Annotated in this window: 80 protein-coding genes, 1 pseudogene and 1 riboswitch (1 of these 82 running past the window's edge); of the genes and pseudogenes, 30 read left to right on the top strand and 51 right to left on the bottom strand. The window is 62.5% G+C overall.

Translation table 11 applies throughout. The features are described 5' to 3' along the window. Nucleotides 1-176 precede the first annotated feature (176 nt). The 4 genes from PG898_RS01965 to PG898_RS01950 all read right to left on the bottom strand — a co-directional run bounded on the left by PG898_RS01965 (nt 177) and on the right by PG898_RS01950 (nt 8,123). Nucleotides 177-1,061, bottom strand: coding sequence for a reverse transcriptase domain-containing protein (locus tag PG898_RS01965; RefSeq protein ID WP_270823412.1), 885 nt, complete (start codon nt 1,059-1,061; stop codon nt 177-179). Between the two features lie 326 nt (nt 1,062-1,387). Then, nucleotides 1,388-3,778, bottom strand: coding sequence for a YgiQ family radical SAM protein (locus PG898_RS01960; RefSeq protein ID WP_270823410.1), 2,391 nt, complete (start codon nt 3,776-3,778; stop codon nt 1,388-1,390). Nucleotides 3,779-3,924: 146 nt separating this feature from the next. Continuing rightward, nucleotides 3,925-7,071: an efflux RND transporter permease subunit gene (locus tag PG898_RS01955; RefSeq protein ID WP_161507410.1), complete on the bottom strand. Its 3,147-nt coding sequence runs from the start codon at nt 7,069-7,071 to the stop codon at nt 3,925-3,927. Next, a complete protein-coding gene (locus PG898_RS01950; protein ID WP_041206209.1) occupies nt 7,071-8,123 on the bottom strand; it encodes an efflux RND transporter periplasmic adaptor subunit in 1,053 nt (350 codons plus the stop codon). The genes PG898_RS01955 and PG898_RS01950 overlap by 1 nt, the downstream gene beginning before the upstream one ends. Nucleotides 8,124-8,333: 210 nt before the next feature. On the opposite strand from PG898_RS01950, the gene PG898_RS01945 reads away from it, so the two are divergent. Together PG898_RS01945 and PG898_RS01940 are read left to right on the top strand one after the other, a co-directional pair. Continuing rightward, nucleotides 8,334-9,890, top strand: a complete 1,557-nt coding sequence (locus PG898_RS01945) for a sensor domain-containing diguanylate cyclase (protein ID WP_042648644.1) — start codon at nt 8,334-8,336, stop codon at nt 9,888-9,890. Between the two features lie 33 nt (nt 9,891-9,923). Continuing rightward, nucleotides 9,924-10,787: a patatin-like phospholipase family protein gene (locus tag PG898_RS01940; RefSeq protein ID WP_005333067.1), complete on the top strand. Its 864-nt coding sequence runs from the start codon at nt 9,924-9,926 to the stop codon at nt 10,785-10,787. Between the two features lie 69 nt (nt 10,788-10,856). Here the strand turns inward: PG898_RS01940 and PG898_RS01935 are convergent, their stop codons facing one another. After that, nucleotides 10,857-12,218, bottom strand: a complete 1,362-nt coding sequence (locus PG898_RS01935) for a sodium-dependent transporter (RefSeq protein WP_043131154.1) — start codon at nt 12,216-12,218, stop codon at nt 10,857-10,859. Between the two features lie 194 nt (nt 12,219-12,412). Further along, complete coding sequence (locus tag PG898_RS01930) at nt 12,413-12,679, bottom strand: helix-turn-helix domain-containing protein (protein ID WP_005298604.1); 267 nt, start codon at nt 12,677-12,679, stop codon at nt 12,413-12,415. Between the two features lie 258 nt (nt 12,680-12,937). Between PG898_RS01930 and PG898_RS01925 the strand changes: the two genes are divergently transcribed. The 4 genes from PG898_RS01925 to PG898_RS01910 all read left to right on the top strand — a co-directional run bounded on the left by PG898_RS01925 (nt 12,938) and on the right by PG898_RS01910 (nt 17,584). Continuing rightward, nucleotides 12,938-13,531, top strand: coding sequence for a hypothetical protein (locus PG898_RS01925; RefSeq protein WP_270823409.1), 594 nt, complete (start codon nt 12,938-12,940; stop codon nt 13,529-13,531). Between the two features lie 308 nt (nt 13,532-13,839). Next, on the top strand, nt 13,840-14,859 hold the full coding sequence (gene ompA, locus PG898_RS01920) for a porin OmpA (protein WP_041206213.1): 1,020 nt from the start codon (nt 13,840-13,842) through the stop codon (nt 14,857-14,859). A 417-nt stretch (nt 14,860-15,276) separates the two neighbouring features. Further along, the gene (gene ompA / locus PG898_RS01915) at nt 15,277-16,278 is read left to right on the top strand and encodes a porin OmpA (RefSeq protein WP_042648641.1); all 1,002 of its coding nucleotides are present in this window, start codon (nt 15,277-15,279) and stop codon (nt 16,276-16,278) included. A 229-nt stretch (nt 16,279-16,507) separates the two neighbouring features. Further along, complete coding sequence (locus PG898_RS01910) at nt 16,508-17,584, top strand: OmpA family protein (protein ID WP_042648640.1); 1,077 nt, start codon at nt 16,508-16,510, stop codon at nt 17,582-17,584. 73 nt (nt 17,585-17,657) lie between these two features. On the opposite strand, the gene PG898_RS01905 is transcribed toward PG898_RS01910, so the two are convergent. Beyond that, nucleotides 17,658-19,352 carry an NAD-dependent malic enzyme gene (locus PG898_RS01905; RefSeq protein ID WP_042648639.1) on the bottom strand — a complete coding sequence of 565 codons (1,695 nt, stop codon included), beginning with the start codon at nt 19,350-19,352 and terminating at the stop codon, nt 17,658-17,660. Between the two features lie 55 nt (nt 19,353-19,407). Then, entirely contained in the window at nt 19,408-20,265 is an 858-nt protein-coding gene (locus PG898_RS01900; RefSeq protein WP_042648638.1) for a helix-turn-helix transcriptional regulator, read from the bottom strand. Between the two features lie 120 nt (nt 20,266-20,385). Here PG898_RS01900 and PG898_RS01895 point away from each other — a divergent pair, with 120 nt between their 5' ends. Next, a complete protein-coding gene (locus PG898_RS01895; protein ID WP_042648637.1) occupies nt 20,386-21,765 on the top strand; it encodes an MATE family efflux transporter in 1,380 nt (459 codons plus the stop codon). A 128-nt stretch (nt 21,766-21,893) separates the two neighbouring features. Continuing rightward, nucleotides 21,894-22,142 carry a DUF2498 family protein gene (locus PG898_RS01890; RefSeq protein WP_042648636.1) on the top strand — a complete coding sequence of 83 codons (249 nt, stop codon included), beginning with the start codon at nt 21,894-21,896 and terminating at the stop codon, nt 22,140-22,142. Nucleotides 22,143-22,172: 30 nt separating this feature from the next. On the opposite strand, the gene PG898_RS01885 is transcribed toward PG898_RS01890, so the two are convergent. Beyond that, nucleotides 22,173-23,312 (bottom strand): GGDEF domain-containing protein, encoded by a 1,140-nt coding sequence (locus PG898_RS01885; protein ID WP_042648635.1) that lies wholly within the window; start codon nt 23,310-23,312, stop codon nt 22,173-22,175. A 244-nt stretch (nt 23,313-23,556) separates the two neighbouring features. Between PG898_RS01885 and PG898_RS01880 the strand changes: the two genes are divergently transcribed. Both PG898_RS01880 and PG898_RS01875 read left to right on the top strand, forming a co-directional pair. Next, nucleotides 23,557-24,954 (top strand): nucleobase:cation symporter-2 family protein, encoded by a 1,398-nt coding sequence (locus PG898_RS01880; protein WP_042648634.1) that lies wholly within the window; start codon nt 23,557-23,559, stop codon nt 24,952-24,954. A gap of 100 nt (nt 24,955-25,054) precedes the next feature. Continuing rightward, nucleotides 25,055-25,816, top strand: a complete 762-nt coding sequence (locus tag PG898_RS01875) for a lipoyl protein ligase domain-containing protein (RefSeq protein ID WP_042648633.1) — start codon at nt 25,055-25,057, stop codon at nt 25,814-25,816. A 75-nt stretch (nt 25,817-25,891) separates the two neighbouring features. On the opposite strand, the gene PG898_RS01870 is transcribed toward PG898_RS01875, so the two are convergent. Beyond that, nucleotides 25,892-27,280, bottom strand: a complete 1,389-nt coding sequence (locus tag PG898_RS01870; protein ID WP_161507414.1) for an alanine/glycine:cation symporter family protein — start codon at nt 27,278-27,280, stop codon at nt 25,892-25,894. 249 nt (nt 27,281-27,529) lie between these two features. Beyond that, nucleotides 27,530-27,645, bottom strand: a riboswitch (glycine riboswitch). Between the two features lie 507 nt (nt 27,646-28,152). Between PG898_RS01870 and PG898_RS01865 the strand changes: the two genes are divergently transcribed. Continuing rightward, a complete protein-coding gene (locus PG898_RS01865) occupies nt 28,153-29,301 on the top strand; it encodes a type III PLP-dependent enzyme (protein WP_005328960.1) in 1,149 nt (382 codons plus the stop codon). Nucleotides 29,302-29,376: 75 nt separating this feature from the next. On the opposite strand, the gene PG898_RS01860 is transcribed toward PG898_RS01865, so the two are convergent. The 3 genes from PG898_RS01860 to yfcD all read right to left on the bottom strand — a co-directional run bounded on the left by PG898_RS01860 (nt 29,377) and on the right by yfcD (nt 31,604). Beyond that, nucleotides 29,377-30,342, bottom strand: a complete 966-nt coding sequence (locus PG898_RS01860) for a calcium/sodium antiporter (RefSeq protein ID WP_042648631.1) — start codon at nt 30,340-30,342, stop codon at nt 29,377-29,379. 124 nt (nt 30,343-30,466) lie between these two features. Then, nucleotides 30,467-30,940 (bottom strand): peroxiredoxin, encoded by a 474-nt coding sequence (locus tag PG898_RS01855; RefSeq protein WP_042648630.1) that lies wholly within the window; start codon nt 30,938-30,940, stop codon nt 30,467-30,469. Between the two features lie 145 nt (nt 30,941-31,085). Continuing rightward, nucleotides 31,086-31,604, bottom strand: a complete 519-nt coding sequence (gene yfcD / locus PG898_RS01850) for an NUDIX hydrolase YfcD (protein ID WP_042648649.1) — start codon at nt 31,602-31,604, stop codon at nt 31,086-31,088. Nucleotides 31,605-31,781: 177 nt separating this feature from the next. On the opposite strand from yfcD, the gene PG898_RS01845 reads away from it, so the two are divergent. Continuing rightward, nucleotides 31,782-31,997: a DUF1107 family protein gene (locus PG898_RS01845; RefSeq protein ID WP_005328955.1), complete on the top strand. Its 216-nt coding sequence runs from the start codon at nt 31,782-31,784 to the stop codon at nt 31,995-31,997. A gap of 102 nt (nt 31,998-32,099) precedes the next feature. Here PG898_RS01845 and PG898_RS01840 read toward each other — a convergent pair whose 3' ends face one another. The 20 genes and pseudogenes from PG898_RS01840 to PG898_RS01745 all read right to left on the bottom strand — a co-directional run bounded on the left by PG898_RS01840 (nt 32,100) and on the right by PG898_RS01745 (nt 50,547). Next, nucleotides 32,100-32,843: an amino acid ABC transporter ATP-binding protein gene (locus PG898_RS01840; protein WP_005328952.1), complete on the bottom strand. Its 744-nt coding sequence runs from the start codon at nt 32,841-32,843 to the stop codon at nt 32,100-32,102. A 13-nt stretch (nt 32,844-32,856) separates the two neighbouring features. Then, a complete protein-coding gene (locus PG898_RS01835) occupies nt 32,857-33,951 on the bottom strand; it encodes an amino acid ABC transporter permease (protein ID WP_270823407.1) in 1,095 nt (364 codons plus the stop codon). A 9-nt stretch (nt 33,952-33,960) separates the two neighbouring features. Beyond that, nucleotides 33,961-35,148 (bottom strand): amino acid ABC transporter permease, encoded by a 1,188-nt coding sequence (locus PG898_RS01830; protein WP_270823406.1) that lies wholly within the window; start codon nt 35,146-35,148, stop codon nt 33,961-33,963. 67 nt (nt 35,149-35,215) lie between these two features. Next, on the bottom strand, nt 35,216-36,235 hold the full coding sequence (locus PG898_RS01825; protein ID WP_270823405.1) for an amino acid ABC transporter substrate-binding protein: 1,020 nt from the start codon (nt 36,233-36,235) through the stop codon (nt 35,216-35,218). Nucleotides 36,236-36,712: 477 nt separating this feature from the next. Continuing rightward, the gene (locus PG898_RS01820; RefSeq protein ID WP_005324667.1) at nt 36,713-37,024 is read right to left on the bottom strand and encodes a DUF2845 domain-containing protein; all 312 of its coding nucleotides are present in this window, start codon (nt 37,022-37,024) and stop codon (nt 36,713-36,715) included. Then, nucleotides 37,009-38,022, bottom strand: coding sequence for an ABC transporter permease (locus PG898_RS01815; RefSeq protein ID WP_041207054.1), 1,014 nt, complete (start codon nt 38,020-38,022; stop codon nt 37,009-37,011). The genes PG898_RS01820 and PG898_RS01815 overlap by 16 nt, the downstream gene beginning before the upstream one ends. A 76-nt stretch (nt 38,023-38,098) precedes the next feature. After that, a complete protein-coding gene (locus tag PG898_RS01810) occupies nt 38,099-38,980 on the bottom strand; it encodes an ABC transporter ATP-binding protein (protein ID WP_005324670.1) in 882 nt (293 codons plus the stop codon). Nucleotides 38,981-39,126: 146 nt separating this feature from the next. Then, entirely contained in the window at nt 39,127-39,738 is a 612-nt protein-coding gene (locus tag PG898_RS01805; RefSeq protein WP_005324672.1) for an FKBP-type peptidyl-prolyl cis-trans isomerase, read from the bottom strand. Nucleotides 39,739-39,889: 151 nt separating this feature from the next. Beyond that, nucleotides 39,890-39,985, bottom strand: a complete 96-nt coding sequence (locus PG898_RS01800) for a copper homeostasis protein CutC (RefSeq protein ID WP_081805759.1) — start codon at nt 39,983-39,985, stop codon at nt 39,890-39,892. A gap of 31 nt (nt 39,986-40,016) precedes the next feature. Beyond that, a pseudogene (locus PG898_RS01795) lies at nt 40,017-40,134 on the bottom strand (copper homeostasis protein CutC); the annotation flags it as partial. Between the two features lie 9 nt (nt 40,135-40,143). Further along, complete coding sequence (locus tag PG898_RS01790) at nt 40,144-40,869, bottom strand: copper homeostasis protein CutC (protein WP_005324680.1); 726 nt, start codon at nt 40,867-40,869, stop codon at nt 40,144-40,146. A gap of 41 nt (nt 40,870-40,910) precedes the next feature. Next, nucleotides 40,911-41,813 (bottom strand): ROK family protein, encoded by a 903-nt coding sequence (locus PG898_RS01785; protein ID WP_270823404.1) that lies wholly within the window; start codon nt 41,811-41,813, stop codon nt 40,911-40,913. A gap of 110 nt (nt 41,814-41,923) precedes the next feature. Further along, entirely contained in the window at nt 41,924-42,430 is a 507-nt protein-coding gene (locus tag PG898_RS01780; protein ID WP_270823403.1) for a GNAT family N-acetyltransferase, read from the bottom strand. After that, nucleotides 42,418-43,227, bottom strand: a complete 810-nt coding sequence (locus tag PG898_RS01775) for a M48 family metallopeptidase (protein WP_139751209.1) — start codon at nt 43,225-43,227, stop codon at nt 42,418-42,420. The genes PG898_RS01780 and PG898_RS01775 overlap by 13 nt, the downstream gene beginning before the upstream one ends. A gap of 152 nt (nt 43,228-43,379) precedes the next feature. Then, nucleotides 43,380-44,354 (bottom strand): PstS family phosphate ABC transporter substrate-binding protein, encoded by a 975-nt coding sequence (locus PG898_RS01770; protein WP_043131083.1) that lies wholly within the window; start codon nt 44,352-44,354, stop codon nt 43,380-43,382. 289 nt (nt 44,355-44,643) lie between these two features. After that, on the bottom strand, nt 44,644-45,939 hold the full coding sequence (phoR, locus tag PG898_RS01765) for a phosphate regulon sensor histidine kinase PhoR (protein WP_270823402.1): 1,296 nt from the start codon (nt 45,937-45,939) through the stop codon (nt 44,644-44,646). A gap of 8 nt (nt 45,940-45,947) precedes the next feature. Next, nucleotides 45,948-46,637, bottom strand: a complete 690-nt coding sequence (gene phoB, locus PG898_RS01760; protein ID WP_041206225.1) for a phosphate regulon transcriptional regulator PhoB — start codon at nt 46,635-46,637, stop codon at nt 45,948-45,950. A 102-nt stretch (nt 46,638-46,739) separates the two neighbouring features. Continuing rightward, on the bottom strand, nt 46,740-47,150 hold the full coding sequence (locus PG898_RS01755) for a VOC family protein (protein WP_270823401.1): 411 nt from the start codon (nt 47,148-47,150) through the stop codon (nt 46,740-46,742). Between the two features lie 131 nt (nt 47,151-47,281). Continuing rightward, on the bottom strand, nt 47,282-48,562 hold the full coding sequence (locus PG898_RS01750; protein ID WP_270823400.1) for a GGDEF domain-containing protein: 1,281 nt from the start codon (nt 48,560-48,562) through the stop codon (nt 47,282-47,284). Between the two features lie 317 nt (nt 48,563-48,879). After that, entirely contained in the window at nt 48,880-50,547 is a 1,668-nt protein-coding gene (locus PG898_RS01745) for a sigma-54-dependent Fis family transcriptional regulator (RefSeq protein ID WP_270823399.1), read from the bottom strand. 228 nt (nt 50,548-50,775) lie between these two features. Between PG898_RS01745 and exaC the strand changes: the two genes are divergently transcribed. Then, a complete protein-coding gene (gene exaC / locus PG898_RS01740; protein WP_270823398.1) occupies nt 50,776-52,293 on the top strand; it encodes an acetaldehyde dehydrogenase ExaC in 1,518 nt (505 codons plus the stop codon). Nucleotides 52,294-52,353: 60 nt separating this feature from the next. Here the strand turns inward: exaC and PG898_RS01735 are convergent, their stop codons facing one another. Beyond that, nucleotides 52,354-53,148 (bottom strand): AraC family transcriptional regulator, encoded by a 795-nt coding sequence (locus tag PG898_RS01735; RefSeq protein ID WP_042649487.1) that lies wholly within the window; start codon nt 53,146-53,148, stop codon nt 52,354-52,356. Nucleotides 53,149-53,244: 96 nt separating this feature from the next. On the opposite strand from PG898_RS01735, the gene PG898_RS01730 reads away from it, so the two are divergent. Further along, nucleotides 53,245-54,132, top strand: a complete 888-nt coding sequence (locus PG898_RS01730; protein ID WP_270823397.1) for a DMT family transporter — start codon at nt 53,245-53,247, stop codon at nt 54,130-54,132. 77 nt (nt 54,133-54,209) lie between these two features. Here the strand turns inward: PG898_RS01730 and PG898_RS01725 are convergent, their stop codons facing one another. Genes PG898_RS01725 through PG898_RS01710 form a run of 4 tightly spaced genes read right to left on the bottom strand, consistent with a single transcriptional unit; the run spans nt 54,210 to nt 59,372 of the window. Continuing rightward, nucleotides 54,210-54,902, bottom strand: coding sequence for a response regulator (locus tag PG898_RS01725; RefSeq protein WP_042649489.1), 693 nt, complete (start codon nt 54,900-54,902; stop codon nt 54,210-54,212). Between the two features lie 3 nt (nt 54,903-54,905). Beyond that, entirely contained in the window at nt 54,906-56,471 is a 1,566-nt protein-coding gene (locus PG898_RS01720) for an ATP-binding protein (protein WP_270823396.1), read from the bottom strand. A 17-nt stretch (nt 56,472-56,488) separates the two neighbouring features. Further along, the gene (gene maeA / locus PG898_RS01715) at nt 56,489-58,039 is read right to left on the bottom strand and encodes an oxaloacetate-decarboxylating malate dehydrogenase (protein ID WP_270823395.1); all 1,551 of its coding nucleotides are present in this window, start codon (nt 58,037-58,039) and stop codon (nt 56,489-56,491) included. A 22-nt stretch (nt 58,040-58,061) separates the two neighbouring features. Beyond that, complete coding sequence (locus PG898_RS01710; protein ID WP_139751218.1) at nt 58,062-59,372, bottom strand: 2-hydroxycarboxylate transporter family protein; 1,311 nt, start codon at nt 59,370-59,372, stop codon at nt 58,062-58,064. Nucleotides 59,373-59,597: 225 nt separating this feature from the next. On the opposite strand from PG898_RS01710, the gene slyA reads away from it, so the two are divergent. From slyA to PG898_RS01690, 4 genes are all read left to right on the top strand, one after another. Then, nucleotides 59,598-60,071, top strand: a complete 474-nt coding sequence (gene slyA / locus PG898_RS01705; RefSeq protein ID WP_161507431.1) for a transcriptional regulator SlyA — start codon at nt 59,598-59,600, stop codon at nt 60,069-60,071. 1 nt (nt 60,072) lies between these two features. Next, a complete protein-coding gene (locus PG898_RS01700; RefSeq protein ID WP_041206231.1) occupies nt 60,073-61,128 on the top strand; it encodes an HlyD family secretion protein in 1,056 nt (351 codons plus the stop codon). 10 nt (nt 61,129-61,138) lie between these two features. Further along, complete coding sequence (locus tag PG898_RS01695) at nt 61,139-62,167, top strand: DUF2955 domain-containing protein (protein ID WP_041207055.1); 1,029 nt, start codon at nt 61,139-61,141, stop codon at nt 62,165-62,167. 183 nt (nt 62,168-62,350) lie between these two features. Beyond that, the gene (locus PG898_RS01690; protein ID WP_005324730.1) at nt 62,351-62,710 is read left to right on the top strand and encodes an MliC family protein; all 360 of its coding nucleotides are present in this window, start codon (nt 62,351-62,353) and stop codon (nt 62,708-62,710) included. A 62-nt stretch (nt 62,711-62,772) separates the two neighbouring features. Here the strand turns inward: PG898_RS01690 and PG898_RS01685 are convergent, their stop codons facing one another. The 4 genes from PG898_RS01685 to nrdD all read right to left on the bottom strand — a co-directional run bounded on the left by PG898_RS01685 (nt 62,773) and on the right by nrdD (nt 66,395). After that, on the bottom strand, nt 62,773-63,159 hold the full coding sequence (locus PG898_RS01685; protein ID WP_161507432.1) for an energy transducer TonB: 387 nt from the start codon (nt 63,157-63,159) through the stop codon (nt 62,773-62,775). 153 nt (nt 63,160-63,312) lie between these two features. Beyond that, nucleotides 63,313-63,483, bottom strand: coding sequence for a YqaE/Pmp3 family membrane protein (locus PG898_RS01680; protein WP_025327864.1), 171 nt, complete (start codon nt 63,481-63,483; stop codon nt 63,313-63,315). A 182-nt stretch (nt 63,484-63,665) separates the two neighbouring features. After that, complete coding sequence (gene nrdG, locus PG898_RS01675; protein WP_042649496.1) at nt 63,666-64,181, bottom strand: anaerobic ribonucleoside-triphosphate reductase-activating protein; 516 nt, start codon at nt 64,179-64,181, stop codon at nt 63,666-63,668. Between the two features lie 96 nt (nt 64,182-64,277). Beyond that, nucleotides 64,278-66,395, bottom strand: coding sequence for an anaerobic ribonucleoside-triphosphate reductase (gene nrdD, locus PG898_RS01670; RefSeq protein WP_041206235.1), 2,118 nt, complete (start codon nt 66,393-66,395; stop codon nt 64,278-64,280). Nucleotides 66,396-66,836: 441 nt separating this feature from the next. Between nrdD and PG898_RS01665 the strand changes: the two genes are divergently transcribed. Further along, entirely contained in the window at nt 66,837-67,820 is a 984-nt protein-coding gene (locus PG898_RS01665) for an ABC transporter substrate-binding protein (RefSeq protein ID WP_182786051.1), read from the top strand. A 70-nt stretch (nt 67,821-67,890) separates the two neighbouring features. On the opposite strand, the gene ligA is transcribed toward PG898_RS01665, so the two are convergent. The 3 genes from ligA to PG898_RS01650 all read right to left on the bottom strand — a co-directional run bounded on the left by ligA (nt 67,891) and on the right by PG898_RS01650 (nt 74,506). Continuing rightward, complete coding sequence (gene ligA, locus PG898_RS01660; RefSeq protein WP_270823391.1) at nt 67,891-69,897, bottom strand: NAD-dependent DNA ligase LigA; 2,007 nt, start codon at nt 69,895-69,897, stop codon at nt 67,891-67,893. Between the two features lie 91 nt (nt 69,898-69,988). Then, complete coding sequence (gene zipA / locus PG898_RS01655; protein ID WP_270823390.1) at nt 69,989-71,116, bottom strand: cell division protein ZipA; 1,128 nt, start codon at nt 71,114-71,116, stop codon at nt 69,989-69,991. Nucleotides 71,117-71,131: 15 nt separating this feature from the next. Further along, on the bottom strand, nt 71,132-74,506 hold the full coding sequence (locus tag PG898_RS01650; RefSeq protein ID WP_270823389.1) for an AAA family ATPase: 3,375 nt from the start codon (nt 74,504-74,506) through the stop codon (nt 71,132-71,134). 280 nt (nt 74,507-74,786) lie between these two features. Here PG898_RS01650 and cysZ point away from each other — a divergent pair, with 280 nt between their 5' ends. Then, the gene (cysZ, locus tag PG898_RS01645; protein ID WP_043131025.1) at nt 74,787-75,551 is read left to right on the top strand and encodes a sulfate transporter CysZ; all 765 of its coding nucleotides are present in this window, start codon (nt 74,787-74,789) and stop codon (nt 75,549-75,551) included. A gap of 134 nt (nt 75,552-75,685) precedes the next feature. Next, nucleotides 75,686-76,300: a trimeric intracellular cation channel family protein gene (locus PG898_RS01640; protein ID WP_042649503.1), complete on the top strand. Its 615-nt coding sequence runs from the start codon at nt 75,686-75,688 to the stop codon at nt 76,298-76,300. A 94-nt stretch (nt 76,301-76,394) separates the two neighbouring features. On the opposite strand, the gene PG898_RS01635 is transcribed toward PG898_RS01640, so the two are convergent. The 4 genes from PG898_RS01635 to PG898_RS01620 all read right to left on the bottom strand — a co-directional run bounded on the left by PG898_RS01635 (nt 76,395) and on the right by PG898_RS01620 (nt 79,742). Then, entirely contained in the window at nt 76,395-76,646 is a 252-nt protein-coding gene (locus PG898_RS01635; protein WP_042649504.1) for a hypothetical protein, read from the bottom strand. A 61-nt stretch (nt 76,647-76,707) separates the two neighbouring features. Next, nucleotides 76,708-77,253, bottom strand: a complete 546-nt coding sequence (locus PG898_RS01630) for a YcbK family protein (protein WP_041206241.1) — start codon at nt 77,251-77,253, stop codon at nt 76,708-76,710. A 148-nt stretch (nt 77,254-77,401) separates the two neighbouring features. Then, nucleotides 77,402-78,883: a L,D-transpeptidase family protein gene (locus tag PG898_RS01625; protein ID WP_041206242.1), complete on the bottom strand. Its 1,482-nt coding sequence runs from the start codon at nt 78,881-78,883 to the stop codon at nt 77,402-77,404. Nucleotides 78,884-78,974: 91 nt separating this feature from the next. Continuing rightward, complete coding sequence (locus PG898_RS01620) at nt 78,975-79,742, bottom strand: substrate-binding periplasmic protein (RefSeq protein WP_182786057.1); 768 nt, start codon at nt 79,740-79,742, stop codon at nt 78,975-78,977. 309 nt (nt 79,743-80,051) lie between these two features. On the opposite strand from PG898_RS01620, the gene PG898_RS01615 reads away from it, so the two are divergent. The 5 genes from PG898_RS01615 to PG898_RS01595 all read left to right on the top strand — a co-directional run bounded on the left by PG898_RS01615 (nt 80,052) and on the right by PG898_RS01595 (nt 85,594). Next, entirely contained in the window at nt 80,052-80,597 is a 546-nt protein-coding gene (locus PG898_RS01615) for a hypothetical protein (protein ID WP_042649507.1), read from the top strand. 59 nt (nt 80,598-80,656) lie between these two features. Further along, nucleotides 80,657-81,694 (top strand): glycosyltransferase family 2 protein, encoded by a 1,038-nt coding sequence (locus tag PG898_RS01610; RefSeq protein ID WP_270823387.1) that lies wholly within the window; start codon nt 80,657-80,659, stop codon nt 81,692-81,694. Then, entirely contained in the window at nt 81,691-82,062 is a 372-nt protein-coding gene (locus PG898_RS01605) for a GtrA family protein (RefSeq protein ID WP_005324511.1), read from the top strand. Before PG898_RS01610 ends, PG898_RS01605 begins: the two co-directional genes overlap by 4 nt. Beyond that, on the top strand, nt 82,062-83,228 hold the full coding sequence (locus PG898_RS01600; protein WP_005324513.1) for a membrane protein: 1,167 nt from the start codon (nt 82,062-82,064) through the stop codon (nt 83,226-83,228). The genes PG898_RS01605 and PG898_RS01600 overlap by 1 nt, the downstream gene beginning before the upstream one ends. 239 nt (nt 83,229-83,467) lie before the next feature. Continuing rightward, nucleotides 83,468-85,594: an alpha-amylase gene (locus PG898_RS01595; RefSeq protein ID WP_270823386.1), complete on the top strand. Its 2,127-nt coding sequence runs from the start codon at nt 83,468-83,470 to the stop codon at nt 85,592-85,594. A 67-nt stretch (nt 85,595-85,661) separates the two neighbouring features. Here PG898_RS01595 and PG898_RS01590 read toward each other — a convergent pair whose 3' ends face one another. Continuing rightward, nucleotides 85,662-86,288 (bottom strand): glutathione S-transferase N-terminal domain-containing protein, encoded by a 627-nt coding sequence (locus PG898_RS01590; protein ID WP_182786065.1) that lies wholly within the window; start codon nt 86,286-86,288, stop codon nt 85,662-85,664. 159 nt (nt 86,289-86,447) lie between these two features. Here PG898_RS01590 and PG898_RS01585 point away from each other — a divergent pair, with 159 nt between their 5' ends. The 4 genes from PG898_RS01585 to PG898_RS01570 all read left to right on the top strand — a co-directional run bounded on the left by PG898_RS01585 (nt 86,448) and on the right by PG898_RS01570 (nt 90,016). Further along, nucleotides 86,448-87,092 (top strand): response regulator, encoded by a 645-nt coding sequence (locus PG898_RS01585; RefSeq protein WP_005324525.1) that lies wholly within the window; start codon nt 86,448-86,450, stop codon nt 87,090-87,092. A gap of 92 nt (nt 87,093-87,184) precedes the next feature. Further along, nucleotides 87,185-87,766, top strand: a complete 582-nt coding sequence (locus PG898_RS01580) for a TetR/AcrR family transcriptional regulator (RefSeq protein WP_042649511.1) — start codon at nt 87,185-87,187, stop codon at nt 87,764-87,766. 71 nt (nt 87,767-87,837) lie between these two features. Then, nucleotides 87,838-88,695, top strand: a complete 858-nt coding sequence (locus tag PG898_RS01575; protein ID WP_270823385.1) for an alpha/beta hydrolase — start codon at nt 87,838-87,840, stop codon at nt 88,693-88,695. Between the two features lie 175 nt (nt 88,696-88,870). Then, nucleotides 88,871-90,016 (top strand): patatin-like phospholipase family protein, encoded by a 1,146-nt coding sequence (locus PG898_RS01570; protein WP_161507441.1) that lies wholly within the window; start codon nt 88,871-88,873, stop codon nt 90,014-90,016. A gap of 28 nt (nt 90,017-90,044) precedes the next feature. Here PG898_RS01570 and PG898_RS01565 read toward each other — a convergent pair whose 3' ends face one another. Then, nucleotides 90,045-90,617: the end of a monovalent cation:proton antiporter family protein gene (locus PG898_RS01565; RefSeq protein WP_171276651.1), read on the bottom strand. 1,380 nt of this gene lie beyond the right edge of the window; the window shows 573 of its 1,953 coding nt (coding positions 1,381-1,953); its start codon lies beyond the right edge, outside the window; the stop codon is at nt 90,045-90,047.

The raw sequence follows: 90,617 nt of genomic DNA, 5'->3' as shown, positions 1-90,617 counted from the left end.
ATGTTATTCACGCTGGCCAACCTGTTTCGGGCGGACCAAATGATACGTCAGTGGGAGAGATCTCACTAAAAACTGGGGATAACGCCTTAAATGGCGAAGAAACGGTCTAAATAGGCTGATTCAAGGCATTTACGGGAGAAAAGATCGGCTCAAACTGAAAAAATGAAATGACTGAGTCAGCCGAGAAGAATTTCCCCGCTTATTCGCACCTTCCCTAAACCAGTTACCTCTTGCCTTGAGTCTTTATATTGATTTCGTGTTTTTTTATCATTAATAGTAAAGCCAGACCGCGTTATCTCAGCTCTAAGTTTTTTGCTCACAACAAAAACATTATCATCTTCATAAGCAATATTTTTTGATAATGTACTTTCTCTACTAGAAAAAGTTATATCATCAGCATACCTTGTGTATATACAAGAATTTTTTGATGCCATTCGTGCCAGTTTTATATCTAAAGCATGAGTTATAAGATTAGTTATTACTGGGGAACAAGGGCTCCCCTGAGGTAATTCATCATTATGACAAGCTATTTTAGCTATAACGGTTGCAATTTCAGGGTGTAGTTCAAAATTTCTATTTTTTATGAAAAACCCCCTAACCCGTCCGAAATTAAAACTTCCAAAAAAATCTTCCAAATCAATATTAAAAACCTGCTTTTTCCCCAAGTGCATCATCGCATTTGTTATAATCGAGCGTTTTCTTTCAAATCCATGAGAAAGAGCTGGTTGCTTAACTAATGCGGTTGAACATTTAATTTTTAGCACTTCAGCATTTTTTACCGTCTCCTTTGCTAACTGCGATTTTGGAAACGCTTTGTGATTTATTTCATCTAAACAATCAAGCAATAGGTTAGATAATAAAGATTGTATTGTTTTTAATTTACCCGTTGGTGCATTTATTACTCGCTCACCACCAGTTTTTTTAGGTATTTTAAATTGTGTGTACTGATTCTCAGTTTTTAATACATATAAACAATATGTGAGAACCGATGGCTTAACGCCCAATACATGAGCTAAGTCAGGTTTCGTGGTCGCTTTTTTCAGATCTTGTAACTTTGACATAGGATATCACCTTTAGAAGTGGTTTATGGGCACTCCTACGCAAACGTGACAAGAACTACGGAGAGCGTCTGACAACGTGATACCTTCGGGCAATCCTTTCGGACGTTTTTTTCACTGATCGCGAACCGCGATCCAATATCTGCCCATAAACCTTTTTCACCCTACCTATTTTAAATTTATCTATCAAATAGTACACAATCGAAATGTGAGCTATATATCGTTTATTTATATGTTTTGGTTCACAGGTTCAGAACCGACCATAAATCAATAAAAAGGCGACCTTCCGGTCGCCTTTTTTATTTCTATCGCTTCCCAATCAGGAAAACTCACCGAGCAGGTCGCTTGGCACCGTTTCCTTTGGCCGCAGGCTTGCCGCCTTGAGTGGCGGGTTTGGCGCCCGGCTTGGCTGAACCCGCGCGGGTCGGGGCCTTGCCCTTGTGGGCGGGTTTGCCGGCCGGTTTACCTTGACCTGTGCCTTGCGCGGCAGGTTTGCCGTTGCCGGGCCCTTTGCTGAGCTGGGAGCCTACTGGCTTGCCATTGCCCGCCTTGCCGTTCTTGGCAGCAGCAGGCGCATTGCCCGCAACAGCGGCCTTGCTGTCCGCCCCATTGCTGCGCTGATGGGTGATGGCGCTGTGACGGGTAAGGGCTGGCTTGAGGCCCTTGTTGCGGCTGCGCTCGGCCTTGGCTTCGCCACGGCCTTCCGGCGGCACCAGGCAGTCGGGGCCGTTGCCGATCAGGTGGCCCTTGCCCATCTCCAGCAGGGCTTCGCGGATCATGGGCCAGCCGGCCGGATCGTGATAGCGCAGCAGCGCCTTGTGCAGGCGGCGGCGACGCTCCCCTTTCACCACGAACACGTCCCCGCCCTGGCGGCTCACCTTGTTGAGCGGGTTTTTCTCGGTGTAATACATGGTGGTGGCGTTGGCCAGCGGAGACGGGTAGAAGTTCTGCACCTGATCGAGCTTGAAGCGGTTGGTCTTGACCCAGAGCGCCATGTTCACCATATCTTCGTCAGTCGTCCCCGGGTGGGCCGAGATGAAGTAGGGGATCAGGTACTGCTGCTTGCCCGCCTCCTTGGAGTACTTGTCGAACAGCTCCTTGAAGCTGTAGTAGCTGCCCATGCCCGGCTTCATCATCTTGGAGAGCGGGCCCTCTTCGGTGTGCTCGGGCGCAATTTTCAGGTAGCCGCCGACGTGGTACTTGGCCAGCTCCTTGATGTAGCGCGGATCTTCCACCGCGATGTCGTAACGCACCCCGGAGGCGATCAGGATTTTCTTGATCCCCTTCACATCCCGCGCCTTGCGGTAGAGGTTGATGGTCGGGGTATGGTCGGTGTCCATGTGCGGGCAGATGGTGGGCCAGACGCAGGAGGCACGGCGGCAGGTCTGCTCGGCCTTGGGGCTCTTGCAGCGTAAGCGGTACATGTTGGCGGTGGGGCCGCCGAGATCCGAGATGACGCCGGTGAAGCCCGGCACCTTGTCGCGGATCTCTTCGATTTCCTTGATGATCGACTCTTCCGAGCGGCTCTGGATGATGCGCCCCTCGTGCTCCGTGATGGAGCAGAAGGAGCAGCCACCGAAGCAGCCACGCATGATGTTGACCGAGGTCTTGATCATCTCGTAGGCCGGGATCTTCTCGTTGCCATAGGCCGGGTGCGGCACCCGCTGGTACGGCAGGCCGAACACGCCATCCATCTCGTCAGTTTCGAGCGGGAAGGCGGGCGGGTTGACCCAGATGATGCGATCGCCGTGAGCCTGGGAGAGCGCGCGGGCACAGCCCGGGTTGGTCTCGTGGTGCAGGATGCGGGACGCATGGGCGTAGAGCACCTTGTCCTCTTTGACCCGCTCGAACGCCGGCAGCTTGACGTAGGTCTTCTCCCAGGGTTTCTGCTTGGGCGGCTGCACCAGCACGGGCTTGGCCTCCTGCTCCACCGGCGCGGTGCCTTCGTCGTCAGAGCAGGGCGCCCCTTCCATATAGGGGTTCATGATGGGATCGATGCGGCCAATCTGGTCGAGCTTGCTCGAATCCACCCCGCGCCAGCCCGGCAGCGGCTCACGGCGGATGACGGCGGTGCCACGAATGTCCTGCATGGTGTCGATGGTCTCGCCACCCGCGATGCGGTGCGCCACCTCGATGAGCGGCCGCTCGGCGTTGCCGTAGATGAGGATGTCGGCCTTGGCGTCCAGCAGGATGGAGCGGCGGATGGTCTCGGACCAGTAGTCGTAGTGGGCGATACGGCGTAAGGAAGCCTCGATGCCACCGATCACCACAGGCACCTCTTTATAGGCCTCTTTGCAGCGCTGGGTATAGACCAGAGTGGCGCGATCCGGCCGCTTGCCGCCCACGTCGCCCGGGGTGTAGGCGTCGTCGTGGCGCAGCTTCTTGTCGGAGGTATAGCGGTTGATCATGGAGTCCATGTTGCCCGCGGTCACCCCGTAGAAGAGGTTCGGCTTGCCCAGGCGCATGAAGTCATCCTTCGATGACCAGTCCGGCTGGGCGATGATACCGACCCGAAAGCCCTGGGATTCCAGCATGCGGCCGATGACCGCCATGCCGAAGCTCGGGTGATCCACGTAGGCGTCACCGGTCACCAGGACGATGTCACAACTGTCCCAGCCGAGCTTGTCCATCTCCGCTCTGGACATGGGCAGGAAGGGCGCCGTGCCGTAGCACTCGGCCCAGTAGCGGGGATAGGAGAAAAGGTGGGTAACCGGCTGCATTTTGAACACCTGGAACAATTCGGGTCGCGCATTATACCGGCAGAGCAGAGCGGGGGCGATGGCTTTTTGCCCCCACTATTCGCAGGGTAAGCGCGGGGGAAAAGCGAGCCAGCCTGCGTAGGTGGCTCGCTTTTACGGGAGAAGGATCAGGCGGCCGGTTTGTCCCTCGTATTAGACGCGGCCTCCGGCGCCGGGGGGACGCTGTCGACATCAACCGCCAGCGCCTCGTCCACCAGCAGATCCCGCGCCCCTGTCATCCCCGCCCGTCTGGCCAGCAGGTGATAGATGGCGGGCACGATCAGCAGGGTAACCAGGGTCGCGAGCGACAACCCGAAGAAGACCACGGTGCCCACGGCCATCCGGCTCTCATACCCCGCCCCCATGGAGACCATCAGCGGCACCGCGCCTATGATGGCGGTCAGCGAGGTCATCAGGATGGGCCGCAGCCGACGCACCGAGCCTGCGATGATGGCCTCCTCGAAGGATTCCCCCCGCTGGCGCAACTGGTTGATGAACTCCACGATGAGGATGCCGTTCTTGGTCACCATGCCGATCAGCATGATCATCCCTATCTGGCTGTAGATGCTGAGCTCCTGTCCCGTCAGCCAGAGGCCAAGCAGGCCGCCGAAGATGCCGAGCGGCACCGTCACCATCACCACGGCCGGGGTCAGCAGGCTCTCGAACTGGGCCACCAGCACCAGATAGACCACCAGCAGGGCGAGGCCGAACACCATCACCATCTCCCCCTGGTTGTCGCGATAATCCTTGGACTCACCGGCGTAATCCACCGTCATGCCGCTCGGCAGGTGATCCGCGGCCCAGCCATCGAGGAAGTCGAGCGCCTCCCCCAGGGTGTGGCCGGGGGCCACGTCTGCGGTCAGGGCAATCGCCTTCTGACGCTGGTAGTGGTTGAGCCGCTGCGGGCTCGCCACCTGGGTGACGGTCGCCAGGGTGGAGAGGCTCACCATCTCGCCACTGGCGGCCCTGAGATAGATGCGGCTCACATCCGAGATACCGTTGAACTGGGCCTGGTTGGCCCTCAGGTAGACGTCATACTCCTCGCCTCTGTCCACATAGGTGGTCTGGCTGACGCCGCCGAGCAGAGCCTGAAGCGAGCTCGCCACGGTGGAGACCGGAATGCCGAGCTGGCTGGCCCGCTCCCGCTCTATGGTCACCTGCAGCTCCGGGGTCTTCTCGGCGTAGTCGAGATCCGGGGTCAGCATCAGCCCGCTCTGGCCGGCGGCCTGTTGCAGCGCCAGCCCCTGCTGATAGAGCTCCCCATAGTCGGAGCCCTGCAGCACGAACTGCACGGCGGCGGTGGAGCCGCCCCTGAATCCTGGCTGGAAGGTGCGGATCATCACGTCTGGAATGCCGGCCAGCCGCCCGCTCAAGCTGCGGCCAAACTCGGTGGCGGTCTCGTCCCGCACCGCCCAGTCGGTGAGCTGGATGATGACCATCCCGGTCTGATCGCCGCCACGCCCGAAGGCCGGGGTGCTGAAACTCATGGCCTGCACCACCCCCTTGCCGAGCAGCGGCATGATGGCGGCTTCCACCTGCTGCATGTTGCGCTTCATCCGCTCGATACTGGTGCCCTCGGCCCCTTTCACGAACACATAGATGACACCGCGGTCTTCGGTCGGGGTCAGGCTCGCGGGCAGCTTGCCAAACAGGGCGCCGATGCCACCGAGGCAGAGCAGCAGCACCAGCGGCATCCAGACGGAGCGGCGCAGCACGGCGCCCAGCAGGCGGCGGTACTGTGCCTCCACCCGGCCAAGGCCCCGATCCAGTAGCGCGGTCAGGGCATTGGGCTTGTCGACGGCGCGCATCAGCCAGGAGCCCATGGCCGGGGTCAGGGTGAGCGCCACCAGGGAGGAGAAGAGCACCGCCAGGGAGAGCAAAATGGCAAATTCGGTAAAGAGCCGGCCCACCATGCCATCCATGAAGGCGATGGGCACGAACACCATCACCAGCACCGCCGTAGTGGCCACCACGGCAAAGCCCACCTCACGGGTACCGTGCCAGGCCGCCATCAGGGGGGATTCGCCCCGCTGCAGGTGGTGGTGGATGTTCTCCACCACCACGATGGCGTCATCCACCACCAGACCGATGGCGAGGATGAGCGCCAGCAGGGTGATGAGGTTGATGGAGAACCCCAGATACCAGGCGCCGATGAAGGCGGAGATAAGCGACACCGGTACCGTGATGGCCGGGATCAGCGTGGTGCGCCCCTGGCCGAGGAACAGGTAGAGCACGGCAACCACCAGCACGGCGCAGATGGCGAGCGTCTCGTACACCTCGTCGATGGCCTGCTTGATGAAGACGGTGGAGTCGTAGTCCACCTCGAGCTGGGCCCCTTCCGGCAGGAAGCGCTGCATCTCGGTCATCTTGCGCTCTATGCCCTGGGCCACCGCCAGCGGGTTGGCGGTGGATTGCGCGACTATGCCTATCCCCAGGCTCTCGCGGCCGTTGCGCTGATAGGCGCTGTCTTCGTTCTTGGCCCCCACCTCCACGTCGGCGATGTCCGCCAGGTAGATGCTCTGGCCATTGGTGGCGGTCTTCACCGGCAGGGCACGAAAATCCTCGGCGCTGTGGTAGAGACGGGCGATCTGCACCGCCATGGTCATGCTGTTGTTGCGGATCTCCCCCCCGGGCAGCTCGATGTTCTCCCGCTCGAGGGCATCCTGCACGTCGGCGACCGTGATGGCGCGGGCCGCCATGTCGGCGGGGCGCAGCCTGACATACATCACCTGGGTCAGATCGCCGGAGAGGGACACCTCGCTCACCCCGTCCACCAGGCTTAAGGAGTCGACCAGCATGCGGTTGGCATAGTCGGTCATGGCGGTGCGGTCCATCTGGGTGCTGCTGAAGTTGAGCCAGATCGCCACGTCGCCGTTGCCGTTGTCCTTGGTGACCATGGGCTCGTCCGCCTCGTCCGGGAGCCTCGGCCGGGCGCGGGAGATGGCGTCGCGCACGTCCGAGGTGCCCTCCAACATGTTCCAGCCGAGCTTGAACTCCACCGTGATGGAGGAGCGCCCCTTGCGGGTCACCGAGTTGATGTTCTTGATGCCGCTGATGCCGGAGAGCTGATCCTCGATGGGCTTGGTGACCTGGCTCTCCATTACCTCGGGGGCGGCCCCCTCATAGGTGGTGGTGATGGAGACGGACGGCGTCTGCACGTCCGGCATCTCCCGCACCGTCAGCTTGGCGAAGGCCACCAGGCCGAACACGGTGAGCAGGGCACTGATGACGACCGCCACCAGGGGGCGGCGCACTGACATATCGGAGAGCCACATCAGCCTTTCACCTCGGTCAGATCGCGGACCAGGGCACCGTCACGCAGGTTGACCAGCCCCTCCACCGCGATGCGATCGCCGACGTTCAGCCCCTTGATGACCCAGACGGCCTCGCCGTGGGTATCGCCCAGTTCCACCGGGATGCGCTTCACCCGGCCGTCCGCCTCGAGACGGTAGACGAAGCGAAGCTCCCCCGCATACTCCACCGACTGGGCGGGGATCAGGGTCATCTTCTGGGCAGGCAGGGAAAGATCCACGTTCATCAGCATGCCGGGCCGCAGCTGGCCGCTGGGATTGGGGATGATGACCCGCGCCTTGATGTTCTGGGTTTCGTTGGAGATGCGACTGTCGAGCGTCTCCAGCACGCCAGAGAAGGCTTGATCCGGCCAGGCCGAGCTGGTGGCCGTCACCGTCATGCCGGGTTTGAGAAGGGAGAGGTAGCGCTCGGGTACCGCCAGATCGAGCCGCAATCTGGCCAGTTCGTCCAGATGGAGCAGCACGTCACCGCTGTTGACCAGGGCCCCTTCGCTGAGATCGATCAGGCTGACGGTGCCGTCGAAGGGGGCCGCCAGGGTGCGCAGCGACAGCTCATAGCGCGCCGCATCGACCCGGGCCTGGGCCTGGGCCACGGTCGCCTCCTGCCCTTCCAGCTCGGAGGTGGTGATGGCACCGCGCGCCACCAGCCGGCGCATGTCCCGCAGCTTGCGGCTCTCGTCGCGCACGCTGGCGCTCTGCTCGGCGAGTTCCGCCTGCTGCTTGCCCGCATCCAGGGCGATCAGGGTCTGTCCCTGCTTGACCTGCTGACCGGAGCGCACCGCAATCCTGACGATGCGGCCGGTCACCTCGGGACTGACCACCACGGAGCGATTGGCCGCCAGCTTGCTGACCAGCTTGATGGAGGGCTCTGCCAGGCTCTGCCTGACCGTTTCCGCCCGGATGTTGACCTGCCTTGGTGCAGGTTTGCTGGCCGGTTCGGCCTGCCGAAGCGTCCAGGCGCCGACCCCCAGCAGCAGGAGAAGGGGGACAAGCCACAGCCATATGCGCATTTTCATCAGACAATCCATGCAAGGTAAGAGAGAAGGAGAAGAGGAAACTTCATCAATGATGGCACCATGTTACCCCCTGACTATGCCGTGACTATGTATAAATGTGACAAAACGTAACAGCCCGGCGGGAAGATCATCAAAATCACATCCAGCTGAGACTGTGGATATTTTCTGCCTTACACTGATGTGCCGATCCCGTCATTTCCCGGTACGCCCATGCCCACACTGCCCCCTGCCTTTGCCAAATATCGCTTGCAGTGGCTGCTGCTGGGTTTCAGCCTGCTGTTGCTGCTGCTCGCCCTGCAACACGCCTTTCGCCAGATCACCGAGCTGAACCGGCGCGACGTCATCAACACTGCGGCCCAGCTGAGCAACCAGCATCAGCGGATGGAGGCCTTCCTCGAGGCCATGCGCGGCCAGGCCGAGGAACGCCTGCGCAGCAACCCCCAGTCAGTGCTCTCGCGCCAGCTCTATCAGGCGCTTCAAGTCGATGGGGAGCACGGCATCAACCTGGATCGCATCCCCATCGATCTGCCGCCCGCCCTCATCGGCAACCTGACCGGGCTGAACCCGCTGCCCCATGGCGGCAGCCAGCGGGAGGCGAGAATGCATCTCGCCCTCAGCCTCTCTCCCCTGCTCGCCACCGCGAGCAAGCTGCTGGACAAGGACGTGGCCTGGATCTACTTCACCGGCACGGACGACTTCATCTATCTCTACCCCTGGGTGCCCTCCAGCCAGTTCCGTTTTGACCCCGCCATCTACCACAAGTCTTACTGGCAAGAGGTGCTGGGCCGGCATCCGCCCTCCGAGCACGCCACGTTGTCACGCCCATATCAGGATTTTGCCGGCCGGGGACAGATGATCACCCTGTCCCAGCCCATCACCCAGAGTGACCAGATCATCGGTCTGCTCAGCATCGACATTCAGACCAGAACCCTGGAGCAGACCCTGCGCCGTCTCGCCCCCCAGATTGGCACCCTGTTTCTGGTCAATCAGCACCGACAGATCCTGGCCAGCAGTCAGTCCGGCACGGCACCACCTCTGGCCAGGGAAGCCTCGCGGGAAGGGTATCACTGGCAGCAGAGTGCGTTGCAGCTGGTCTACCCCATTCCCGCTACGCCGCTCACCCTGATCCACCGCATCTCGCTGCTGCCCCTGCTGCAGATGCTGCTGTGGCAATCGGCAACGGCGCTCCTCACCTTGCTCTGCCTGGTGGTGGCGACGCTCTCGAGCCTGCGATCCCGCCGCCTCAACCGTCGGTTGAATTACCTGTCCAGCCACGATGCACTGACCGGCGCCTTCAACCGCCACCACTTCGACGCCGTCGAACGCCGCTACGCCCAGGCTGGCAGCCATCACATCGGGGTCATCATGTTCGATTGCGATCACTTCAAGCAGGTCAACGACCGCTTCGGGCACGGGATCGGCGATCAGGTGCTGATCCGCCTGGTTCAGCTCTGCCAGCCCTTGCTGACCCGGGAGTGCACCCTGATCCGCTGGGGTGGCGAGGAGTTTCTGCTGCTGGTCGCAGACAAGGGTCTGCCCCTGGCCCCGCTGGCCGAACAGCTACGGCTGCGCATTGCGGAACACGACTGGACCGAGATAGCCCCCGAGCTGAGGGTGACCATCAGTCTCGGCCATTGCCGTCAACGCCCGGAGATCAAGCTGCACGAGGCTATTCGCCGTGCCGATCTCGCCCTCTATCAGGCCAAGGCCAATGGTCGCAATCGCAGTGAAGGCTGGCAGGATGACGCACGGGGGAAGCAGGAGTAAGCTGAACCCCCAACTCACAGCAGGAGACGCACTGTGGCACGAAAACCCCGCCTGGGCCTGGCCCTTGGCAGCGGCGCCGCCCGAGGATGGGCGCACATCGGCATCATACGGGCGCTGGAGCGCCTCGGTGTCAAACCGGATCTGGTGGCCGGTTGCTCCATCGGCAGTTTCGTCGGTGCCGCCTATGCCGCCGGCGAGCTGGACAAACTGGAGTCCTGGGTACGCGGTTTCAGCCGCCTGCAGGTGATGGGGCTGCTCGATCCCGCTCTCTCCGGCGGTCTGTTCCGCGGCGACAAGGTGTTTGGCATCGCCGCCAACCATCTGGGGGATCCCGCCATCGAGAGCCTGCCGCTGCCCTTTGCCTGCGTCGCCACCGAACTCGATACCGGCCGCGAAATCTGGCTGCAAGAGGGGCCGCTGCGCCAGTGCGTGCGCGCCTCCTGCGGCATGCCCGGCATTTTGACCCCGACCCGGATCGACGATCGCTGGCTGGTGGATGGCGCCGTGGTCAACCCGGTCCCCATCTCCCTGGCCCGCGCCATGGGGGCCGAGGTGGTGATCGCCGTCAACCTCAACACCGACCTGCATCAGCCCTGGACCGACGAGCCGGACGCGCCCGCACCGGGAGGCCTCTTCAGTCAGTGGCTGGGCCGGGGAGAACCCAGCACGCCCGGCATGTGGGGGGTGATGACCGGCTCCATCAACATCATGCAGGAGCGGATCACCCGCGCCCGCATGGCCGGGGATCCCCCCGAGATCCAGCTCTGTCCTCGCCTTGGCAGCCTCTCCATCATGGACTTCCACCGCGCGAGCGACGCCATCAACGAGGGGGAGGCTTGCGTCGAGCGCAACCTGGACCAGCTCAAGGAGGAACTCTCCCGACTCGGTCTGATATGAGGGCACCACCGGGACACGCCAATGAAAAAGAGCGCCATCAGGCGCTCTTTTGCTGTCCGGACCGCAGGCTCAGAACAGCCCCAGCCCCTTGAGCATCACGATCAGGATGAGTGGCGGCGACACATAGCGGATGATGAAGAACAGCGGCTTGAGGATGGGCAGCTCCAGCTCGCCGCCATTGGTCAGCGCCGTCTTCATCCGCTCGAAGCCCCAGACCCAGCCCACGAACAGGCAGAGGAAGATACCGCCAAGAGGCATCAGCACGTTGGAGGAGACGAAGTCGAACAGATCGAAGAAGGTCTTGCCGGCTATCTGCACGTCCGCCAGCGTGCTGTTGGAGAGCGCACAGGTCGACCCGACCGCCCCCAGCACCAGCAGGTTGATCAGCGTCGCCCTCCTTCGGCTCATGTGGAAACGCTCGGAGAGCACCGAGACCGGCACTTCCAAAATGGAGAGCATAGCCCCCGTTGCCGCGATGGCGGAGAGCACGAAGAACAGCACCATGAACAGGTGGCCGAACGGGATGCTGGCAAACACTGCCGGAATGGTGATGAACAGCAGGGAGGGACCGGCGGTCGGCTCGAAACCGAACGCAAACACCGCCGGGAAGATGGCGATCCCCGCCAGCATGGAGACGAACAGATCGGCGCACATCACCCTGACCGTGGTGAGCGGAATGTGCTGATCGTCCCGAAAGTAGCTGCCATAAGTCATCATGCAGCCCATGCCGATGGAGAGCTTGAAGAAGGCCAGCCCCATGGCGGTCAGCACCACGCCGGCGGTGACCTTGGAAAAATCAGGGGAGAACAGGAAATGCAGCCCCTCGCTCGCCCCGGGCAGGGTCAGACTGCGAATGCCGATCACCAGCAGCAGGATGAACAGCACCGGCATCAGCCGCTTGGTGACCGCCTCTATCCCTTTCGACACCCCCATCAGCAATATGCCCCCCATCAGGGCCAGCACCAGCCACTGCCAGAGCAGACTCTGCAAGGGATCCGTGATGAGCGCATTGAAGGCCGCCCCCGTGACGGCGGGATCGGTCGAGAGGATCTCGCCGCTGGCCGCCTTGAAGATGTAGGCAAATACCCAGGCCGCCACTTCGGAGTAAAATGACATGATGAGGAAGGCCGCCGTCACCCCCATGGCCGCGATCAGCCACCAGGGCTGCCCCTTGGGCGCCAGCTTGATGAGCCCGCTCACCGCATCGGATTTCGCCTGACGCCCCAGCATGATCTCCGAGATCATCACCGGCAGTCCCACCAGCAGGGTGGCGATGACATAGACCAGCAGAAAGCCGGCGCCGCCATTCTCCCCGGTCAGATAGGGAAACTTCCAGATGTTGCCAAGGCCGACCGCCGAGCCCAGGGTCGCGGCAAGCACGCCGAAGGTGCTGGTAAAGCCATCTCTGGCTTTGGGAAGGGTATTGCTCATGCGTGTCTCGCTCTGTGGATCAGGGACCTGAATTTAAAGGGTCGGAATTTTCCGGGGATTAATCCAGCTTGCCAAGATGATTTGGTTGAAATCGCCACATGAAGCACACAACGCATTACTTATTTAAATAACTGTCTGTTTTGACAAATAAAAAATGCCGCCTCGCGGGCGGCATTTTTATCAAGGCTCAGCAATCAAGCCTTGGCAATATCGTCCGGACCGATCTGGCCGATTTCGGCGACTTTCTTGTCGGCCAGCAGCCAGAGGGTGAACTTGTGCAGTTCAGGGTGATGAGCCAGGGCGACCAGGAAGGCGCCTCCAACTTCACGGTAACCCAGTTCATAGTTCTTCAGGGTAGTCGGGGGGACGCCCAGCAGATCGGCAAACTTGGGACGGCTCAGGCCAACCGCTTCGCGGATCTGACGGATCTTCTTGCCAACAGTTACGATATTTGAATTCATGTGTTCCATACTCCGTTCGGCGGATTCACTCCACCTTTATTTTTCGCGACGACTCGTAGTCAAGTGTATCAGTTTTGAACGGACTCGTTATGGTCGAGCCTCTATCTTTAATAAGCGTCTTTCGACGACAACCCTAACAAACCTCGGGGATGGTAATCGCAGAGTCGCCTCAGGTAAACAGTCTCGAAGAGAAACCTTTATTGTTGCCACGGCCATAACTCGTATAATTCGCCAGTTATCCCTTAAAGAGTATTCAGCATGGCATTCCCCGGCATCATCTCGCGTCTTCACCCGGATTCAGACCCGGATTCCCTCCCCCGCCAGCTCCATCAGGGTCAGCAAACCCGAGCCGAGGCATTCTTGCTACCCGCCGTCATGCAGAGCGAGGCCGCTCCCGTGCTGGCTTCCCTCTCGGACAAGTGCAGCCTCTACCTCGAGCACCCCACCACGCTGTCCCTGCGCAACCACGATGGGGTCTTTCTGGAAGATGGCTCCCTGCTGCTTGGCAATGGTAACCGCATGACACTGTCGACGGAGAAGGGGGATGGTGGACTAGTGCCCGAACAGGGCCTGCGCGAGATGGCCCAGTGGCTGGACGCCGGTCATCAACATTTCATCTGTTCAGCCGCGATTCAGCCGGTCGCCAGGGCCATCCTCAATATCTGGCCCCTGGACCCCTATCTCGCCCGCCATTATTTACTCAGCTTCACACCCTTGCTGTGCGAAGCAACTGAGGCCGACTATCTCGCGGTTTTCGCGACCAGGGCCGCCATCGCCACCCCGCAGCACGCTTGGGCTGAGGCCTATATGAAGCTTGAGAGAAAGCTGCATCGCGCCTACTTGGATCACTAATAAATCCAGATAAACAGCCAGTTATCCATACGACACAATCTGCCCCACAGATTATCTGTGAGCTTGATCATGTTTTGAAATGAGCATAAAGTGCGCCACGTCATCGGAATGACATCGGCTGTTCGTGGCGAAGTATGCGCTCTCGATAGCGCAACTCGCACACTTGTGCACCCAGATAACGTGCCTCCTGGATGGATCTAGGATCCCTGCTCGGCGCAACCCTTGTTGCCCGGCAGAGCCAGCAGCTTACATAAATTACAAAGTGCGAAGCACGTGAACAACGTGCCATCTCAACGAGGATTAATTTTATGATGAAAATGGCTCCTTCCCTGATCGCCATCGCCATGGCTGCCATGGGTGCAACTGCTGCACACGCCGCTGATGATATCTACTTCGGTGCCGGTGTCGGTGCGACTCACTTCAACGGTCTGAACAAGATCGAAGGCGTGAACACTGGTGAAGAAGACGCGGCTGCTGCCAATGCCTTCGTCGGTTACAACTTCAACGAATACTTCGGTTCCGAGCTGGGCTACCAGTACACCGGCCGTGGCAACACCGATGGCAACCGTTATGAGAGCCAGGGTGCCACCCTGTCCGGTATCGCTCGTCTGCCGCTGGGCAACGATTTCTCCCTGTTCGGTGAAGCTGGCGCCTACTGGGGCCACACCGACGGTATGGGCACCAGCGATACCAAGGTATCCCCGCTGGCCGGTGCCGGTGTGACCTACAAGGTGAACGACGCGCTGGATCTGCAAGCTCGTTACCGCTACATGTGGGACGTGGCTGACCTGCACGCCGACAACGTACGCTACAAGTCCAACCAGAGCGTTGCGACCCTGGAAGCCGTTTACCACCCGTTCCGTACTTCCTACGTAGCACCGGCTCCGGCTCCTGTTGTTGAAGAAGCTCCGGCTCCTGCTCCGCAGATCGTTGAAAAGAACTTCGCCCTGAACTCCGACGTGCTGTTTGCCTTTGGCAAAGACAGCCTGAAGGCCGAAGGCGTGGAAGCCCTGAACGCTCTGTACCAGCAGATCGTCGAGTTCCAGCCGAAAGACGGTAACGCCGTTGTCGTTGGTTACACCGACCGCATCGGTTCCGACGCTTACAACCAGAAGCTGTCCGAAGCCCGTGCCCGCACCGTTGCCAACTTCCTGGTCAGCAAGGGTATGGCTGCCAGCAAGGTTGCCATCGAAGGTCGTGGCGAAGCCAACCCGGTTACCGGCACCAAGTGCAACGGCGTAACCGCCAAGGCTCAGCTGATCTCCTGCCTGGCCCCGGACCGTCGCGTAGAAGTGCGCGTATCCGGCGTACAGGAAGTTCAGCAGTAATCTGACTCCGTTCAGATAACGCGAAAAGGGGATGCCACGGCATCCCCTTTTGCATGTCTGTCACCGCAAACGTCACCTCCTGTCTCACCCCCTTGTCTCCCCCTCCCTCTCTGGCCAGTCCGCATCCTCGTCGCACCAACCCCATCGCTGCATATCTGTGCAGAAACTTGATCAAGCTGATTCAAAAGAATACAGTAGCAACGCTTGTAAGACATTGGATGAACTATTAAAAGTGCTTATTGCCCGGTTAGTTGTCCATGGAGAAACAGCTTCATGAGAATCCAGGTTACCATCCATTTTTTATTCAAGCCGTCCGTGACCAGGTCACGGAATCGCATCATGAAATGTCATCTGCGATCGGTATAACAAAGAGTGCGCAGTACGCCCGTAGCACGGCAACTCAACGAGGATAAAATGATGAAAATGAAAATGGCTCCAACCCTGATTGCTCTGGCTATTGCAGCCATGGGAACGTCCACCGCCCAGGCGGCCGATGATTGGTACACAGGTATGGGTGCAGGTTGGGCTTATGGCCATGACCTGGACTCCTTCGGTCTGGATGCCGACAAGGACGCCACCGCGATCTCCCTGTTCGGCGGCTACAACTTCACCGAAAACTTTGCCGCCGAGCTGGGCTATCTCTATGCCGGCAAGGGTGGCGTCGACGGCGTCGACTTCAAGACCCAAGGGGGGACCCTGTCCGGTATCGCCCGCCTGCCCATGAACGACATCTTCTCCGTGTTCGCAGAAGGCGGTGCCTACTTCAACCACGTCAACGGCAACGGTGACAGCGACAACGGCACCTCGCCGCTGGCCGGTCTGGGCCTGAGCGCCAAGCTCACCGATCTGCTCGACCTGCAGGCTCGCTATCGCTACATCTGGGATCTGGGTGACGATCAGAAGACCTGGAAGACCGACATGAGCGTCACCACCCTGGAACTGGTGATGCACCCGAACCGCAAAGCCTATGTGGCACCTGTAGCCGCACCGGCTCCCGAGCCGGCCCCCGAGCCCGTCATGGTCGACAAGAGCTTCTCCCTGAGCTCTGACGTGTTGTTTGCCTTCGGCAAGTCCACCCTGAAGCCGGAAGGTACTGCCGCCCTCAACACCCTGTATCAGCAGATCGTCGACGTTCAGCCAAAAGATGGCAGCGCCGTGGTGGTGGGTTACACCGACCGTATCGGTTCTGACGCCTACAACCAGAAGCTGTCCGAAGCTCGTGCTCGCACCGTGGCCGACTTCCTGGTTGGCAAGGGTCTGCCGGCAGGCAAGGTCGCCATCGAGGGCCGTGGTGAAGCCAATCCGGTCACCGGCACCCAGTGTGACGGCGTCAAGGGCAAGAACCAGCTGATCGCCTGCCTGGCACCGGATCGCCGCGTCGAAGTGCGCGTCACCGGCGTACAGGAAGTGCAACAGTAAGCGGTCAACCCGCAGCCAAACAAGGGGCCAGTCGGCCCCTTTTTTTATTCGTTGCACCACCCTCCACACCCTCTCACGGGGACCAAATAGTTGTCATCCTCCTCACAGATTTTCCATACAGGGTCGCCACTTAAGTGGTTAAACGTCTCATATGGCCTATACATAATGTTGGTTATACATAACAAAGGGCTGGGAGCCCTATAACACCCAACATCGACGAGGAAACGCGATGAACATAAGACTGAAACCGGTATGGATTGCATTGGCATTGGCGACGGGAGCGGCACAGGCGGCACCTGTCCATGACTGGTATATAGGGGCGGGGGCGGGCTGGGCATGGGCCCATGATCTCGATGACTTCAGCAAGGATGCCAGCAACGACGACACCGCGTACAACGCCTTCGCCGGCTACAACTTCACCGAAAACCTGGGGGCAGAACTGGGCTATCTGTCGGGCGGTGACTGGGACGTCAATGGTCACGAGTTCAGCAATCAGGGGGCAACCCTGTCGATCCTGGGTCGCCTGCCATTGAACGACATCTTCTCGGTGTTTGCCGAGGGGGGCGGTTACCTCTACAGCGTCAAGTCCATCAACGGCAGCGAGGACAACCTGGCGCCACTGGCCGGGCTAGGCATGACCGCCAGGTTGCACGACTGGATCGACATCCAGGCCCGTTATCGCTACATGGTGCGGGTGGGGGATGACTCGGACAACGACAAGGTGGGCAGCGGCACCCAACGTTGGGTCAGCGACATCAGCACCGCCACCATAGAGCTGGTACTGCACCCCAACCGCACCGTAGCCGCCTTGCCGGTGGCGGCCCCCATGGTGGTGGCCCCGCCGCCGGCCCCCGAGCCGGTGGATCAGACCTTCAACCTGAGCTCGGACGTGCTGTTTGCCTTTGGCAAAGCCGAGCTCAAGCCGGAAGGCATGGCCGCGCTGGACGACCTCTACCAGCAGATCGTCGACGTCAAGCCCAAGGACGGCAACGCCATGGTGATGGGCTATACCGACCGCATCGGCTCGGACGCCAACAACCAGGCGCTGTCCGAAGCCCGTGCACGCACCGTGGCCGACTTCCTCATCGGCAAGGGGCTGCCCGCCGACAAGGTGAGCATCCAGGGCAATGGCGAGAGCAACCCGGTGACCGGCACCCAGTGTGATGCCGTCAAGGCCCGGGCTGCCCTCATCGACTGCCTGGCCCCGGATCGCCGGGTCGAGATCCGGGTGACCGGCGTGCAGGAAGCCGCACCAGCGGCCACCGAGCCCACTGCCGAACCCGCTGCCGAACAACCGGCACAATAATTCCCCATCCGTCTCTGCCGTGCACAAAAAAGGGATGCTTGCGCATCCCTTCTGCTTTTTGCAGCACCTTCGATCAGAACGAAGTGCGACGATAACGGCGGTATTCCGGGCGCCAGAAGTTCGCTTCGATGGCCTGGTCTATCACATCATCCGGGGTCTGCACCGCCTTGCCCTGCAGCATGGCGGTCTTGGCCACCATCTTGGCAATGTAGCGGGACACCCGATGGATGTCCGCCAGATCCGGCAGCAAGGAGCCCTCCTCTCCCTTCACCAGCGGCGAGCACTCCGCCAGCGCCCGGCTGGCGGACATCAGCATGGCATCGGTCACCCGGGTGGCGCCGGAGGCGATGACGCCAAGGCCTATCCCCGGGAAGATGAAGGAGTTGTTGCACTGGGCGATGACGTAGCGCTTGCCCTTGTGCTCCACCGGCGCGAACGGGCTGCCGGTGGCCACCAGCACCTGGCCGTCGGTCCAGCGAATGAGGTCGGCCGGCGTGGCCTCCACCCGGGAGGTGGGATTGGAGAGCGGGAAGATGATGGGACGAGCACAGTGCTTGTGCATGGTCTTGACCACCTCTTCGGTGAACAGGCCCGGCTGGCCGGAGACCCCGATCAGGATGTCAGGACGACCGTGCTCCATCACCTCCAGCAGAGAGATGTTGTCCCCCACCGGCCACTCCTTGATCCGCTCGAGCGGCTGGGACAGCTTGCGCTGGAAGTCGAGCTGGTTGGGGATCTTGTCGGTGATGAGGCCGAAACGGTCCACCATGAACACCCGGCCACGGGCCTCCGCATCATTCAGCCCTTCGGCCTTCATCTGCGCCACTATCTGCTCGGCGATGCCGCAGCCGGCGCTGCCCGCGCCGAGGAAGGCGACCCGTTTCTCGGAGAGCTTGGCCCCCGAGGCCTTGCAGGCGGCGATCAGGCTGCCGAGCGTCACGGCGGCCGTGCCCTGGATGTCGTCGTTGAAGCAGCACAGCTCGTCCTTGTAGCGGTTGAGCAGCGGGGTGGCATTGCCCTGGGCAAAGTCTTCGAACTGCAGCAGGATCTCGGGCCAGCGGCGCTTGACCGCCTGAATGAAGGCATCGACGAACTCGTCGTACTCCTCCCCGGAGATGCGCGGATGACGCCAGCCCATGTAGAAGGGGTCATTGAGCAGTTGCTGGTTGTTGGTGCCCACGTCCAGCACCACCGGCAGGCAGTAAGCGGGGGAGATGCCGCCGCAGGCGGTGTAGAGCGACAGCTTGCCGATGGGGATGCCCATGCCGCCGATGCCCTGGTCACCGAGGCCCAGGATCCGCTCGCCGTCGGTGACCACGATCACCTTGACGTTCTGCTTGGTGGCGTTTTGCAGCATGTCATCGATCCTGTCCTTGTCCGGATAGGAGATGAAGAGGCCGCGGGCACGGCGGTAGATGTTGGAGAACTCCTCGCACGCCTTGCCCACGGTCGGGGTGTAGATGACCGGCAGCATCTCGGTCAGATGGTTGGTCAGCAGGCGATAGAACAGGGTCTCGTTGGTGTCCTGGATGTTGCGCAGATAGATGTGCTTGTCCATGTCGTTGCCAAACGCCATGAACTGACGATAGGCGCGTTCGGCCTGCTCTTCGATGGTCTCGATGTTCTGGGGCAGCAGGCCTTCCAGATTGAAGCTGCTGCGCTCCTCGCTGGTGAAGGCGCTGCCCTTGTTGAGCAGAGGGGTCTCCAGCAGGGCAGGACCGGCGTAGGGAATATAGAGGGGGCGTTTCTGATTATTATCTTCAAACATGGATCTGTACCTTGACTGTGTGGCCCGTCGATCCTATGAGCTTGGACCAACAATTTCAAAGGGTTTGCACATCCGTGGCAACAGGTTTGCGACCCAGGCGACGAAAGGCGCCGGGGGTCTGACCAGTGAGGCGGCGAAAGCGGTTCGCAAAGTTCGCGCCGTCGCTGTAACCGACCCGGCTGGCCAGCTCACCGAGGGGCCAATTGGTATAGAGCAGCAACTGACGCGCCTTGTTCATTCTGAGCTCGGTCACCTTCGCCATGGGTCCCATGCCAAACAGCTGCTGGCAGAGTCGATGCAGATGGGGCACAGAGCAGGCCATCTGGCTGGCGAGCAGGACCACGCTCCAGGGCTCATCGAGGCGCGCCTCCACCCGGCGAAACAGCGCCTGCAAGCGCAGCTCCGGAGTGCCGCGCACCTCCCCTTGCAGGGTCCTGTCCAGCAAGGCCAGCAGCAGGCTCAGCAACTGGGGTTGCAAGGGGGATCTCACCCCCTCCCCCTGCATCAGGCTGAGCAGATGATAGAGCTGATCCCCCTCCTCCCCCTGCCAGATGCGATGGCCAAGCCGGTGCAGGTGCTGCCAACGCGGTACGTCGTCCAGCAAAATCCAGCTGATCTGCCAGTGCTCGCCGGTGAGCCGCAAGCCACCGGGCACAGCCGCCGGCAGGAAGATGAGCGATCCCGCGGGGATGGGCTGCTCCCCCTGATCCGTCAGCAGGGCCCCTCCCTCATCATGGCTCACCATCAGGATGTGGAACTCGGGCCGATTGCGGCGAATGAGGTAGTGATCCCGTAAGCGGGAGAGGCCGGTCAGGAAGATGCCCGCCTCCCCCAACAGCGGCAAGCCTTCGCGCCCCAGCATCCGCTCCTCGCAGCCGGGGGCTATCTCAAGACATTCGCTGACAAATGCCATAACACCTCAACAGGATAGTTTTGAACAAGAAAGCGGAGAGGTACTCACAGTGAAGCCACCCGCGACAGACCCTATCATACCCATGACAAACCTTGATTTTCACATACCCGGTCAACATAAATGAGTTATTGGCAAGCGATTTTAAAACAAACCACCGACCGTGAGTTCATGACCCGACTGTGGCGACTGGCCCTGCCGGTGTCGCTGCAGTCCATGATGTTCTCCCTGCTCGGTCTCATCGACATCATGATGGTGAGCCAGCTTGGCACCACGGCGGTGGCGGCGGTCGGCTTGGGTAACCGGGTCTTCTTCTTCAACCTGCTGGTGATAGCGGGGCTCTCGGGCGGGGTCTCGGTGTTGGCAGCACAGTATTACGGTCGCGGCGAGCTGGCCGGGGTACGCCGATCCCTGGCGCTGGCGCTGGTGGGCGCCCTGCTGGTGAGCCTGCCGTTTGCCCTGGTCTATGTGCTCTCGCCGGGCAGCGTGCTCGGCTTTGCCAGCCAGGATCCCGCGCTGCGCGCCCTCGCAGACGAGTTTTTGATGATCACCGGCGCCACCATCCTCTGCACCGCCATAGTCGTGCCACTGGAGGCGGCGCTGCGCTCGGTCGGTAATGCCGCCGCTCCCACCCGGATCGGCATCATCGCCATCATCGCCAACGTCATCCTCAACTACGCCCTCATCTTCGGTCACTTCGGCTTCGAGGCGATGGGCGTAGCCGGTTCGGCCTGGGGCACCACTCTCTCACGCTTGCTGCAGACCACGCTGCTGCTGATCTATGTGTGGCGCCAGGAGCCCCGCCTGGTGCCGCGCAAACAGGACTGGTGGGACGCCTTTCGGCGCAAGGAGGTGGTGCGCTTCACCCTGATCGCCCTGCCGCTGCTGCTGCACGACGGACTCTGGGCTTTCGGGATGCTGCTCTACGGCTTCCTCTACGCCCACCTCGGTACCGACTCCCTGGCCATCATGACCACGCTGGGGACGCTCGAGAGCATCCTTATCTCCCTCTTCTTCGGGCTGGCGGTAGCCTGCTCCACCCTGCTCGGACACCGGCTCGGGGCCGAGGAGTATGAGGAGGCCTGGCAACACTCCCAGCTGTTCCTGCTGCTCGCCCCCATTGGCGCCCTGCTGGTGGGGATAGCCGTCTGGCTGCTGCAGACCAACCTGCTGCTGTGGGTCGGCAACCTGCCGGGCGAGCTGATGGGGGAAGCGGGTCAGGTACTTGCCATCATGTGCCTCGGCATGTTGCTCAAGGTGTTCAACATGGTGGGCATCGTCGGGGTGCTGCGCTCGGGCGGGGATGTGAACTACAGCATCTTCATCGACATCGTCGGCATGTGGTGCATCGGCCTGCCGCTCGCCTGGGTGGCGGTCAGCCTGCTGGGCTGGCCCCTCTCCTGGGTGGTGGCCGTGGTACTGCTGGAGGAGCTCTCCAAGGTACTGCTGGTGCAACGCAGGATCCGTCAGCGTCACTGGCTCAAGAATCTGGTGATGGGGTGACGTTGCTTGCAGGGCAAAAAGCGGGGTCATATCAATGACAGAAAATCCCGGTTTGCAGTATGCTGGCCGCCTCTTCAATCAGCGGCGGGTACACCACGCCCTGCCAGTAGTCGTTTAAGGAGACGCACATGCAACCAGAAAAAGAGCTGATCACCGAGACTGCCCTGCTGGAGATGGCCAACGGCATCATCAAGGACCACGAAGACTTCATCCACGGCATGCGGGCCGATTCAGTGGAGCAGAAGGGGGAGATCCTGGTGTTCAAGGGGGAATTCTTCCTGGCCGAGGACGGCACCCCGACCGGCAAGACCATGGCGGTGTTCAACATGTTCAAACTGCTGGCCCAGCAGTTGTCAGGCAAGTACCGGCTGAGCTGAGATCGCAATCCCTCCGACAAGATGCCGCCTTCAGGCGGCATCCGTCTTGGTGGGCCCGGGCTTGCCCGGCGTCTTCGCCAGTTCGCCCACCACGCAGTTGCGACCCGCCATCTTGGCCATATAGAGGCACTCGTCCGCCCGGTTGAGCAGCTCCTCGACCCCCTCCCCGCGCAGAGCCAGGGTCAGGCCTATGCTCACCGTCACCTCCAGCAGTTCATCCGAGGTCGGGCTCTTCACCAGCCGCGCCTCCACCGCCACCCGCAGTCGCTCGGCGACCCGCTTCGCCTGGGCCAGCTCGGCGCAGTTAGGCAGCAGGATGGCAAACTCCTCCCCACCGTAGCGACCGAGCACCATGCCGGGCTCCAGCTGCTCCGCCAGGGTCGCCGCCACCTCTTTCAGCACGGCATCTCCCGCCAGATGGCCGAAGCTGTCGTTGATGCGCTTGAATCTGTCCAGATCCAGCAGCAGCACGGCAAAGGGAGCCTGCTTGCGGATCATGCTGACCCTGGCCTTCTCGAGCTGCTTCATCAGCAGGCGACGGTTCATCATGCCGGTCAGTTCGTCCGTGGTGGACTCCCGGTAGAGTTGCAACAGCATGTTGAGCTGGCCGCACTGCACCCAGGCACTCGCCACGGTGAACAACCCCAGCAGCCAGACCTGATTGAGGGTCTGCACGCTCAGGAGCGACTGACCCACCAGCAGCCAGTTGCCGGCCAGCATGGTGATCAGGATGCCGCCTGCCAGTTGCAGACTGAGAGAGAGCGGGATGGGGAAGATGGCAAACAGGCTGATGAGCAGATAGGGGAACGCCATGTAACCCGCCTGCAACTCCTGATCCGTCCCGAAACTGTGCAGACAGATGAGGGAGAAGAGCATCATCACCGCCATCAGATAGCCCAGCGCCAGCTTCATGCGCTCGCGCTTGAAGTGGATGAGATAGGAGAGGGGGATAAGCGGAGAGAGGGCCAGCAGGCAGAAGATCCGAACCTGAAACAGCTCGTCAAACTGAGTGGCGGGCAGGGTCAGCCAGTCCACCAGCGCCCAGGCGGGCAACCCCACCATCAGCAGGCAGGTGAGCAACCGAAGACGCACCGTCATAAAGCCCATGCGGGTCAGGGTAAAATCTTCGGAGTGGGCACGGGCACTCCAGAACTCCGACAGCTTCAGCATCCAGAGCCTCCATATTACAACTGAGGGCTCATTCTACACCGTCCCTCCCTGGATGCATCAGCATGTCCCCCATTTATAACGAGAACTGCCTCACACAAACCGGCGGATCATAATCGCCGCGCGCAAACGTTTCAACCCATCGAAAAATAAACCTTTATCGCTCCAATTAGCGCTGGTCAGCCCCATTTCAGTCACTACAATAGCGCCCAATTTTCTCCCCCTCCCCACACACTTCGAGGTATTTATGGAACAGGCTGCCGCCGCGCGCACGACTCCCGAGACCCATCCCCCCAGGCGAGCTCACAGCGAGCTCATCTACGGCATCGACGAGGTCCCGCCCCTGCCCCAGACCCTGTTCGCCGCCTTGCAGCACATGCTCGCCATGTTTGTCGCCATCATCACCCCGCCCCTCATCATCGCCAACGCCCTGGGCCTCCCCGCCGCCGACACCCGCTACATCGTCTCCATGTCCCTGGTCATGTCCGGCATCGCCTCCTTCATCCAGACCCGCCGCTTCGGTCCCATCGGCTCGGGCCTGCTCTCGGTGCAGGGCACCAGCTTCAACTTCCTCGGCCCCATCATCGCCTCCGGCCTCGCCCTCAAGCAGGCCGCCATGCCCACCGAGGATCTGCTGGGCACATTGTTTGGCACCATGCTGGCAGCCGCCCTCACCATAGTGGTGATGAGCCGCTTCCTGCACCTGGTCAAGCGCATCATCACCCCGCTCGTGACCGGCATAGTGGTGCTGCTCATCGGCCTGACCCTGATCAAGGTGGGCCTCATCAGCATGGGTGGTGGCTACGCCGCCCTCTCTGACGGCAGCTTCGCCAGCCACACCAACCTCTTTCTCTCCCTGCTGGTGCTCGGCCTCATCGTGCTGCTGCAGCGCAGTCGCAACCCCTGGCTGCGCCTCTCTGCCATCATGATCGCCATGCTGGCGGGCTACGCCGTGGCCCTGCTGCTGGGCAAGGTCAACCCCCCTACCTTCGAGGGTCCCCTGATCATGGTGCCACTCCCGCTCCACTACGGCATCGGCTTTGACTGGCAGCTGTTCGTGCCGCTCGCCATCATCTTCGTGGTGACGGCGCTGGAAGCCATCGGCGACATGACCGCCACCTCGGATATCTCGGGCGAGCCCCTGGACGGGCCCGTCTACATGGCGCGGATCAAGGGGGGCGTGCTGGCCGATGGCGCCAACTCCATGCTGGCGGCGGTCTTCTCCACCTTCCCCATGTCCACCTTCGCCCAGAACAACGGCGTCATCCAGCTGACTGGCGTCGCCAGCCGCCATGTCGGCCTCTTCATCGCCGCCATGCTGGCCCTGCTCGGCCTCTTTCCGGCGGTGGCCAGCCTAGTGCAGCAGATCCCCGAACCCGTGCTGGGTGGCGCCACCATAGTGATGTTCGGCACTATCGCCGCCGCCGGGGTGCGCATCATCTCCCGCGAGGAGCTGGACCGCCGCGCCCTGATGATACTGGCGGTGTCGCTCGCCATGGGCCTTGGGGTGGCTCAGGTGCCTGAAGTGCTGCAACACCTGCCGGAGCTGGCCAGGAGCGTGCTCTCCTACGGCGTCGCCACCGGCGGCCTCACCGCTATCCTAATGAACCTGCTGCTGCCCAAGCACCGCGCCGCGCAGGCCTGACGCTCTCCAGAGCGAACAGGTAAAGCCCCGCCGTGCGGGGCTTTACCTCCTCCTCCGTCACGGGTACTGTGCTGGGCAGCCTCTGCTCAGGATGCCCTTCATGACCTATACCCTGCTTTCCTCCCTGCCCACCAACTACACCCCGGATCAGATACTGGCCGAGGAGCGGCGTTGGCTACGAGAATGCGCCCATGATGGCCAGCCCCGCGCTCACCTCTGGCAGGCGCCCCAGTGCCTTATCATCACCCGCAAAGACACCCGACTCCCCTGTTACGCAGCCGCCTGTGAACAACTCGCCACCGAAGGCTGGCCCGTATTTGTGCGTGACAGCGGCGGCACCGCCGTGCCCCACGGGGCGGGCATCCTCAACCTCTCCCTGCTGCTGCCCCGCACCACCACTGATCTTGGCCACTATTACCATCTGCTGGGGGCGCCGCTGCTGGCCCTGTTGGGCGAATACGGCCTGACGGGAAACTACGACTTCGTGCCCGGATCGTTTTGCGACGGCCAGTACAATCTGGTGATCGGGGGTCGCAAGGTAACCGGCACCGCCCAGCGCTGGCTGGCACCAGGGCAGGATCACCAAGGCGCCGTGCTGGCCCAGGCCATGTTGCTGGTGGCGGGAGACGTGGACGAAGGCACCCGGATGGCGAGCCGCTTCTACGAGCTGGCGGGCGGCGAACTGCGCTTTATGACAGGAACCTCCACCACGCTGGCAAGCTGCATTGACTGGCGCGGTGGCAACGAGGCGTTGGTGGACAAGGTGCGAGCATGTCTGGATAGACTGCTGAGCGAGGGACTATCCCCCTCACCCTGTTCCCTCTCCCGGGGGGAGAGGGAACAGGCCCGTCCATGGAAATAGCGCAGCGCACAAAAAAGCCACGACTCGAGTCGTGGCTTGTTCTTTTCAAGGCGAACGTGAAACGAGCGGAGGAGTTCAGGCCGTCTGCGGCTCTGGTTCCGACTCCGTATCGCGGTCGCGGTCGCGGTCGCGGCCAAAGTAGGCGCGGGTCTCGGCGATCACCACATGACGAAGGCCAATCAGGCCGATGAGGTTGGGTACCGCCATCAGGCCGTTGACGATATCGGCCAAGAGCCAAATCATATCCAGATGAAGGAAGGCGCCGCTCGCCACCAGCACCAGATAGACGATGCGGTAGGGCTTGATCGCCTTGACCCCGAACAGGTACTCGGTGCAGCGCTCGCCGTAGTAGTTCCAACCGAGGATGGTGGTAAAGGCGAAGAACAAGAGCCCTATGCTCACCAGATACTGGCCTATGTGGGCATCCAGCCCTTGCGCAAAGGCCTGGCTGGTCATGGCGGCGCCGCTCAATTCACCGCTCCACACTCCGGTCACCACCAGGGTCAGGCCGGTCATGGTGCAGATGATGATGGTGTCGATAAAGGTGCCGGTCATGGAGACCAGCCCCTGCTCCACGCAGGAGTCCGTCTTGGCCGCAGCTGCGGCGATGGGCGCAGAGCCCAGACCCGATTCGTTGGAGAAGACCCCGCGCGCCACCCCGGACTGGATCGCCAGCATAATGCCGGCACCGACGAAGCCGCCGGTGGCCGCATGGCCGGTAAAGGCGCTCTCGATCACCAGCATGACAGCATCGGGCAAGGCGCCGGCATTGTTCACCAGTACCCCGGCACAGGCGAGGATATAGAAGATGGCCATGAAGGGCACCACCTTGCTCGACACGCTGGAGATGGACTGGATACCGCCCAGGGTCACCAGCGCCACGATCAGAGTCAGCACCACGGCGGTCACTTCACGGGGCACCGAGAAGGAGAGGCTCATGGCGTCGGAGATGGCGTTGACCTGGGGGAAGGTACCGATGCCGAAGAAGGCGACGCCGATGCCGAACAGGGCGAACAGCTTGGCGAGCGGCCTGGAGCCAAGCCCCTTCTCCAGATAGTACATGGGGCCGCCAGCCATCTGACCGTTGGCATCCTGCTCGCGGTATTTGACCGCCAGCAGGCACTCGGCGTACTTGGTGGCCATGCCAAACAGCGCCGCCATCCACATCCAGAACAGGGCGCCGGGGCCACCGAGCTTGATGGCGGTGGCGACCCCGACGATGTTGCCAGTGCCGATAGTGGCTGAAAGCGCAGTACAGAGGGCGGCGAAGCTGGAGACGTCCCCCTGCTTGCCCTGACCCTGATCGCGGCCAAAGACCAGTTTGAGGGCGAGCGGCAAGCGCACGACCTGAAGCAGACCCAATCGCAGGGTAAGATAGATACCGGTCCCGACCAGCAGGATCAGCAGGGGTGGACCCCAGACAAAGCTATCGATGGCGGCGAGCGCCGATTGAATTGATGACATGCATCCTCCTTAAAAAACAATGATTAAGGAGGAGAAGGATGATCTTCCCATAGGTGTCGCGATCCCCAAAGGCGATCGGATGCAGGCCAAAAACGTGTTCACACTCTTACTGCGAGGCCGTGATCAAGGCTCATGCGCTGCTCGGAAGCCTCATGTATTCACATACACTCCGGTTCCTGCGCTGCTCTTTACCTTGCTGACGACCTCTCGTGACAGATCGTGAACAGTTCCAAGCTCAGGTACAACCATCCCATCCCCTCTGTCCTTTTGCCTGAGAGTTTCCGGCACCAGCCTGCCCTTGCGGGTCGTTATGGTGCCTTGCTCCTTCGGCGCCCGATCTAACGGGTCTCTCCAGAGTATCGTCCAGTAGCAGTCCACACCGGTTGCCCGGTACCTGAAAGATTCACTTCTTCGGTGGATGGTCCCCCATCGCTCTCCTGCTACCTTCATCCGAACTAGTTTGGATTAGGAAGCGGGCATGTTAATCCAAAAAATGTGAGCTGTCTCCCACTCGGCCGGACTCCACGCCATTTTTTTCTGTCCCGACCATCAGCGAAACGCATGTTAAATGTTCGTTAACTATCAATAAGTTATGAAGTTTTGTCTGATGATGACGCACACCAAAAGACGCAGACTGCCCCATATCAAGATGATGTTTCGTCTCGACCAGAAATACTTGCCAACATATCCAATCAAAATGCTTGCACACAAACTCAATAAGTCGATAATCCCGCGCATAACTAAGCACTTTGCAAGGGAGTTATGCATTGTGCCTGGTCGGTCCCTCCGGACCACTCGCCTGAGCCGGCCGTCGCCGGTTCAATCGCATATGGCTTGGGCATATCACGCCCCCTAAGGATGATCAAAAGAGAATGAACGAGACCCTGGTCGCACAAGATTACCGTCAGCTGGTTGAACAATTTGGCTCCCCCCTGCTGCTGCTCGACAAGGCAGCCGTCCGCAAACAGTATCGGGCCCTGGCCGCCGCCCTGCCCGATGTGCGCTTGCATTATGCACTCAAGCCCCTGCCCCATGAGGCTGTGGTCTCTGTCTTGAAGGAAGAGGGGGCCTGTTTCGATCTGGCCACCAATGGCGAAGTGGATCTGGTGCGCAGCCAAGGGGTTCGTCCGGGACGCTGCATTCACACCCATCCCATCAAACGCGACAGTGACATCCGTTATGCGCTGGAATTCGGCTGCACCGTGTTTGTCTATGACAACCCGCTGGAGCTGGAGAAATTCCTGCCCTACAAGGACGAGGTCAAACTGCTGCTGCGCGTCAGCTTCCCGAATCCCGAGACCAAGGTCGATCTCTCCAAGAAGTTCGGCTGCACCCCGGAGCAGGCACTGCCGCTGCTGCAACTGGCCCAGGCCAAGGGGATCAAGGTGATGGGGCTGTCGTTCCACGTCGGGTCCCAGGTGCCCCACGCCCGTCGCCATGTGCAGGCCATCGATGCCTGCCGCGAGATCATGGAGCAGGCCTGGGATCTCGGCCTCAAGCCCTGGGTGCTGGACATCGGCGGCGGTTTCCCGGTGGATTATGAGGGCGGCGAGTTCGACATCGACGGCTTCTGCGCCCCGATCCGCGAGGCACTCGCCAAGCTGCCCGCCACCGTGCAGAAAATTGCCGAGCCGGGCCGTTTCATCAGCGCACCGGCCATGACCTCGGTGTCCAGCGTGATGGGCAAGGCCCACCGCGGTGACAAGATCTGGTACTACCTGGATGACGGCCTCTACGGCAGCTACAACGGTCAGCTCTATGACCACGTCACCTACCCGGTGAGCACCCCCTATGCCCATGGCGAGCTGCACAATGCCGTGCTCTCCGGCCCCACCTGCGACAGCGTGGACGTCATTCGCGACGGCATCATGCTGCCGGATCTGGCCATCGGCGAGCTGGTGGTGGGCCGGGTGATGGGGGCCTACACCTGGGCGTCGGCCTCCACCTTCAACTTCTTCCCCAAGGCGAGCATCCTCATTCTGGACAGCGCCCAGAAGCAGAAACTGGTGGCGGTGGCCTGAACGGTTCGACCACGAGTGTTGCATAGAGAAGGGGAGCCATTGGCTCCCCTTCTTGTTTGTCTTGTCATGCCCTCATCAGAACTGGCTGGTCAACAGCCAACCGGTATAGGCGACGAAGATGCAGAGCAAGATACCTCCTTCCACCCTGTTGATGCGGCCCTGTCCCTTGCGGCCCAGGCACATCACCAGCAGCAGCAGGGTCAGTCCCATCATCAGGCTCCAGTCGCGGGAGAGCACCGCCGGGTCCACGTCAAGGGGCGCTATGCCGGCGGCGATGCCGACCACGGCCAGGGTGTTGAACAGGTTGGAGCCGAGCACGTTGCCAAGCGCCAGGTCATGTTCCTTCTTCTTGATGGCCATCAGGGAAGAGGCCAGCTCCGGCAGCGAGGTACCCACCGCCACTATGGTCAGGCCGATGACCAGATCGCTGATGCCAAATGCCTGGGCTATGGTCACCGCACCCCACACCAGCAGGCGGGAAGCACCTACCAGGAGTACCAGGCCCACGATCAACCAGAAGATGGCCTTCTTGAGCGGCATGGCTTCGCTGTCGATCTCCACATTCACGTCTTCGTCCAGGGCGTCTCCCTTCCCCTTGATCCCGGTCCAGATGGACCAGCCCAGCAGCCCGATGAAGACGCCACCCAAAATGAGGGCGTCGCTACGCCCCAGGTGACCATCGATGAGCAGGGCACCGGTCAGCAGGGTGATGCCGAGCAGGATGGGGATCTCCTTGCGCACCACCTGAGAGGAGACGGCAATGGGGCTGATGAGGGCTGTCAGTCCCAGAATGAGGGCGATGTTGGTGATGTTGGAGCCATAGGCATTGCCCAGGGCCAGGCCCGGGTTACCCTGCATGGATGCCAGGGCCGAGACCACCATCTCGGGGGCCGAGGTACCAAAACCGATGATCACCATACCGATCAGCAGCGGCGGCATGCCGGCATAACGAGCGGTGGCGGCTGCACCGTCCACAAATTTATCCGCACTCCAGACCAGCAACGCCAGTCCGGCAATCAGGGCAACAAAAGCCAGGGTCATATTCTTCTATCTCATCGACTGCAAACACGAGAGCCAGGCGGCTAGCCTGGCTCCATCCAAACGCGGCCTCAGTGTATCGAGCCGCCTTGCTATTTCAAGATGAAATCAAACAATGATTAACATCTCACAGCGCGGCCAGCAGACTCTGCGCATCAGACACTTCGAACTTGCCGGGGGCCTCCACGAACAGCTGCTCGACCACGCCATCATTGGCGATGAGGGCAAAGCGCTGGGCACGCAGGCCGCCGAAGGCGCCTGTCTCCTTGGCAAGGCCAAGCGCCTGGGTCCAGCTGCCGTCCCCATCCGCCAGCATGGTGATGGCGTCGGCATTCTGGGCCGCCTGCCACGCCTTCATCACGAAGGCATCGTTGACCGAGAGACAATAGAGGGCATCGACCCCCTTGGCCTTGAACTCGTCCGCCAACACCACATAACCGGGCAGATGCGCGTTGGAGCAGGTGGGGGTAAAGGCGCCCGGCACCGCGAACAGCACCACTCGCTTGCCGGTAAACAGGGCCTGGGTATCCTTCACCTGCTTGTCCTCGGCGGTGATGAAGGTAAATTCCCCTGCGGGCAGGGATTGGCCGACCGTGATCATGATGTCTCGTCCTTAAGTGATTGAAAGAGGCCCAGTCTACTCCAACCAGAAAAGAGACGACACCGGCTCGCCCGTGTCGTCGCACCTGCCTGATGGCAATGTCAGCAGAAAATTCAACGTGAATTCGGCAGCCAGAACCTCTGCCTTATGCCGGGCGCCGCGCCTGCCAGGTGGCGATGGCGAGCAATGAATCCGGGGTGAATTCATCGGCCCGCTCGGTTATCTCGGCCAGACTCATCCAGTGCACCTCGCTCACCTCTTCCGCCTGGAGTTGCAGCGGCCCCCGATAATGGCAACTGAACAGACCGCCCCAGACCCGATAGCCTCCCCCGCTCGCCTCCCCCTCGGCGTAGAAGGTGCCGAAGTCGTGCAGGGGCACGTCACGGATCCCCAGCTCCTCGGCCAGCTCGCGCCGGGCGGAGGGCTCCATCGCCTCCCCCGTGGTCACCACACCACCGGCGCAGGCATCCAGCATGCCGGGACAGAAATCCTTGCTCAGGGTACGCCGCTGCACCAGCACGCGCCCGGCCTCATCGAGCACCAGAATATAGCTGGCGCGATGGCGCAAGTTCTCCTGACGCACCCGGGTGCGCTCGGCCACCCCGATCACCCTGTCCTGCTCGTCTACTACGTCCACCCACTCCACGTGCGGCACCTTGTCCATCCTGCGATGGTCGCAGTATATCGGTGCCGGGGCCGGGGGCTGCACTACTTTTTCAACGCCGGGAGCAGGACGCCAGCCCGCCATAACAAGGATTCATACAAACCTTCATCAAGTGTCACATCCGTGTCATGGTGAGACGGCATAGTGTGCCCTGTCCAAACAACAGGGTCTCTTGCCATGAAGGTGTTCAAGCAGTTGTCTCCTCGTCGAATTGCCCGCTATATCAAAAGCTTCCATCACGGCAGCTTCATGGTAGAGGCTCTGGGGCGGTTTGAATTTCAGGGGGGAATCATCGATGTGAGAACGCTGAGCTGCCGCCAGGCGCTGAGCCTGGCCCGGCAGATCAATCTGGCCGTGCGCGATCTGCGCACCACCGCCCTGTTGCCGGGCTGACATACTCCTTTCCGTTTGTAGTCTGCTTCCATGCACGTCTTTGCCCGCCGCTCACCGAGCGTGCGGGCTATTTTCAATGGGGTTGTCCCCGTCTGACCCGCATCAGTGTTGCAGGATCTGGGAGAGGAACAGCTTGGTTCGCTCCGACTGGGGGTGGTCGAAGAACTGGTCAGGCACGTTCTCCTCGATGATCTGGCCGCGGTCCATGAAGATCACCCGGTCCGCCACCTGCTTGGCAAAGCCCATCTCGTGGGTGACGCAGAGCATGGTCATGCCCTCATGGGCCAGCTCCACCATGACATCCAGCACTTCGCGCACCATCTCGGGGTCCAGCGCAGAGGTCGGCTCGTCAAACAGCATCACCTGGGGGTTCATACAGAGGCTGCGGGCAATGGCGACCCGTTGCTGCTGACCGCCGGAGAGCTGGCCCGGGTACTTGAGGGCCTGCTCCGGGATCCTGACCCGGCGCAGGAAGGTCATGGCGATCTCCTCCGCCTCCTTGCGTGGCAACTGCTTGACCCAGATGGGCGCCAGGCAGCAGTTCTCCAGCACCGTCAGATGGGGGAAGAGGTTGAAGTGCTGGAACACCATGCCCACCTCCCGGCGTACCGTCTCTATGTTCTTGAGATCCGACGTCAGGGCCGTCCCCTTGACCAGGATGTCACCGCTCTGATGCTCCTCCAGCCGGTTGATGCAGCGGATCATGGTGGACTTGCCCGAGCCAGACGGCCCACAGATGACGATCTTCTCCCCCCTGCCCACCTGCAGATTGATGTTGCGCAGCACATGAAACTCACCGTACCACTTGTTGACATCCTTGAGTTCTACCACAGCGTCCGTTTTCATCTCGAAACTACTCCTAATGCTTGTGACCGGTGTTGAGTTTGCGCTCCAGATAGATGGAGTAGCGGGACATGCCAAAACAGAACATCCAGAAGATCATGGCGATGAACACATAGGCCTCGGTGGAGAATCCCAGCCAGGCCGGATCCGCCAGCGCCACCTTGGAGATGGCGAGCAGATCGAACAGCCCTATGATCAGCACCAGGCTGGTGTCCTTGAACAGGGAGATAAAGGTGTTTACCAGGGAGGGAATGGTGATCTTGAGGGCCTGGGGCATGATGACCAGCCCCATCACCTTCCAGTAGGAGAGCCCCAGCGCCTCCCCCGCCTCGTACTGCCCCTTGGGGATCGCCTGCAGCCCCCCCCTCACCACCTCGGCCACATAAGCCGCCTGGAACAGAATGATGCCGATGAGCGCCCTCAGCAGCTTGTCGAGCTCCACCTCGCTGGTCATGAACAGCGGCAGCATGACGGAGGCCATGAAGAGCACAGTGATGAGCGGCACCGCCCGCCAGAACTCGATATAGACGGTGGAGAGGCTGGAGATGACCGGCATGTGGGAGCGGCGTCCCAATGCCAGCAGGATCCCGAATGGCAGGGCGACCACTATGCCCACCACCGCCAGCACCAGGGTCAGCATCAGGCCGCCCCAGCGGTTTGTTTCCACCACCTCGAGACCGGCCCCGCCATGGATCAGCACGAAGGCGATGACCGGGAATACCAGCAGGGTAAAGAGCGCCAGCCAGCCCTTGCGCGGGGTGCGCGGCCAGATCAGCAGCGCCAGCAGCACGGCCAGACCGGCGAAGGCCAGATTGATGCGCCAATACTGATCGACCGGATAAAAGCCGTAGAGATATTGTCCCAGACGGCTCTCGATAAATACCCAGCAAGCCCCGCCCTGGGCGCAGTCGGCACGGCTGCTCCCCTGCCAGTTGGCGGAGAAGATAGCCCAGTCCAGCGCCGACCAGAGCAGTGGCAGCAGCAGGTAGGCCAGCACCAGGGTCAGCAGGCCGTTCCACCAGTTGGGGAAGAGGTTCTGCCTGACCCAGGCGACCGGCCCCCGGCGATGATCGGGAGGCGGCAGCGCCTCCTGCAACTCGTTCACAAACATGACAGCTCCCTAACGCTCGACCAGCGTCATCCTGCGGTTGTAGATGTTCATCAGGACTGAGGTGGTGATACTGACGATGAGATAGACCCCCATGGTCATGGCGATCACCTCGATGGCCTGCCCGGTCTGGTTGAGGGTGGTGCCCATGAACACCGAGACCAGATCCGGATAACCGATGGCGGTGGCCAGCGAGGAGTTCTTGGTGAGGTTCAGATACTGGCTGGTCAGCGGGGGAATGATGACCCGCATCGCCTGAGGAATGACTACCAGCCGCAGCGTCTTGGTGGGCGAGAGCCCGAGGGCGGAAGCGGCCTCGGTCTGCCCCTTGCTGATGGCCAGGATGCCGGATCGCACTATCTCGGCGATGAAGGCCGCCGTATAGATGGTCAACGCCAGCAGCAGGGCCGCGAGCTCGGGCAGCACCGTCAAGCCCCCACGGAAGTTGAAGCCCTGCAAGGCTGGCACACTCCAGGAGAGCGGGCTGCCTGCCAGCAGGAAGACGATGGCAGGGAGCAGGATCACCAGAGCGGCCACACAGCGCCAGAACGGGAAGATCCTGCCGGTCAGCGCCTGACGGCGCCGCGCCCAGCGACTCAGCCCCCAGCTCAGGACGACAGCGATCAGCAGGGCCCAAAGCACATAGCCAAATCCCTCTTCAAACAAGGGTTTGGGTAGATAGAAGCCCCGCACGTTCAAAAAGGCGAGCCCTCCCAGCTCCACGCTCTCACGGGGAGACGGCAGGGTGCGCAGCACCGAGAAGTACCAGAAAAAGATCTGCAGCAGCAGCGGAATGTTGCGAAACGTCTCTATGTAGACGGTGGCTATCTTGGCTACCAACCAGTTGCGGGAGAGACGCGCTATCCCGAGCACGAAGCCGAGCAGAGTGGCAAACAGGATGCCGAGCACCGAGACCAGCAGGGTATTGAGCAGGCCGACCACGAAGGTACGACCAAAAGTGTAGGTCTCGTCGTACGGGATCAGGCTCTGCAAGATGCCGAACCCGGCGGTGTTGCCCAGAAAATCGAAACCTGTGGTGATGCCACGGGTCGCCAGATTGGTCAGGGCATTGTTGATGATGTAGAACAGAAACGCGAGAACGGCCGCAATGGCCAGGCACTGGAATATCTGCGCCCGCACCTTGGCGTCATACCACCAGCGGCCCTGTTCTTTCCTATGGTTTGATGCTTGTATCGCCATGAGGATGACTCCGACAAAGCCAGGGCAAGGGGGAAATGGGGGGCCAGGCCCCCCGACAGCTGTCTATTTAGCGGATGGGCGGGGCATACATCAGGCCACCCTTGTTCCAGAGTGCGTTGATGCCGCGGTCGATCTTGAGGGGAGAGCCGGCGCCGACGTTGCGATCGAACGACTCGCCGTAGTTGCCGACCTGTTTGACTATGTTGTAGGCCCACTTGTCATCCAGCCCCAGCACGCTGCCCTTGGGCTCTTCCAGCCCCAGCAGGCGACGAATGTCCGGGTTGGTGGATTTGAGCATCTCGTCCACGTTGGCACTGGTCACACCGGCCTCTTCGGCGTTGAGCATGGAGTAGAGACTCCAGCGCACCACCTTGAACCACTGTTCGTCACCCTGACGCACGGCGGGGCCCAGCGGCTCCTTGGAGATGACCTCGGGTAGCACCAGGGCATCCCCCGGCTTGGTCAGCTTGATCTTGAGGGAGTAGAGCTGGGATTGATCCGAGGTCAGCACGTCGCAACGTCCCGCTTCGAATCCCTTGACGGTCTGATCCGAGGTGTCGAACACCACAGGGGTATATTTCATGCCGCCATTGGCACGGAAGTAATCCGCCAGGTTGAGCTCTGTGGTGGTGCCGGACTGGATGCAGACAGCGGCCCCGTCCAGCTCCTTGGCGCTCTTGACCCCGAGGGATTTGTTGACCAGGAAGCCCTGGCCATCGTAGTAGTTCACCCCGGCGAAGGTCAGGCCGAGCGACCCGTCCCGGGTCAGGGTCCAGGTGGTGTTGCGCGACAACAGATCCACTTCACCGGATTGCAGGGCGGTGAAACGCTCCTTGGCGGTGAGGGACACATACTTGACCTTGCCAGCATCCCCTAGCACGGCCGCGGCGACCGCGCGACACACGTCCACGTCCAGCCCGGTCCAGGTGCCCTTGGCGTCCGGATTAGAGAAACCGGGCAGGCCATCACCGACCCCGCACTGCACGAACCCCTTCTTCTTCACGGCATCCAGGGTGCCCTCTGCCCAGACATTGGCTGCCGCCAGCGACAGCACTATCACCATACCTGCCTTGTGTATCTGCTTCATGTCACTCTTCCCTGTGGTTTGATTCGCATTGGCACCAAAACCTAGCAAGATGCCATCGTTTCCCTGCTTTTTCGCAGCTTATCCAGCGGTTCAAAAACTTGTCAATCGGTGCAACCCGGCCCAACCGTGGTGCAACAGCACAAAATGTTCGAACGAAGTGATATGCACTCTTAGAATCAAAAGTAGACCCTTATTCGCCAAATAGCCTGCTGTTAAAGGCCATTCCCGCTGTGAGGATTATTTTCGCAAAAAAATGGGATGCACCGGGATGGGGCAGCAAGATCTGCTTCCAACTGACTCATCAGGCTCGCTTTTCCACCAGCAGACCCAACCCTGGGAGCGGCAAACAAAGAGAAGGCTTTGCCGATATTTCGCGATGTAGGGTGGCAAACTGATATCAACAGGGGATCTTCTGGTGGGGATGGGGCCCGGGCCTGAGCTCTAGATCAGGGTGCCGGCCCGGGAGCAATACGCGACTCAACCACCGCGGGGACCGTCTTCAATCTCGGTGATGATGCCGTTTTCGACGGTGACGAACTGCATGAATTCGCTCCTGCCGAAGTTGTAGGTCCAGCGTTCGGCATACTTGACCGTCATCCGCGCCCCGAAGCCGTTCTCCTCGTAGCGTGTCAGATCTTCCTTGAGCAGCGGCTGACCGCAGCGGATCAGCAGTTCGGCCGTGGTGTCCCCCTCGGTCAACAGGGCGCTCTTGCAGCGCAGGGTGCCGGCATGCACCGGTAAGGCCGCTACCAGCAGCAACCACAGAATTGACTTCATTTTGCGCTCCATTTGAACAGCACCGCCCCCAGCGTGATGCACACCAGGGCAAACACCATGACTTGACCCAGGGTTCCCGCCACCGCCTGCCAGCCCGCCCCTTCCAGCATGACGGCACGGGCGGCCTCGATGATCTGGCTGAGCGGCAAGCGGGCCCCCACGGCCTGCAGCCAGGGAGGAGAGCCTTCCAGCGAAAACCAGACGCCGGATAAGAACATCATGGGCAAGCTGATGAGATTGAGCAAACCGCTCGCCAGCTCCTCGTTCTGAATGCGGGCGGCGATGAGCAGCCCGAGGGAGGCCATGGCGGTCCCGCCGACCAGGGCGATGAAGAGCAGCAGCCAGCCAGAGCCGAGCAGGGGCACATCCAGCAGCCAGTAAGCCACCAGAAAGACCAGCAGGCTCACCACCAGGGTGATCAGCACCCGTGACAACAGCTGGGCGCAGAGAAACTCAGCGGCCGAGAGTGGTGTGGCCCGCAAGCGCTTGAGTACCCCGTTCTTGCGATAGCGCACGATGACGAAGCCGACCCCGAACAGGCCGGAGAACATCAGGTTCATGCCGATCACCCCGGGCAACAACCAGTCGCCGTAGCGGATGGTCCGACCGCTCAGGGCCTCTCGTTGCAAGGGCGCGCGCACCGCCTGGCGCAGCAGGTATTCGGCCATGGCCCCCTGGGGGGCGTCCGGGTTGACCCAGTAGTGGCCGCGCGCCGGTGACAGCAGCAAGTCCAGCTGGTGATGGCGCACCTTGAGGGCCCCCCTCGCCTCGTCGTCATAGGGAATGAGCTTGAGCAGCGGGATATGGGTCAGGGGCTGATAGGCCGTCGTCAGCTCCCCCACCACCCCTATCTGTACCAGCGGCTTGGGGGGACCGGAGAAGATGAGGGAGAAGCCAATCACCAGCAAGAGCGGAAAAAGCAGGTTCCAGACCAGGGCCGCCCTGTCGCGCACGAACTCCAGGGTGCGGGCATAAAAGAGCGCACCTATGCGCTTGAGAGATCCCGTCATCTTCCGCTCCTTGAGCAGGTTGGCATCGGTAACATGCTGGCAGGCGCCGCAGCGGGGCGCCGCCATGAGGCGGCGTTCATGCGCCGCTCCGAAGGCTGTGGCCGGTCAGGTGCAGGAAGAGATCCTCCAGATTGGGGGAACGCACCTGCATGCCGGTCAGCGGTACCCCCAGGCTCAACAAGGTTGGCAGCAAGGCTGCCACGTCGGGGCAGTTCAGCTCCACCTGATCGCCGTGGGGCAGCAGCGGATAACCCAGGCTGGCGAGGGCCGGATGATCCGCGAGACGCACCAGCACACCGTCGAAGTGCTGTGCCAGCAGGGCCGCCGGCGTGTCCAGGCTGAGCAGATGACCGTGATCCACGATGGCGATGCGATCGCACAGTTGCTGGGCCTCGTCCATGTAGTGGGTGGTGAGCACCACCGTCTTGCCCTGGGCCTTGATCGCCTCGATCCGCTGCCAGAAGTGGTGGCGGGCCTGGGGATCCAGCCCTGTGGTGGGTTCGTCCAGAAACAGCAGTTCGGGATCCCCGAGCAGGGCCAGGGCCAGCAGCAGGCGCTGACGCTGGCCGCCGGAGAGCTTGCGGCTGTCCCTGTCGATGAACTCCCCAAGGGCGCACAGATCGATGAGCAGTTCCCGTGGCAGGGGGTTGGGATAGAGGCTGGCGAACAGGCGCAGGGTGTCGCGCACCGTCAGAAAATCCTGCAGTGCCGTGTGCTGGAACTGGATGCCGATGCGGGAGCGATAGTCGGGGCCACGGGGGGTGCCATGAAACAGGATCTGGCCGCTGTCCGGGGTGAGGATCCCCTCGAGCAGCTCTATGGTGGTGGTCTTGCCCGCCCCGTTCGGGCCGAGCAGGCCGAAACAGCTCCCGGCGGGAATGGCAAAGCTGAGTCCGTCCACCGCCTTGACTCCGGGGAAGTTCTTGATGAGATCGACGACTTCGATGATGGCAGCCATGGCCTGTCTCCCTGGGTGGCCGAGAGTGCGACGTCCTGACTATATCCAAATCTCCCGAGAAGGCCATGGCTCATCCACCAGGGCGTGGCGGCGCGCAAAAAACAAACGGCGACCCAGGGGTCGCCGTTTGCATCACGCCAACCGGATCACAGGATGTCCAGCAGCTCCACTTCGAAGACCAGAGCGGAGTAGGGCGGGATGGAGCCGGCGCCACGGGCACCGTAGGCCAGATCCTGCGGAATGTAGAGCTTCCACTTGGAGCCAACCGGCATCATCTGCAGTGCTTCTACCCAGCCGGCAATGACGCCGGTGACCGGGAATTCGGCAGGTTGGCCGCGGGCGACCGAGCTGTCGAACACGCCACCGTGGGTGAAGGTACCGTGGTAGTGCACACGCACGGACTGACCGGCCACCGGCACGGCGCCATTGCCTTCTACCATGACTTCGTATTGCAGACCGGAGTCGGTCACTTTCACGTCGGCGCGCTTGGCGTTGTCGGCCAGGAAGGCTTCGCCATCGGCGGCGGCGGCCTTGGCAACGGCTTCCTGCTCTTCCTGCATGCGGGCGGTGATGACCTGGAAGGCATCATTGATATCGTCACGGCTGACCGCGAACTCCAGGCCGTTCAGGGCATCTGCCAGACCTTGTTGCAGGGCAGGGATATCCAGACCGGCAAAGGCTTGCTGCGCCAGCTGATCACCCATGTTGCGGCCGATGCCATAGCTGGCCTTCTGTTCGATAGAGTCGTATTGGGACATTGAGATGTTGCTCCGGGTCCTGAGGGTAAAAGAGACGGGATAATATCAGACTTTTTGGCGAGGTGCTGCCGACTGCCTTCCTGATTTCCCCGCCCGTGGGAGAGACTTCACAGAAGAAGGGGATGAACGCCGCCCATCGGCGGCGATCTGCTCAGGCGCGATCCAGCAGGACCCGTACCGCAGTAACCTTGGCGTCGTCGGTAATATTGACCCGGCCGTCGTCCGAAGTGCCCATATTGAATCCCATGGAGAGGCACCATGCCGCCGCACGGCACGTATCAGGCCTTGTCCAGTAAAGCCCGCACCGCTGCCACCTTGGCACCGTCGGTGATATTGACCCGGCCGTCGTCCGAGGTGCCCATATTGAATCCCATGGAGAGGCACCATGCCACCGCGCGGCACCTATCAGGCCTTGTCCAGCAAAGCCCGCACCGCAGCCACCTTGGCACCGTCGGTGATATTGACCCGGCCGTCGTCCGAGGTGCCCATGTTCACTCCGTGGGGCACCATGCCGCCACGCCAGCCCATGCCGGACATGTGCACCTCGCTCACCCCGGTGAACTCGAGTATGGTGCGCACGTTGTCGGCATTGACCCCGGCGCCGGGCATCAGGCTGGCGCGGCCCGCTAGGGTCTGCTGCATCGCCTGCAGGGTCTCCAGACCCGCCAGGGCAGTCGGGGCATGGCCGGAGCTCAGGATCCGCTCACAGCCGGCCGCCACTATGGTCTCCAGATCGGCGCGCCAGTTGGAGCTGAGATCGATGGCGCGATGGAAGGTGACCCCAAGGGGACCTGCCGCCTCGACCAGCTGTTGCAACTGGGCGGCTGGCACTCTGCCCCCCTCGTCCAGCAAACCCACCACCACCCCTTGCAGGCCCGCAGAGCGCGCCGCAGCGATATCCAGCAACATGAGTTCGAACTCGGCGGCACTGAAGCAGAAATCCCCGGCACGGGGGCGGATCATGGCGTAAACCGGCACGCTGGCATGGCGGGCAGCAAGCTGCATGAAACCATAGGAGGGGGTGAGACCACCCAGCCCCAGCGCAGAGCAGAGCTCGATGCGATCCGCGCCGGACCGCTCTGCGGTGAACAGGGATTCCAGGTTGTCGATGCAGATTTCAAGACGGGTCATGATGACTCCTTATCCAGGGAGATCAGACCCAGTGCCTGACCTCATAAATTGAGCAGGGCGGCGCCACGCACGCCACCGGCGCCGCCGAAGCGGGCCTGACGGATAGCCGGCAGGGCGACACCTGGCAGCAGGTGGCCGGGCAGACGCTTGGGCAGCTCTTCATACAGGGCGGGCAGCCCGCTGAGGCCGCCCCCCAGCACCACCACCTCTGGGTCTATCACCGAGATGGCGGTGGCGAGCCCGGCGGCCAGGATCTCCAGCCAGCAGTCGATGGCCGAGAGCGCCGCGGGTTCCCGGGCCTCGGCGCGGGCAACTATCAGATGGCCACTGGCGCGCCCGCCGCGGAAGTGGTGATAGAGCCGCTCCAGGCCGGTGCCCGAGGCGTAGGTTTCGAAACAGACCAGGCGGCCGCAGCCGCAACGGGGACGGGGCAGGTCGGGATATTTCATCAATATGGTGGCAGGCAGCGGGTAATGGCCTATCTCCCCCGCCAGCCAGTTGCGACCCTGGATGAGCTTGCCCGCCAGGTAGACGGCGCCACCGATACCGGTGCCAATGGTCACCCCCAGCGCACTCTCGGCCTCGGCGGCGGCCCCCTGGTGCACTTCGGACCAGAGGAAGCAGTTGGCGTCGTTGTCGACGCTGACGGTGCGTGCCAGTCGTGCGGCCAGATCCGCCCCTAGATGACGACCGTGAATGGCGGGCAGGTTCGCCGCCACTATGCTCCCATCAAGGCGATTGATGATGCCGGGAAACCCGATGCCGACGGCGCCTTTCGCACCGAAGCGGGCGTCCGCCGTCTCGACCCGCGTCAGGATCAGCTGCAACAGCCCCTCGTAATCATTGCCTGGGGTGCTCATGCGCTCTTCGTGACAGAGGTTCAGGCCACCGTCATACATCGCGAAGGCAATCTTGGTACCACCAATATCAAATCCGTAATACATGCCACACTCCCTTGCCGGTGAACCGGGTCACCTCAGTCTGTCCAGATGGGGCACATTGTATTAATTCGCAAAAAAAATAAAGTATGCATGGGCAAAAAACGGGAGCCAGCTCAAAGCAAACGGAACATTTGTCGCTGAAGGCAGGGTTGTCCCAGGCTCGTCAGGGTGCGCTCCTGGCCGTCAAACACGAAGCCGCGGCGCAGGTAGAACCCCTCGCCGATGTGATTGCCATCGAGCAGCCAGAGCCTGACGCGCTCGCAACCGGCCCGGCGCATCTGCACCGCCACCGCCTGCCACAGCCGCTTGCCATGGCCTCGACGCCAGTGATCCGGGTGCAGATAGAGCGCCCGGATGCGCGCCGTCATCAACCCCTCTTCATGGGCTGGGTGCCAATAGAGCAGGCCGATGACGACCTCGTCCTGACACAGCAGCATGGGGATGGGGGCGGGTTCGGCGAGCCGGCGGCGCCAGATCTGCAGATGGTCGGTGACCGCCAGCTGGGCTAGCAGATCCTCCCCGAGCACACTGCCATAAGCCGCCAGCCAGCTGGCCCGCTGCATCACCGTCATGGCGGCGGCATCGGCGGGACGGGCCAGCCGCAGGCTTATGCCTTGCACTTGGGCTCCAGCCCTGCGGCTCGCGCCTGCTGATACAGGGGCTGCACCTCGGCCTGCTGGGCTTGCAGTTCGGCGATGCGATTCTCGTCGCTCGGGTGGGTAGAAAGCAGTTGCGGCGGTGCCTTGCCACCGGAGGCGGCACTCATGTTCTGCCACAGGGGGATGGCCTGGGCCGGATTGAAGCCGGCGCGGGCCATCAGCTCCAAACCGAGTCTGTCGGCCTCGCTCTCCTGGGTTCTGCCATAGGGCAGGGCAATCCCCACCTGAACCCCTAGCCCGAGCGCCGCCATGGTGGCACCGCCCCCCTGGCTGCTGCCGATGGCGGCATCTGCCACCGCCAGCCCGATGCCGGTCAGCTGATCCCGGGAGAGGCGTTCGTTGGAGTGCTGTGCCAGCACATGGGTCAGCTCATGGCCGATGACGGTGGCGAGCTGATCCTGATTCTTGGCGACCTTGAGCAGACCGCTGTAGACGCCGATCTTGCCGCCAGGCAGGGCGAAGGCGTTGACCTCCTTGGAGTCAAACACCACCACCTCCCAGCTGGTGATGCCATAGCTGGCAGGCACCTGGGCGGTGACCGCCCTGGCCACGCAGGAGACATAGGCATTCACCCTGGCATCCTTGCTCACCTTCTCCTGCTTCTTCATCTGCTCGAAGGAGTCGGCCCCCAGCTGGTTCATCTGTTGGGGGGAGAAGAGCAGCATCTGGCTGCGGCCGGTCGGCGACTGGGCACAGCCGGCAAGCAGGGCACTGCACAAGGCTGCCAGGCCGAATTTGGACAGGGAAGATGCACGCATGAGAGGGTCCTTTACCATGAAGTTGCCCTATTCTCGGGAATGCCGCCCTCCGGTGCAAGCCAGGCACCACCCCATGCGACCAAAAAGATCCCATGGCGCCAAAATAAAAACGAGCCCGTTCGGGCTCGTTTGTTTGCGCTGCAAAAGCGGGATTACATGATGCCCAGCTTCTTCAGATCGGCCTCAACAATCTTGGCCGGTACCGGCACATAGCCGTCCTTCGCCACTATGTTCTGACCAGCCTTGGAGAGCATCATCTTCACAAACTCCTGCTCCATCGGGGAGAGCGGCTTGTTCGGAGCCTTGTTTACGTAGACGTACAGGAAGCGGGAGAGCGGGTACTTGCCGGTCAGGGCGTTGTCTGCCGTCGCTTCAACGAAGGTCTTGCCATCCTTGGAGAGCGGCACGGCGCGCACACCGGAGGTGACGTAGCCGATGCCAGAGTAACCGATGCCGTTCAGGGACGCGGAGACGGATTGCACCACGGAGGCGGAGCCCGGCTGCTCGTTCACGCCGCTCTTGAAGTCACCGTTGCACAGGGCGTGCTCCTTGAAGTAACCGTAGGTACCTGAAACGGAGTTGCGACCGAACAGTTGCAGATCCTTGGAAGACCAGTTGCCATCCAGACCCAGATCAGACCATTTGGTGGCCGCCTTGGCTTCGCCGCACTTGAGGGTGCTGGAGAAGACGGCATCAACCTGCTCCATGGTCAGCCCCTTGATGGGGTTGTCCTTGTTCACGAATACCGCCAGGGCATCGACCGCGACGCGGATGGCAGTCGGCTTGTAGCCGTAACGCTTCTCGAATGCTTCCTCTTCACCGGCCTTCATGGCACGGCTCATGGGGCCAAACTGGGCAACGCCCTCGGTCAGCGCGGTCGGCGCGGTGGAAGAACCGGCGGCCTGGATCTGCACGTTGACGTTGGGGTAGACACGCTTAAATTCTTCGGCCCACAGGGTCATCATGTTGGCCAGGGTGTCCGAGCCCACGGAGGACAGGTTGCCCGAGATGCCACTGGTCGGGGTGTAATCCGGCAGATTTTTATCCACTCCGGCAGCCAGAGCGCTGACAGAAAACAGGGTTGCTGCGGTGAATCCGATTACACCAGCCAGTTTGTTGAGTTTCATCCAATCTCTCCAAAGTTACAGAAGGCAATTGCCAATACATGGCGCCGATTAACACTGTCTTGCGGTGGTCAAGCTGACTGTATCAGCCAGCTTGTTGAATTTTATCCGTCCCCTCTTTCCCAAGGTGACGCTGGGTCTGTTCTTAAGACGGCGCCAGTATCTGACCTGGCAGTGACAAATTTATGGAATTTATATGACACTTTGATGACATGGGCCCGGCGCGGCACAAATGCCAAGGGGGCCGCTCTCGCCGCCCCCTTTTTTATTGCTAACCAGTTGTCAATGAAGACTATTTTACCACCACCATCCTGGCAGGAATGAGGAAGCTGAAACGGCTGCCCTGGCCGACCCGGCTCTCTATCTCGAGCTGGGCATCGTGATGGCTCAGGGCATGCTTGACGATGGCGAGGCCAAGGCCTGAGCCGCCGGTGTGGCGGGATCTCGCCTTGTCGACCCGATAGAAGCGCTCGGTGAGCCGCGCCAGATGCTCCGGGGCTATCCCCTCCCCCTCGTCCTGCACCACAAAGAGCGCCATGGCCCCCTGTTTGCGCCACTCAACCCTGATCTTGCGACCCGCCGGTGTGTAGTGAATGGCGTTGTAGACCAGGTTGGAGACGGCGCTGCGCAGCTGGTCCCTGTCCCCTTTCACGAACAGGTTAGGCTGCACCTGGAACTCGATCTGATGGGCATTCTCTCCCGACAGGGCCCGCGCCTCCTGCTCAAGCAGTCCCAGCATGGCGGGCATGTCCACCAGATGGGAGAGATCCACGGTCGGGGCCGCCTCGATGCGCGACAGGGTGAGCAGCTGATTGACCAGGTTGTCCATGCGGATGGTCTGCTCCATCATCACCTTGTGCGCCTTGGCCCACATGGCGGGGGGCGGTGGCTCCTCGGTCATCTCCAGGTACCCCTTGAGCACGGTGAGCGGGGTGCGCAGCTCGTGGGAGACGTTGGAGACGAAGTGCTTGCGGGTCTTCTCCAGGCTGCGCAGCCGAGTCACGTCACGCACCACCAGCATGGCCTGATCCTCGGCATAGGGCATGATGCGAAACTCGAGAAACTTCTCCTCGTTGATGGGGGAGCTCATCTCGAACGGCTCGTCATACTGCCCCTTGCCGAGGTAGGCGACGAAGCCGGGATGACGGATGAGGTTGCCGATGTGCTGGCCGGCGTCCTCGGGCCAGCGAAAACCGAGCAACTGCTCCGCCAGCCGGTTGCACCAGAGGATGCTGCCGTCGGTGCGAAACACCACGGCGGCATCGGGCAGGGCCTCGGCCCCCTCCCGGAACCGGCGGATGAGCCCCGCCAGCTCGCGGCGCCGGGCACGGTGGCGCTGCTGCAACTTGTAAATACCATTGAAGATGTATTCCCAACTGCCGCTGCCATGGGGCGGCACCAGGCTGCGATCGTGCCACAGCCAGTCCGACAGCCGCTTCTGGAAGCGGTAGTGCCAGCCCAGGTGCAGCACGGTCGCCACCAGCAGGCAGAGGGAGAGGTGTTCTATCAACCAACCTACCAAGACGAAGGGGGCGTAGAAGAACGCCATTCGCCACAACTGTCGCCGCCAGGCGTAAGGTTGCAACATGTTATCCCCTAGAGACGGGTTGAGAAGCGGTATCCGGCTCCACGCACCGTCTGGATCAATCTGTCGTGCCCGGTCTCTTCGATGGCCTTGCGCAGGCGACGGATGTGCACGTCCACCGTCCTGTCTTCCACATACACATTGGTGCCCCAGACGTTGTTGAGCAGTTGCTCGCGGCTGTAGACCCGCTCGGGATGGGTCATGAAGAAGTGCAGCAGCTTGAACTCGGTCGGCCCCATGTCCAGCGCCTTCTCCTCGGCGCTGACCCTGTGGGAGACAGGATCCAGCTTGAGCCCCTGCACCTCGATCACCTCGTCCACCGAGGTGGGGGAGACCCGGCGCATCACGGCGTGCAGACGGGCGGTCAGCTCCTTGGGAGAGAACGGCTTGGTGATGTAGTCGTCGGCGCCCGCCTCGAGGCCGCGCACCTTGTCCTCTTCCTCACCGCGGGCGGTCAGCATCACCACGGGGATCTGGCGGGTCACCTCGTCCTGCTTGAGCTGCTTGATGAACTGGATGCCACTGCCGCCTGGCATCATCCAGTCCAGTACGATGAGCTCGGGGTAAGGTTCACGCACCTTCGCCAGTCCATCGGCATAATCTTCTGCCTCAACCGTCTCATATCCTTTTTGCTCGAGCACGAAGCAGAGCATCTCGCGGATTGGTGCCTCGTCCTCGACCACCAGAATTCGCTTAGCCATATCCCTTCTCTCTCCTCTGTGAAGATGGGTGCGCCAATTATTAGAACTTTCTGTGACACTTTTATGACTTTATGACAGGCGGGATGATAAACGTTTTCAGATTCAGTTGGCAGCAATGCGTTGCAGCAGGTCCCAGCGGTTGCCACTGATGTCCTCGAACACCACCACAGTGCCATAGTGCTCGTAGCGGGGCTGTTCACAAAAATGCACGCCGTACTGCTGCATGCGCTGGTAGTCGCCCCAGAAATCGTCGGTCTCGAGAAACAGAAAGACCCGGCCGCCCCCCTGCTGGCCGATGGCGACCTGCTGCTGCGCATTGGCAGCCTGGGCCAGCAGCAGGGCCGACCCTGGGGCACCTTTCGGGGCAACCCGCACCCAGCGCTTGCCCGGTTTGCCCGGCTCGTCGAGGGGCGTGTCTTCCAGCAGCTCAAATCCGAGCCCCTCGGTAAAAAAGCGAATGGCCTGATCGTAGTCGGCCACCAGCAGGGTCAGGGCACCTAGGTGTTGGGACATGGGAAACTCCTTGACTGAAGAGGGGGGCCCGCGCCCCGGCTGGCGCGCATCATAACGGCTGGGAGGCCGGGGCTCCAGCCGCAATCACCTTAGCGAAGGCAAGGCCCTTAGTCGGTTGGCAAGCCTGCGCCCTAGCCCACCTCGACCCGGTTGCGCCCCCGTTCCTTGGCCTGATAGAGCGCCTCGTCCGCTCGCTTGAGGGTCAGCTCCAGGGAGTCCCCGCGCCGCTCCGCCACCCCGAAGGAGGCGGTGATCCTGAGCCCGAGGGGCCACTCCCTGTAGGCCTCCAGCGCCCCCCTCAGTCGCTCGGCCAGCCTCTCTGCCCTCGCCTGCTCATGGTGCAGGCAGACCAGCACGAACTCCTCTCCTCCCCAGCGCACCAGGCGGCACAGGCTGTCACAATGGCGCAGCAGCTCGCTCACCATGTGCTTGAGCACCTCGTCCCCCATGGGGTGGCCGTGGGTGTCGTTGACCCCCTTGAAGTGATCGATGTCGATATAGATGAAGGAGAGCGGCATCTCCCCCAGTTCGCTCAACAGCTTCTCGCCACCGAGCCGGTTGAGGGCCCCGGTCAGGGGATCGTAGCGGGCCTCCTCCTCGGTGCGGCGGTACTGCTCGGACAGGCTCTGGCTGAGCGCCTCCGCTGCCAGCCGCGCCTCGCGAGCCTTGCGCAGCTTGTCTCCCATCAGCAGGTACTGGGTCAGAAACAGCAGTATTCCGTATATCAGCCAGCCCAGCAGCAGCTGGCGGTAGAAGTCCCCCGGCTTGCCCCAGCGGCCATAGAACTCCAGCTTTTCCAGGATCAACCTGTAGTCCCCCGGCTGCATCCTGTCGTCGGTGGCAAGCTCGATGGCATAGACATGGTGCAGGTCCGCCCCCTGCTGCGCCAGCGGGATCCGGTACTGCTGCACCCACCAGGAGCTGGGGGCGAACACCTTGAGGGGGACGTCCTGGATGCGGCCGTAATCGTCGGGACGAAAGAGCACCTCGTTGAACTTGTGGGAGATCTCGTCCCCGGCTATCGAGTAGGCGGGATCATAGTTGCGCAGATAGAGGCGCCAGCTCTGCGGCTCGCTCCCCTCCACCCTCAGCTTGACCCGCACGCCGTTGAAGTGGGAGAGATCCAGCCCCCACTCGGGGGCTGACAGGGTCAGGATCAGTTCACAGAAGGGGGAGCTGTGGCCCGCACGCAGCTTGCAGTCGATGGCGGGCTTGTCGCCCCCAGGGATCAGTGTGGTGACTGATTGGCCGCCATGGGCGCGATCATCCTGGGCCCTGGCGGCCAGGCTGGCCTGGCTCAGGATATCCAGCCGCCGCTCTGGCCCGAACTCGAACACCAAGATGGCCAGCAGGCTGCCGAGCAGCAGGCTCCAGAACAACATATTGGTCACGCGGGAATAGGATGGGGTCATGACGATCACACCTGAAAAAGAGCTTTTACTCTACACCTTGTAATTCTGCACCGTGCTGATCCAGATCCAAGGTTATTACACGCGCCCTCATGGGCGCCGGGGCATTGGTCGGATCAGCCCGTGTACAGGGCGTCGCCTGCCATCCGCCGGGCTGTATCCTGTCGGCATTGCACCGCAAGAGGCGGACGCCAGCTCCTGGGGAAACGGGTTCCCGATGTCATCATTCCTTTCACCACTGAGCGCTCCATGCCATGGAAAAATAAAGAAAAATCATCGCAGAGCCCCAGTCTACACAAGCAAGCGGTGCGGCAACACCCCTATCCCTCTTCCCGCAGCGCCCGGTAGAGGGTGGTGCGGCTGATGCCAAGCCGCCGCGCCGCCTCGCTCACGTTGCCGCCACACTCCGTCAGGGTCTGCTGCACCCGCAGCCGGCTCTGTTCGCGCAAGGTGGTGGCGCCCCGGGGAGCCGGCATGGCGGCCACCTCGGGCAGATGCAGGTGGGCGGGTTCAATCCAGCCCTGCCCTTCCGCCAGCACGCAGGCCACCTCCAGCGCCTGCTTGAGCTGGCGCACGTTGCCGGGCAGGGGATGGGCCAGCAGTTGCCGCTCCGCCTGCGGCGTCAGTTGCAGGGCCGGGTCCATCTCCGAGAGCAGGCGCCGGATCACCCCCAGGCGCTCGCCCTGGGGCCAGGCCCGCAGCGGCGCAAGCTGCTGGCGCCAGCCACAGATGCGGTAATAGAGGTCTTCGCGAAAGCCGCCATCCTGCACCATGGCCGTAAGATCCCGGTGGCTGGCGCTGACCAGCCAGAAGTCCACCGGCTCGGGTTTGTGGCTGCCAACCGGCGTCACGCTGCGCTCCTGCAACACCCGCAGCAGCCGGGTCTGGGCCGGGAGCGGCAACTCGCCGATCTCGTCCAGCATCAGGATGCCGCCGTGGGCGGCGCGCAGATAACCCTGGCTGCCCTGGCTGCGGGCGCCGCTGAAGGCCCCGCCCACATAGCCAAACAGCTCGGCCTCCACCAGATCGGCGGGCAGGGCGCCGCAGTTGACGCACACCAGGGGCTTGTCCCGTCGGCTCGACTGACTGTGCAGGGCGCGCACCAGGTGCTCCTTTCCGCTGCCGGTCTCCCCCTCGATGAGCAGGGAGATGCCCCGCTCCAGCATCTTGAGGGGCACCCCGGCGGTAACGGCTGGCTGGGGCTGGTTTTCGGTTTGAATCACCACAGGTTCGGGCTCCAGCCGCAATCCGCGCCGATCCCGCAGCAGCTGCTTGCCGTCAAACGGGTGCTGGCCGAGCCAGAGCCGTCCTGCCCGGTTGGCCCCGAGCAGCTCTCCCCCCTCTCCCAGCAGCAGGCGGGCGGACCAGAGGCTCTGGGGATCGAGATCCACCAGCCAGCCCGGCTGACGCGCCAGCAGGGCGTTTTCCAGGGTCATGGCCAGGAGCCGCACAGTGCCCAGCATGTCGCCGTCGTGGTGGGCCGCATCGGTGGAGATGTCGAGCACCCCCAGCAGTTGCCCGTCCGGCCCGAGCAGAGGGCAGGCGCTGCAACTGAGGAAGCTGTGCTGGGCGAAGAAGTGCTGGGCCCCCAGCACCTGCACCTCGCTCTGCTCGGCGAGCGCTGTGCCTATGGCATTGGTGCCCTTGCTCGCCTCCCCCCAGCGGGCGCCGCTGCGCAAGAAGATCCGCTCGGCGTGGCGGGCGAAGCCATCGTCACCGCTGGCGGCCAAAATGGCCCCCTCGCCGTCACACAGCAGCAGGCGACAGGGCCTGCCCGCCAGCAACTGGGCAAACAGCGGCAACACGAAGCGCTGGAAGCAGGTGATAAGGGTTCTGTGCTGCTCCTGGCGGGCCGACAGCTCCCCCTGGGGCAGCAGATCCAGCTCGGCGCTCTGCTGGCGCAGTAAGCCCTGATGCAGGCAACGTTGCCAGGAGCGCTGGATCGGGCTGGGACTGGGACTGGGAATGGACTGAGGTAACTCGCTCATCACGCCTCCTGTTCACAAAGGGCACAGTGTCACGACCACTGTCCAGAAACGGCACAGTCTCATCGCCACGACCGGGGTCACTGGTTAATCAAGATACGCCGCCGCACCCCGTTTGATAACGTTTTATTAACTTTCGTCCCTCTGGTCAGACCCTCTGGCACGGCCCTTGCGATAGCAGCTGGTCACCGGCCCCGGGCCGGTCAGGACCACACACATAAGGATGATGAGATGATTTACACCGCTCCCGGTCAGGCAGGCGCCCTGGTCAGCTTCAAGTCCCGTTACGACAACTTCATCGGTGGCGACTGGGTGGCCCCCCGCGCCGGCCGCTATTTCGAGAACGTCTCGCCGGTGGATGGCCGGGTGTTCTGCGAGGTGGCCAGATCCGACGCCGCCGACATCGAGCTGGCGCTGGATGCCGCCCACAAGGCCTTTGCGAGCTGGAGCAAGACCAGCGTCACCGAGCGCAGCAACCTGCTGCTGCGCATCGCCGATCGCATCGAGCAGAACATAGAGGTGCTCGCCGTCGCCGAGACCTGGGAGAACGGCAAGGCGGTGCGCGAGACCCTGGCCGCCGACCTGCCGCTGGTGGTGGATCATTTCCGCTACTTCGCCGGCTGCATCCGCGCCCAGGAGGGCTCGGCCGCCGAGCTGGATCAGCACACCGTCAGCTACCACTTCAAGGAGCCCATAGGCGTGGTCGGCCAGATCATCCCCTGGAACTTCCCGCTGTTGATGGCAGCCTGGAAGCTGGCTCCTGTGTTGGCGGCCGGCTGCTGCAGCGTGCTCAAGCCAGCCGAACAGACCCCGGTCACCATCATGCTGATGATGGATCTCATCAAGGACATACTGCCCCCCGGCGTGGTCAACGTGGTCAATGGCTTCGGCGTCGAGGCGGGTCAGGCGCTGGCTACCAGCGACAGGATCCAGAAGCTGGCCTTTACCGGTTCGACCGAAGTCGGCGCCCATATACTGCGCTGCGCCGCCGACAAGCTTATTCCCTCCACCGTCGAGCTGGGCGGCAAGTCCCCCAACATCTACTTCGCCGACGTGATGCAGCACGAGAGCAGCTACATCGACAAGGCGGTGGAAGGCATGCTGATGACCTTCTTCAACCAGGGCGAGGTGTGCACCTGCCCCTCCCGCGCCCTGGTGCAGGCGAGTATCTATGACGACTTCATGGACAGGGTGCTGGCCCGCGCCCGCACCATAGTGCAGGGCAACCCCCTGGACACCGCCACTCAGGTGGGCGCCCAGGCGTCCCGGGAGCAGTTTGACAAGATATTGAGCTACATGGAGATAGGCCGCGGAGAGGGGGCCAAGATGCTGATAGGCGGCGGCCCGGCCAAAGTGAATGGCCTTGAGGGGGGCTTCTACATCCAGCCCACCATCTTCTCGGGCCAGAACAAGATGCGGGTGTTCCAGGAGGAGATCTTCGGGCCGGCGCTCGGGGTCACCACCTTCAAGGACGAGGCGGATGCCCTGGTCATTGCCAACGACACCCAGTATGGCCTGGGGGCGGGGCTCTGGACCCGGGACAGCAACCTGGCCTGGCGCATGGGGCGCGGCATCCAGGCTGGCCGGGTCTGGGTAAACTGCTACCACGCCTACCCGGCCCACGCCGCCTTCGGCGGCTACAAGAAGTCAGGCATAGGTCGCGAGACCCACAAGATGATGCTGGATCACTACCAGAACACCAAGAACCTGCTGGTGAGCCACGACATCAACCCCCTCGGCTTCTTCTGATCCTGCCACCTCTGATGACAAGGGCGCCCATGGGCGCCCTCTCTTTTTCCACCAGGCTCATCAGCCCCCTGGCTGGCCCAGTTGCTGGCGATAACGCTGGGGGGCACACCCCTGCTCACGCTGGAACATGGCGATAAAGGCCGAGGTCGAGGTGTAACCCAGGCGCCAGGCTATCTCCTGCACCGGCATCTCCCCCCGCAGCCAGTCCAGCGCCTTGACCATGCGCAGCCGGGTGCGCCACTGGCCGAGGCTCATGCCCAGCTCCTTCTGGCAGCGCCGCGCCAGGGTGCGCTCGGTGGTGTGCAAGACCTTGGCCCATTCGGCCAGGGTGCGGTTGTCCTCGGGGGCCGCGTGCAGAGCGGCCAGCAGCGGGGCCAGCAGGCGATCGCGACTCTGGGGCAGGTAGCTCGGCTGGCAGCGGGTGCGGGCCAGCTTCTCGATGAAGAGCTCCCCCTGGCGCGCGTCCCACTCGTCCTCCAGATGGCCGACCCGGCGCTGGGTAAAGTCCTCCAGCAGGGCCCGCAGCAAGGGGGTCAATTCCAGCAGTTGGGGTTCCCTTGGCAGGCGCGGGGCCAGCGCATGGCTCACATAGATGGAGGTGTAATCCAGGGTCTGCTCGTTGAAGGCGCTGTGGGGCAGGTTGGCCGGCACCCAGATGAGGTAGTCGGCCGGCGCCACCAGTCGCTCTCCCCCGACCTCCACCACCATGACCCCCAGGCTGATGAGGCTGAGCTGGCCCCAGGGGTGGGTATGCTCGGCGCAGGCGTTGCCCCCCTGGATCTGGCGGTAGCGAAAATAGAGGGGGTTGGGGTCGGCCAGCAGGCGATCCTGCTCGGCCAGGGTGAGGCTGCCCATGAAGATTGTCCCAAAGCGGTTATGACATGTCTTATTTACGCTACTTGCATCGTTCAAGACAAGGCTAGACTCTCGTCATCGTATCAAGGAGTGCCTATGCCCTTTCTCTTCCCCCTGCTCGCCATCCTGATCTGGGCCGCCAATACGGTGGTCTCCAAGGCCGCCGCCGGCGTGCTGGATCCCGCCGCCATCTCCTTCTACCGCTGGGTGATCGCCGCCCTGGCGCTCTCCCCCTTCTGCCTGCCGCAACTGTGGCGCCGCCGCGCCGAGATCCGCCCCTGGCTCGGCAAGCTGCTGGTGCTGGCGGCCCTTGGCATGGTGCTCTACCAGTGCCTGGCCTACTACGCCGCCCACAGCACCTCGGCCACCAACATGGGGGTCATCGGCTCCCTCATACCGCTGCTGACCCTGCTGCAGAGCGCCCTCTTCTTCGGCCAGCGCCCGGGCAAGCAGGCGCTGCTCGGCATGAGCCTCTCCCTGTTCGGGGTGCTCTGGCTGCTGGGTCAGGGCAACCCCCTGGCCCTGCTGCACGACGGCATCAATCCGGGGGATGGCCTCATGCTGCTCGGCTCCGCCAGCTATGCGCTCTATGGCCTGCTGATCCGCCGCTGGCAACTGCCGTTCGGCCCCTGGATCAACCTCTATCTGCAGATCCTGCTGGCGGTGCTGCTGCTGATCCCGGTCGCCCTGAGTGCTGACTCCCTGGCGGTGCCCGCCGAAGGCTGGGGTCTGGTGCTGTTCGCCGGGCTCGCCTCCTCCCTGCTGGCGGCCTACTGCTGGATGCGCGGCCTCGCCGCCATGGGGGCGGAGCGCACCTCTGTGTTCATGAACCTGATGCCCCTATGCACGGCGCTGATCGCCGTCATCACCCTGGGGGAGCCCATCCATGGCCATCACCTGCTCGGCGGCGGCCTGATCCTGACCGGCGTCATGATCTCCCAGTTCAAGCCGAGGGCACGCCCCGCCCTGGTAGAAGGGGCATAAGCCGGCGAGCGCCGTTGCTGCGCAATGAAAGAAGGGAGCCTCGGGCTCCCTTCTTTCATCAGCGGGTTAGAACGGCCTCAGCTGCTCCGGCGCCAGTGATAACGCCGCTCGGGGCGACCGCGCTGGCCGTAGTTGAGATCCACGTCCAGCTTGTCTTCGGACTCCAGAAACTCCAGGTAGCGGCGCGCCGTGGTGCGGCTGAGTGACAGGCGCAGCGCCACCGTATCGGTGGAGAAGGCGGTGTCCGGCTCCCCCGCCAGCAGCTCCAGCACCTGGCGCAAGGTGATGGCGTCTATGCCCTTGGGGGTGTCGCGCACCTCCCTCGGCTGAATCCGCCCCTTGCCCATCAGGCGATCGAGATCGCTCTGCTCCAGCAGGCCGCGCTCGCACAGGCGGCGATGCAGGGTCAGGATCTCGTCCAGGCTCTGCTGGATGCGAAACAGCCGCAGCGGCTTGATGATGTAGTCCTGCACCCCGAGATTCAGGGCCTGCTGTATGGTCTCCACGTCGCAGGAGGCGGTCACCATGACCACGAAGACCTCCCGATTGTGGCTGCGCAGCCGGTTCACCCACTCGAGACCCGAGCCGTCCGGCAGGGAGATGTCCACCACCAGCAACTGGGGTTCGGTGGCGCGCATCATGAGATCGGCCTGGGCCAGGCTCTCGGCCCGCCCCAGCAGGGAGTAGCCCGGGGTCGAGGAGATAAGCTCCGCCAGGATGGCGCCGATCCGCTCATCGTCCTCGATAACAAGAGTGAAAATTGGCTTCATGACTCACACCAATTGGTTTTTATTCAAATAGATACCGAACAAGGTGGTCTGTTCGGCGGTGCGGCGCCATTCTATCACACCCCCACGGCGGGCCACCGTCTTCTTGACCAGGAAGAGGCCTACGCCATGATCGCCGGTCTGGCGACTGATCCCATAGTCGAACAGGTGATCCGCCAGCGCCTCGTCCACCCCCTCGCCGCTGTCCTCCACCTCGATCACCAGCCGGCGCCCGAAGTCATCCACCGAGATGAGCACCCGGGGCGCGCACCGCTGGCGGTTCGCCCAAGCGGCCCTGATGCCGTTGTCCAGCAGGTTGCCGATGCAGGTGATGAGATCCGCCGACACCTCGGCCGGGTACTCCCCGAGGGCCGAGCCGGGATCCAGCACCAGCTCGACCCCCAGCTCCCGCGCCCGGCTGAACTTGCCGAGGATGAGGCCGGCCACCGGCTTGTTCTCGATGGAGCGCAGCAGATCCTGCAGCATGGTCTGGCAGGCCTCGTTCTCCTGCTGGATCAGCTCCACCGCCTGATCCACGTGACCGAGCTGCAGCAGGCCGGAGAGGCTGCTCAGCTTGTTGGCGAACTCGTGGGTCTGGATCCGCAGCATCTCGGCATACTGGCGCAGATGGGTCACCTGCATCCCCAGGCTGCCGGTGCCGTCGGGGCGGCTGAAGATCAGCATGCGACCGGGCTCGCGGCCGCTGAGATCCTGCCAGTGGCCGACAAAGGCCTCCCCCTGCACGGTGAAGTTCACCCCCCCCTGCTGGTTCAGGGTCGGCAGAAGGCTGGGGGCCAGCTCGGCCAGGGATTGCCCCAGCAGGGCGTGGCGGCCGGTGCCCGGCAGCCGCAACTGATAGAAGGCCGCGCTGTTGAGCATCTTGATGCGATGGTTGGCGTCGAGGGCCACTATCCCCTCCGAGATCCCCTCCAGCACCAGATCCTGCTGGGCGAAGCGGTTGACTATGGTCTCCGGCTCCAGATCCAGCAGGGTACGCCTCAGCCGGTGCTGCAACCAGAGCGCCAGCAGCAGGCCACAACCCAGTACGGCGCCGATGGCGCTGATGAGCAGGGCGATCCGCTCCAGATAGGTACCCTCCACCGTCCGCATCAGGTAGCCCACCGCCACCGCCCCTATGGTGCGCCCGTCCGCCCCTATCACCGGCGAGAAGCAGCGGATGGCCGGGCCCAGGGTGCCCTCATCCCTGGAGCAGTAACTGCGCCGCTCGTGGATCGCCGGCCAGATGTCCTCGCCACGGAAGGTTGCACCGACCAGCTCGGGGGAAGGGTGACTCAGGCGGCGGGCATGCTCGTCGGTCACCACCATGTAGGCGGCATCGGTGCGGCTGCAGATCCCCTGCACATAGTCCCGCAGGCCGGGATCGCTGCCCTGCTGCAAGGCCTGCACCACCCGGGTATCCGCCGCCAGCACCCGGGCCAGATCGCTCCCCTTCTCCTCCAGGTTGCTCTCCAGCAGGTGGCGGATGAAGAGGGCGAGCAAGCCGCCCAGGATCAGGATCAGCAGCAGTGACAGCCCGAGGGAGAGGGTGACCAGTTGGTGGCGCAGTTTCATCGATTAACCTTGCAGCGTCAGGAGGCGGACCAATAGTGCGGGCGCCACCAGGTCTGGTCAATGAGCGGTGCGGGATCACCGGCAAAATCCGCCAACCCCTCCTCGCGGGCGGCCAGGGCCACGGCTCTGGCGACGGCACGGGCCACCTCCCCCACCTGATCGATGGGAGGCAGCAAGCGGCCGGTCTCCAGGGGATAGGCCCCGACCGCCCGCACCGCCGCCTGCAACATGCCATCGCTGATGCGCCGCGCCTTGACCGCGCAGGCCCCGAGGCCAATGCCCGGGAAGACATAGACGTTGTTGCACTGGGAGACCACCCGCGCCTCTTCCGCCACCATGACGGGAGCGAACGGGCTGCCGGTGGCGAGCAGGGCGCGCCCCTCGGTCGCCCGCCACACCTGCTCCGGCGTCGCCTCGGCACTGCGGGTCGGGTTGGAGAGCGGCAGGATCACCGGGCGCTCGCACACCGCCCCCATGGCGCCAAGCACCTGCTCGGTGAAGAGGCCGCCCTGGCCACTCACCCCGATCAGCACCCCGGGGCGCAACCGGGCGATGAGCTCGGGCAGGGAGGTGCAGGCCTCCTGTGACGGGCGGGCGAAGGGCTGCTGGGAGGGGGTCAGGTTGACCCTGTCCAGGCAGACCAGACCATCCTGATCGAACAGTTGCACCCGCTCTGGGCTGCCCGCCAGGCGGGCCAGCATGGCGGCGATCCCGCAGCCCGCCGAGCCGGCGCCGACGATGAGCACCGGGGTGTCGGCAAAGGTGCTGCCCGCCTGCTGCAAGCCCGCCAGCACGCAGGCGGAGGCGACCGCCGCCGTGCCCTGGATGTCGTCATTGAACATGCAGAGCTCATCCCGGTAGCGGGCCAGGAGGTTGGCGGCATACTTGCCGGCAAAATCTTCAAACTGCAGCACCACCTCGGGCCAGCGCCGCCGGATGGCCGCCACCACCTTGTCCATGAAGTGGTAGTAGGTCTCGCCATCGATGCGCGGGGCCTGCCAGCCGAGGTAGGAGTCATCCTCCAGCAGCGCCGGGTTGTTGGTGCCCACGTCCACGCACAGGGGCAGGGTGCGCGCCGGGTTGATGCCGCCGGCGGCGGAGTAGAGCGCCAGCTTGCCGATGCAGATCCCCATGCCGCCGATGCCGAGATCGCCAAGCCCCAGCACCCGCTCCCCATCGGAGATGACGATGACGTCCACCTCCTGCTCCACACTGGCGAAGATGTCGTCCAGCTCGTCCCTGTCGTGCCAGGAGAGGTAGAGGCCGTGGCTGCGCAGATAGAGATCGCTGTGACGCTGGCAGGCCTCCCCCACCACAGGGGTGTAGATGATGGGCAAGAGCTCCGGCAGGTGGTGGCGCACCAGATCGTAGAACAGCACCGGGTTGTCCTCCTGCAACTGGCGCAGCAGCAGGTGTTGGTCGAAGGGACTCTGCATGGCCGAGACCAGGCGGTAGATGCGGCGCCGCTGCTGGGAGAGGGATTCCTCCTTGTGGGGCATGCGCCCCATCAGCCCCTGACGCTTGCGTTCGGCATAGGGCAGGCTGGTGCCCATCATGGTGTCGTTCATATCGGTTTCCTGTATCCAGTCGTCACACGAACAGAGAGATGAGGGCGGTGGCCAGGATCAGCATCACGGCCCCGCCAAGGCGAGAGGAGATCTGGGCGAACGGCATCAGCTTCATGCGCTGGGCCGCCGACAGCACGGCTACGTCGCCGGTGCCCCCCATGTTGGCCATGCACAGGCCACCGGTGATGGCCGCCTCGATGGGATAAAAACCTATCATGCGCCCCACCAGGGCCGCCCCCAGAGCGCCGCCGACCACTGTGGTCAACACCATGATGAAGTAGTTGACGGAGAAGGCGCCGATGAGCTCGGGGATGCTGGTGTAAGCCACCCCTATGCCCACCAGCAGGGAGGGGGTGAGGTTGCTCACTACGAACTGGTACCAGTCGGCCGCCGCCTGCTCGTAGCGGCGCGGCAATACACCACTCACCTTGATGAAGGCCACCGCCAGTATCATCAGGGCGAAGGGGTGCATGGGGATGAAGTTGCCGAGCAGGGAGCCCAGCACGAACATGCTGGAGCTGATGAAGAGGCCCATACCCAGGCTCTGCAGGGTCGGCGCTTCGGCCTGCTCGTCGGCGACGCTCTGGCCACTCTCTTTCACCATCAGCCTGCCGTTGCCGGTCAGGGAGGGGTAGCGGCGACCAAGGCGCGCCAGCAGGGAGCCCACCAGTATGGCCAGGGTGTTGGCGATCACCACGGCGGGCACCATGCGTGACAGCAGGTCGGCGCTGGACATCTGCAAGGGGCCGGAGAGGATTTCCACCAGCGGCACGGCGCCGGCGCCCATGCCTCCCCCCATGATGGGCAGGCCGATGAGCAACACCGCATTCTTGAAGCCGTACCCCATCAGGGAGCCGACCAGGCCGACGCTCAGCAGCGCCAGCGCCACGCCTCCCAGGATCACCGGCAGGTAGCGCATGGCAGCGTTTTTCAGCAGGGCGCTGCTCATGCCGAACACTGAGCCGGTCACCAGGCTGGCGATGAAGAAGTTCAGAAAGCCTCCCTCCTTCATGAAGCGGGTGATCACCTCACCCGCCTCGGCCGGCAGGATTCGGTACTCGAACAGGGCGGCGCCGCCGAAGATGGCGAGTATGGTGCCACCCCCCAGATATTCCCGGATGGGGGGGATGCGCTCGCCCAGCTCGCTCAGCAGGGTGCCGAGCACGAACATCAGCGCCAGGGCGCCGACCATGCCGAGTGGCAGGGAGCCGTTCCAGCCAGCGTAGAGGACGCAGGTGGCGAGCCCGAGGAAGATCATCATGGGCATGCCGGCGATCTGCTGGTCGCCCCAGGCGCTCTTCATCTGTACTTCAGGGGTAGAGAGGTTTTTCATTGTTATGCTCCAGCTTGTGGTGTGGCGCCACTCTACGTATCCCCTCCTCTGCTGTCGGTTAGCAGACCTGCAAAGCCATATAAAAACATTGAAACCTTAAGCACCATTCAGCCCCTCCGTGCCCCCCTCCCCCGCCGAAAACTGAACGTGACCTGCATCACACCATTTACTTAGCCTGCGAAATAAATATAATGCTTAGCAAGCTAAGTAAATAAGGAGCCCGTCATGGGAAAGGATCTGGAAATGCTGCGCGAGCTCTCCCTCGCCGAACAGCTGGGACGGCTGCACCGGTTGTGGCGCACCGTGGCCGACCTCGAGCTGGCCCCCCTGGGACTCACCCACCCCCGCTGGACCGCGCTGTGGAAGCTGAGCCGCCTCGGTGGCCACCTCAGCCAGAAGACCCTGGCTGAGGTGCTGGAGATAGAGCTGCCCTCCCTGATGCGCACCCTGGGCCAGCTGGAAGAGCAAGGCCTTATCGAACGCCACTGCTGCAGTCAGGACAAACGCGCCCGCATCGTCACCCTGACCCCGGCCGGCAAGGCTCTGCTCGACAAAATCGAGGATCGCATCATGGAGATACGCCGGGAGTTGCTCGCCGGCATCAGCCAGCAGGAGCTGACGCAGTTTGAAGAGATAGTGCACCGCATATCCGCCAACGCCCTCGGCAAGATCGGTGCCCAGCATGAAGAGAGAGAATGAGATGACCCCGGATCAACAATTCAAGCGCTGGATCAAATGGGCCATCGCCTGCTTCACTCTGGTGTTTGGCTACTTCCTGCTGGCCGACATCAAGATGCCCCTCACCCCCCAGGCCATGGCCACCCGGGTCGTCACCAGGATGGCGCCCCAGGTCAGCGGCAAGGTGACCGAGGTCGCGGTAGCGAACAACCAGCATGTCAAGCAGGGGGATCTGCTGTTCGTGCTGGATCCGGCCCCCTTCGAGCTCGCGGTCGAGCAGGCCAGACTCGCCCTTGATCAGGCCGAGCAACAGAATCGCCAGCTGGATGCGACCCTCAATGCCTATGAGGCTGAGTACAGCTCCCTGCAGACCCAGGCGGCCCAGAAGCAGCGGGAAGCCGAGCGCATCGACGCCCTCTATCGCCGCCACATGGTGTCGGAGCAGCAGAAAGACGACGCCGACAGCGCCGCCCGCACCGCCCGTGCCAACCTGCTGGCCAGCCAGGCCCGGGTGGAGCAGGCTCGCGTCAACCGGGGCCTGCCCGGTGACGACAACCTGCTGCTGCGCCAGGCGCGCAACCGCCTGGCCCAGGCCGAGCTCAACCTCACCTATAGCCAGATCCATGCAAGCCAGGATGGCATCATCACCAACCTGCAGCTCAAGCCGGGCAGCGTGGCCACGGCAGGCTCTCCCCTGCTGGCCCTGGTCTCCGAGCAGGTGGACGTGATCGCCGATTTTCGCGAGAAGAGCCTGCGCCACATCACCCCGGAAAGCCGGGCGCTGGTCGCCTTCGATGGCGAGCCAGGCCGCCTCTACCCGGCCCGGGTCGCCAGCCTGGATGCCGGGGTCAGTGCCGGCCAGTTCGATGCCAACGGTCTCCTGGCCAATCCCGTCGAATCCGATCGCTGGGTGCGCGATGCCCAACGGCTGCGCCTGCACCTGACCCTGGAGCAACTGCCCGCCCATCTGCCGGCCGGGGCTCGCGCCACCGTCCAGCTGCTGCCGGACAACGCCCTGACCGGGCTGCTGGCCCGCGGCCAGATCCGCCTGCTCAGCCTGCTGCACTACATCTATTGAGATGACGACCATGAACCTGTGGCACAGACCCCTCACCGCCAACGAGCTGCGCCAGTGCCTGCGCATCGCCTTTGGCTGCACCCTGGGATTTGTGCTGTGCAAGATCTTCGGCTGGAGCAACGGGGTCTTCTTCACCGTCACCCCGGTGCTGCTGCTGGGGATGATCCCCGTGATGAACGGCCACGCTGCCCGCCAGCTCATCGCCTCCGCCGCCATGTGCGGGCTGGAAGTCGGGCTGCTTGGCGGCCTGTTCGGTGGCCATCCCGGCCTGATGCTGCCCATCGTCTTCCTGCTGTTTCTCTACCGCTTCGCCGCCATGTCCCGGGGCAGCCTCTTCCTGTTCGGCGCCAATGGCGTGCTCAGCCTCAGCATCATGCTGCACTTTGCCAGCTACCCCGAGACCGATCTGAACGATCTCATCTTCAGCAACCTCTGGGCCAGCGTCCTGTCGGTGCTCATCGCCTACCTGATGACGGCGCTGATCCCGGATGTGGAGGCGCGGCCCGCCCCCACCCCTTCCCCCAAAGCACCGCACCGGATGCGCCACGAGGCGCTGCTCGGCGCCAGCATCGCCACCCTGTCGTTCCTGGTGTTCCAGCTGTTCGATCTGCGGGACTCCATGTCCGCCCAGGCAACCACCCTGCTGGTGCTCTTCCCCATGCACTGGGACGGGGCCCTGAGCTACGCCCGCAAGCGCGCCATGGGCACCCTGCTGGGGGTAAGTTTCGGCATCCTGGGGCAGCTGGTGCTCTATGACTGGTCCGGTTTGCTCTTGCTGGTGACCCCGCTGCTCTGGTTGGGAGCCATGCTGTTCAGCCATGCCCATGTGAAGGAGGCGAGCGGCTCCGGCGTTGGCTTCGGCGCCCTCACCACCCTCGGCATCCTGTTTGGCCAGTACCTGACGCCCGGCAACGATCTGGTGTTCAGCGCCCTGTACCGAGTCAGCAGCATACTGTTTGCCATCGTCGCCACCCTGCTGGCCTGCTACCTCATCCACCGCCTGCTCAACCGCTTCGAGGCGACCCGCTTCGGCCATTGATATCTCTTTTCTGTAGCCCAAGGACGGCACCCTTTCGCCCCGCTCGCCTGGCGGGGCGTTTTTTTGCCCGCTGACTGTGCAGGATGACGGACGCATCCCGACGCAAGAGGGAGACACCGAGGTTGCAGTTGCCTCTCAGCCTGTTAGGCTCAAGGCCATATGACACCGATCAAAGGATGCGACATGAAACAGGCCAAGCTCTTTCTACTGGGGATAGGCACCCTGACCCTGCTCGGCGGCTGCGATCTGGGGGCCGGCAAGCTGGGGGTCACAGGGGGCGATCCCGTCACCTACCTGTGCGAACAGAACCAGAAGGTGCAGGTGCGCTACTTCTCCCTCTCGGACGAAAGCCTGAACTTCGTCAAGCTCGCCCTGCCCGATGGCAAGGATTACACCCTGCCCCAGGCGGTCTCCGCCTCCGGCGCCCGCTACACCGACGATCATGAGGTGGTTTGGTGGAACAAGGGGAAGGAAGGCTTCGTGGAGATGCGCGATGACGCCGGGGAGTGGCAGAGCCGCTACAACGACTGCAAGGAGCAATAAGCCCAGCAGGCAACAGCGCCCCCGCACAGTGACAAAGACCCCGGCCAAGGCCGGGGTCTTTGTCATCTCACTTCGACGTCATATCGGACCACCACCCGCACCGGGATGGCTTGTGGATTCTGCTCGGACACCCGATAACGCACCTGCGCCAGTCCAGAGATGGCGATGAGATCCAGCACGCCGGGTGGCTCGGATGACAGGACCTCGGGACTGAACAGATCGCCATTGGAATCGATGAGGTAGCGAAGCGTCACACAGCCCTTCACCGGCCTCTCTTTGGGCAGTCCACCGACCGGATTGAAGTCGCCTATCTGCTCCACCTGAACCCAGTATTTGGGCAGGTCTTCCCAAACGATATCCACCGGAGGCTGATTCAGCTTCGCGGTGGGGCTGGCACATCCTCCCAACAGGGCCAGGGTGGCCCACAGCAACAACAGTTTCAAACGCACTGACACTCCCTCTTCGTCAAACCGCTCGGCTCCTTGAACGGCCAACCAGTGTCAGACAGTGAGGCTCATTCGGGAAGTCCCCATCTGGCGAGACACTCTCGCGGGCAATAAAAAGGCCAACCCTGGGGTTGGCCTTGTTCGCACGGGGATGGCTCAGGCGCGCTTGTCGCTGACCACCAGCCAGAGCGCGTGGACCATGCCGGGCAGGCCGCCGAGCAGGGTCAGCACTATGTTGATGAAAAAGTGCAGGCTTAAGCCCACCTGGATAAAGGCACAGACCGGGGGCAAGAAGATGGCCAGCAGGATCTTGAGCAGATTGTTCATCTCATGGTTCCTCATGAAAGATGTCTCGTGATTCGGATGGGCTAACCATAAACATCCCTGGCTTCAACTGCAAACCACAGCGGACAGCTTTCGCGCCTTTCTCGCCCGGGATTGAGCCAGGGTTCAGCTGACGGAGGCCCGCGCCCCCACGTCATCCTGGGATCTACGGGTTGTGGCGATGATCATGCCAGCCGCTGGCAAGGGATCAGTCCCTTGTGCTCCCGCTCCCGCCAGGCGTTGAGATCGTGAATGATCTGGTTGCTGCTGCCGCGCCAGAGCAGGCCGGGATCTGCCAGCTCTTTTTCAAACTTGCCATCCACCAGCACATCCAGCAGGGCGATCAGCTCGCGCTGGGCCGGGCTGAGCTCGCCGAGCAGATAGCCGGTCCAGCACCAGATGTCCTTGCCCGGGCACTCGGCACGCACCCGCCGTACCAGCGCCAGCACCTGAGGTACGTTGGCGGGGTGGAGCGGATCGCCGCCCGAGAGCGACAGCCCCCGGCGCTTGATGCGGCTGTCGTTGAGATCCTGGATGATGCGATCGCTCATCGCCGCATCGAACGGCTTGCCGCCGTCGAGCCGCCAGGTGCTCTGGTTGTAGCAACCCGGGCACTGGTGCTCGCAACCCGACACGAACAGGGTGGCGCGGGTACCGGGGCCGTTTATGACATCGACCGGATAGTATTGGTGGTAATGCATCGCTTGTTTCCTGCCTCCTTCATAGGGGTGCAAACGGTCGCCATCCCATGAAAATGGCCCCTTGCAACAGGGGCCAGCGCTTCATCGTTACCGCACTTACATATGCTTGACGCGGCGCTTCACTTCTTCCTGCTTGCCCGCATTGAAGGGGCGCGCATCCGGGCTGCCGAGGTAGCCGCACACCCGGCGGGTCACCGACACCTTGGCGGGGTCGTGGTTGCCGCAGCGGGGGCAGGTGAAGCCCTTGGAGGTGCACTCGAATTCGCCGGTAAAGCCGCAGTCGTAGCACTCGTCTATGGGAGTGTTGGTGCCGTAGTAGGGCACCTTGTCATAGCTGTAGTCCCAGACGTTCTCGAGCGCTTCCAGGTTGTGCTGGATGTTGGGGTACTCGCCATAGCAGATGAAGCCGCCGCTGGCGATGGGCGGATAGGGCGCCTCGAAGTCCAGCTTGTCGTACGGATTGACCTGTTTCTCCACGTCCAGGTGGAAGCTGTTGGTGTAGTACCCCTTGTCGGTCACCCCGGCCACCACGCCAAACTCCTTGGCATCGATGCGGCAGAAACGGGTGCAGAGGTTCTCGCTCGGGGTGGAGTAGAGGCTGAAGCCGTAGCCTGTCTCCTCCTTCCACTCGTCGGTGGCCGCCTTGAGCCGCGCGATGATGGCGATGGCCTTCTGGCGCAGCACCTCGCTGTCAAACAGATGGGCATCGGTGCCGAACAGGGCGTTGATGGTCTCGTGCACCCCGATGTAACCCAGGGAAATGGAGGCACGGCCATGTTTGAAGATCTCGCTGACGTTGTCATCGGCCTTGAGGCGCACCCCGCAGGCCCCTTCCATGTAGAGGATGGGAGCGACCCGCGCCTTGACGCCGTCCAGTCGCTCGATGCGGTACATGAGCGCCGTCTTGGCAACCCGCAGGGCGGCATCCAGCTTGTCCCAGAAGTCCGCCTCGTCCCGGGATCTCAGGGCGATGCGCGGCAGGTTGAGGCTCACGACACCCAGGTTGTTGCGCCCTTCATGGATCAGTTCACCATTCTCTTCATAAGCGCCGAGGAAGGAACGACAGCCCATGGGAGTCTTGAAGGAGCCGGTCACCTTCACGACCTGGTCATGGTTGAGGATGTCCGGGTACATCCGCTTGGAGGCGCACTCCAGGGCCAACTGCTTGATGTCGTAGTTGGGATCCCCCGGCTTGTGATTGAGGCCATCCTTGATGGCGAACACCAGTTTCGGGAACACGGCGGTCTTCTTGTTCTTGCCAAGGCCGGCGATGCGGTTGCCGAGGATGGCACGCTGGATCATCCGCGACTCCCAGCTATCCCCCAGGCCAAAGCCGAAGGTGACGAAGGGGGTCTGGCCGTTGGCTGTGTGCAGGGTGTTCACCTCGTACTCCAGGGACTGGAAGGCGTCGTGACACTCCTTCTCGGTGCGAGCCATGGCGTAGGCATCCACGTCGCCGATGCCCCACTCCTCGGCCACTTCCCGGTGCTTGTGCCAGCTGATGGTCACATAGGGAGCCAGCACCTCGTCGATGCGGTTGATGGTGGTGCCGCCATAGATGTGGCTCGCCACCTGGGCAATGATCTGGGCGGTGACCGCAGTGGCGGTGCTGATAGATTTGGGGGTGTCGATCTCCGCATTGCCCATCTTGAAGCCATGGGTCAGCATCCCCTGCAGATCGATCAGCATGCAGTTGAACATGGGGAAGAAAGGGGAGTAGTCGAGATCGTGGAAGTGCAGATCGCCGCTCTCGTGGGCCTGCACCACCTCGCGGGGCAGCATGTGGCTGATGGCGTAGTGCTTGGCGACGATACCCGCCAGCAGGTCGCGCTGGGTCGGGATCACCTTGGAGTCCTTGTTGGCGTTCTCGTTGAGCAGGGCCGCATTGGTCTGCTCCACCAGGCCTCGGATCTCCTGGGCCAGTCGGCCACGGGCCTCGCGGGCCTGATCCCGGTCGTGACGGTACTCGATGTAGGCGCGGGCGATGGCCTTGTCGTCGGAAGCCATCAGGTGGTTCTCGACCCGGTTCTGGATCTCGTGGATGTCCACCTCGCCTCGCCCCTCCAGCTCCTGGCTGACGGCACCGGCGATGCGCTCTGCCAGCATAGGGTTGGCCTGATTGACCGCTTCCGCCGCCCGGCTTACCGCCTCGGCAATCAGCTGGCCATTGAATGGTGCACGACATCCATCGCGTTTGATCACTACCGGTTTCATCGATTTTCCCCGCGTTAAAGGCCTGGCTCTCGCCCTCGGCTCACCCTTGTTGAGTCCCCTTCTCCGCACCTGTCCCCGGCGCAAATAAATTCAGCCGAGGCGTGAGAAACCCGGGCTGACACTGAGAGGGTGACGACTTATGCACAGCTTGATAACACTATATATGGGTGTTTTTTTTATGATAACCCCTATATGTGGGGTCTATTAGGCACCAAAGCAGTACCTCGTTTCTTGATCCAGAACAGGTTTTGGGAGGGGTGGTGCAGTTCACAACCAGCGCCAAAAGAGGCTTATTCAACGCATCCCAGACGGGGAGCGGGCTGGCGCACCATACGACCGGCTGGAAAAAGATTTCCCCTCCGACAGTAATTGACCGGGACAGGCCTGCACCAAGATGGACATAATGAGTGACGACTCTTTTCTTGTCCGATGGGAAGCGACATGAACAAGCCTGTATTGCGGTGGCTGCTACTGCTGCTGTGTACCCTGCCGCTGCGGCTGTGGGGGGCCGAGATCCTGGTGATCAGCAGCTATCACCCCGATTACCTGTGGGATCGGAGCTACAACGCCAGCCTGGAGGCCCATTTGGGCAGCAACCACCGCATCAGCCACTTCTACATGGATACCAAGCGTCGCTCTCCCGATGACTTCGACCAGATTGCCGAGCAGGCGCTCGCTTTCTACCGGCAGACCAAGCCGGATCTGGTGGTGCTCGGCGACGACAATGCCATCAATTACCTGGCCAGAGAGATCGCCACCCTCGGCACCCCTGTGGTGTTTCTCGGCATGAACGAGAATCCGCGCCACAAGGGGCTGGTCGGCCATCCCAAGATCACCGGCGTGCTGGAACGCCCCCTGCTCAAACGCAACATCAACGAGATGAGCCAGCTGATGGGGGGACTCGACAAGGCGCTGGTACTGTTTGATTCCAGCAACGTGTCGCTCACCGCCATCGAGGACGAGTTCAAGACCCAGACCGAGTTCCGCGTCGGCCAGACCCTGGTCAACAGCCAGTTGATCGGCGACTACGGCCTGTGGCAGGAGGCCGTGCTCAACGCCAAACAGAATGGCTATCAGGCCATCTTCATCGGCCTCTACCACACCCTCATCGACGAGCAGGGCAGGCATGTGGACGAACAGCAGGTACTGGCGTGGGCCAGTGCCCACAGCCCGGTGCCGCTGTTCTGCTTCTGGGAGTTTTCGGTGGGCAAGGGCCGCGCCATCGGTGGTCTGGTGCTCGATGGCCGCGATCAGGGGGCCAAGGCGGCCGAACTGGTCAATGCCATACTGGCGGGAGCCCAACCCAAGACCCTGGCTCCGCGTGCCGCCCTGCGCGGAGAGTATGTCTTCAGCGAAAGCGAGTTGGTCCGCTGGCGGCTCACCCTGCCCGACAAGTGGCGCTACAGGACCCTTTGGCGCGACTGACCCAGTCAGGCCCTCATAACAAAGAACCCGGCCATGCCGGGTTCTTTGTTTCTCGTTCTGTGTTGGCGACTCAGCCCTGCAACGCCTGTTGCAGCTCTTCTTCACTCCAGACGGTGATGCCGAGCTCCTGGGCCTTGGCGAGCTTGGAGCCGGCGGCTTCGCCAGCCACCAGCACATCTGTCTTCGCCGACACCGAGCCCGCCACCTTGGCCCCCAGGGCCTGCAGCGCCGCCTTGGCGTCGTTGCGGGACAAGGTGGTGAGGGTACCGGTCAGCACGAAGGTCTTGCCAGCGAAAGGCTGATCGCTTGCCTCCTTCTTCTCGATGGCAGGCCAGTGGATGCCGGCGGCCAGCAGGGCCTCCAGCACCTCAATGTTGTGGGGCTGGCGCAGGAAGTAGTAGACGTGCTTGGCCACTATGTCCCCCACGTCGGCTACTTCTAGCAACTGCTCCACCGAGGCGGCACGCAGGGCATCCAGGGTGAGGAAATGGTTGGCCAGGTTCAGCGCCGTCGCCTCCCCCACCTCACGGATCCCCAAGGCAAACAGGAAGCGCGGCAGGGTGGTGCTGCGGGCCTTGTCGATGGCGGCCACCAGATTGAGGGCAGATTTTTGCCCCATCCGCTCGAGACCCGCCAGCTGGATGGCGTTGAGGCTGAACAGATCCGCCGGTGTCTTCACCAGCCCCTTGTCCACCAACTGCTCCACTATCTTGTCACCGAGGCCATCCACATCCATGGCGCGGCGGGCGGCGAAGTGCTTGATCGCCTCCTTGCGCTGGGCCTCGCAGAAGAGGCCGCCGGAGCAGCGGGTCACCGCCTCCCCCTCCAGCCGCTCCACCGCCGAGCCGCACACAGGGCACTGGGTGGGGAAGAGGATCGCGCGAGCATCCGCGGGGCGCTGGGCCTCTACCACGGCCACTATCTGCGGGATCACGTCCCCCGCCCGTCGCACTATCACTGTGTCGCCGATCATGACGCCGAGGCGTTCAATCTCGTCGGCATTGTGCAGGGTGGCGTTGGAGACGGTGACGCCGCCGACAAACACCGGTTTAAGCTTGGCCACCGGGGTCACGGCGCCGGTACGGCCCACCTGGAACTCGACGTTCTCCAGCAGGGTCATCTCCTCTTCTGCCGGGAACTTGTGAGCCGTGGCCCAGCGCGGGGCCCGGGCCACGAAGCCCAGCTCCTGCTGCAGTGCTATGTCGTCCACCTTGTAGACAACGCCGTCGATCTCGTAGGGCAGCTCGCTGCGGCGGGCCAGGATGTCGTCGTGGAACGCCTGACAACCGGCAGCGCCCTCTTTGAGCTTCACCTCGGGGCTGAGCGGCAGCCCCCAGGCCTTGAGCTGGTTGAGGCGAGCGAAGTGGGAGTTCCCCAGCTCGTCGCCGCCTATGCCCACGCCATAGGCGTAGAAGCTCAAACGGCGACGAGATGTAATACGAGAATCCAATTGTCTTAGACTGCCAGCTGCAGCATTACGTGGGTTAGCAAAAACTTTCTCACCTGTAGCTAAAGCCCGTTCGTTCAGGTCATTGAAGTCCTTCTTTTTCATGAAAGCTTCACCACGAACTTCCAAACGTTGAGGCCAATCTTCCCCCTGGAGAGCCAAGGGAACAGATCTAATCGTTCTCACATTATCAGTAATGTTCTCCCCAACTCGTCCATCCCCACGAGTCGCAGCCTGAACCAGTATCCCATTCTCATAGAGCAGACTAACCGCAAGCCCATCCAACTTAGGTTCACAACAGAATGTTAACTCACGACTAGACCGTAAACGTCCTTCAATTCGATGGACAAAGTCAGCAAGATCTTCATTATTAAAAACATTATCCAAGCTAAGCATGGGGATTTCATGCTGAACTTGTCGGAATTCCGTCGATGGGGGACTACCAACACGCTGGCTCGGTGACATAGAAGTTCGCAGAGCTGGTTGTTGTCTTTCTATATCAATTAGCTCTCGCATTAGACGATCATATTCAATATCAGGGATCGTTGGTTCGTTGAGCGTATGGTATTGATAACCATAAAGAGTAAGCCGTCGGCTTAACTCACGATGACGGGAATACGTATTACTCATTGGTATATCTCGTAATTTAGTTAACAGATACACAAACAAAAATGCGGTACCTGGGTACCGCATTGTTATTCTCAATCGACCGCAGGCTGCCTTAGTCGCGGCTGGCCTCGTAGGCCGCCAGCTCATGGCGATAACGGGCAATGTCGTCGTCGCTCAGCGGGCTGCGCGAGGCATCGGTCAGCATGGCATCGAGATCGCTCGCCAGCTGATCCGCCGCCTGCAGCATGTGTTCGAACGCAAAGGCCGCGTTGCTGCGCAGGGGCAGTTGCATGAAGAGGGACACACCCGGGGTGCTGAACTGCTCCATGCGATAGGGGTTGAAGGTACCCGGCTTGACCATGTTGATCATGGAGAAGAGCACTTCACCCTTGCCGTTGAGATCTTCATGGCGGTGGAAGATATCCATCTCGCCAAACTTGAAGCCCAGCGCCAGCAGGGAGGAGAGCAGGGTAGCCCCTTGCAGATCGTGACCAGGGCGGGCCATCAGGTTGATGACATAGACGTCCTGCCAGATCTTCTCGACCGGCGGCAGCTCCTGGACAGGCTCGGCCACCTGGACCGGCTCTTCGTAGGCGGGCTCGTCATCATAATCGGGCTCTTCATACGCAGACACGGGCTGGGCATAGCGGGCTTGCTGCTGCGGTGCGGGCTCGCGGGCACCGAAGGTCGGCGCCTGGGCGTAGGCCGGCTCCACCAGCGGTTCGTCGTCCAGTGGCTGCATCATGGGTTCGCGCTGGGGGCGGGAGCGGTGCACCGGGGTGCGGCGGATCACCTGGGCAGGCTTGCGTACCGGCGCTGCAGGCACCTCTTCGACAGGCTCGGCGCTCGGCTCCTCATACTCGTCTTCTTCTTCATAGACGGGGGGCGGCGTCACCGGACGGGGGGCTGGCTTGCGCACCACGGGCGGCGGCAGATCGTCATCCTCGTCCTCATCGAAGGCGGGCACGGTGGCGGCACGGCGGGGTTCCGGCTGATGGGCCTCGTCGTTGCGCAGCTTGGGCTCGGCACGACGGCCACCGCTGACCACGCGCACCTGACCGATGCCATCGCTGTCAAACGCATCGCTGTCACGATCCCGTGACTTGGATTCCATCCGACCCAGGGGTTTTTCCTTGATCGGTGCCTGACGGTTCTTTCTGTTGCTCCACAACCCGTGAATGAGCAATGCCGCGATGGCAATACCGCCCAGGGCAACCAAGATGTAACGCAATTCCTGCATTAGCTGCTTCTCTTTCTAGTTTTGCTCAGCCAAAGCGACGGCTTCACCGATGTCAACCGACACGATGCGAGAAACCCCGGGCTCTTGCATCGTGACGCCTATCAGCTGCTCGGCCATCTCCATGGAGACCTTATTATGACTGATGTAAACGAACTGTACTGTGCTCGACATCTCTTTGACAAGAGAACAGAAGCGACCCACGTTCACTTCATCGAGCGGTGCATCCACCTCATCCAGCAGACAGAAGGGAGCTGGATTGAGTCTGAAGATGGCAAAAACCAGCGCAAGGGCGGTTAGCGCCTTCTCCCCCCCGGAAAGCAGGGCAATGGTAGCATTCTTCTTGCCCGGAGGTCTTGCCATGATGCTCACCCCGGCTTCCAAAAGATCATCCGAGGTCAGCTCAAGCCAGGCACTGCCCCCCCCGAACACTTTCGGGAACAGGGATTTTAAATCTTCATTGACCTTATCGAAAGTGTCGCGGAAGCGTATTTGTGTTTCTTTATCAATTCTTTTAATGGCTTGGCTCAGGGTTTCGAGCGCCTGCTCCAGATCCTGGCACTGATTTTCCAGGTAGCTTGCCCGGGTTTTCGCCTCTTCATACTCCTCCAGCGCCGCCAGGTTGATGGCGCCAAGTGCCTCCACTTGTGTCTCCAGTGTCTGGATCTCCTGGCGTAGCTTGCCGCGATCGGCGGCGATGAGCACGGCCTGATCGAGATCCACCAGACGCACGCCCAGCTCTTCGAACTGCTCGTGCAGCCCTTGTCGCCGGGTGAGGTTGCGCTCCCGCTCCAGTCTGAGCTGGGCGAGCTTCTCCTGCAGGGTCACCAACTGTTTGTGGTCGGCGCTTCTGGCCTGCTCCAGCTCGGCCAACTGACGCTCCAGCTCGGCGAGCCGCTGATGACAGGCCAGCTGCTGCGCCTCCAGGTTGCGTTGCTCCGCCAGCAGGGGCGAGATGTCCTGCACCGCCTGAGCGTCCGGCCCTTTGAGCTCGGCCAGTTCCAGCCCGAGCCGGGCCAGCTCCTGCTCGCGCAGGGCGATGAGCTGCGCCAGATTTTGCTGCGCCAGTTGCCAGCGCTGGCAGCTTGCCTGTTGCTGCTCCCGGCGCGCACGCGCCTCCTCCAACGCCCGCTCGGCACTGGCGACTCTTTCCTGGGCCAGCAAGAGTGCCTCCGCAAGCGGCTCCCCCTGCTCCTGCAGCTCGGCAAGGTGCGCCTCTTCCAGCTCGAGCTGCTGCTGGGCCGCGGCCAGCCGCTGCGCCTCCTCGGCCTGTTCCTTGTCCAGCCGGATCAGCTCTTCCCCAAGCTGGCCTAGACGCAGCAGCCGCTCCTGACGCTGGCCCTGCTGCAGGCTCCAGGCTTCCCGCAGTTGCTGCCATCGCAGCTCCTGCTCGCGCAGGGTGCGCTGGTTCGCCTCAAGGGCGCTGTGCAAATGGGCGCGGTCGGCATCTGCGGCCTTCAACTGGGCATCCAGCTGAACCAGGGCCTGCTCCCCAGCGGCCAGTTCGGTGTGTAACCGCTCACGTTCACCGAGCAGCGCCAGGGTGCCGAGGGCGCCGCCCTGGCCGAGATCGGCCCAGTTCGGGCCAAACCAGTCCCCCGCCGGGGTCAGCACAGACTCACCGGCCAGGAGGGATGACTGGCGGGCCAGGGCCGCCTCCCTGTCATCGGCCAGCCAGATGACGTTGAGGAAGGCGGGGATGTGATCCCCCTCGATCCGGGCCGCCAGGGTACCGGGCACCGCAGGGTGAGCCGGGCCAATCCAGAGTCCGCCCTGCTCGAGGTTGCACTGGTCCCCCGGCTCGGCGGTGAGCCAGCGCCCGAGCACCTTGTCCAGCCCCTGGGCCCACTCGGGGGCGACCTGCAGCCGATCCGCCAGGGTGGCGCCCAGCATCTGCTCCCCCAGCATCTGATTAAGAGTGGTGAGGCGGGCCCCGAGCTCGCGTAGCAGGCCGCCCTGCCGATCTCGCCGTTCTTTGAGGGCCTCGTGGCTGGCCACGCCGGCCTGCCACGCCTGTTCCAACGCCTCGTGGCGGGCACGAGAGAGTGCCAGCTCATCCGACAGGGCATCCAGCGCGGGCTGCAGGCTCTCACCTTCCCCGCCGAGGGGACCGGCCTGTTCATCCTCCAGCTTGAGTCGCGCCAGCCGTGTCTTGGCTTGCAACTCCTGCAGGCCGCTTCGCTGGGCGCGGGTCTGGTTGAGCCTGCCCTGTGCCTGGCCGAGCTGCTGCTGCCACTGCTGCTGGCGTTGGCGGGCCAGCTCCAGCCGCTCACCTGCAGCGAGGCGAACAGCCTGCTGATCGGCAAGTAACTGCTCACACTGCTCGAGGCGCGCCGACTCCACCTCTCCCTGGAGGGTGCCCTCGGTCAGCTGCTCCTGCTGGCTCACCAGCTCCCCCCTGATGGTCTCGATGCGCTCGCCCAGGGCCTGACGCCGTGCCTGCCAGTCACGACCGAGCTCGGTCTGGTGAAGCTGCTGCTGTTCGAGGCGGGCGATGGCCTGGCCGCCAAGGAAGATCTGCTGCTGACGGCTCGCCTGCTCGGCCTGAGCCTCCTGACGGGCTACCGATAGTGTGACGTGGCGCCCTTCGTCCGCGGTGCGCTTGGCATCGAGCGCCACCAGCGCCTGCTCTGCCTGGGCCAGCTCGCTCTTGGCCTCGCCGAGGCGGGTTTCCAGCGCCCACAACTCGGAGCCGATGAGCTCGGCCCTTGCGGTACGACTGCGGCTCTTGAGCTGCTTGTAGCGCTCGGCGGTTTCGGCCTGGGATTTGAGGTGCTCGAGACGGGAACCCAGCTCGCCACGGATGTCGCCGAGGCGCTCCAGGTTCTCCTGGGTGTGGCGGATGCGCTGCTCTGTCTCCCGGCGCCGCTCCTTGTAGCGGGAGACGCCGGCAGCCTCCTCCATGAAGAGCTTGAGGTCCGCCGGGCGCGACTCCACCAGCCGGCTGACGGTGCCCTGCTCTATGATGGCGTAGCTGCGCGGGCCCAGGCCGGTGCCGAGGAAGAGATCAGTCACGTCCTTGCGACGGCACTTCTGGCCGTTGATCTGGTAGTGGTTGGAGCCGTCACGCAGCACCTCGCGGCGCACCGAGATCTCGGTATAACGGCCAAATTCACCGGGCACCCGGTTGTGGGGATTGTCGAACACCAGCTCCACCGAGGCGCGGCCATGGGGGCTGCGGTTGATGGAGCCGTTGAAGATGACATCCGTCATGTTCTCGCCGCGCAGGTGGCGGGCTGAGCTCTCCCCCAGCACCCAGCGCACGGCGTCGATGACGTTGGATTTGCCACAGCCGTTGGGGCCCACCACGGCGGTCATGTCGGCCGACAGTTCAATGCGGGTCGGCTCGACGAACGACTTGAAGCCGGCGAGTTTGATCAGTTTCAGACGCATGGCGACCCGTGTCAGTGGCGAAGTGAAGAGGCGGCGGGCGGGCTGTCAGCCCACGAATATCATCCAGCATCCGGCCTGACCGGACGGGATATCGGGAATAGTTCGCGACTTTACCAGATCCGGACCCGGCCTTGTTGGTCGTGCGCAGGCAGTCAGCCCACGAATATCATCCAGCATCCAGCCTGACCTGGCGGGATATCGGGAATAGTTCGCGACTTTACCAAATTGGAGGCTTGTTTGTAATATGCTGGCACCCTACCCATTCATTGATGGATCTCAGATGAGCCAATCCCCTCACATGGTCAAAGATTCGGTCAGCGGTGCAGACTACTTCCTGCGCGGCTTCTCCCTCATTCGCCAGCCGGGCATCCGCACCTTCGTGCTGATCCCCCTGCTGGTCAACTTCGTGCTGTTCGCCGGCGCCTTCTATGCCCTGCTGCTGCAACTGGACGGCCTGTTCGCCTGGCTGCACCAGCAGATCCCGAGCTGGCTCTCCTGGCTCGACTACCTGCTGTGGCCTATCGCCCTCATCACCATACTGGTGGTGTTCTCCTTCATCTTCAGCTCGGTGATCAACTGGATAGCAGCCCCCTTCAACGGCCTGCTGGCGGAGAAGGTGGAGCAGATCCTCACCGGCGAGGCGGTGAGCGACACCGGCATGCTGGACGTGGTCAAGGACGTGCCGCGCACCTTCAGCCGCGAGTGGACCAAGCTGAAGTACTACCTGCCCAAGGCCATCGGCTGCCTGATCCTGTTCCTCATCCCGGTGGTGGGCCAGACCCTGGCACCTGTGCTCTGGTTCCTGTTCAGCGCCTGGATGATGGCGATCCAGTATGTGGACTACCCGTTCGACAACCACAAGATCGACTTCATCACCATGCGAGATGCCTTGAAGCAGCGCCGCGGCAAGTGCCTGAGCTTCGGGGCCCTGGTCACCCTCTTCTCCGCCATTCCCGTGGTCAATCTGTTCGTGATGCCGGTCGCCATCTGCGGCGCCACCGCCATGTGGGTGGATCAGTATCGCAACGAGCAGCTTCGCCGCTGAGCCGCGCAGACATAACCAAAAACGGGGGCATGGGCCCCCTTTTCATTACTTAATCTAATGCAAACATGAGAGTGCTTGTCGTGCCAGGCCAGGCTTGTTAGGATGCGGGCCTTTCTCGCACCCTGGGATAACTCATGTTACATGCACTCTTCTTGCTCGGCCTGGTGGCCGAAGGGATGACTGGCGCGCTGGCGGCGGGCCGGCGGCGGATGGATCTGTTTGGTGTCGTCATCATCGCCTCGGCGACGGCCATAGGGGGAGGTACCATCCGGGATGTGCTGCTGGGGCATTACCCCCTGCTCTGGGTGGAGCACCCCGAATATGTGCTGCTGGTGGCGGGGGCGGCCATGGCAGGCGTCATCTCGGCCCCGCTGATGCGTTATCTCGGCAAGCTGTTCCTGGCGCTCGATGCCCTGGGGCTGGTGGTATTCTCCATCTTTGGCGCCGCCCGGGCGCTCGAGATGGGACACGGGGCCGGCATCGCCTGCATCATGGCGGTGGTGACCGGCGTCTTTGGCGGCGTGCTGCGGGATCTCCTGTGCCAGCGCATCCCGCTGGTGTTCAAGCGCGAGCTCTACGCCGCCGTCTCCCTGGTGACGGCCGCTCTCTACTGCTTCGCGCTGGATCAAGGCCTGCCCAATGACTGGGCCGCCTTCGGGGCCATCGGCATCGGCTTCGTGCTGCGGCTGCTGGCGGTGCGCTTCAAGTGGGGACTCCCCACCTTCAATTACCAGTACGCCACCCACTGAGCGCGCCAGTTTCTGGCCAGATTGGCTGGATTGCACACAACAAAAAAGCGCCGGATGGCGCTTTTTTGTTGCTGATGGCAGTGAAAAAACTGACTCAGTTGATCCCTTCCGAACTGAAGAAGGTGGCCTTGTCGGCGATGAAACGGATCTTGATGTTCTTGCCGTCTCCACCCCAGACGCAGCTGGTGGTGCCGAGCGCATCGTCGCAGCGCTCCGCCTTGCCAAGGATGGCGCTCGCCTCGGCATAGGTGATCCCCATCTTCAGCTTGTCGTAGTTTTCCCGGTTCAGCTTGCTGCACCCGGTCAGCAGCAGGGCGATCAGGCCCCCGATCAGAATCTGCTTCATCTGTCTCTCCTCTGGATAGTGCCCAGAGCCTAGCAGCTCGGAGCCCTCCTGTGCCAACCCGTTACCAGCTGCGCACCGGCCCGGTATCGAGGTGGACGAAGTTGTCGGAGGGGTAGTAACCCACGCCGCCGACCTTGAGGTTCAGAGCCGCCTTGCGCAGGTGCGCCAGCTGCACGCCGGGGATGCGCACATCCACCGCCTGCCCCAGGGTGTGGTAGCTGTGTTTGGCGACACCACGGCTGCGCTGGCGCTTCTGGCGATTGGTGGCCGGGGAGCGATACCCCGAGATGAGCTGGATCTCCCCCTTGCGGCCCAGCTTGTGCTGCAGCAGAAACAGCTGATCGAACAGCTTTCTGTCGATGTTGAACACCTCGTTGCGGCGATAGTCGCGGAAGATATGGTTGAGCTCCGCCAGACCATCGTTCAGATAACGACCATTCTCCCAATAGCTGGCGTTGACCCGCTCGCCGGTATTGAGGTTGAAGAAGCTGAGTTCACGCCCTGTGGTACTGCGGCTCGCCACGGCCGGGAACGACAGCAGGCTGGCCCCCATCAGGCAACCGGCCCCCAGCAGCAGACGGCGTCGGCTTATCTCTTGTTCCAGCATCCGTTGTCCGTCCATTCCAGAGTGAAGTAACAGTGGTGAATGAATATGATACAGAGGCCGAAACTACCCGCCCGTAAAAGTCATGTCAAACCGCAAAGGCCCATGAAAAAGCCCGGCACTGGCCGGGCGCTTCACTCTGTGGCGGGGATCACAGCAAGCGGCTCTGAAAGCTCACTCGATCGAATCCGTAAATATCATTGCGCAGTTGCTGGCGCCCCTCTTCATCGATCCAGCTGCTCCAGTAGACGGTGAACACCGGGATAGGGGTAGTCAACGGCAGCCACTTGGTCTGGGTCTCTTTCAGGATGCTGGCGACCTTGTCCGGCTGATAGCGGGAGTCGGCGAGCAGCAGCTCGGCCAGATCGTCCGCATGCTCGACCCGGATGCAACCGGAGCTGAAGGCGCGAGCCCCCTGCTCGAACAGGGCCCTGCGCGGCGTCGAATGCAGGTAGATGGCATCGTTGTTCGGCAGGTAGAACTTGTAGCGCCCCAGGGCATTGTGATCCCCCGGCTTTTGCCGCAACCGGTAAGGGAAGCCGGACGCCAGCGCATGGTGCCAGCCATCTTCGCTGAACTGCACCGGGTTGCCCTCGCCGTCGATCACCTCGAACTGTTCGCGGTCCAGATAGGCGGGATCCCGTCCCAGCTTGGGCAGAATGTCCTTGCTCAGAATGGAACGCGGCACATGCCAGGCGGGATTGAGCACGATGGAGCGGATCTCGCTGGCAAGGATGGGGGTGGCCCGCTGCTCCTTGCCGACGATGACCCGACTGGTAAAGACCTCGCTGCCGGACTCCACCACGCTCAGGCGGTAATCCGGGATGTTGACCAGCACGTAGCGGCCGGCGAGGTGATCCACCAGATCCCGACGCCACAGGTTGCGCAACAGCAGGCTGGCACGCACTTGCGGCCCGGTATTGAGCCAGGAGCGGGTCTGACGGCCGATGATGCCGTCGGCGGTCAGGCCATGGCGGCGCTGGAACTGCTTGATAGCCTGCTCGGTCTCGGCGTCATAGGTGGCATCCTGGTGGTTCGGGGCACCGTCCCCCAGCTCGTTGAGGATGGAGCGGATCTGGCCGAGCTCGGTAGCGCTCTCCCCGGCTCGCAGGGTCGGCATGTCCAGGGTCGGCCAATGCTTGGCCATGGGCATGGCCAGCAGCTTGCGCACTTCATCGCGTACGGCCTCATATTCGGCGACCTGGGGCCTGAGCTGTTTGACCTGATCCAGCAGGTTGTCACCCAGGGGCTCATGGGCCAGGGGCTTGGTCAGGTCCAGCTTGAGGGTCTGCATCTGCTCGCGGGCGACCAGGTCCATGGCGCGCCAGGCTTGCTGGAAACGCGCCAGCTTGCCGAAGGCTTCGTCGTAGAGGGCGCCGCGCCGATCGGCCGGGGTCTTCTGCAACTGCTGCCAGAGCCGATAGAAATCCGGGTGCAACTGGGCAAGCACCGCCTCCTGCAGTTGCAGCTCCAGCTCATGGCGTGCCTGTTCTGCGGTGCTGTTCTGATACCAGTCATGCTGGATGCTGGGACTGGCCACCACCATCTGTTCTGTGCTGGCATGGACCATGCCAGCCGGCCAGCAGCCCAGCCAGATAAGGTTTGCCAATGCCAACCAATACTTCTTACCCATGCTTCTTACCACGCTTGCCTCAAATCGGTTCACTTCGGCCTGTCAGGCGCAACGGTCAGGTGCCCATGATGCGGGAATGGCGGCGACTTTGCTAGCGGGCGGAGGTGTAGCGTCGCCAGATGAGCGCATGCTCCCCGCTCTTGCCAACAGCCATGATCGCCTGATTGAATCGCTGCACGAATTCGCTCGATATCGTCTTTTTGCTCAACATGAAAGAGGTCGGCGTCTCGTAGATCCCCATCACATGGGGGACCACCTCCTCCGACAGCCCCTCTTTCTTCAGACCCCAGGGAGTGGCCAAACTATCCCCGAGAAATCCGTCTATCCGACCCAGCACCAGTTTGCGGTAATTCTGCACGTCATTGACTGCGCTCACCTGATCAGGGTAACGGCGCAGCAGTTCGGAGATCTCGGCGCCATAGTAGTAGTCCCGGGTGATCCCCAGCCGGTGGCCCTGAGCCAGCCAGCTCCCCAGATCCGTTTCATCGTCGGTACCGGCCTTGCGCACCCAGAGCGCCGTCCTCCCCGGATTGTAGGCGGTGGAGAACCAGGCATAGCGCGCCCTGTCCTCAGTGAAGTAGGCCTCCATGGCGATGTCCTGCCGCCCCAGTTCCAGCTCGTGCAGCCCCCGCTTCCAGGGACGCTCTACGTAGATGAGACGGCATCCCAACCGGGCCGAGACGGCGTTGAGATAGTCGACCGCGAAGCCGCGCAGCCGCCGTTTGTCGCCATCCTGCTGGTAATAGTGGTAAGGGGGCCAGTCATCGAAACCGACGCGCAGCGGGGAAGGACAGAGCGGTTGAGCCAACAGCGAGTGAAGGGGCAAACAGCAGAGCACACACAGGAAGAGCAGTCTCATGGGTCATCCTTGACGGCGGGACGGGTCATCTTAATTCTGTCAAACGAAAATGGCGACAGATCCTGCCACAGCGATGCACTATATCAGCCATTTGCCTGATAAGGCCATGGGCAGGACAGGACCCAGGTCGCACTGGATGCCCGCCACAAAAGCAGGATGCGCACGACACCAAAGCCCCTTGGTACGCAGGGGGATTGGGGGTTAATATGTGAGCAAATTTATTTTTGTGATCCACTATGCTTTTTTTGCAATTGGATTAGCATATGCGCGAATCCAGCCTACCTATCCGTCGGGCATCGAGTGAGTAATATGACCTACAAAAAGTTCGGTTTTCTGGCTGCCATCCTGGCATTGAGCGGTTTTTACCTTTACACCCTCTACCTGGCCGCTCACCCCAACGTGAGCCTGGCTTACAAACTCTATTACCTGGAAGGCAAGACCCGCTTCTGGGAACACAACTCCAGCATGACTTACCAGCCGGGCAACGAACTCAACCTGACCAAACCGAGCCGCTTCCTCTCGAGCGAAGGCTGGGCCAAGAAGCCGAGCGAGCAAGGCACCGAGCTGAGCGGTCAGGGTGGACTCTATTTCGTGCTGCCCAAGCAGCAGGCTCAACCTGAGCAGCTCACCATCCAGGCCAGGATCAACAGTCCGCAAGCCGGCACCCTGCTCAAGGTGGCGCTCGGCCATGATTTCACCACCACGGTCAAGCTGGCCAAGGCGGGCATCAACGAAATCAGGCTCAACCTGCCGGGCGACTCCCTGACGGCCGATCCCAAGCATCCCAACTTCCTTGCGCTCTCAGCTCCGACACCGCTCAACGTCCAGTCGGTACGCCTGACCGTCGCGCAGTGAAGCTGAAGATCCCAGCATCAGTAGTCTTATAAAATAATTCTTTCAATAAGGAAGTTCCCATGTCGCATGCCGATTTTCGACTCTCTCTGGTCGTGCCCGTTTACAACGAGGAAGAGAGCATAGACGCCTTCATCAGCGCGATAGATGCCGAACTGGCTCCCCTCAAAGACCGGCTTGAAATCGTGTTCGTCAATGACGGCAGCCGCGACCGCACCCGTGAAGTGGTCGAACAGGCCATTGCCCGCGATCCCCGCGTGACCCTGGTCAACCTGGCCCGCAACTTCGGCAAGGAAGCGGCCATGACCGCAGGCCTGCATCAGGCCAAGGGCGATGCCATGGTCCCCATGGATGTGGATCTGCAAGATCCCCCCGCCCTCATCCTGGAATTCGTCAAGCTGTGGCAGACCGGCGACTACGACACCGTCTACGGCATCCGGGTGGATCGCAGCGCCGACACCCCGATGAAACGCCTCACCGCCGGCGGCTTCTACCGCTTCTTCAACGCCCTATCCACCAGCACCAAGCTGCCGGAGAACGCCGGTGACTTCCGACTCATCGATCGCAAGGTGGTCGAGGCTCTCAAGCAACTGCCCGAGCGCAACCGCTTCATGAAGGGGCTCTTCGCCTGGGCTGGTTTCCGTGCCGTCGGCGTGCCCTACGAGCGCCCCGCCCGCCACGCCGGCGAGACCAAGTTCAACTACTGGAAGCTGTGGAACTTCGCCCTCGACGGCCTGATGAGCTTCTCCAGCTGGCCGCTGCGGGTGTGGAGCTACGTCGGGGTCGGCGTCTCCTTCATCGCCTTCCTCTATATCCTCAAGATCATCACCCAGGTGCTGTTCTTCGGCATCGACGTGCCGGGTTACGCCTCCCTGATGTCGGTGATGCTGTTCCTCGGCGGCATTCAGCTGCTGTCGCTCGGCATCATAGGCGAGTACATAGGCCGCATGTTCGTGGAAGTGAAGCAGCGCCCCGTCTACCTCATCGAGGGAGTCTACGGCCAGTATGCCCGGAAGGATGCGGGCAAGCAGCCGGATGCGGCGGCAACCCAGAGTGAAAAGGCGCAGGATGCGGACAAACAGGAGCCGGCGTCCCAATGATCTCCCGTGAGGAATTCTGGCGGCTGGTTCGCTTCGGTTTTGTCGGCGGGGGGGCGACCCTCGTCGATCTGGGCACCTCCATCGCACTGTTCCATACCTGGCCCGCCATCTCTGAGCATCTGGTCACGACCCTGGCCTTTGCCATCGCGTTCTGGTTCTCGTTTTTCGGCCATCGCTACATCACCTTCCAGAAGCAGGGTGCCGCCAGCAAGTTTCTGCTGGTGGCCCTCTTCTCCCTGGCGGTGCGTAACCTGATCCTGAGCGGCCTGCTGTTTGCGGGCCTCTCCGGACTGCTGCCGGTGGTGATTGCCACCCTGACGGTCACCGTGCTCACCTACATACTCTCTCGCGTCTGGGTTTTTGCCTGATGAATGACATGACCAATACTCCTCCCCTCGCCGGGGATGCCCTCCCCTATCGCCCATCACTGCGCATCAGCAGCCGCGACTGGCTGATGATCATCGCCGCCTTCGTGCTGAGCCGGGTGGCCCTGTACGGCATGGGCTATTTCGGCGTCCAGCTCTACGGCGCCCCCGACATAGGTCCGCTGCAAGCCTATTGCCAGTTCGACTGTGTCTGGTTCCAGCGCATCATCGAGAACGGCTACGACCTCTACCCACGCTGGCTGAGCAAGGGCAACGCGGCGAACTGGGCCTTCATGCCGCTCTACCCCATGCTTGCTGGCGGGCTCTCCAGCCTGCTAAACATCGAGAGCCTGATCGGCCTGATGCTGGTGGCCAACATCGCCTTCTTCATCAGCCTGCCGCTGATGCTGCTGGTGCTGCGCCAGCTCAAGCTGGGGGATGAGACCGCCCGTTTCGGGGTCTGGCTGCTGGCCTTCTCCCCCTTCTCCGCCTACTTCGTCTCCGGCTACACCGAGCCCATGTTCATGGCGCTGATGCTGGGGATGTTCCTGTTCGCCTACCGCGAGCAGTGGCTGATGGTGGCCTTCCTCGGCATCTTCATCTCCGGGACCCGCAACCTGGGGGTCATGATGGTGTTCCCCGTGCTGATCCTGGCGCTGCAGGCCTATGGCTGGCGCGAATTCTTCCGCTTCACCGAGCGGGCCTTCAAGGTGGTGTTCACCCTCTGGCTCATCCCCCTCGGCCTCTTCTCCTACATGGTCTACCTCTATCACCTGACCGGGGATGCGCTCGCCTTCAAGCACATCCAGGTCGCCTGGGGTCGCTACATGGACAGCCCCCTGGACTGGTGGCTGAGCGGCTTCGAGCTGGGCGGTCGCAAGGCCTACCTCTCCATCATGGTGATCTTCGGCTGGTGCCTGAATGGCTACCTGTTCAGCCAGAAGCGCTGGGCCGAGGCGACCCTGATGTTCATCTGCTGCACCATACCGCTGATGACAGGGCTCAACGCCATGCCGCGCTACATGTTCGGCCTCTACCCGACCCTGCTGGCCATCATCTTGCTGGCCCATCGCTGGCCGTCCATCCGCCCTGCGGTACTCTGCATCAGCGGCATGGTCGCCTCCTTCATCGCGGTGGCCTTCGTCAACTTCAAGTTCTTTACCGTCTGACGAACGATCCCCCGCAGGCGAACAGCCCCACCTGAACATGCCGGTCCATCGACCGGCATTTTTTATGGCGCCGCGCTCCGGGCAGCAGGGCGGCCATCACACTTTGCCGGGCTTGAAAACGTAACCATTTGAACTGACCTCACAAATCGGCATTTTGCCGGTCCAAGCCCACCCGCAGGGCCCCTAGAATGAGTGCCTCAACGGAACCCGATCTCCTCACTCAGCTCAAGGAATGGCCTATGCGTCCCTCGCCTCGTTTCGATCTCCGCCCATCCTCCCTGTGGCTCGCCCTGCTGGCCACGCCACTGTTCGTCGGTCAGGCGCTGGCCGCCCCCGAGGTGCATCTCCACGTGGATGGCAAACCGGTGGCCGAGGCGCTGACGCTGGACAAGGGCACAGTCACCCTGACCCACAGGCTGGACAAGGGGAGCCACCAGATCCGCATCGCCGATGCGGGCAACAGCTGCGGCACCAGCTTCGGGCCGACCGAGGCCAGGCCGCTCCCCTTCGGCACAGCCCAGCCCATGGACAAGTGCAGCAAGGGGGCGAGCTTCACCCTGAGGGTGATGCTGGCCGGTGACTACGAGTTCACCTTCAACCCGGATACACCCAGCCTCAAGGTGCTGCGGGCGACCAAGAAGAGCGAGTTCAAGCGCCAACCCCCCACAGAGCCCTGTATCGCCTGGGACGGCGGCCCGGTCACGGCATCACTCAAGGGAGTCTGGCCCGACGGCACCCGGTTGCGGGATGCCTACTCGGGACAGGAAGCCGTGGTCAAGGGCGGCAAGCTGACCCTGACACCGAGCAAGGAGAGCGGCGGCCTGCTGCTGCTCGAGCCGGTCAAGACGGCCAAACCCGCGCCCTTCAGCTGGGAGCAGGCGAGCGTCTATTTCCTGCTGACCGACCGCTTCCACAACGGCGATCCCGCCAATGACCATAGCTTCGGCCGCCAGAAAGATGGTCAGGACGAGGTCGCCACCTGGCATGGCGGCGACTTCAAGGGGTTGACCGAGAAGCTCGACTACATCAAGTCCCTCGGCATGAACGCCATCTGGATCACCCCCATGGTGGAGCAGGTGCACGGCTTCATCGGCGGTGGCGAACAGGGCAACTTCCCCTTCTATGCCTACCACGGCTACTGGGCGCTGGACTTCACCAAGATTGACCCCAACTACGGCGACGAGGAGAGCCTGAAGACCCTGGTGGACGAGGCCCACAAGCGCGGCATGCGGATCATCCTGGACGTGGTGATGAACCACGCCGGCTACGCCACCCTGGCGGATCTGCAGGATCTGGGGCTCACCGATCTCACCCAGAACACCGGCAAATTGCCGACCCGCTGGAACGAGTGGCGCCCGAACGGTGGCCTCAACTGGCATGGCTACAACCAGTTTATCGACTATCAATCGAGCGATTGGAGCAGCAAATGGTGGGGCCCTGACTGGGTGCGCGCCGGCCTGCCCGGCTACCTGCAGCCCGGCACCGACGATGTCACCGGCTCGGTGGCGGGGCTGCCGGACTTCCTGACCGAGTCCACCAAGCCGGTGGGCCTGCCGCCGCTGCTGGCGGCGAAAAAAGACACCCGGGCCAAGGCCCTGCCCAACGCCACCGTGAGCGACTACCTCATCGCCTGGCACACCGACTGGGTGCGTCGCTTTGGCATAGACGGCTTCCGGGCCGACACCGTCAAGCATCTGGAGCCCGCGGTCTGGGCCAAGCTCAAGCAGGCGGGCACCACCGCGCTCAAGGAGTGGAAGGCCGCCAACCCAGACAAGGCCCTCGACGATCTGCCCTTCTACATGGTGGGCGAGGTATGGGATCACGGGGTCGCCAAGGATTTCTGGTATCAGAACGGCTTCGATTCCCTGATCAACTTCGACTATCAGCGGGAGTTCGCCCTGCCCCAGGCCCAGTGCATGGCGGGCGCCGAGCCCACCTATGCCAGCTACGCCAGCCGCATCAACCAGGATCCCGAGTTCAACGTGCTGAGCTACATCAGCTCCCACGACACCAAGCTGTTCTTCGGCGACTATCAGGACGTGCCGCTACAACGACGGGTCGCGAGCAGCTTCATGATGCTGCCGGGGGGCATCCAGCTCTACTACGGGGACGAGTCCGGCCGCGGGCTCGCCAAGGATGGCGGCGTGTTCGATCAGAGCGTGCGATCCGACATGAACTGGCAGGAGCTGGGGAGCGGCGAGAAGGCCGATCTGGTCAAGCACTGGCAGCAACTCGGCCAGTTCCGCGCTGCCCACCCGGCGGTGGCGGCAGGCAGCCACAAGAAGCTGTCCGATGCCCCCTACGCCTTCGTGCGGGAGAAGGGGGAGGACAAGGTGGTGGTGGTGTTCGCCGGCCGGCAGCCATAACCGGGCACGAATCGGACAAACGAAGAGGGGAGCCAGTGGCTCCCCTCTCTCATTGCACAGGCACACTTCATGCCGACTGCCGGGCGATGGCCGGCCACTGCAGCCGTGCCTTGACCAGGGTCTCCTGCCACAGGGGCCAGGCCAGCAAGGCTTGCTGATAGGCGCCCGCCTGACCGGGCAGCGAAATGCCGTAGCTCGCCAACCGATAGGCCATCACCGCATAGAAGGCATCCAGGATCCCTGCCTCCCCAAAGTAGAAGCGCCCTCTCGCCTGGGACCAGATGGTCTGCAAGCGAGCCAGCTCGCCGATGGTCTCTACCGGCGGCTCGCTCTGGGTCGGCGCTCCCAAAAAGAAGGGCAGACGACTGCGGATCTGGCCAAAGCCCGCGTGCAGTTCGGCGCACAGACTGCGGGCCAATGCCCGCTCGGCCCGGTCCGTCGGATAGAGGTGGCGCGCCGGGCACAGCTCGTGGAGATACTCGGCGATGGCGAGGGAGTCGTGGATGCGCAGCTCGCCGTCATCCAGCCAGGGCACCAACCCGGCCGGTGCCGTGCGCTTGAGCCGTTGCAACGCCTTGGCATCCTCCAGATCGAACACCTGCTCCTGCCACTCCAGCCCGCTCATGGCGAGCACCAGTGACGCCCGCATTGCCCAGGTGGAACCTGTGCCTACCGTCAATACCAAGGATCCCATCAATTGCCTCCTGCGTTGGGTTGTTCATGACCACCCCGTCGGCCCCGTTGGCACGACATCTCATGGTCGCCTCACATTTGCACACCAGCGAGTTTGACCCCCTTGGGGAGCAGTGCTAGTTTGATTTTTCAAAACAATCAGTTAGCAAAAATGTGAGCAATGGACAGCCAATTTACCATCGTCATCGCAGATGACCACCCCCTGTTTCGGGGCGCCCTCTATCAAGCGGTGCACATGGCCATCGACGAGGCCAGGCTGCTGGAGGCCGACTCCATCGACAGCCTGACCCACCTGCTCGCGGAGCACCCCGAAGTCGATCTGCTGCTGCTAGATCTCAAGATGCCGGGGGCCAATGGCTTCGAGGGGCTGGCCTATCTGCGCGGCCAGTACCCGGACTTGCCCATCGTCGTGGTCTCTGCCTCGGAAGATGCCGCCATCATCCAGCAGGTGCTGCGACTCGGGGCCCTGGGCTTCATTCCCAAGTCGGTGCCCATGAAGGAGCTGGTCAGCGCCCTCAATACGGTGATCGGGGGGGACAACTGGGTGCCGGAAGGGATCTCCCTCCACCCTGAGTCCGAGGATGGCCCCGACTTTGCCAGCAAGCTGGCCAGCCTCACCCCCCAGCAATACAAGGTGCTGATCATGTTGCGGGACGGCAGCCTCAACAAGCAGATCGCCTGGGAGCTCAACGTCTCCGAGGCCACCATCAAAGCACATATCACCGCCATATTCAGAAAGCTCGGGGTCAAGAACCGCACCCAGGCGGTCATCGCCCTGCAGCAGATGGACATCAAGGACAGCTGAGTCAGCAGCTTGTCTCCACCACTATGGCGGTTTGTTGCTCGACAATTAGCACGATCGTACTTTATGCTGCAGAACCCAGAGAGGAGAGTGCGATGAGCAAGGGCCGTCTGACCCGCGACAACATTTTGCAGACCGCCTTCGAGCAGGCGAGCCAGCAAGGGCTCGAGAGCCTGACCATAGGCTCGCTGGCCAGTGCATGCGAAATGTCCAAGAGCGGCCTGTTTGCCCATTTCCAGTCTCGCGACAACCTGCAGATCGCCGTGCTCGCCTACTCTGCCGAGGTGTTCCGGGAGCGGGTGATCCAGCCGGTGCGCCAGCAACGGCACGGCTCCCAGCAGGAGAAACTGCTGGCCCTGCTGCAGGCCTGGCTGGCGTGGAACCAGAGCTTTGCCGGACGCTGCATGTTCCTCGACGCCTGGACTTCGGCCCAGGAGGGGGAGGTGCAGCAGGCGGCCCGCCAGCTGGTGCGTTTCTGGCTCGACTATCTGGCTCGCCAGGTGGTGCAGGGCCAGGAGAAGGGAGAATGGCGCAGGGATCTGGATCCCTGGCGCGCCGTCTACCGGCTATATGGCCTCTATCTGGGAGATCAGGTGTTCAATGCGCTGGACTTGTGTCAGGATCCGGCCCGCCACTTCTGGCCCGAGGTGGAAGATCTGCTGACCAGCTGGCGCTGAGGTTCTGGCTCTTCTTTTTAAAAACAGACAAAAAAGCACGACCGTTCGCACATAAAAACCACAGGATGACCATGAGCAGCAAGATCTATTTCAACACCCGCCGCGTCAGCCCGAGCAAGTTGCTGCTGGGGCTTGGCACCCGGTTGCACCACGCACTGGCACCGGCCCACGCCAAGCGCACCGCCAGCAAGTTGCTGCTGACCCCGCAGCGCCCAACCCGGGAGGTCGCCGCCCCCACCGGGCTGGTGCAGCAGGCCATCCACACCGGTGAGGGCACCCTGATGAGCTACCGGCTTGGCCAGGGGCCGGTGTGGCTGCTGATGCACGGCTGGTCCGGCAGTGCCAGCCAGTTCTACCCGCTGATGAACCATATCGCCGCCCAGGGCTTCACCGCGCTGGCCTATGATCACCCCGCCCACGGTCAGAGCGAGGGCAGCACGGGGCACCTGCCCCGCTTCGTGCGCGCCTTCGACGAGATCCTAGCGCGCGTCGGCCCAGTTCAGGGGGTCATTACCCACAGCATGGGGGGCGCCGTCACCCTCAGCAGCCGCCACCCCGCCCTCGACGCACTGCCGCTGCTGCTTATCTCGCCCGTGCTCGACTATGTGCCCCAGCTCTATGGCATGGTGGCCCGCTCCGGCTACTCCATCCGGCTGTTCGATGCGGTGGTCAAGGAGATCGAGCACGAATATAAGCATCCCTTGAGCACTGTCGACCCCCTGGGTCGTCTCGCTCGTCGCCAGGGGGCGGCCCTCATCGTTCACGACGAGGAAGACAGGTTTGCCCCCCATAAAGACTCGTTGCGGGCGGCAGAGGACGGCCGTACCCGGCTGGTGAGTACCCGTGGACTCGGCCATGGTCGCATCCTGGCAAGCCCCCCCGTGTTCGCCGCCTTCGATCGGCTGACCCAGCCCAGAAGCGAGGCCTGATCCCGCCGTACCGGTCGCCTCAAAAAATGAGGTGGCGGCCCATTTTTATCCGGGATACAACGTCTTATAGTTAAAGTGCGCGGTGGCACCCCGCCCTTGCAATCACAATAAGGCGCAGCATCATGGCCGACCTCCTTTTATCAGCCGTGGCGCTATCACAATAAGGGACAGCAGCATGGCCAGACCCAATACAGCTCTCCTGTTGACCGGTGGTGGTGCTCGCGCCGCCTATCAGGTCGGCGTCCTCAAGGCAGTGGCCGAGCTCTATCCCCGCAACCTCGGCATCCCCTTCCCCATACTGTGCGGCACCTCGGCAGGAGCCCTCAACATCACGGCGCTGGCGTGCTACGCCTCCTGTTTTCACCTGGGGGTGCGCAAGTTGGAGTGGGTCTGGCGCCGTTTCGAGACCCATCACATCTTCGACTTTCATCCCTGCCAGCTGCTGTGGCGCACCCTGTATCAGGGCTCGGCCGGTCTCATCAGCCCCCAGAGCAACCACGCCTTCCACCTGTTCGACAATGCCCCCCTGCGCCGCCTGCTGGATCAGCTCATCGACTATCACCGTATCGATGACAACATCCTCTACGGCAGCCTGGAGGCCATCGCCATCACGGCTTCCGACTATGACGACGGCCTCTCCACCACCTTCTTCCAGGGGCGGGCCGAGCATCAGCCCTGGGAGCGGGCCAGGCGGCGCGGCCTGCGCACCCTGCTCACCTCGGATCACCTGCTGGCCTCGGCAGCCCTGCCCTTCGTCTTTCCCGCCACCCCCATAGGCGATCGTTTCTACGGTGACGGCTCCATCCACCAGCTGAGCCCCCTGAGCCCCGCCATTCACCTGGGCGCAGAGCGGATCCTGCTGGTGACGCTGGATTCACCCCATCAGGGGGGCGCGTCCCCGCACCAGAGCCGCCTGACCAGCTCCAACATCGCCAGCCACCTGCTCAACACCGTCTTCTCCGACACCCTGAATTCGGATCTGGAGCGACTGGGACGCATCAACCAGACCCTGTCGCTCATCCCGCCGCGGGAGCGCAACCGACTGAAGCTGCGCCAGGTGGAGACCTGTGTCATCAGGCCAAGCCAGGATCTCGACCTCATCGCCCTCGATTACCTGCCCAAGCTGCCAACCCAGTTGCGCCGCCTGCTGCGGGTACTGGGGGTGAACGGCCAGGAGAGCAGCAGTCTGGCCAGCTTCCTGATGTTTCACCCGAGTTACTGTCAGCAGTTGATAAGGTTGGGGTATCAGGATGCAATGGCGCAACGTCAGCACATCGAGTCTTTCCTGGACATCGAAGAGCGGATCCGCGAGGAGGCCTGAACAGGCAGTCGTCGCCCGGACCGGGGGCCTAATGCCCCTCCAGCAGGCGCTGCTCCGCCTGCTCCATGGCCACGGCCGTACCAAACAGCACCAGCCGATCTCCCGCGAGCAGCCTCAGATCGGCCCTCGGCTCCAGGCTCCGCTCTCCGCGATGGACCGCCTTGATGCGCACCTCCCCCAGGGGCAATTCCCGCACCCGACGCCCAACCGCCCAGGCCTGATCGTGCAGCAACACGGGGTGCAGCCGCTCCAGCAACTGATCCGTCTCCAGGTTGCCCGCACTCTGATCTCCCCAGTAGAAGCCATGCAGGAAGCGGTACTGGCTGCTGCGCTCGTGCTCCATGCGCCGGATCACCCGGCCTAGGGGGACGTCGCAGTTGACCAGCAGGTGGGAGACCAGCATCAGGGCACCCTCCTGGGACTCCGGGATCACCTCGAAGGCCCCGGCCTGCTTGTAGTGCTCGAGGAAGCTGTCGTCCCGGGTTCGCACCAGCACCTTGAGATCCCCCGCCAACGCCCGGATCTGCGTCAGCATGGCATCGACCCGCTTGCGATCGTCGAAGGTGATGATCACCAGGCGAGCCCGCATCAGACCGGCCGC

The sequence above is a fragment of the Aeromonas sp. QDB31 genome (genome assembly GCF_027707605.1).
In the GTDB taxonomy this organism is placed as follows: Bacteria; Pseudomonadota; Gammaproteobacteria; order Enterobacterales; family Aeromonadaceae; genus Aeromonas; species Aeromonas media.
The sequence above is the reverse complement of the archived record's forward strand: the minus strand, read 5'-3'. Positions and strand labels throughout refer to the sequence as shown.

Coding starts and splice junctions, on each gene's coding strand:
- PG898_RS01965 (WP_270823412.1), bottom strand. CDS start 1,061: ATGTCAAAGTTACAAGATCTGAAAAAAGCGACCACGAAACCTGACTTA.
- PG898_RS01960 (WP_270823410.1), bottom strand. CDS start 3,778: ATGCAGCCGGTTACCCACCTTTTCTCCTATCCCCGCTACTGGGCCGAG.
- PG898_RS01955 (WP_161507410.1), bottom strand. CDS start 7,071: ATGTGGCTCTCCGATATGTCAGTGCGCCGCCCCCTGGTGGCGGTCGTC.
- PG898_RS01950 (WP_041206209.1), bottom strand. CDS start 8,123: ATGAAAATGCGCATATGGCTGTGGCTTGTCCCCCTTCTCCTGCTGCTG.
- PG898_RS01945 (WP_042648644.1), top strand. CDS start 8,334: ATGCCCACACTGCCCCCTGCCTTTGCCAAATATCGCTTGCAGTGGCTG.
- PG898_RS01935 (WP_043131154.1), bottom strand. CDS start 12,218: ATGAGCAATACCCTTCCCAAAGCCAGAGATGGCTTTACCAGCACCTTC.
- PG898_RS01930 (WP_005298604.1), bottom strand. CDS start 12,679: ATGAATTCAAATATCGTAACTGTTGGCAAGAAGATCCGTCAGATCCGC.
- PG898_RS01925 (WP_270823409.1), top strand. CDS start 12,938: ATGGCATTCCCCGGCATCATCTCGCGTCTTCACCCGGATTCAGACCCG.
- ompA (WP_041206213.1), top strand. CDS start 13,840: ATGATGAAAATGGCTCCTTCCCTGATCGCCATCGCCATGGCTGCCATG.
- ompA (WP_042648641.1), top strand. CDS start 15,277: ATGAAAATGAAAATGGCTCCAACCCTGATTGCTCTGGCTATTGCAGCC.
- PG898_RS01910 (WP_042648640.1), top strand. CDS start 16,508: ATGAACATAAGACTGAAACCGGTATGGATTGCATTGGCATTGGCGACG.
- PG898_RS01905 (WP_042648639.1), bottom strand. CDS start 19,352: ATGTTTGAAGATAATAATCAGAAACGCCCCCTCTATATTCCCTACGCC.
- PG898_RS01900 (WP_042648638.1), bottom strand. CDS start 20,265: ATGGCATTTGTCAGCGAATGTCTTGAGATAGCCCCCGGCTGCGAGGAG.
- PG898_RS01895 (WP_042648637.1), top strand. CDS start 20,386: ATGAGTTATTGGCAAGCGATTTTAAAACAAACCACCGACCGTGAGTTC.
- PG898_RS01890 (WP_042648636.1), top strand. CDS start 21,894: ATGCAACCAGAAAAAGAGCTGATCACCGAGACTGCCCTGCTGGAGATG.
- PG898_RS01885 (WP_042648635.1), bottom strand. CDS start 23,312: ATGCTGAAGCTGTCGGAGTTCTGGAGTGCCCGTGCCCACTCCGAAGAT.
- PG898_RS01880 (WP_042648634.1), top strand. CDS start 23,557: ATGGAACAGGCTGCCGCCGCGCGCACGACTCCCGAGACCCATCCCCCC.
- PG898_RS01875 (WP_042648633.1), top strand. CDS start 25,055: ATGACCTATACCCTGCTTTCCTCCCTGCCCACCAACTACACCCCGGAT.
- PG898_RS01870 (WP_161507414.1), bottom strand. CDS start 27,280: ATGTCATCAATTCAATCGGCGCTCGCCGCCATCGATAGCTTTGTCTGG.
- PG898_RS01865 (WP_005328960.1), top strand. CDS start 28,153: ATGAACGAGACCCTGGTCGCACAAGATTACCGTCAGCTGGTTGAACAA.
- PG898_RS01860 (WP_042648631.1), bottom strand. CDS start 30,342: ATGACCCTGGCTTTTGTTGCCCTGATTGCCGGACTGGCGTTGCTGGTC.
- PG898_RS01855 (WP_042648630.1), bottom strand. CDS start 30,940: ATGATCACGGTCGGCCAATCCCTGCCCGCAGGGGAATTTACCTTCATC.
- yfcD (WP_042648649.1), bottom strand. CDS start 31,604: ATGGACAAGGTGCCGCACGTGGAGTGGGTGGACGTAGTAGACGAGCAG.
- PG898_RS01845 (WP_005328955.1), top strand. CDS start 31,782: ATGAAGGTGTTCAAGCAGTTGTCTCCTCGTCGAATTGCCCGCTATATC.
- PG898_RS01840 (WP_005328952.1), bottom strand. CDS start 32,843: ATGAAAACGGACGCTGTGGTAGAACTCAAGGATGTCAACAAGTGGTAC.
- PG898_RS01835 (WP_270823407.1), bottom strand. CDS start 33,951: ATGTTTGTGAACGAGTTGCAGGAGGCGCTGCCGCCTCCCGATCATCGC.
- PG898_RS01830 (WP_270823406.1), bottom strand. CDS start 35,148: ATGGCGATACAAGCATCAAACCATAGGAAAGAACAGGGCCGCTGGTGG.
- PG898_RS01825 (WP_270823405.1), bottom strand. CDS start 36,235: ATGAAGCAGATACACAAGGCAGGTATGGTGATAGTGCTGTCGCTGGCG.
- PG898_RS01820 (WP_005324667.1), bottom strand. CDS start 37,024: ATGGAGCGCAAAATGAAGTCAATTCTGTGGTTGCTGCTGGTAGCGGCC.
- PG898_RS01815 (WP_041207054.1), bottom strand. CDS start 38,022: ATGACGGGATCTCTCAAGCGCATAGGTGCGCTCTTTTATGCCCGCACC.
- PG898_RS01810 (WP_005324670.1), bottom strand. CDS start 38,980: ATGGCTGCCATCATCGAAGTCGTCGATCTCATCAAGAACTTCCCCGGA.
- PG898_RS01805 (WP_005324672.1), bottom strand. CDS start 39,738: ATGTCCCAATACGACTCTATCGAACAGAAGGCCAGCTATGGCATCGGC.
- PG898_RS01800 (WP_081805759.1), bottom strand. CDS start 39,985: ATGGGATTCAATATGGGCACTTCGGACGACGGCCGGGTCAATATTACC.
- PG898_RS01790 (WP_005324680.1), bottom strand. CDS start 40,869: ATGACCCGTCTTGAAATCTGCATCGACAACCTGGAATCCCTGTTCACC.
- PG898_RS01785 (WP_270823404.1), bottom strand. CDS start 41,813: ATGTATTACGGATTTGATATTGGTGGTACCAAGATTGCCTTCGCGATG.
- PG898_RS01775 (WP_139751209.1), bottom strand. CDS start 43,227: ATGCGTGCATCTTCCCTGTCCAAATTCGGCCTGGCAGCCTTGTGCAGT.
- PG898_RS01770 (WP_043131083.1), bottom strand. CDS start 44,354: ATGAAACTCAACAAACTGGCTGGTGTAATCGGATTCACCGCAGCAACC.
- phoR (WP_270823402.1), bottom strand. CDS start 45,939: ATGTTGCAACCTTACGCCTGGCGGCGACAGTTGTGGCGAATGGCGTTC.
- phoB (WP_041206225.1), bottom strand. CDS start 46,637: ATGGCTAAGCGAATTCTGGTGGTCGAGGACGAGGCACCAATCCGCGAG.
- PG898_RS01755 (WP_270823401.1), bottom strand. CDS start 47,150: ATGTCCCAACACCTAGGTGCCCTGACCCTGCTGGTGGCCGACTACGAT.
- PG898_RS01750 (WP_270823400.1), bottom strand. CDS start 48,562: ATGACCCCATCCTATTCCCGCGTGACCAATATGTTGTTCTGGAGCCTG.
- PG898_RS01745 (WP_270823399.1), bottom strand. CDS start 50,547: ATGAGCGAGTTACCTCAGTCCATTCCCAGTCCCAGTCCCAGCCCGATC.
- exaC (WP_270823398.1), top strand. CDS start 50,776: ATGATTTACACCGCTCCCGGTCAGGCAGGCGCCCTGGTCAGCTTCAAG.
- PG898_RS01735 (WP_042649487.1), bottom strand. CDS start 53,148: ATGGGCAGCCTCACCCTGGCCGAGCAGGATCGCCTGCTGGCCGACCCC.
- PG898_RS01730 (WP_270823397.1), top strand. CDS start 53,245: ATGCCCTTTCTCTTCCCCCTGCTCGCCATCCTGATCTGGGCCGCCAAT.
- PG898_RS01725 (WP_042649489.1), bottom strand. CDS start 54,902: ATGAAGCCAATTTTCACTCTTGTTATCGAGGACGATGAGCGGATCGGC.
- PG898_RS01720 (WP_270823396.1), bottom strand. CDS start 56,471: ATGAAACTGCGCCACCAACTGGTCACCCTCTCCCTCGGGCTGTCACTG.
- maeA (WP_270823395.1), bottom strand. CDS start 58,039: ATGAACGACACCATGATGGGCACCAGCCTGCCCTATGCCGAACGCAAG.
- PG898_RS01710 (WP_139751218.1), bottom strand. CDS start 59,372: ATGAAAAACCTCTCTACCCCTGAAGTACAGATGAAGAGCGCCTGGGGC.
- slyA (WP_161507431.1), top strand. CDS start 59,598: ATGGGAAAGGATCTGGAAATGCTGCGCGAGCTCTCCCTCGCCGAACAG.
- PG898_RS01700 (WP_041206231.1), top strand. CDS start 60,073: ATGACCCCGGATCAACAATTCAAGCGCTGGATCAAATGGGCCATCGCC.
- PG898_RS01695 (WP_041207055.1), top strand. CDS start 61,139: ATGAACCTGTGGCACAGACCCCTCACCGCCAACGAGCTGCGCCAGTGC.
- PG898_RS01690 (WP_005324730.1), top strand. CDS start 62,351: ATGAAACAGGCCAAGCTCTTTCTACTGGGGATAGGCACCCTGACCCTG.
- PG898_RS01680 (WP_025327864.1), bottom strand. CDS start 63,483: ATGAACAATCTGCTCAAGATCCTGCTGGCCATCTTCTTGCCCCCGGTC.
- nrdG (WP_042649496.1), bottom strand. CDS start 64,181: ATGCATTACCACCAATACTATCCGGTCGATGTCATAAACGGCCCCGGT.
- nrdD (WP_041206235.1), bottom strand. CDS start 66,395: ATGAAACCGGTAGTGATCAAACGCGATGGATGTCGTGCACCATTCAAT.
- PG898_RS01665 (WP_182786051.1), top strand. CDS start 66,837: ATGAACAAGCCTGTATTGCGGTGGCTGCTACTGCTGCTGTGTACCCTG.
- ligA (WP_270823391.1), bottom strand. CDS start 69,897: ATGAGTAATACGTATTCCCGTCATCGTGAGTTAAGCCGACGGCTTACT.
- zipA (WP_270823390.1), bottom strand. CDS start 71,116: ATGCAGGAATTGCGTTACATCTTGGTTGCCCTGGGCGGTATTGCCATC.
- PG898_RS01650 (WP_270823389.1), bottom strand. CDS start 74,506: ATGCGTCTGAAACTGATCAAACTCGCCGGCTTCAAGTCGTTCGTCGAG.
- cysZ (WP_043131025.1), top strand. CDS start 74,787: ATGAGCCAATCCCCTCACATGGTCAAAGATTCGGTCAGCGGTGCAGAC.
- PG898_RS01640 (WP_042649503.1), top strand. CDS start 75,686: ATGTTACATGCACTCTTCTTGCTCGGCCTGGTGGCCGAAGGGATGACT.
- PG898_RS01635 (WP_042649504.1), bottom strand. CDS start 76,646: ATGAAGCAGATTCTGATCGGGGGCCTGATCGCCCTGCTGCTGACCGGG.
- PG898_RS01630 (WP_041206241.1), bottom strand. CDS start 77,253: ATGCTGGAACAAGAGATAAGCCGACGCCGTCTGCTGCTGGGGGCCGGT.
- PG898_RS01625 (WP_041206242.1), bottom strand. CDS start 78,883: ATGGGTAAGAAGTATTGGTTGGCATTGGCAAACCTTATCTGGCTGGGC.
- PG898_RS01620 (WP_182786057.1), bottom strand. CDS start 79,742: ATGAGACTGCTCTTCCTGTGTGTGCTCTGCTGTTTGCCCCTTCACTCG.
- PG898_RS01615 (WP_042649507.1), top strand. CDS start 80,052: ATGACCTACAAAAAGTTCGGTTTTCTGGCTGCCATCCTGGCATTGAGC.
- PG898_RS01610 (WP_270823387.1), top strand. CDS start 80,657: ATGTCGCATGCCGATTTTCGACTCTCTCTGGTCGTGCCCGTTTACAAC.
- PG898_RS01605 (WP_005324511.1), top strand. CDS start 81,691: ATGATCTCCCGTGAGGAATTCTGGCGGCTGGTTCGCTTCGGTTTTGTC.
- PG898_RS01600 (WP_005324513.1), top strand. CDS start 82,062: ATGAATGACATGACCAATACTCCTCCCCTCGCCGGGGATGCCCTCCCC.
- PG898_RS01595 (WP_270823386.1), top strand. CDS start 83,468: ATGCGTCCCTCGCCTCGTTTCGATCTCCGCCCATCCTCCCTGTGGCTC.
- PG898_RS01590 (WP_182786065.1), bottom strand. CDS start 86,288: ATGGGATCCTTGGTATTGACGGTAGGCACAGGTTCCACCTGGGCAATG.
- PG898_RS01585 (WP_005324525.1), top strand. CDS start 86,448: ATGGACAGCCAATTTACCATCGTCATCGCAGATGACCACCCCCTGTTT.
- PG898_RS01580 (WP_042649511.1), top strand. CDS start 87,185: ATGAGCAAGGGCCGTCTGACCCGCGACAACATTTTGCAGACCGCCTTC.
- PG898_RS01575 (WP_270823385.1), top strand. CDS start 87,838: ATGAGCAGCAAGATCTATTTCAACACCCGCCGCGTCAGCCCGAGCAAG.
- PG898_RS01570 (WP_161507441.1), top strand. CDS start 88,871: ATGGCCAGACCCAATACAGCTCTCCTGTTGACCGGTGGTGGTGCTCGC.